The following is a 112,332-nucleotide window of genomic DNA, read 5'->3' on the forward strand; positions in this document are numbered from 1 at the left end:
GGAAGTGTCTAGATTATCCGTGGCGATTCAGTTTTACTTTTTAATGGCGTTCATTTCTTACAGCTTCTGGAAGGAGATGAAACCGCTGTAATGCAAATCTATAAAAAAATTTGTATGGATGCACTTCACTTTAACATTGTAGAACTCTTATCCGATTATGCCCCCTATCGACGATTTGGTCGCTCAGGCATGGAATTAATTGATATAAGACTATTCAGTAAAGAAGAGTGTCTGGACAGGGTTCTTCAACGTGGAACAACCCAACATAAATTGCTTTACAACGACAGAGCATTACGGTTTTTCCGTACATTTATAGATTCTGCTGAGACAGACAGCTATTATGAACTTCCTGATAGATTCAGTTGGTTTTTTTCATCCGATCAAATAAATGTATCATCGGTTGATCCCGATATTATCGAAGACATGCATGCAGTTATAGACCCTCTGGCTGCTCAAATTCATTCTTTTGTCTTGAGTGCAAAATCAGATAAAGGCGATATTAAAGCCAATAATTTATTTTTTGATTTGGAATCGAAGAGAGACTTGTTAAAAATCGTAGGGAGTTTCATTACCTCTTCACAACGAGTATCAATAACACTCCTGCCTTTAACCTTACTGAGGGTGCCTGATGCGATTGAAATATTGCTCGATTATATCAGAGAAAGTAACTTATACCCAGAACAAGTTATAGTTGAGTTTTCAGAGAGCGAAATAATCCCTGAAATTGATGAGTTCGCGCATTCAGTGCAGATACTCAAAAGTTGCGGATTAAGCGTTGCTATTAATGACTTTGGTATGGGTAATGCAGGTTTATTGTTTCTTTCGAAATTCCAGCCTGAGAAGCTCAAAATACACCCGCAACTGATACACAATATACATAAAGAAGGTTCCAAGCAGGCTATACTCCTAAGCTTAATCCGCTGCTGTGAACTTTTGGAAATAAGAATCTGTGCTACAGGAGTCGAGCAGACAGAAGAATGGATGTGGCTCGAATCCGCTGGGATATTTTGCTTCCAGGGCAATCTTTTTTCAAAATATGATAAAAATGGATATTTGAAGATCTTCTGGCCAGAATCTAATGAATTCAGCGAATGTTAAAAAGAACTTGTAGACTTATTACTTTTTCATAGGATTAACGCAGTCATACTCGGTGGGTGTCAAGCTGGAAGCGGGTGAACTAATACATAGGGAAAAGTCAGCGGGCCCGGCGGGTGCAAAGGCAATGCTTCAGTACTCAGTAAGATGCGGTAAACCGAGCAGGCTTAGATTGTTGGCCTCATTTTCGCTCACAGGAACCAGTTCATCTCTATCCCCTCCCACCAGCATTGATCCAATTAAATTTGGCTCTAAAAGCTCAGCTGGTATCGAACGGTCAGCGATACTTGCGCAGCAAACGTGCCGCGCATATACAGTGCTGGCTTACCTTTTATCAAACGTGCTCACGCCTGCATACCCTTCCCCCTTGCGATGTTAATTCTGTCAATGCATTCCCTTAATGCTTTGACTTGCTCAGGGGTAAGTTCAGATTCATCGATTGTGGCCAGAAGAGCGTTGAGGGAGCGCTCAATATCGTTTTTAGTCAACCGTAAACAGATAACCTTAACCCAACGTGGCGAGAACTTGCTGAGGCCGATTGCTCTTGTGATACGTAGTTTCATGAGATGCCTCTTAACCGCCAGTGGTGGCGATTTCAAACTCGCTTATAACACACGTGGAGAAGACTTATGTGATTATTTCGCCATAGAAATTTCTAAGGGTCGTTTCACTTGAGGACAACCAGGCTTTCAGTAAACGCCTAAATTGGTTTTCCAGCATGTCACACAAGCGCCTCGTCATAACCCGAAGCGGCTTATCAAGTGAAGGTAGTTTTTACGGTCATGCACAGGCTGGGATGTCATTTGTGTGCCAGAAGCAGACTTTAATATAGCTCCAGAGTCCCTTATGGGAGCTATTTACATCTGTCAAGCTTTAGCAAGCGGCTTCATTCGAAAACTAATACCCATACGATTAATGGCATTCATGGTGGCAATAACAATGGTAAGTTCAACCAAATCTTTTTCACCGAATACAGAAAGCGCTGCGGAATATGCTTCATCGGAAGCATGTGTTTCACTAACACGGGTAACTTCTTCCGCCCATGAGAGGGCAGCTTGCTCTATATCCGAGAATAAATAGGTAGCTTCTCGCCAGACAGGCACCAATACAATCTTTTCGACGGACATGCCACTCTTGATAAGATCGCGAGTATGTATATCTATGCAGTGTGCACAACCATTGATCTGGGAAACTCTTAAAAAAATTAAATGGATCAGCTCGGCAGGTAAACCTGTACCAGTAGTGGCGTAATGATGGAGCGCTGCTATAGCCTTGCCACCTTTATCGGAAACTTGAAACCAGTTTGGACGCTTCATCGTTATTTCCACCTTTTTGAGTTGTTTAAAATAAAAAGATGCCTCACAGAATCGCTACGACTGAATGACAGAATTTAAATTAGTACGTCTGCTCAGACGTTGTAATCTTAACCATTGATGTCATAGATAAAAGAGACAAAAAATGAGTAAAACGGTAGGACAATTATGGGATACCTCATGCAGTAAAACTGGATAACAATTTTTAAAAGCAAACCCTGAGTGTTGATAAAATCCACGGTAGAGTTCGCTTCTCGCTCATAACAGACCATTTCCTCACTATGCCCTGCCATCTGCTTTCATCCGTTGATATTTAGCTTTCAAAAGCTCCGCCGGTGTCGGCCCTTTCGGAGCAACTGGCGCAGCCAACGCCCGACGAATAGGCGGAATCGGCTTCCCGGCTAGCACCCGCTTTTCCCACATGTCCAGAATATCACCGGCCTCACGCTCGAGTTCTTTATGGCTCAGTTGGCCATCGGTTCCGCGGCGACGCAGCTCCAGACAGATGTGGTAATAAACCGGCGTTGGCCACGGATACTGCTCACTGCTTGGATACCGGAACACGAGCTTGCGCCACTTCCAGTATTCAGCCATTACGTCAGCGGTGGTGATCCCTAGCACGCAGCGCCCTTCCCTGCACCACTTGATGAACTGGCCTGGCGAAGGCAGAAACGGACGCTCCTGGCGACGCACCATGCGCATGCCGGCTTCAACCTGCTCCAGAGTGGTGATCCCGTTTTCTTTGAAGGCCAGCACCCACTGCCGGCGGATCTCGTTCACGTCTTCCTGGCTGCGATTAACCAGGCTTGCCGGGAACGCGGCCGCCAGCTGTACGAATAACCCGTTGATAATCTGCGCCACCTGCTGCGTTTGTTCGCGCTCGGTATACTGCTCTGGCATGTTGTGCGCCACGCGGCGAGCCTGCTCCCGGTCAAAATTGCGAATGCTCTCTGCGAGTTTTTTCATTCCAGCACCCCGTCAATCCAGTCGGTGTTATGCAGGTCGATGCCGCCCCGGGATGGCTTTGCCGTTCCGGTTGAACGCAGCCGCTTCGTAGTGAGCTGATCCCACTGCTTGCGCAGACTCGAGGGACTCAGGATGTTGTCTTTCCAGAACTCGTCCCGGTTGGCCCACTGGAACAAATCACAAATTTCGTAGTGAGTGCGCTTGTCCTGGACACGCATCAGCCTGATGGTATTTGCCCATTCAGCCCAGTTGGGTTCGGATAGCGATGCGTTGACGGTGAGAAGCCTGTCGTAAATCCAGCGAGCGGCCTTGAGGTCTTCAGCTGATCCCCATGATTTACCTGCCGGGGTGTATATCCCGGCGGCAGCTTCTGGATGACGTGAGAGAAACTTTTGAGTTTTCTGGTTTCGGGATTCGTCAGAATTCCGAGACGAGGATATTTTATTATTGTTCTTGTTATAGTCTTGGGTGTCTACCGTTTCCGGGAAGGTTTTTCCCGTTTTCGGTAACACTTTTCCCGATTTCGGGAAGACTTTTCCCGTTTTCGGTTTGTCTAAAATCCAGGCAGAAAGGTCAGTATTTATACCGACCGTTTTCATCACGCCCTGCTTCTGACTGAAGATAATTTTGCGATCTGCGAGCGATTTGAGCGCATCCGAAACGTGGGAATCACTCAGCCCTGTAAGCTCGGCAATCACCGTGTTCGTAACGCGGTCCTGCTTCTTGTTCCAGCCGTAGGTAAGCCAGATCACCGCTTCAAAACATTGCCACTCCCGGCCTGACATTCTCAGGCGAGGCTTGGGCTGTTGGATCTCGTTAGCGACCTTGGTATACCCATTCGACAGGTCGGCCATACGACCTCCCGGTTGTTCGTTTCTGTGGGGGAAATTGATAATTTCAGCTGTGTTTGACATACTTAGCTCCGCAATTACACTCCGTTTTTGCACCTGAAAGTCGGTTCTGTTAGCGCAGACCGGCTTTCGCCTTTTCTGAAGTCTTCACATTGCCCCCAGCATGGTTGTGACCATCGCCAGTAAAGGCGCCGTTAGGTCAGGGTCGACTCTGAACATTTCGAAAATCCCCTCGCCTAACTCCTTCAGCTTTTCCTTCTTCGGTGCATCGAGCATCAGAGCTTGCTTCGCCTCACTCACTTCTTTTTCCAACCTGGCCATCCGGTAGGCAAACGAGTCGTTCTTTACGACACGGTCACGGTATCGAAGTGGTAATACAGACATGATCGCGGGCACCAGCTGTTCGACGTTCTTTCGGTACGATAGGGAGTCCTCTTTGTTGTCGAGCCAGCGGAACAGCTTCACGTTCCAGACATCGGCCTGACCTGAGAAATCCACTCCATCAAGTTGAAATTCTTCCGCCGCTTCCTGGATTTGAAGTGCAACAGCTACGCGCCCTTCTGCCGCCGCCCAAGCTCGTACCGCTGAGCAGAGATCACGATGATCAATATCCCGCGCTGCCGATTCGCTTTGATGACACTGGAATATCAGGGGATTAGAGGAAGCTCTGCTACTCTGTTGAAATGAAACAGTTTGCATTGTTAAGGCTCCTGTTTAGGTAAACCGTCTGTGGGGTTTGGATAGAGATCTGGACGTAGTTCATGCGGAGTTACGCCTGTCATTTTGAAAATGGGAAAAATGAAATGCGGGGGTACCACCCCGTGATCACGATTCTTCCAGTGGCTTACGGACATACTTGTTACTCCAAGCGCAGTGCTTAGTTTCCTGGCAGACCCAGCAGCTCTAATTGCTTTATCAAGTGCGGACATTTTCTTCACCTTCATATTAAAAGCCAGAGTAAACCACAGATTTACACCAAATGCAAACCTGGAGTGTATTGCATGTATAAACTAAATATTTACAATGCCGATATGAGAAAAGAAGAACCCAACTTAGTACTGGTGGATCGCCTCACAGAAATCACTAACCGAGGCATCACCAAAGCAGATATGGCGCGCATAGCCGGAGTCACTCCTCAGGCCGTTAACGGCTGGTTCAAAAAAGGCGTAATTAGTAAGAAATCCGCACTTGCTATTGCAGATTCAGTAGGAGTATCGGTTGCCTGGCTTCTCGGTGAGGACGTCGGCGAAAAAAATGGCATCAAACCTGACGAACAACGATTGCTTGAGCTCTATCGCCAACTGCCTGAAGAAGAAAAGCAAAATATGCTTCGCATCTTTGCGCTTCGTCTTAAAGAACTTGATGAATTGTATGAGAAGTATATGAAAGGCCGTTTAAGAAATAATGGAGAGTGATTAACAACCTTCTATGTAGATGTCACTGATTACTCCAACACAAACAAACACTTGAATGTCATTGCTTTCAACGTTGTTGAGATATTCCGAGCAGTGAATCGCTTCATCTGAAAAATAGATTGTTTAGTGATATAATTAAGGAACTAATTATGGCTACACAGCGTACTTCTGGAGATGTGACTTTGCCTAAGTCAATTTGTTTTTTCAACCACAAGGGTGGAGTAAGTAAAACGACTACAACCTTCAATCTAGGATGGAGCATTGCAAGCAAAGGCAAGAAAGTCTTAATGGTTGATTTGGATTCTCAGTGCAACCTAAGTGGAATGGTTCTGGGTTTTGAGAAAATGGACGAAGGCCTTGAAAGCTTTTACGAGAGTCGTGAAAACTTGACGATGGGACCAATTGTCGATTACCTCATAAATGGTGGTCAACCGGAGACTTATCTTTCCCAAGATAAAGGAAAGCTAACTCCAACATTAAATGATAATCTTTTCCTTTTACCGGGGCATTTAAGCGTCTCGGATCTTGACTCGCAAATCAGTGTTTCCCTTAAGATCGCTGCAGGTATCCCTGCAACAAGAAATATTCCTGGCAACCTTCCTAAACTGTTGCAACTTGTAGCTGCGCATAATGAAGTTGATTATATTTTGTACGACCTTAGCCCGAATGTTGGCGGTTTAAATGAAGTAATGCTTATGTCTAGTGATTACTTTATTGTCCCTACTGCTCCGGACTTCTTCTGCTGGCAAGCTGTAAGTTCACTTTCGACTAATATACTGAAATGGTATCGTGAAATCCGTAATTTCAAAGAACAAAATGAATCGCATGCAAGTGCAGCCAGGTCGATTGGAAACAGTCCTAAATTCTTAGGGACGATCCAGCAAAGATATCGACCTCGTAACGGTTCTCCAGCGAAGTCCTTTGAGAAATGGATTGATAACATTAGCCAAGCCGTAGATAATATTTTGGTTCCTCAGTTAACAGAATTAAACTGTGTTATGCCAAGAGAGAAAGTACAAGAGGCGTTAACTCAGACTGAATCAGAATTAGCGGCCTATAATCTGGCCCATATTTCTGACTTCAACTCGTTGATAGCTATTAGCCAACGTTTATCAACACCTGTATTCTCGTTAACGAATCAACAAATTGCCGAAGCAGGCCAATTTGGTCATGCATTAAACACCATGCGGGAAAGCCGTGACCAATTTGCTTATCAGTTCGACAAGTTAGCCGACCGTATTCTTATTCTCACTGCATAATTTACTAACCCGGCCCAGGCCGGGTTTTTTTTACCCTGAACCGCTAAGCAAAATCCATCACTCATTTCCTCCCTCCTGAGCTCAATATCTTTTGCCTTCCTCACATCGTTATCTTCACAAAAATCGAAATGTAAACTGTAGATTTACACCCAAAGCAAACTTATGATTGACACAACTGTAAACCAGTGATTTAATCATTATCACCAAGACGCACTACAAACCACCAAGGCAGGACGCCCACGAAGTAGCCGCCGACGGCATACGAATAGTCGGATGAGGTGGAGAGATTAACGCGCATCAGGTGTAAACGTTCCGCTGGCCGGCGATAAGGCAAACGAGGGTGAGAATGATTGATTTCGCACGCAAACCAGGACGGCAGCAAGCCGTAAAACTTAACTTGTTCGAAGTGATTCTTCGCCGCTTATGTTACTTGCTGGCGCAAAAGGGGAATCCAGATGTGTAACTCAACAAAATGCGGGTATTGCGGCAAGCCGGTTACACCGGGGGAAGTAGTCAAAAGTACCCTTCTCTATCGCAACGGCTCACAGCTGGCGCGCAAAGAAAAAGAATACTGCTCTGAACGTTGTGCTTCGAACGACCAGATGGCCCACGAGGCATAACGTAAAAGCCGCGCAAGGCGGCCCGTACGTCCGGTGCTCCCGACCAAAGTTACACCGGAAAACTACTTAAAAAACCAAAGTTCACCCAATGGGCGCTATCTCTGGCCCGGGGATCTTACATCCAAAAAAGAGGATCTCACATGGAATTTTTCTATGTAGTTAAGGCTACGCAGAAATCTGGCAAAGAAGACGCAGTGATTTGGTTCACTGCTAAATCAGAAGCCCGTGCCAACCTGCAGCTCGATGTCGAGCTGGAAGATGCTGGTATTGAAACCGGCCGCGGTAAGGATTACTCAAAACCGGTTCGCACCGATTTCCCTGTTTACAACGATCTGCCTGAAGAAAGCACCGTGGATTACACCTGGTGCAAACGCTACGCCCTCCAGGACGATGGTCGCACCTGGCTGCCAAAGGCTGGTGCTGAGTTTACTAGACCAGTGGACACCACTACCGCACCGGAAGCGACCGTTAAAGTCGAAACTACCGTCGACAATGTCCCGCTTGAAAACCGCACACCAGCGGTCCGTTTTGCCGTCCATCTGACCAGCGACAAATACCAGTCACATATCACTAAAGAGCAGCAACTGGCTGCAAGCGAATTGTCACTGGATGAAGGCTACACCTATCTCCAGAACCTGCTGCTGGCGAAGAACGACATCCCGGAAGTTGCCGAACTCAGCCTGAACGCTGAGTGGAAACTGGTTCAGGCGATTAAGCAGGTATTTGCGCCAGATGAAGAGCACGAAGTAAAGCTACTTGCTGCATTCATGGCTGACTGGGCGAGAGCAGATGCCGGCGACCGCAATCAGTTAGTTGCAGAGTGGAGAAGCGGAAAGATAAATCTTCTCAAATCAGAAATCACCAGCGATGCCGACGTTACAACCGGTCAGGATCCAGAACCTGAAACCGGTATTCAGATTGACGAGAATGATGACGAAACCACACGTTATCCAGTCCTTCGTATGCCCTTCCGCAAGCAGCTACTCGCCCAGTTCACCAGCGATGAACTGCGCCACCACTTAACCCGCGAAGAATACGAAGGTATCTGCGCGCTGGAGATGGACACTGACAACAGCTATGTCCAGAACCTGCTGCTGGCGGCAGAAAACTGCGAAGAGATTAAGGGTTACGACACCAAAGACCTTTGGCGCTATACCGACGCCATTCGCAAGGTGTTCTGCCAGGAGAAGCGTCACGAACTCGCGCTGGTACTCCGTTTCACCAGAATGTGGGCTGCAACTGATTACATTGACCGTGGCATCCTAGCGCGCGAATGGGCTACTGGTAATCGCATCAATAATGTTCAGCGCACTGATTCTGGGACCAATGCAGACGGTGGCTATGTAACGGATCGCGGCGAAGGCGCGCATCACACTCTGGATACCCTCGATCTTGAGATCGCATGCGCCCTACTGCCTATGGACTTCCACCACTTCGAAATTCCTTCGAGCGTGTTACGACGTGCCAAAGAAATCGTGGCGAAGAAAGAAGAACCATGGAAATCATGGAGCGCCATCCTGCGTAATCAGCCCGGCGTACTGGCGGTGAACCGTGCGGCAATCTTCAATCTGATCCGCATCGCACCAGAAAACATTCATCACACGCCAGCGGCACATCTTGAGTTTGTGAATAAAACCATGACGGCTGAGTTTAACTCTGCTGTGGAGTTGCTGCCGCTGTCTACTCCGGCTGTTGAGACCGAAGCACCTTTTGAACAACCGCAGGTTGAAAATCTCGGCAGCGGCATGTTCTCCATCGTTTGCCTGATGGGTGGAAATACCGAACAGGTCGTCAATACCTCCTCAAATGAAGTCGAAAAAACGGAAAACGCAGCGGAAACCACCAGCGATGTGCAGATGGAAAAGACTCAGCCAGAGAAAGTCGAAAATACTGATCCGGTACATCCAGGCGAAGGCACTGATGCAGCTGATACGCAAGCAGTTACCGTAGCGCAGGAAGAGCAGAAAGCAGAACCGGTAATTGAATACCCGGCTTACTTCGAGCCTGGCCGATACGAAGGCCTACCGAATGACATTTATCACGCAGCAAACGGTATTAGCTCAACCCAGGTGAAAGATGCCCGGGTCAGCCTGATGTATTTCAACGCACGCCATGTGGCTAAAACTATCCCGCGCACAGCATCCAAAGTTCTGGACATGGGGAACCTGGTGCACGCCCTTGCACTGCAGCCGGAAACCCTCAATGCAGAGTTCAGCGTGGAGCCTGAGATCCCAGAGGGTGCTTTCACTACCACCGCAACCCTGCGCGAGTTCATTGACGCGTACAACGCCAGCCTGCCGACGCTGCTGAGCGCAGAAGAGATTAAAGCGTTGCTTGAAGAACATAACGCGTCCCTTCCCGCTCCGGTGCCGCTTGGCGCCAGCCTGGAAGAAACGGCTCAAAGCTATATGGATCTCCCTGCTCAGTACCAGCGTATTGAAGAAGGCCAGAAGCAGACAGCAACGGCAATGAAGGCATGCATTAAAGAGTACAACGCCACCCTGCCCGTGTCGGTTAAAACCAGCGGCAGCCGTGATGCGCTACTCGAGCAATTAGCGATTATCAATCCTGATTTGGTCGCACAGGAAGCGCAGAAACCGACGCCGCTGAAAGTGTCCGGCACCAAAGCAGACATGATCCAGGCAGTTAAGTCGGTTAAGCCCGATGCCATATTCGCCGACGAACTGCTGGATGCCTGGCGCGACAACCCTGGCGAAAAAATTCTGGTTACCCGCCAGCAGCTGGCCACGGCACGGGCAATTCAGTCTGCGCTCCTGGCGCACCCGACCGCTGGCATGCTGCTGACACATCCAAGCCGTGCCGTTGAAGTGAGCTACTTCGGCTTTGACGAGGAGACGGGCCTAGAAGTTCGTGTACGTCCTGACCTTGAGATCGACCTGGACGGCGTTCGCATCGGTGCTGACCTGAAAACTATCAGCATGTGGAATGTGAAGCAGGAAAGCCTGCGGGCCAGGCTACACCGGGAAATCATTGATCGGGACTACCACCTCAGTGCGGCTATGTATTGCGAGACCGCGGCGCTGGACCAGTTCTTCTGGATTTTCGTCAACAAAGACGAGAACTACCACTGGATCGCCATCATTGAGGCGTCCACCGAACTGCTGGAACTGGGAATGCTCGAGTACCGTAAAGCGATGCGCGCTATCGCAACCGGATTTGACACAGGTGAATGGCCAGCACCAATCACAGCCGACTACACCGACGAACTGAACGACTTCGACCTGCGCCGCCTCGAAGCGCTGCGCGCTCAGGCATAAGGGGAATGATGATGGAAAACATGAATATCGTAACTGCTGAGCAGCAGGCTCCAAACACTATCTCTGCCACTAACTCTATTTTCAATGTGCAGGCGCTGGGGCAGTTAACAGCATTTGCCAACCTTATGGCTGATGCAACCATCGCAGTTCCTGATCATTTGGTAGGGAAGCCTGCCGACTGCATGGCGATTGTTATGCAGGCCATGCAATGGGGGATGAACCCATATTCAGTCGCGCAAAAAACCTTCTTCGTCAACGGGAAGCTTGGGTATGAAGCGCAACTCATCAGCGCAATTCTCTCCAGTTCAGGCGCTATACGTGGACGCTTTCATTATGAGTACGGCGGGAATTGGGAAAAATGCATTCGCAGCAAAGATGTCACCGTAAAAAAGATGGGTAACAAGGGTGCGTATGAAAAAACGGAAAGAGTTCGCGACTGGTCAGATGAAGATGAGGAAGGTTTATACATCCGCGCTGGCGCGATTATCCGAGGTGAGTCGGAGATAACCTGGGGCGAACCATTGTATCTGGCAAGCGTGGCAATCAGAAATTCTCCGCTATGGGTTACAAAACCAAAGCAGCAGATTTTATATCTCGCCACTAAGGACTGGGCAAAAGCTTATTGCCCCGCGGCAGTTATGGGGTTTCAGGATGCAGATGATCTCTCCTATCGTGAAGAGAGAGTGATCAACCCTGCCCCCGCTCAGCGCCTAAATCTGGCTGAAATTAAAGGTGAAAATGTTGTAAACACGCAGGACAGTCAGGAGCCATCGGTAAATATCCACACTCTGGCCAATGAGTTCAAGGATCGCATTCTGAAAGCAGAGACACTGGATGAGGCTACCAGTATCGGCAATAAAATCAACGCGGCAAAGAATACCCTTGGGATCGCGCTGTTCACTGAGTTGAAAAACAAGGCGACCAGCCGCTACCACTTCGTGAGTGCGAAAAATAAAGTCGATGCGCTTATCAACTCCCTTCCACTGCCTGGCGAGCCAGATGCTGCTGAAAGATTCGCGGAAGCCGAGCGCGTACTTGCCGCGGCGAAACGCCACCTAGGCGATGAGCAGTACGATCAGTTCAGCATTACCCTGGCGGATATGAAACCGGAATACCAGGCCTAACGAGATCGGGAGGGGAAACCCTCCCTCTAGGAGAAGAAATGCGACTGATTAATCGAGGCAGTAAGCAATCCCCTTTGGCTCGCCAGGCATGTGAAATCGCACTCGCAGCCCACCAGCAAAGATATGGTGACTATGGGCGCAGTAAGATGAAAGAGACCTATACGGTGAGAGTGGAAGGCGTCAAGGTTTGGGTCGAGGTAGTGAACTGCAAAGCAAGCTACGTGGCCACAGCAATGACCGGCATGCGCCGGCTGCGCTCCCTGCCCGGCCAGGCAAACTGAAACTGAAATATCAACGACTAATGGCCGGCATATTTATACTCATGCCGGTTACCTGAGGTGAACCATGTCGCAGGTAATTTTTAACGAAGAATGGGTTGTTGGCGCAAGACTCACAGAAAAAACAGGCCTGACCGAACGACAGATTGAGAAGTATCGCCAGGGCTGTTGGGTGGAAGGTGTCCATTTTAAACGGGTTTCTCCTTCCGGAGAAAAAACCTTGCGTGGCACAACCTGGTACAACTATCCGAGAATTAATCAGTTAATAAGGGATGCGTAAGATGGCAGCTTTGCCTACAGGTGTCGAAATCAGAAACAATAAGATTTGTATCTGGTTTATGTACCGGGGAAAGCGTTGTCGCGAAATTCTCAAAGGTTGGATTAACACCCCGGCGAACATCAAAAAAGCCGGGAACCTTCGGGCTGTGATCGTTAGTGAGATCAACCTTGGAGAGTTTGATTACCACCAGCGCTTTCCTTCATCGTCCAGAGCAAAAAAAACCGTAACAACTGTTTCAGTTCAAACCTTTTCAGAGCTGTGTGAACTGTGGACGAGCATTAAAGAAACCGAAATTAGTGCGAATACCATGCGTAAGACTCGTTCACAACTCGGTACGTTAATGCACATCATTAATGGAGATACGCCTGTTTCAACTATACGCCACAGCGACATTCTGAAATACAGAAAGGAGCTGTTGAACGGTGAGACACTTTACCTGGCAAATTCCAGAAGTAACAAACAGGGACGCACTGTGAGTACCGTGAACAACTATATATCGCTTGTATGCTCCCTTCTTCGGTTTGCACACAAATCTGGCTTTATCAGTGGCAAACCCTTTGAAGGGATCAAGAAACTACACAAAGGGAAAGTAAAACCGGATCCTTTAACGAAGCAGGAGTTTAGTTTGCTCGCGGAATCCGAGCGTGGCCAAAGCCTCAATATGTGGACGTTCGCAGTTTATACTGGTGTCCGTCATGGAGAGCTCGCAGCTCTTGCCTGGGAAGATATCGACTGGGAAAAAGGGACGGCTCATATACAGCGCAACCTTAATGCGCTAGGAATGTTCGTCCCACCAAAAACCGAAGCAGGTAACCGGGTTATTACCCTATTAGAGCCGGCACTTGAAGCCTTGAAAGCACAGCGCAAGCTGACAGCGCTACAGCCAAAAACCGAAATTGTCTTTAATCATCGCGAGTATGGCGCAGTGGAACATCAAAGCCTGCGATTCGTTTTCATACCCCGGATGCGCAAAGGAGAACAGAAAGCCTACTACTCTTTATCGAGCATCGGTGCGAGATTCAACGCAGCTGTAAAACGTGCTGGTATTCGCCGCCGGAATCCGTACCATACGCGGCATACTTTTGCCTGCTGGCTTTTATCTGCCGGCGCTAACCCGTCTTTCATAGCCAGCCAGATGGGGCATGAAAACGCGCAAATGGTTTATGAAGTCTACGGTGCGTGGATTGAAGAAATGAATGGCGAACAGGTGCTGATGCTTAACGATAAGCTGGCACGCTGAAAAATTTTTGCCCCTATTATGCCCCTACTGGCTCCGAAGGTAGTAATAAATGCAAGAAAATCAATCAAATACAAAGAAAGAGCAATACAACCTGAATAAACTGCAAAAGCGACTACGCCGTAACGTGGGCGAAGCCATTGCAGACTTCAACATGATTGAAGAAGGCGACCGCATCATGGTTTGCCTGTCAGGGGGTAAAGACAGCTACACCATGCTGGAGATCCTGCGTAATCTTCAGCAAAGCGCGCCGGTGAATTTTTCCCTGGTGGCGGTCAACCTTGACCAGAAACAGCCGGGCTTCCCGGAGCACATTCTGCCGGAATACCTCGAAAATCTGGGCGTTGAGTACAAAATCGTCGAAGAAAATACCTACGGTATTGTGAAAGAGAAAATTCCTGAAGGGAAAACCACCTGCTCTCTGTGCTCTCGTCTGCGCCGCGGTATTCTGTATCGCACCGCGACCGAGCTGGGCGCGACCAAAATTGCCCTGGGCCATCACCGCGACGATATCCTGCAAACGCTGTTCCTCAATATGTTCTACGGCGGCAAGATGAAAGGTATGCCGCCTAAGCTGATGAGTGATGACGGTAAACATATTGTGATCCGCCCGCTTGCCTACTGCCGTGAAAAAGACATTGAGCGTTTCTCTCAGGCGAAAGGGTTCCCGATCATTCCATGTAACCTCTGCGGCTCTCAGCCGAACCTGCAGCGTCAGGTGATTGGCGACATGCTGCGCGACTGGGATAAGCGCTATCCGGGTCGTATCGAAACCATGTTCAGCGCCATGCAGAACGTCGTCCCTTCCCATCTCGCGGATGTGGAACTGTTCGACTTTAAAGGCATCAATCACGAGTCAGAAGTCGTGAACGGCGGAGATTTGGCGTTTGACCGGGAAGAGATCCCGATGCAGCCAGCAGGCTGGCAGCCGGAAGACGATGACAATCAGTTTGAAGCGTTGCGTCTGAACGTGCTTGAAGTGAAGTAAGCGGTTAGCGTCTCAGAAACACCGTCTGAGACGCTTCATGCTTTATTTCAGCAGACGTACGCGGCAGGTTTTACCCTTAATTTTCCCGTTTTGCAGCTGCTTCCATGCCTTATGGGCAACCGCCTGGCGAACCGCGACGTAGACATGCGCCGGATGGACAGCAATCTTACCGATATCCGCCCCGTCCAGCCCCACATCCCCGGTCAGTGCACCGAGTACATCACCAGGTCGCATCTTGGCTTTTTTACCGCCATCAATGCACAGGGTGGCCATTTCGGCCTCCAGCGGCACAAGGCTGACGCCGGCTGGGGGATTCATCCAGTTCAGCTTAATCTGCAGCATCTCAGAGAGAATATTGGCGCGCTGCGCCTCTTCCGGAGCGCAGAAGCTGATGGCCAGACCGCTGTTCCCGGCGCGCGCGGTGCGGCCAATACGGTGCACGTGCACTTCCGGATCCCACGCCAGTTCAAAGTTCACGACCAGCTCAAGCGATTTGATATCCAGGCCGCGCGCGGCGACGTCGGTCGCCACCAGCACGCGGGCGCTGCCGTTGGCGAAACGGACCAGCGTCTGATCGCGATCGCGCTGTTCAAGATCGCCATGCAGCGACAGTGCGCTCTGCCCGGCGGCATTCAGGGCATCACAAACCGACTGACAGTCTTTTTTGGTGTTACAGAACACCACGCAGGAGGCAGGCTGATGCTGGCTCAGTAATTTCTGCAGGAGCGGGATCTTCCCCTGCTGCGAAGTTTCAAAGAACTGCTGTTCGATGGCCGGCAGCGCATCTACGCTGTCGATTTCAATGGTAAGAGGATTTTTCTGCACGCGCCCGCTGATGGCGGCGATAGCTTCCGGCCAGGTTGCGGAGAACAGAAGCGTCTGGCGATCGGCTGGTGCGAAACGGATCACTTCGTCAATGGCCTCGCTGAAGCCCATATCCAGCATCCGATCGGCCTCATCCATCACCAGCGTTTGTAGCGCATCCAGTGAGACCGTGCCTTTTTGCAGGTGATCGAGCAGGCGTCCCGGCGTCGCGACAATAATGTGCGGCGCATGCTGCAGCGAATCACGCTGGGCACCGAACGGCTGCCCGCCGCAGAGGGTTAAAATCTTGGTGTTTGGCAGGAAACGTGCCAGGCGACGCAGTTCACCCGCAACCTGGTCTGCCAGCTCGCGGGTCGGACACAGCACCAAAGACTGGGTCTGAAAAAGCGCCGCATCGATATGCTGCAACAGGCCAAGGCCAAAGGCCGCCGTTTTCCCACTGCCCGTTTTCGCCTGCACGCGCACGTCACGGCCCTCAAGAATGGCGGGTAAGGCGGCCGCCTGAACAGGCGTCATCGTGAGGTATCCCAACTCGTTGAGGTTAGCGAGTTGGGCATCGGGCAGAACATTCAGGGTAGAAAAAGCGGTCACAATTGTCTCTCGTGGTGATCTTTGCGGTCAGATGGCGCGTATCCTCGCAGATCTCGCGGTCCGATGCGACAATTTAATCGGTTCTTCATCGGGCGGCGGGTCGGGCATCGGCTGGGGACGCGGGATGGGATCGGGCATAGGTACCGGATCGCTGGGGATAGGATCGGATTGACGCGATTGTGGCAGTAGCAGAGCGTTAAGGATGCTCATCATTCCCTCCATAATTTGCTGTCATCCCTTTTAGGGTAGACGCTCAGAATCAGGAGGCAAAAAAAAGCCGACTATGAAGTCGGCGTCGTACGAATCAATTGTGCTATGCAGTAATTCAAAAAAGGAAGTAAGACAATATGGAGCGCAACGCCCATCGCTTGACGTTGCATTCACCTGCGGGAGTAATATTGCACCTTACGGGGTAGATGTTTATTGACTTCGCTCAATTAAAAGAGCGTTTTAATCCCGGAAAAAGATGAAAAAAGCGTAAATTTACAGCCATTTACTACGATGCAACCACCATGCAACACCCCCAATCAAAACAACTAACATCACGCAAAACGCCGTAAAACCGTAGCGATAAGCGCCACCCGGAATTCCGCCCAGGTTGACGCCAAACAACCCGGTCAGAAACGTGCTCGGTAAAAACACCATCGCCATCAGGGACATCGTATAGGTTCTTCGCGCCAGCGACTCCTGCATCACCTGCGCGATTTCGTCCGCCATCACCGCCGTTCTGGCAATACAGGAATCAATTTCATCCAGCCCGCGGCCCAGCCTGTCGGCAATATCCTGCATTCTGCGCCGATGGTCGTCGTTCATCCATGCGAGCCTTTCGCTGGCCAGCCGCGCGTACACGTCGCGCTGCGGCGTCATGTAGCGGCGCATAACAATCAGCTGCTTGCGCAATAAGGCCAGAAAACCGCGCGGCGGGATCTGCTGATCGAGCAGGTTATCTTCCAGGTCGATGATTTTGTCGTGCAACTCTTCAATAAACTCACTGGCGTGATCGGTAAGCGCGTCACAGACGTCCACCAGCCAGCTGCCGCAGTCGATCGGCCCGGTGCCCTCTTTCAGATCGTTGACGATGTCATCCAGCGCCAGGACCTTACGCTGTCGGGTGGAGACAATCAGCCCATCGTCCATATAGACCCGCATCGCCACCAGCTGATCCGGACGTTCATCCGTGCTGCCGTTAATACAGCGGAGGGTAATCAGCGTCCCGTCACCCATGCGGCTTACGCGGGGCCGCAGGCTTTCACCCGCCAGCGCATCGCGCACGTTATTGGGCAAGAGCGGGGTCGACGCCAGCCAGTCAGCGCTGTCCGGATGGGTATAGTTCAGATGCAGCCAGCAGGGATGCGCACTGTCGATCGCATCATTATCTTCCAGCGGTCGGGCACCGCCGCGGCCGTCCAGCACCCACGCAAAAACAGCGTCAGGAACGTTAAGTTCAGATCCTTTAATGCTTTCCACAGCACCTCCACCTTTTTAACTCTTTCGGTGTCAGTCTAGCTTTCATGAGGGGTTAAGCAACAACTATGTATTCCATCGCGCTGAAATCGCTCGGGAATTGAGCTGGGTGGGCAGATGTATGAAAAAAGCCTGGCATGCCAGGCTTCGTGTCGCTTTCAGAGAGAGTGTTCTGGCTGCTGGAGGAAGGAGGGTGAGCCGGTCGGTAATGGGGACGAAGACCCGTGATCCAATCTAAAATTCCGCGTGCGGGCCTGGAGTTCAATCACCTGATTGCGCAGTACATCCGAGGAGCCGTTGAGTTCCTCCGCCATCGCCACGTTGCTTTGCGTGACCCGCTCCAGCTCCGATAGCGCCAGCGTGATTTGGGAAATACCTTTCTCCTGCTCAGACGTCGACGCGGAGATTTCATCCATTAAGCGACTGACGTTCCCCGAGCCCGTCACGATTTCATGCATATTCTTCTCTGCCTGCGACACCACGGTCGCGCCCTGCGTGACGTTACTGCTGGTGACTTCAATCAGCGCTTTAATATTCTTCGCGGCCTCTGCGCTGCGGTGCGCCAGGTTTCTGACCTCTTCCGCAACGACAGAAAAACCTTTTCCATGGTCGCCCGCTCTTGCCGCCTCAACGGCCGCGTTGAGCGCCAGAATATTGGTCTGGAACGCAATGCCGTCAATCAGCGAAATGATCTCCGTCATCTGCTGGGCGCATTCGGTAATGGACTGCATATTGTTGGCAACCTGCCCCATCAGCTCCCCGCCCTTACGCGCCTGCAGCGTCGCCATATTCGCCTGTTCACTCGCCAGGCGGGTGTTATCGGCGTTATTTTTAGTGCTCGCCGCCATTTGCTCCATGCTGGCTGCGGTTTGCACTAAAGACGCAGACTGCTGTTCGGTTTTTACCGAGAGCTGAGCGCTACGTGTCGAGAGCTGATCCGATAAGGTCATGGCGGTTTGCGATGACGCCCTGATCTCACGCACCAGCGTCGCAATGTTGCCGGACAGGCTGTTGATCCCGGGAATGAGTCGCCCCGCACAGTTATTGCCAAACTCCGGGATAGAAACCCCCAGGTTGCCGGCAGTCACCTCTTCAATACTTTTCTTCACCGTATTGATCGGCGTCACAAGATACCGGGTCATATAGACCCAAAGCAAAAATAGCGCAACGAAATTGATAGCGTTAAGGGAAATAAAGAGAGAGGGCTTGCTGGAAATTAGAACAACGACACCTGCGTTTACCAAAAATAGCGATAAAAGGAACCCGATAATAAAGGTTCTGACACTAATATTTCTTAGCATGATGATACCCACATTTTATATTTTGGTCGGCATCTAGACTTATAGCATTGGCACAAACGTTTTTCCTCGGAAACTTCACGGGTTTGTTGTTTCGCCGTTAGCAGCCTGGGATTTAGCTTAAGTCAGATGAAAAAAGCGTATTAGTGAAAATGTTCTTCGCAGCATGCTGTGATACTGGTCTGCCGCCACGTTAAGCGATACCATCCGCTGCGGCGAACCGATACAATCGCCGTTATATTTAAGGAGCTTTGCTACTTTTATTCGCTCTTGTTTAGCAATGCTTAATACGTTAACAATGAGAATATATTTTATATTCTTAATGCGATGTAGAGTATTAATATGACTGGTCATGCTTCACGATAAATAACTAATATTGTTTGAATGCGCATGTTCGTTGCCAGATTAAGATGTGCCCGGCAGGCGAAATCGGTAACCCTCTCAGGCGTGGGATTGCATAATGCTCAATATATCGTGGGACCCTGTGTTAATCGCTATCTCTTATCTGGTGGCATTTATCGCCTCCTTTGTGGCGCTGGACAGTGCCGGAAAGATCCCCCTTTCCAGCCGAAAGACTGCCCTGTTCTGGCGCATTGCCGGGGGTATGACGCTGGGGATCGGCATCTGGTCGATGCACTTTATCGGCATGCTGTCGATGCAGATGCCGATGATGATGCGCTATGACCTCTGGTTAACCCTTGCGTCTCTGGGCGTCGCGATTATTGCGTCGACCACGGCCCTTGATATTGCCGTCGCGGGAAAAAAACGTTCTTCGTTTCGACCGATCGTTGCCACGGCTATCCTGAGCGCAGGCGTGGTATCTATGCACTATATCGGTATGGCTGCCCTGATGCTGGATGGCAGCATTATCTGGGATCGCCGTATTGTGGGGTTGTCGGTGGTCATTGCCGTGGTGGCGTCCGGCACGGCGCTGTGGCTGGCTTTCCGCCTGCGAGACAAAGGGGTTTTTATCGAGCGCCTTCTCGCCGCCCTGGTCATGGGTGCCGCCATTTGTGCGATGCACTATACCGGCATGAGCGCTGCGCATTACCCGGAAATGTCGCATACCCTCCCCGGGGGGATCGGCGAGCTGGGGTTATCCATCTGGGTTTCTGTCACCACGCTCTGCCTGCTTGGTGTGATGTTAATTATTTCCCTTATCGATTCTCACCGGCGCACCGGCCGGCTGACGGATAATCTTCGACAACTCAATCGGCAGCTTGAGCTCCAGGCGCGCTTTGATGCGCTCACCGGACTCGCGAATCGCCATCAGATGGATCTCCGCATGCAGGACTGCCTGCGCAGCGCGTTGCTGAGCAACAGGCAATTTGCCGTTATTTTCCTGAACGTCGATCACTTCAAACGCGTCAACGATACCTGGGGTCACAGCGTCGGCGATGAGTTATTGATCACCGTCGCACAGCGCATCACTTCCCGGCTCTCGCGTGAGATGACCCTGGCAAGGCTGGGAGGAGACGCTTTTATCCTGCTCGTGCCGGAATGTGACGACGACAAACTCAACGCCCTGCTCGCGTCGCTGCTCGAGGATGTGCGACGTCCTCTTTCGATCTGTGGTCATACGCTTAACACGACAATGAGTGCGGGCGTCAGCCTCTATCCTCAGGATGGCGAAACGCTGCATGAACTGAAACTCAAAGCAGATGCAGCCCTGCATCACGTCAAAGACGACGGCCGCAACGGCTGGGCGCGTTACAGAACCGAGATGTCGACAGCAATCCCGGCAAAACCCGGTTTTCTTCAGGAGCTCTCTCAGGCGCTTGAGCGCGATCAGTTTGAACTGTGGTACCAGCCAACCTGGTATGCGCAAGAGAAGACTATCCATGGTTTTGAAGCCCTGCTGCGCTGGCGGCACCCTGAGCAAGGCGTTGTGCTGCCGGGTCTGTTTATCCCCTCGCTGGAGCAAACCGGCTTAATTATTCCGGTGGGCAACTGGGCCATTGAAGCGGCATGTCGACAGCTGCATTTCTGGACTGAACAAGGGTTCAGCCAGTGGACGTTATCGCTCAACTTATCCCCCGTCCAGTTCGAGCAGCCGGACATTTTCCACATCGTATCGTCGATGCTGGAAAAATATAACTTGTCCCCGTCCAGGCTGATCCTTGAGGTCACGGAGAGCACCGCGCTGAAAAATCTCGACCGCAGCATTGAGTTGCTCAACGCCTTTAATCATGCGGGGATCACCGTCTCGATTGATGATTTTGGTACGGGCTACTCCAACCTGCTGATGCTGAGCGTGCTGCCGGCAAAAGAGCTCAAGATTGACAAAAGCTTTGTAACGTCGATGCTAGAAAATGAAAAAACCTACAAGCTGGTTGAAACCATCATGAGTATCGCCCGCACCATGGAGATGAACGTGGTGGCAGAAGGGATTGAAACGGAAGAACAGCAGGCGGTTCTCACCCGTCTCGGCTGCGACTACCTGCAGGGTTACCTCTTCTCCCGCCCCTTACCTGCCGAACAGGTGCCGTGGCTGCTTCTGCAGATAAACTCAGAAAGGCAAATTATCCCCCTTAATAAAATTCAAACGGACGCCGCATTTATTTCACAAAAAAACCATGCCTGACGGGGTTTAGTAGAGTATGTTTCAAAGCAGAACACACGAGTCACGTCTGTCATGATTGTCAGGCGTATTAAGCCGATGAACAGGAAATGCCTATGTCGCAAAACGGTTTTGAAGCGCTGAACGTTATTAAAACCCCCGTGTGGCTTATTTCACCCGTTTCGGAAGAGATCGTTTTTGCGAACGTGGTCGCAACGCAGCTTATGGGAGATAAGACGCTCGATCAGCTGCGTAAAGGCATCTATTCCGCGAATGCACAAGCTCTCCTGTCGATGTATGTACCTGAACTGAAAACCGAGCAGGAGATCGTCGAAATCTGGACAATAAGAAGCCGGGATGGGCTGGATACGCCGTTAAGCTGTCGTCTCTCGCTTGCCCGTTACGCCCCCTGGGGAGATGTGATTGTCTTCGAGGGGATCGCCCAACATATCCTCTCAGGACTGAAGGCCAGCCGCTCCGCAACCTACCGGCGAAAAAAACAGGGGTTTTACGCCCGTTTTTTTCAGACCAACAGCGCGCCGATGCTGTTAATCGATCCTGCCCGCGATGGTCAGATTGTTGATGCCAACCTGGCTGCGCTCAATTTTTACGGTTACTCGCATGATGGTATGTGCAGCAAGCATACCTGGGAAATCAATACCCTGGGGCGAGACGTGATGCCCATTATGACTGCGATTGCCGCGCTGCCCGGCGGCCATAAGCCGCTCAACTTTGTTCACCGCCTTGCCGATGGTTCCACCCGCCATGTTCAGACGTATGCCGGACCCATTGAGATCTACGGTGACAAGCTGATGCTGTGCATCATCCACGATATCACCGAGCAAAAAAGACTGGAGCAAGAGCTGGAACATGCCGCGTTACGTGACTCCATGACCGGGTTACTCAACCGACGCCAGTTCTACGCGATTACCGACCCCAACAATCTCAATAATCGACCTGCCCAGCAGCAGTTTAGCCTGCTGCTGGTGGACACCGATCACTTCAAAAACATCAACGACCTGTTTGGCCATTTGAAGGGCGATGAGGTGCTTATTGCCCTCTCCCGAACGCTGGAAGCCTGTAGTCGGGAGAACGACATGGTGTTCCGCTGGGGGGGCGAAGAGTTCGTCATCCTGCTGCCGCATACCTCACTCGACACCGCGTTGCAGATTGCCGAGTCGATCCGTGCAGCCGTTGCCCGCATTACGATTCCGGGCTTACCACGGTTTACCGTCAGCATTGGCGTGGCGCGACATAACCCGGGGGAGACGATTGATGAGCTGTTTAAGCGTGTAGACGATGCGCTGTATCGCGCTAAAAATGATGGGCGCAATAAAGTCCTTGCAGCATGAAACTGGAGTATACGGGAAAGCCCCGCTACAATGCCTGCCTCGAATAAATTAACGTCAGGTGGGTAAAATCTGCAATGGGCAAAACAGAAATAATACTCACCTTAATTATTTTGCTCCTTATTATATTTGGCTTCTGGTTTATTTTTAGCGGGGAAATCTGGTATCTCGTCGAGTTTCTCGAAAATAGTCTTTACCCGACCTTCGACGCCCCTTAACGCACGTTTAATATCGTGTTTCACCTACCGAATTTGTCAGGTATCTGCCAGCCTGACGGCCGCGTAAGATACGCGTCGTTATCCTCCAACTACGTTGATAACGAATCACTTATTCACTTGCTTATGTTGCCCGTGCTCTGACGGGCTTTTTTATTTCCCGCATTTCAGCCACGCCAGGCTATATCTTAATCATCTTTAATGACAAGGGAGAGGAATGATGAGCAAGAAGATCCTGATGCTGGTGGGCGATTATGCCGAAGATTACGAAACCATGGTGCCTTTTCAGGCGTTACAGATGGTTGGTCATCAGGTGGATGCCGTCTGCCCCGACAAACCGAAGGGCGACTACATCATAACGGCAATCCATGATTTCGACGGCGCCCAGACCTATAGCGAAAAACCCGGTCACCGCTTTACCCTCAACGCCGACTTTTCCGCCGTAAAGGAGCAGGACTACGACGCGCTGCTCATCCCCGGCGGGAGAGCGCCCGAGTATCTGCGGTTAAATGAGGACGTGTTAAAGCTGGTACAGGCGTTTGACGCCGCGCGCAAACCGATTGCTGCGGTGTGCCACGGCCCTCAACTGCTCGCCGCCGCGGGCATCCTGAAAGGCCGTACCTGTAGCGCCTACCCGGCCTGTGCACCTGAGGTCCGTCTCGCGGGGGGACACTACGCCACGATCGGCATCGATCAGGCACATGTCGACGGCAACCTGGTGACGGCTCCCGCGTGGCCCGCCCATCCGCAGTGGCTGGCGAAGTTTAATGCGTTATTAGAATAATACGTTCCGGTCTCATCGCTGCCGAAAAGCACAGCGCGGTATCACCCATGGCAAAACTGGCGCTCACGTGCGCCAGTTCGCATTAACCATCAGTGCTTCTCAATATACATCGTCCGGCTATACGCCACGTCTTCCGGGTTATTAATCGGATACCCTTTCACCCACGGCTTAATCAGACGACCGTTGGTGTACTGGTAAATAGGCGCGATCGGCGCTTTCTCCATGAGGATTTTCTCCGCCATGTTGTAGTCCGTGTTACGCGCTTTCGCCGTGGTTTCGAGCGTCGCCTGGTGGATTATTTTATCGTAAGCCGGGTCGTTGAAGCGCGAGATATTCCCGCTGTGGGTTGAGGTCAGCAGGGACAGGAAGGTCGAGGGCTCGTTGTAATCCCCCACCCATGACGCGCGGATCACATCAAAATTGCCGGTGTTGCGGCTGTCGATGTAGGTTTTCCACTCCTGATTTTGCAGCTTGACGTCCACACCGAGGTTTTTCTTCCACATGGACGCCACCGCAATGGCGATTTTCTGGTGGTTTTCCGACGTGTTGTACAGCAGGTTCAGCTTCAGCGGACGCTGGGGGCCGTAGCCTGCGGCCTGGAGCAAGGTTTTGGCCTGAGCGTTCAGCTCCTGCTGGGACATCTGCTCGAACGGCGAAGGTTCAGGCGTGAAGCCCGCCGTCACGTCAGGGGTGAAATGCCAGGCCGGTTTCTCGCCGGTACCCAGTACCTTATCCGCCATAATGCGGCGATCGATAGTCATGCTCAGCGCAAGACGAACCCGGGCATCGGCCGTCGGCCCCTTTTGCGTGTTAAACGCGTAGTAATAGGTCCCGAGCTGAGGCGGCGTATACACCTGGCCAGGAATATCCTTCAGGAGCTTCTGATACATGTTTTTCGGGAACGATTCGGTAATATCGATATCCCCTGCCAGATAGCGTTTCGTGGCGGACGATTCCTGATTAATCGGAATAAAGGTCACTTTTTGCAGGACAGTTTTCGCATTGTCCCAGTAGTGGGTGTTCGGCACGACAACCAGTTTTTCATTCACCACGCGCGCGTTCAGAACGTAGGCCCCGTTACCGACCAGCGCTCCCGGACGCGTCCACTCTTTCCCGCTTTCAACATTGGCTTTTTGCACCGGATAGAAGGCGAAGTTTGCCGTCAGGTTGCTAAACCACGGTAGCGGTTTATCCAGCTGGACGCGCAACGTTCTGGCATCCACCGCCGTCACGCCCAGGGTATCTGGCGACGCTTTACCATCAATAATGGCCTGCGCGTTGCTGATACCTGCCAGCGCCGCAAACCAGGCAAACGGAGAGGTCGTTTTCGTATCAACAAGACGCTGCCAGCTGTAGACAAAATCCTGCGCGGTAACCGGCGTACCGTCAGACCATTTTGCGTTATCGCGCAGGGTGAACGTCCAGATTCGGTTATCGTTGCTCTGCCAGCGCGTCGCCACGCCCGGAGTCAGTTCCCCTTTCTCATTCTGATTTACCAGCCCTTCGAAAAGATCGCGAATCACCTGAATCTCTGGCAACCCCACCGCTTTTGCGGGATCGAGCGAAGCCGGTTCGTCTTTAATGTGTCTGACCAGCTCCTGTTTTTGCGCCAGCACCGTGCCCTGTGGCACATCGGCAGCGTATGAGAGTGAAGAGAGTCCGCACAGGCACAGTGCGGCAAAAAGACGCGAAACAGGATGCTTCATAAGATCCCCTTTAAAAAATTCTGGTAAAAAGCAGATGCGTAATTATTTGTTTCGACAGTAAGAAATGCAAACAACTTACGCCTGAATAGTGATTTAAGGCAATTCTCAGCCGTTAAGGAAACTATTTGATTAACAGCGGCTTTTGCACAACACTGCCTGTAGAGACTTCGTTATCAGGATATCGTATGGCAACCACCCGACCCCGCGCGGAACGAGGCGCCTTCCCTCCGGGCGCTGAACAATATGGCCGCTCATTTTTAGGTGCATCGCTGATCTGGTTCCCGGCCCCCGATGCCGATCGCGACAGCGGTTTGGTTATTGCCGGCACGCACGGAGATGAGAACTCGTCTGTCGTCACGCTCTCGTGCGCGCTGCGGACGCTGACCCCGGCATTGCGACGTCACCACGTGATTCTTGCCGTGAATCCGGACGGCTGTCAGCTGGGATTACGGGCGAATGCGCGAGGAATCGACCTGAACCGTAATTTCCCGGCGGCAAACTGGCGCGCAGGGGAAACGGTATATCGCTGGAACAGCTCCGCCGAGGAGCGGGACGTGGTGCTGCTCACGGGCGATAAACCTGGATCGGAGCCGGAAACGCAGGCGCTGTGCCAGCTTATCCATAAGATCCACCCCGCCTGGGTTGTCTCCTTCCACGATCCGCTGGCCTGTATTGAAGATCCGCGCCACTCTGACCTGGGCGCGTGGCTGGCCCAGGCGTTCGCCCTCCCGCTCGTCACCAGCGTGGGCTATGAGACACCCGGTTCATTCGGCAGCTGGTGCGCCGACTTGAGCCTGCCCTGCATCACCGCTGAGTTCCCGGCGATCTCCTCCGACGAAGCCAGCGAAAAATACTTAAAGGCAATGATGGATCTGTTGCGCTGGCAGCCTCAGAGGTGAAGTACGCCGCTGGTAAAATTAAGCGCCGGTGAAGCGTCAACGGCCAGCCACGTCGGGCCATCCAGATCGGCGAAACGGACCTGATTGACCAGCGGCAGCGCCGCACCGATCGCCCGCGAGGTGCAAAGCATGCATCCCAGCATCAGGGCGAACCCCTGCGCCCGGGCGTCCGCCGCCAGGGCCAGGGCTTCAGTCAGTCCGCCAGTCTTGTCGAGCTTGATATTGACCATGTCATAGCTGCCCTTAAGCGCGCTCAAATTCTCGCGGGTATGACAGCTTTCATCCGCACAGACGGGCAACGGATGGATAAAATTCTTCAGCGCCGCATCCTCTTTTGCCGGCAGAGGCTGCTCCAGCATCGCCACGCCCAGATCGGCCAGCAGCTGGCATCGCGCGGCCAGCCCTTCGGGATGCCACGACTCGTTGGCGTCAACAATGAGCGTGGCTGACGGCACCGCCGAGCGAATGGCGACCATCCGCTCGCTGATCAGACGATCGTCGAGCTTCACTTTTAACAGCGTGGCCCCGGCGTCATAGAGCGCTTTCGCACTGGCGGCCATCTGCTCGGGCTCCCCAATCACGACCGTTTGCGCGGTCACGACGGACTCCGGCACGGCCACGCCCAGCAATGACGTCAGCGATTTTTGCTGCTTAGCGGCTTCAAGGCTCCAGAGCGCACAGTCGATGGCGTTGCGCGCCGCCCCGGCGGATAAACGCTGCTGTAACGCGTCGCGCGTGAGGCCTTTTTGCAGGTCAGGTACCAGGGTCATGATCTGCGCCATCACGGATGCCAGACTTTCCCCATAGCGCGGGTAAGGCGTACATTCCCCGACGCCTTTAAACCCCTCTTCTTCGATTTCAACCACGACCACGCTGGCTTCACTTCGGCTGCCGCGAGAGATCACAAACGGGGTATGCAATGGCCAGGCTTCTTCATAGACCTTAACGCTTCTCATCACTGACTCCTTGCGGCCCGGAAAGGCGAAAAATTTGGTTTGCCGTGTTATCTGCTGATGGCATACACTAGCCACGACGTTAACTATATGTAAACAGGAAGATATCTATGTCACAACTCGTTCATTTCCAGGGCAACCCGGTTGCTGTAGCAGGTTCCATTCCGCAGGCTGGCAGCAAAGCGCAGGCTTTTACTCTGGTGGCTAAAGATCTGTCTGACGTCACACTGGCTCAGTTTGCGGGCAAACGCAAAGTACTGAACATTTTCCCAAGCATTGATACCGGCGTTTGTGCCGCATCCGTGCGTAAATTCAACCAGCTGGCGACTGAAATGGACAACATCGTGGTGCTGTGCATTTCCGCTGACCTGCCGTTTGCCCAGTCCCGTTTCTGCGGTGCCGAAGGCCTGAGCAACGTTATCACCCTTTCCACCCTGCGCAGCGCTGATTTCCTCGAGAACTACGGCGTCAGCATCGCGGAAGGCCCACTGAAGGGTCTGGCAGCACGTGCTGTACTGGTTCTTGATGAAAACGACACTGTCGTTTTCAGCGAACTGGTTAACGAAATCACCACCGAGCCGGACTACACTGCCGCGCTGGACGTGCTGAAAGCATAATAAGTCCTTAGCATTCTATACAACTTATTCTCAACCTCGCCACGGCGGGGTTTTTTATTAGAAAATAGCTGAATCGTTAAAGCTAAAATATTCATCGATCACAAAAATCATGCAATAAAGACAGCAACACGTAACATCCACGTGATCATTAACGCATTCTAATTGTTAAAATCACCTAATTTTAACCTCAGTGAAGCCCATCACGTTTCCCTTTTTGTCTAAACATTAGATTTGCTTACGAAAGTAAATAATCGTTTCAGCAAAAAGGATAAAATATGAAGATCAAATTCGCTTTTACGCTCCTGGCGGTCCTGGTTTCTGGCCATGCCGCGGCTAAAACCTGGGTGCTGACAAGTGCTGAAAGCAGCGTAGAGAAAGGAAACTGGAAGATTTCCAGTGATGAGCTGAAAGTTAAAGATCAGACGTTCAGCATTGAGCAAAAAGTCTTGCGCGGCGGCAAGCAGGAAGGCAGTAAAGTCATCGTTATTAGCAGTAAAGATGGCCTGACGATTACCCTGAGCCCGACACGCGGCATGAACCTTCTACACGTTGAAGGGTTTGGCACCCGACTGGGGTGGGATTCCCCTGTCAAAGAGGTCGTGAATCCGGCTTATATCAACCTTGAGAGCCGCAACGGTCTCGGCTGGCTGGATGGTTTCAACGAGATGATGGTGCGCTGTGGCTACGAGTGGACAGGTCACCCTGTCACGGCGGACGGGCAAATTTACACCCTGCATGGCAGGGCCGGGAATACCCCGGTATCACAGGTGGAAGTTGAGGTGGCGGATGCCGCCCCGCATCAGATCCGCGTTCGGGGTTTGATCAAAGAGAGCACGTTCAAAAAAGCGGATCTGCAGACCATGACCGAACTGCGCTACGTTCCCGGAACCAACCAGTTCAGCCTGCATGATGTTCTTACTAACCATGCCGATTACCCTCACGATTACCAAATCATCTATCACAGCAACTTCGGGACGCCGATCCTCGAAGAAGGCGCACGTTTCCTTGCGCCAGCGGCGAGCGTGAGCCCATTCAATGACTACGCCAAAGCGGGCGTTAACGACTGGCAAACCTATGCCGGGCCGACAAAAGGCTTTGATGAGATGGTCTTTAACATTCAGCCGCTCGCCGACAACAACCACGAAACGCTCGCGGCTGTGGTCAATAAAGCCGGCGATAAAGGCGCATCCATCCAGTTTGATACGCGCCAGTTGCCCGTGCTGACCTTATGGAAAAACACCGATACGCTGAAGCAGGGTTATGTCACGGGCATCGAACCGGGCACCAGCTACGCCTACCCCGTGACGATTGAACGCCAACAGAAGCGGGTTAAGCAGCTGCAGCCTGGCGCCAGCGCGCAGTTTGATCTGACCTATACCCTGCTCCACAGCCCGCAGCAGGTGAAAGAGGTTGAAAGCAGGATTGCGTCGATTCAGGGCGAGACAAAAACAGACATCGTTAACACGCCGCTGGCGAAGGAATAAATCTAAAGTGAAAAGTAAAAAGCCTCTTTGCAGAGGCTTTTTTGTTATTCGTCACCTTTCTTATGATTCAAACCATACTCACGTAGCTTATTGGCGATCGCGGTGTGCGAGACGCCCAGGCGTTTTGCCAGTTTGCGGGTGCTGGGATAGCTGCGGTACAGCTGCGTCAGCACAGAACGCTCGAAACGGCTGGTGATGTCATCAAGTGACCCTTCCATCGCCTCTTCCCCTACCGATACCGTTCCGGCGTCGTAATCCGGCAACAGGATATCCTGCGGGCGCAGCTCATACCCTTCAAGCTGGGTCAGCGCACGATATACGGCGTTTTTGAGCTGACGAATGTTCCCCGGCCAGCCGTAGCGCATAAGCACCGTGCCCAGATCGGCAGACAGCTTCGGACGAGGAACCCCCTGCTCATCGGCAAAGCGGGCGACGAACAGCTCCGTAAGCGGCATGATGTCCTGCGGGCAATCGCGCAGCGGCGGAATGTTCAGCGTCAGGACGTTGAGACGGTAATAGAGATCTTCGCGGAAGATCCCCTTTTGCACCAGTTCCACCAGGTTCTTCTGGGTGGCGCAAATGACGCGCACGTCCACATGCACCTCGTGATCCTCACCGACGCGGCGGAACGTGCCGTCGTTCAGGAAACGCAGCAGCTTAGCCTGCATACGCGGCGACATTTCGCCGATCTCGTCCAGCAGTACGGAACCGCCGTTAGCCTGCTCGAAGAACCCTTTCTTGCCCTCCGGCGCGTGACCAAACAGCTCGCTTTCAACGGCATCTTCCGGGATAGAGGCACAGTTAAGTGCCAGATAAGGCTTAGCCGCACGCGGGCTCGCCAGATGCACGGCGTGAGCCAGCAGGTCTTTCCCGGTGCCGGTATCGCCGGTAATCAGCAGCGGCGCGGTCAGGCTTGCGAGCTTACGCGCCTGATCAACCACATGGCGCATTTTCGGGCTGACGGCAATAATCTGGCTGAACGCGCCAACGTCCTGACTGGAGAGGTTTTGCAGCTGACGACCCATGCGTAGCGTCGAGCGCAGCATGATCACCGCCCCGGTCAACACCCGGGTATTCCCTTCCCCTTTCAGATAGACCGGCGTGATCTCCATCAGGAAATTCTGCCCGTTAATCACCACATGCTCGCTGTGCGTGTTCTGCGGATTGCTGTCCAGCCAGCGCTGGAAGTTAAAACCAGGGATCAGCTGCGCGGCGTGATGATTGCTCAGCTTCTCCTGGCTCTGCGCGAAAAGCTGGCAGCTCGCGTGGTTAACGCGCTCAACTTTGCTTTTCAAATCCAGGGAGAGGAACGGTTCAGGCATGGCTTCCAGCAGCGCGCTCAGCGCCAGGTGCTCACGCTCGGACGGCATCCAGGGAATGGTGCGTACATCCGTAACGCCAGCGATACGGCGGATTTCCGCCATCAGGCTGCTGAAGGTATTAAATTCAATTTCGGCAAAATTGAGGTAAATTCGCCCGACAGGATCGATCTCAATGCCACGTAAATCAATGCTACGTAAAACAAGAAGATCGAGTAATTCGCGGGTCAGACCGAGACGGTCTTCACAGAAGACTTCAAGACGCATGGGAAATTCACCGTTTTAAGCCAATAACAGTAAAATGATATGTCAGAACACGGTGATCGGGAAGATGGCTGTCAACAAATATTGACAGCCAGCACGATTAGTGAACAAAACCTCACGGCGAAGGTTTTTTATTGAGCGTCTCTTTGAGCTGGCCGATCAGTTCACGCCTGAAATCCCCCAGCCGGGGCTTATCGCCGTCAATCCAGGGCAGCGGACGGCAGACTTCCATCGCTTTAATCCCCAGGCGTGCGGTTAATAATCCCGCACCGATGCCCTGAGCCGCACGGGCAGAAAGACGCGCCGCCAGATCCTGCGACATCCAGTCCATACCCACTTCGCGCACCAGCTCACTCGCCCCGGCAAACGCGATATTGAGCAGGACCAGCTTAAACAGTCTGATCCGACTGTAGTAACCCAGCTCTATGCCGTAAAGGTTCGCAATACGGTTGATCAGGCGCAGGTTACGCCAGGCGATAAAGGCCATATCGACCAGCGCCAGCGGGCTGACGGCAATCATCAATGTGGATTCCGCCGCAGAACGGCTGATCTCGCGCCGCGCCTGAGCATCCAGCACCGGCTGTACCATGTGGGAATAGAGCGTCACCACTTCCCGGTCATTCTGGGTCTCATGGATGGCGGCATACCAGCGCTGAAGCGCCGGATGCGACTGATCGATTCCGGCCTGGCTGGCCAGCTTTTCACAGAACGCGCGCCCTTTCCCGGTGCCGTGACTGTGGAGCAGATCCCGCGCTTCATCACGCTCGTGCGCGCGCTGTCGCAGACGCCAGAGTCGACGCCATTCGGTGGCAACCGACCCGACGCCAGCCCCCACTATCAGCGCGCCTGCGGCACATCCGCCCAGCGCCACCCAGTCCTGCGTGTGCCAGGCATTCATCGTCCACTGCACGCCCTGACCCACCACGCTTACGCCAAACAGCGCCAGACCGGCGGTGACCATCCTGCGCCACAGGCTGCGTTTTGGACGCAGCGCGGCGTCCACGACCGCCTCCGCCGGACCATCCTCAACAGCCGGGTCGTCCTGCAGCGCCGGGGCAAAGTTATCGGCCTGGGTACCGCTGAACGTCTGCGCCGTTTTGAACGCCTCCTGAGGGTTCTGCTCAAGCGTTCCGGTAAAGTCAATGCGCGGTTTTAACGGTTCCGTCATCGCAATTTATCTCCAATCAAAAACTCCAGCGCCGCATCCAGACGGATGTGCGGTAAAGGCCTGTCGACGCTCATGGCCTGCGGGCGGAAGGCTTCAAACTGGAAGCCCTGATTCTGCCAGAAGGCCTGACCCGGCAGTCGCGCAGGCACTTCGCCTGGGTAGACAGTAAGCGGTTCACCGTCGCTGAGCCGGTTCCCGCGTAATGCCGGTATTTTCTCGCCGTTAAGGTCAATTAGCCCGCTTTGCGTCGCCTGCACGGACGCGAGCCCAAGGCAATCCATGCCGATCCCTTCGAAGGCGGCGTTTTGCCAGGCGTCCTGTACCAGCTGCTGTAGCAGCGACACCATATTGGCATGCTGGTCCACGGTGACGTGATCGGCTTTTGTGGCCGCAAAGAGCAGTTTATCGATCACCGGTGAGAAAAGACGGCGGAACAGCGTCCGCTGCCCGTAGTGAAAACTTTGCATCAGCTGCGTCAGGGCAAGGCGCATGTCGTTGAATGCCTGTGGCCCGCTGTTGAGCGGCTGCAGACAATCCACCAGCACAATCTGACGGTCAAATCGTAAAAAGTGGTTCTTATAGAATCCCTTGACCACCTTCTCACAGTAGTAATGGTAACGCTCGCGCAGCATACCGGCGTTAGTGTGCTTATCCGCCTGCGCCAGCGTCGACTCGCCCACCCCATCCACATCCGGCCAGGGGAAAAACTGAAGCGCAGGCGCGCCCGCTAAATCACCCGGCAGAACAAAGCGCCCCGGCTGAATGAAGTGTAACCCTTCCTGTTTACACTGGTGTAAATACGCCGTCCAGGCGTCGGCAATGGCCGCCAGACGGTTTTCATCTGCTGGGGCAAGCGGGTCCAGCCCTTCGCACAGCTGTCGCCATTTGGCCGACCACCCGGCGCGTTGCCCCTGCAGCAATCCCGTCATCTGGCGTGACCAGCTGAGGTAATCCTGCGCCAGCATCGGCAGGTCGAGCAGCCATTCGCCGGGGTAATCGACGATTTCAAGGTATAGCGTGGAGGTATCCTTGAAATGGCGCATCAGGGATTCATTCGAGCGGAAACGCAGCGCAAGGCGAATTTCACTGACCCCTCGCGTCGGCGTCGGCCACGCGGGCGGGTCGCCATAAAGCTGTGCCAGCCCTTCGTCATAGGTAAAACGGGGAATGCCAAAATCACGCTGTGGAACGCGCTTAACGCCCAGCAGACGCTCTTCCCGCACCGCGCCAAGCAACGGCAGACGCGCCCCGGCGTGCAGGTTCAGGAGCTGGTTCACCATCGCGGTGATAAACGCCGTCTTACCGCTTCGGCTCAACCCCGTCACCGCCAGTCGCAGATGACGGTCAACGCCGCGGTTTACCAGTGAATTGATTTCGTTTTTAAGTCGCTTCATCGCCGTCCTTCGTTGCCTGGAAGCCTTGAATGCATGGCTTCAGAATACAATAAATGGGGGCAGATCGTTGATTATCAATTCTTATTTATTGCTATTGCCGTTTTTTCTCCAGTAAGATGAACGCCATTGCTGTCAGTCCTGAGTGAGTAAGGTGTATGTCACCCACCATTTATGATATCGCACGGGTTGCGGGCGTATCGAAATCAACCGTTTCCCGCGTTCTGAATAAACAAACGAATATTTCTCCTGAAGCGCGTGACAAAGTGCTGAAGGCGATTGACGAATTAAATTATCAGCCCAACAAACTGGCCCGTGCCCTGACCTCTTCAGGATTCGATGCCATTATGGTTATTTCGACCCGTTCAACCAAAACCACTGCCGGCAATCCTTTTTTCTCCGATGTTCTTCATGCCATTACGGCAAAAGCGGAAGAAGAAGGATTCGATGTTATTTTACAAACCTCAAAAAGCAGTGAAGACGATCTCCTGAAATGCGTGAGTAAAATAAAACAGAAGATGATCAAAGGGATCATCATGCTGAGTTCGCCCGCAAATGAATCCTTTTTCACCACGCTGGACGCGTATGGCGTACCGGTAGTGGTTATCGGCAAAGTGGAAGGTGAGTATCAGAATATTTATTCCGTCGACACGGATAATTTTCATGACAGCGCCACGCTGACGGAAACCTTTATCAAAAACGGCCGCCGGAAAATTGCCTGCCTGCATGCGCCGCTTGAATATCATGTTTCGATCGATCGCCTGGCGGGTTATAAAGCCAGTCTGGAAAAGCACCATATTGCGATTAACCCGGACTGGATCATGGATGGTGGTTATACCCATGAGAGTGCGCTTAAGGCGGCTCTGGAATTGCTCTCTTCACCCACGCCGCCTGATGCCGTATTTGCTACCGACAGCATGAAATTACTCGGCCTTTATCGCGCGGCGGACGAGTTAAATCTGATGATACCGGAACAGGTGGTGATAGCCGGATACAGTGACCCGATGCTGTCTCTCATTTTAACGCCCGCACCAGGCGGCTTTGATATCCCCACCCGCAAACTGGGGGAAGAGAGCTGCGATCTTCTCTTCAGGCGTATTGCGGGTCACCCCGCCCCGCAAAAAGTGCTGGTTGATACCCATTTTTTACTGGCGGCCTCGCTGCGCTAAAACCAGGGGCGGTTAGCCCCTGGAGGACCCACGGTCAGAATGCGTAATTTACCCCAACGCCCGCATAGTGGAAGCGGTCGTTTTTACCCTCGTCATGGTTTTCCCATTCGTAGGCGTATTCAAGCGTCATGGATAAACCGTTGTTGAAGTCATAGGCGTACTGCATACCCAGACGGTTGAAATCATGTCCTTCACGCTCAGGATCGTCCTGCCAGTCCCAGTTCGACCAGCGATCGAGCCCCAGTCGGGTGTAAGGCGTTAAGGTCGTCTGACCCAATGAAATAGGCAGGTAGGCGCGAATTTCCTGAGTGGAGAACTCGCCGTTATTACGTGAACCGTCCATATTGAAACCGCGCTCTAAATAGTAATTCACTTTAGCGGCAAAGGTGTCGTTAATGGTCCAGGTAAAGCCCGTTTCGGTTTCGACGCGGCTGTCTGAATAGCCTGTTTTTTCCAGATCGTTGGCAAACTGATACATGGCAAACCAGCCGCCGAAACGCCAGTCGTCGGTTAATTTAATATCCCAGTCCGGCTGAATTTTGTAGCGCTGCATATTTGCGCTGCCGTCTCTGGCGCCGTGTTCATCCTTAAAGTGATAGCCATAATTACGGAAACCACCGGTCAGACCGAACGTGAAATCATCGGTACCAATAAAACGATAGCGTAATTCAAATTCCGGGCGATCGAAATAGGTCCCACGGGTCATGCTGCTATAATCAACCGGTCCTTCCTGATACATCGCCAGCGAAATAGTCCAGGCATCCCAGGTCGCATTAAACCACACGGAGGGTTCATATAATCCGTCTTTATCTTCTCCCTGGCCTTCGACGTTTTCAATTTCATACATCGCGCCAATATTAAATTCCCATTGCTTAGCCGTTTCTGTTGCATGTGCGCAGCTCACCCCTGCGCACAGCACGAGCGCAGCACTTTTTAGTAGAGTACTCATAAAATATTCCCTTTATAATTAACAAACAAAAAACCGGAAATTTGCATTTCCGGCAAACACCTTTCTTATCTAATAGCCGCTTCGGTATCGGCGTCGAAGAAATGGCACTTATTCATATCGAACTGGATACCGATATTATCCCCTGCGGCATAATCATTCGCTGCTCCCGCGCGAACCACCAGCTCATGGCCGCCAACGGTGGCGTAGAGCATGAACTCCGCACCGGTCAGTTCGGCTACGCTGACTTTCGCCGCGATATTTTCGCCGCTACTCTGCTGGGTGAGAATATCTTCCGGGCGGATCCCAAAGACCACAGCTTTACGCTGATATCCAGCGGCTTGCAGTGCAGCGAGCTTGTCTTCCGGGATCGCCAGGCGCAGCGTTTCCGTGACGAAATAGCGGTCGTCGATGGCACCACGAACAAAGTTCATGGCTGGCGAGCCAATGAACCCCGCAACAAACATGTTTGCCGGCTCGTTGTATACCTGCTTCGGTGCACCGACCTGCTGAATAATGCCGTCTTTTAAGATCACAATGCGGGTCGCCATCGTCATGGCTTCCGTCTGATCGTGGGTCACGTAAATCATCGTGGTATTGAGCTTCTGGTGAAGCTTGCTGATTTCAGCCCGCATCTGCACGCGGAGCTTGGCATCGAGGTTGGAGAGCGGTTCATCCATCAGGAACACGCCCGCTTCCCGCACTATCGCCCTGCCCAACGCCACGCGCTGACGCTGGCCGCCGGACAGCGCGCCGGGTTTACGCTTGAGGTACTCCCGTAAGCCGAGGATTTGTGCGGCCCAGTTGACGCGCTCTTCGATAACCGCCGGAGCGATTTTCTGCATCTTCAGGCCAAACGCCATGTTGTCGTAGACCGTCATATGCGGGTAAAGCGCATAGTTCTGGAACACCATGGCGATGTCGCGTGACTTGGCGGGCACATCGTTCATACAAACGCCGTCGATCACCAGTTCGCCGGCGGAGATCTCCTCCAGCCCGGCAATCATGCGCAGCGTCGTCGATTTACCGCAACCGGACGGGCCGACAAAAACGATAAACTCTTTGTCCTCGATTTCGAGGTTAAAATCCTTCACCACGTGGACCTGGTTATCGTAAATTTTCTGAATATGTTTCAGTGACAGTTGTGCCATTTTTAATTCCTTATCAATACGCCCGGGAGGCCCAGAAATCGGTCAGGCATTTCCAGGTCAGTTCCTGCGTCGAATGAAGCTGTAGTCCCGCATGGGCCAGGCCTGAGCCAATCCCGACCGACAGCATGCCCGCCGCGTTGATCGCCGCCACGCCCGCGGGCGCATCTTCGACCCCAATGGCCGCCTCGGGGCAGACGTCCAGGCCTGCACACGCGGCGAGGAAGATCTCCGGGTCCGGTTTTGAACAGACGATACGGGAAGCATCAGCGCAAAAATCAAAGGCGTCATGAATACCCAGGGCATGCAGTATTCCAGGTGCGTTGAGGGAAACGGAGGCGAGCCCAATTTTGACCTTCGCCGCCCGAATGTCCGCCAGCACCTCCCGGATGCCCGGCAGCAGCGACGCCTCGGTCAACGACGACAGCGATGCGACGTAGAGCGCATTTTTCTTCCCCGCCAGCGCCAGGCATTGTTTGTCGTCAAACGCCCCCTCTTTCCCACCGTGTCGCAGGATCCGCTGCAGGGATTCCATGCGGCTAATTCCCTTCAGCTCCTCGTTAAACACCTCATCAATAGTGATGCCGATCTCCTGCGCGACCGAACGCCAGGCGAGAAAATGGAGATGCGCCGTATCGGTGATGACCCCATCAAGATCGAATACAACAGCTTCAGGCTTCATGGCTGGCCTCCGTGGTAGCGGTCCCATTAAAAGACGTAAGAAATTCCCTACGGGACAGTGCCTGCCGCTCCGATACGCATACCGTTTTTCCCCACAGGGTTAACGTGACGGGCGCGGTGGTCTCGATGGTTAAAACGTCATTTTCAAACGTGAAGTGCAGGCGAGCGTTCTGCCAGCGCAGCGGGAAGGCAAGTTTTCGCCAGTGAGCGGGTAGCTTCGGCGCAAGGTGCAGCTCGCCCTCAACAATCTGCATGCCGGCAAACCCCTGAATAACGCCGGACCAGATAGCCCCCGTGGCAGCGGCATGAATGCCGTCATCGCTGCTGTGCGGATCGTCGCCCAGATCGATAGCCACGCCAGCGCGCCAGAAGGCGTAGGCCCCTTCCGTATCGCCACAGCGGGCGGCCACAATGCCGTGAATAGCCTTGCTCAGCGAAGAGTCATGGATCGTACGTGGCTCGTAAAACGCCAGGTTGGCCGCGCACTGGGCGGGGGTAAATTTCTCCGGCAACAGGTAGTTAAGCATCACCACGTCAGCCTGCTTGAGGATCTGCATCTCGTTAACTTCCGCGCGGGAGTAATCCAGCAGGATGGTCTGCTTACCCGCTTTGGCTTTATAGCGGCTTAAATCGATCGCCGGTTTCGCCATGAACGAATCGTCCTGCGGGATAACGCCCCCGGCGTCGGCTTCCGGCAGCCACAAGCGGGCCAGGAAGGTGGTCGCCTTCTCCATGAAGCAGGCATCTTCACGCTCAAACAACGACATAAACCGACATGCGCTGGCCACGTTGTACCAGGCCAGATAGTTGGTGTAGGCGTTGTTATTCACATGTTCGGTGTATTCGTCCGGCCCAATCACATCATGAATTTCCAGGCGCCCGTTAATCTCCGTAGCGCGGCCCATCCAGAACGTTGCCGTCTCCACCAGCAGGGTCAGCCCTTCATTGCGCATAAATGCGTCATCACGCGTGGCCTGCCAGTAGGCCACAACGGCCCAGGCAATGTCCGCCACGATGTGGTGTTCGGCCAGGGCGGAGGCCACTTTCTGCCGCATGCCCGTACGGATGTTGATGGCTGCAAACTCCGGCGTCTCCTCTTTGCCGCTTGCGGCGCTCTCCCACGGGAACAGCGCGCCCGGCCAGCCGTTGCGGCGGGCTTTTTCCCGGGCCCCGGCCAGGTTCAGCCAGCGATAGCGCAGCAGACTGCGGGCCACCTGCGGACGGGTGAAAAGATGGAAAGGCAGCATGAATATTTCGGTGTCCCAGAAGACGTGGCCTTTATACCCCTCACCGGTCAATCCCTTAGCGGCAATGCTGCTCCGCTCATCATGGGCTGGCGTCATGGTGGTCAGATGCCAGACGGCATAGTCCAGCGCCATCTGATCGTCAGGAGCTGCAGAAGCCACTTCCACCCGGGCGTCACGCCATACGTCTTCCCATGCGCAGGCTGAACTCTCCAGCAGCGAGGCATATCCCCTTGCCGCACAAACCTTGAGATCCGCCAGCGCGCCGCGCGCGAAAGACTCCTGCGACAGGGCTTTATCGCTGCGATGGGCCACCCAGACCAACTTATCCAGCGTGACAGTGTCACCCTGCGGTATCGTCAGGGAATAGTGAGCAGAGAGCCGACGATTTTTAGCGGTAAAGCAGCTTTCGCTGTCTGCTGATAGCTGACAAAAAGCCGAGATAACAACGTCAGCGGCCCGGTCCTGCGTTTCATACACACCCTGCATATAGTGCTGGTCGAATACCCTGACTGAAATTTCATCCAGATGCTGACGGCCGGTATTGGTTTGTGTGGCATCAATACCGGTTTTCATCACCACCTGCGAGGCTGCGTCAAGCGGGGTGATCGCAAGCTGCATGGCCACAAGCGGAAGCTGATCGAGAGAGACAAAACGACGACTCTCCAGGCGATAGCGCTTTCCGTTGGGCGAGCGCCAGACAACGCGGCGATGCAGCTCGCCGTTGGCAAACGCCAGCTCGCGCTGCCACTCAAGAATGTCCCCGGACAGAAGGGTAAAATTCACCCCGTCCAGCTCAACCTCGATACCGGTGATATCGGGCAAATTGATCAGCTCAGTGGTCTCGTTACGTCCCGCCTGGTGATACAAGCCCGCAAGATACATCCCTCGGGTTTGCTGGGTGTAATCTTCTTCATGCGCAGCGCGAATGCCCATGTAGCCGTTACCGCATGCCATAATGGACGCGTACTTATTCAGACTGTGCGGACAAAAGCCCGGATCGGTTAATACAGACACGCTCAGCATAATGTTACGCTTTCTCCTGTTTCTGCCGACTGATAAAGCGCCGCGACAAGCTGCTGAATCACCAGCCCCTGTTCAGCATCTGCAATCATTACGGGCTCTCCCTGCACGTGGCGGACAAAGGCCTCCATGCTGCGTAAATGGCGCTGATCGTCAGCCTCTTCACGCTGAATCAGGGTCTGTAACGCCCCGGCGTCATCCTGATAAATATGTGCCGGGAAAAGCGTCGCCCCCGCTTTTTCACCGCAAAACGCGACATTCATGATCGACTGCTCGCGGATATTCAGCGCGAACGAGGTGTCCAGACGCAAAATGCCGCCGTTGCAGAATTCGATGGTGCCAAACAGGGCATCTTCCACCGTAAACTGAGCAGGATCCCACTCGCCAAACTGGCCGCTGCTTTTCCGGGTTCCCAGCCTCTGGAAACCGTGCGCCGTGACCCTTTTGACCGCCGGGAAACCCAGCACGTACATCGCGGCATCCAGCATGTGAATACCAATGTCAATCAGCGGCCCACCGCCCTGCAGCGCTTTATTGGTGAAGACGCCCCAGCCCGGCACGCCGCAGCGCCGCAGCGCCTGCGCCGAGGTGAAGTAGATTTCGCCCAGCGTTCCGTTCATCACGGCCTCGCGCAGCAGCTGCGTATCGAGCGCAAAGCGGTGATGGAAGTCATATGCCAGCACTTTGCCCGCCTTGCGGGCAGCGATCCGCATCTCGTCGGCCTCTTGCGGCGTCATGGCAGGCGGTTTTTCGCACATCACATGACAGCCGGCCTCCAGCGCTGCCATCACATGCTCAAAATGGAATCGGTTTGGCGAACAAACGCTCACCACGTCCGGCTTAACCGCCTCCAGCATGGCGCACGCGTCCTGCCACGCCGACGGTATGGCATGGCGCTCCGCAAAAGCCTGTGCCTGTTCGAGGCGGCTGTCCATGACAGCCACCATCTGAACATCACTGCGCGTGGCGTAATACGAGGCATGCACTTTGTCCGCAACCTGCCCGGCGCCAATGATGGCGACGCGCAGTGGCGACGTTGTTGAAGCACTCATCACGCTCGTCATCCTTAGCATTCGCGTAAATAAGTGAGTGAATCCCGGTAAGCCTGAGCGGGGTCCTCAGCGCGTACGCGGCACTCGTATACCACATAGCCCTGGTAATTATCCGCACGCAGCTGATTGAACAGGCTGGCAAAATCGAGGCTACCGCTTCCCGGCTGATAACGGTGATTATCGGCGATGTGCACATGGCCCAGCAGATCGCGGTGCTGATGCAGCGCCTCCGTCAGCGAATCTTCTTCAATGTTCATATGATAGAAATCGCCGATGATCTGCACGTGCTTGAGGCCGTTCTCTTCGATATAGCGACGTGCGTCAGCCAGGGTGTTGATCATATGATCCTGATAGCGGTTCAGCGGCTCCAGGTAGACGGTGGTTCCTGTGCGCGCGGCCACCTCATCCAGCCAGCGCAGCGACGCACTCACCGCTTTGCGGTCGCCTTCCAGGCTGCGTGGAGAGGTCATCGGCGGCAAACGGAAGGTAAACATTCCCCAGGCTGCAGGCACAATAATGCCCTTGCCGCCCACTTCGGCCAGGGCTTCCAGAATGCGTTCAATCTGGGCTAAACCGTTCAGACGACGCTCTTCGATAAAGTCACCAATCCAGCCATCGTATCCGCCGCAGGCGGTCATGACCGGCAGGCCGGTGGCCTTAATCGCCGCTTTCACCTCGGCGAGATTTTCCACCAGCAGCTTGCCGTCAATTTCATAGCCATCGAAACCCATCGCTTTGATGTACTCGAATTTCTCCAGGATATTGCCCGGGAAAAAGGCCTGATTTTGTGTTGCGATTTTCATGAGTTGCTTTCCTTAGCTTAAAAAGTGACGCCCATTTTGATGCTCAGTTCCGGATGCTGATCCACATATTTCATGTAGCTTTCAGCGCTGCTGGTGAAGGTCACGACCGGGTCGATCAGATCTTCACAATTCAGATAACCGTTCATCAGCAGTTCCCAGCAGGTCTCTTCAATACGCTTGCGGCTCCAGCGCGGGTAATCCGGGTTTGGCTCACTGCAGGCGCGGGAGAAGACAATCTTCGCGTTGTTGAAATGCGCTTCACGCCCCAGGTTAAAGCCTGCTGAGAACGGTTTAGCGAACGCAACGTAGGAGATGGTGCCGCCGTAGGCGAGGCCGCGCAGCGCGGACTGCAGCGCATCGGCAAAGCCGCTGGTCTCGATGATCACGTCCGCGCCCTGCTTTCCGGTCAGCTTTTTAATTTCCAGACCAACGTCTGTGCCGATTGGGTTCAGGCAGTGGTCCGCACCGTGACGACGGGCGATCTCGCAGCGGTGTTCGATCGGATCAACGCCGATAACAACTGACGCGCCAGCTTTTTTCGCCAGCTGAATCGCAATCTGTCCGATGGCTCCCAGGCCGACCACGACAACAAAGTCGCCCACGCGGACGTTGGCATCACGCACGCCGCTCATGGCAAACTGTGCCGGATCGTAGCAGACGGCGTTCTTCCAGGATGCGCCCTGCGGCATTTTGCGCAGCTTGTAGTTGTTGACGGCATTCACGATAACCGTCTCCTGCAGCGGACCGTAGCAGCAAACGCGATCGCCAGCCTGGTATTCCGTGACGTCCGCACCGCATTCAATAATGTCGCCAACAATCATGTTGCCCAGCTGGAACTTACCGAACTCGATTCCGCGCGCTGCGCCCTCTTCACGCGGCGTGAACATCTGCCACTCCGCGTTGAACTCTTCATCGATAAACGGGCTTGCGGCGCGGAAATCGACCACTTCAGTGCCGTGCTTCGGGGCACCAAAGCGGGCACGAATTTTCACTTCATGTGCTTCCACAGCACGATCTTCATATTCCACCAGCGCCGCCACGCGTGGCGCTGTCGCAACTAATTTTTTCATGATTGACTCCTTGTTAAAATTGGCCGCCTCAGCCCTTCACGCCACCGGCGGTCAAACCACTTTTAATAAAACGTTCAGACAGGGCGTACATAATGACCACCGGAAGTGCCGTCACCAGCGATGCCGCCATCATGCGACCCCAGATATAATCGGGTGTGCTAAAGAGCGTGTTCAGCCCGACCGGCAAGGTGAAGTTGCTGGCGCTGGACAGGAAAATGGACGCAAACAGATAGTCGTTCCACGCCACCATGAAGCAGTAAACAAACACCGATACGAGCCCGGATATCGCCAGCGGTACGGTAATACGGAAGATAATTTGCAGGCGGTTAAGGCCGTCCATCATTGCGGCTTCTTCTATTTCGTCCGGGATGGTGTCGAAGTAGCTGCGCAGCATGAACACTGCCGTCGGTAACGTCTGCGTCACCATGGTGATAATCAGCGCCAGCTCGGTGTCGTAGATCCCCAGCGCGGTGATGATTTTGAACAACGGCACCACCAGCAAGATGCCGGAGAACATGTAGACGGTGTAAAAACTCGCGTTGATCGTCGTGCGGCCCTTAAAGCGCAGCTTGGACAAGGCGTAAGCGCCCAGCGTACCGAGAAACACGGCAATCACCGATGAGGTCAGCGACACCACCATGCTGTTTCTGAAGTAATCCACAAACGGGAAGATCAGCGGGTTAAAGATGTCGATGTAATGCTGCAGCGTCCACGCCTGCGGCAGAATGGTTGGGTGGAGCGAGATCGCCTCTTTGGCGCTCTTGAATGACGTCATCAGCATCACGAAGAACGGGAAGAGCGTGATGATCAGAAATACCGCCAGCCCGAGATAAAAACCAATACGGCTCAGTACGCGTTTATTTGTTGCCATTGAGGTTCACCCTTTTTCTGGTCAGCAGAATCACAGCGAAGATGATCACGAACAGCACCACGGAGATGGCCGCTGCTTTACCCAAGTCGTTGAAAGCGAAAGCGGTTTTGTAAAGATAGACGCCCAGAATATCGACCTTCGTGGTCAGCAGGTAGACGTCAGCAAACATGTAGAACATCCAGATGGTGCGAAGCGTGACCACCGTGGCCAGCACCGGCATAATCGCGGGCAGCGTGACGATCCGAAAACGTTGCCAGGCATTCGCGCCGTCCATTTCCGCCGCTTCATACAGGGATTTATCAATCGTCTGTAAAATCGCCAGGAATGAGATAAACGCGTACGGGAAGTAACGCCAGATCGCGAACAGCACCACCAGTACGAAGCTGCTGTTCGGGTTGTCGAACCACAGCGGCGCCTGGTCATACAGGTGCAACAGGTCTACGCCCAGATAGTTCACAATGCCGTAGCCGTTGTTGAACATGTATTTCCAGGCAAACACCAGCGAAATAGACGGCGTGACGTAGGATAAAATCACCAGTGAACGTGCCGTCTTACGCAGGCGAAACTCGCGATTAAAGAAGATGGCGACGGCCAGCCCCAGCACCGTGCTGCCAATCACCACCAGCGCGGTGTACCAGAAGGTCATCCACAGCGCGTGCCAGAAAGCGGCATCGCCGAGGATGCGAATGTAATTGTCCAGTCCGACAAACACGGCGCTAATGCGCGGATTGAGCGGCAAGCGTAAAAAACTGATTTCAATATTGGAAATCATTGGCCAGGCCACCAGGCCCCCCAGCAGAATCAGGCTGGGGGCCAACAGCAGCATGGCGAAAGGCATATCTGAACGACCAGAAAACAACGTCTTCATAATTTCCTTCCGCAGAGCGCTCCTATCGTTGTGTAATGAGATCAGTCAGTCGCTTCTGGCTGCTGCTTAACGTTGTGTTAAGGTCCTTCTGCCCCACCGTGACGTTATGCACCATGGAGCTGATAATGCCGGAGCCCGTCACGTCGCCCATGCGGGTGAAGTTTTTATCCCCAACCGCGCCAAACACCTGCACGTTCGGGAACTGTGCAATCAGCGCATATGGCAACTGCCCAAACGCTTTAATCACGTCGTTGTTTTTCCAGGTATCCGTGCCCACCACCCCTTTGTTTACCGGCAGCGCCGCGCCCGGCGACATCATGACCCAGTCCGTCGCGTTTTGAGCCTGTTCCATCCAGGTAACAAACTTCTCGGCCGCTTTGGTCTCCTCTTCGGTTTGTCCGGTGGTGATCGTCAGCGAGGTGATCATGCCGTACACCGCCGATGAGTTTTCAGTCGGGACAACGAAGCCCAGGTTGGCAGGGTTTCCGTCCTTGTAGACGGCGGGCAGGATGTAGGTGGAGTAAACCGCCATCGGCGCAGAACCGTTCATGAAGGCGTCTTTGATCTCCATAACATCGTTCGAACCCGGCATGGTGGTCGCAGCCAGCGCTTTATAAAACGCCAGCGCTTTGGCCATTTCCGGGGTATCGATGTCGACATTCCCTTTTGCATCAAACACGTTCGCGCCACCGGAAAGGGCAAACTGAGAGAACGAGTGTTCGGTCATCACGCTTTCCGCAGTCGGTAACGCGATGCCGTAATGTTTTTTAGCCGGGTCGTTCAGGCGCTGGCTGGCTTGCAGAAGCTGTTCCCAGTTATGCGGCTCCTCAATGCCCGCCGCGGCCAGCACATCTTTGTGGTACCACACGCCGGAGAGCCAGGCGCTGATCGGCACGCCCGTCCAGGCTGCGCCGTCTTCCGTGCGGACAACGCGCAAGATGCCGTCATAGAAGGTGTTTTCCCCCACCGCCTTAATTGCTTCAGCGATTGCGTCACGATCCAGAAGCTGTTCTTTATCCATCACCTTTGCATAGTCATGGCTGACCTCAATCACTTCAGGCAGCGCGCCGGTTCGCGCCAGCGTAATCACCTTGGTGTTGTAGGCATCCTCTTCTACCGGTACCTGTTTTATCGTGATGCCCGGGTTCTCTTTCTCGAATTTATCGATCAGTTTCGTAATAACGGCCTGACGCTCCTGCTCTACCGACGAGTGCATAAACTCAATGGTGACAGAGGACGCTTTGTCATCCTTACAGCCTGATAACAGGGCGCACGAAACCAGTGCTGATATCAGCACAATTCTGGGTATTTTCATGTTTAAGGTCCTTTTTAGTTTTCTTTAATCCACAATACCTGCCATGGATTTAGGATCAGAGTCGTGTCGGTAATATCTTTTCCGCTAATCAATTCCCTTCCCGAGTGAATATCGGACTCAACCGTTTGAGAATTATCACTGAAATTAAACAACGCTGTTATTTTCTCACCACAATCCGCCACGCGGACAATTTTTAAAACATGCTTCCCTGACGCACTGAAATAAGCCTCACTGTCAGGATGGAATGCTTTTTCCGCCCGGCGCAATACGATTAACTGACTTAACGCACTGTAAACCTGATAACGGAGACTATTTTTATCTTCAAGCGCGCAATCAATTTGACCCGCGGCATATTTCTCACGATTTATCGCACGGTTATATCCAAGACGCTCTACGCCATCATAATCATTACGGGAGCCGAGAATACTTTGAATATAAACCGCAGGCACACCGGGGAAGCTTAACAGGACAGCATGGGCCAGAATAAACCGGGCAATGCGTTCGCTATCATGACTTTCTCGCGTACTTAAGGCATCAAGATAGGTCACGTTAATTTCATACGGGCTTCGTGTGCCATCCGGGTTATTTTTCCAGTTAACCAACGCACCTTCGGTCTGGAGCTTTTCTACAAGCGAGAGGATCTCCGACTCCGGTAAAATTCCGCGCAATGGGTTAAGACCAATGCCGTCATGCGAGGCCAGGAAGTTGAACCAGGTGGTTTTTGTGGAAGGCAACGCCAGCGACGCAGCCCACTGGCTCAGCGTGCTGACATCCTGGCTGTGCACCGCATGTAGCACCAGCGGAGGCAACGAGAACTGATAAACCATCTGCGCTTCATTTTCGCCGTTACCGAAGTAAGAGACGTTATCTTTATGCGGAACGTTCGTCTCGGTGATAATCACCGTGCCGGGGGCAACCGCCTCGGTAATGGCGCGGAAAAGCTGGATGAGCTGGTGGGTTTGCTCAAGGTGAATGCAGCTCGTTCCCGGTATTTTCCACATGAACCCAACGGCATCCAGTCGAATATATCGCGCCCCTTCAATAAGGTAATGCAGCAGCACGTCGACCATCGCAATCAGTACCTGCGGAGAGGCGAAGTTGAGATCGATCTGGTCCTCACTGAAGGTGGTCCACAGATGTCGCACGCTGCCATCATGAAGTGTGAAAGGCGTAAGAAGCGGTAAGGCACGCGGACGCGTCACCGCGGTTAAATCTGTCTCAGGATCGACAGAAATGAAGAAATCATCATATCCCGGCATTTGCTTCAGATAATTAGCAAACCAGGCACTTTTGGCCGACATATGATTGCAGACGAAATCAAACATCAAACTGGTTGACTGTTTTAATTCAGCAACGTCTCGCCATGTTCCCGTTTCAGGCGCAACTTCATGATAATCAATAACAGAAAAGCCATCGTCCGAAGACCACGGATAAAAAGGCAAAAGATGGACATGAGAAAAAGAATGCGAAAGCCATTTGTTATAAAAACGTGTAAAAACAGGGAGTGCTTTCTCCCCTTTCGCGGAAAACTGATCGGCATAGGTTATCAGAACGATATCTTTTTCATCCCAGCCCATTTTACGCCTTTCCGTAATAACAGAGGCGGCCTTTTCAATATTTTCCAGCAGCATATGAAGATGTGCTTCAGAAAACGTTTTTCCATAAACAAGATTAATGAGTGCTTTAATTTTTTCGTTCACTTTATTTTCCATGGTAGCGGTCCCACGGAATGGCAATCTACTCCCATGAAAAATATCTGTCAACGGACCGGGCAGGAGAAAAATGCGATTGCAAAGCAGCTCAGCGCAATATTGTGAGCTGCCGCAAAGAAAGCAGGTGAAATGAGGAAGTGCGGGTCATCATCGCCAGCCCCTCTCCTGGAAGAGAAAGGGCTGCTGCGAGCGGAAACTACTGGGATAAGTAGCGGCGTGACAGCCGTTTCGCCACCTTTTGCAACAGCGGTTCGAGCGCCACGGCCAGTACCATTCTGACCGGCTTGCGGGCAACCGATTTAATCGCCCACCCCGCTACCCCAGCCGGACCGTAACGTAACGCGGTCATCAGGACCAGCTTACCTGCGATTTTCAGGCCGGGTTTTACCTTCTGACCGGCCTGTTGCCAGTGTTGTTTCATCTCTTTTCTCTCTTAAAGCTGACGGAAACGACTTCTCAGCGTAAAGGTATCGGATGTGACATAACGTTCCATTTCCCGTAACCGCTTCTCACCTGCGGCGAGTTGCGCATCCACAGCATTAAGGAGATCGCTGCTGGTGGGAGCGCCTTCCGCCGCCAGTTCTCCTTCCGGCATCGGGTCAAGCACAAACGACAACACGATGTACGCAACCAGGGTAATAAATGCCAGACCGAAGAAGATCGACAGCACCGTCACCACGCGTACCAGCTTAACCGGGACGTCAAGATAGTGAGCCAGCCCGGCGCAGACGCCGCGCACCATGCCCTGCTGTGGAATTCGCCACAGCTTTTTGTTCAAATTCAGTCCAGACATTAACGGTCCCTCCAGTTTGGATGTTCAGCATCCAGGATGGCTTCCAGCGCCTGAATGCGTTCACGCATTTTGTTCGCTTCATCGGAGAGCTGTATCAGACGTTGTTGTTCACTCTGGGAAAGTTCGCCCCGTGAGGAACGGTTGCTGTAGTGCAGCCATAACCAAATCGGCAAAACGAACAGCACGAAAATCGTCAGGGGAATAGCCAGAAAAAGCGCGCTCATGTGTACTCCTTGTCTTACGATGCGGCACGTTCAGGTGCCGCAGGCATTATTATTGGTTGTCTTGCTTCATTTTGGCTTTCAGTGCCGCCAGCTGCTCGCTGATTTCATCATCGGCCTTGAGGTCAGCGAACTGTTGATCCAGGGACTTCTGCTTACCGATGCCGTGGCTTTCGGCTTCCGCTTCCATCTGGTCGATACGACGCTCAAACGATTCAAAACGGGCCATCGCTTCATCCAGCTTACCGCTGTCAAGCTGACGACGCACGTCGCGGGAGGAGCTTGCCGCCTGGTGACGGAGGGTCAGCGCCTGCTGACGCGCGCGGGTTTCGCTCAGCTTGTTTTCCAGCTCGCCAATCTCTTTCTTCATGCGGGTGAGCGTGTCGTCCACCAGCGTCACTTCATGCTCGAGCGTCGCGACCAACTCTGCCAGCTTCTGTTTTTCGATCAGCGCCGCACGGGCCAGATCCTCTTTGTCTTTGCGCAGCGCGAGTTCTGCTTTTTCCTGCCATTCATTCAGCTGAGCGGTGGCCTGTTCAATACGACGCGTAAGCTGTTTTTTCTCAGCCAGCGCGCGGGCGGAGGTAGAGCGGACTTCAACCAGTGTGTCTTCCATCTCCTGAATCATCAGACGCACCAGCTTCTGCGGATCTTCCGCTTTCTCCAGCAGTGAGTTGATGTTGGCGTTCACGATGTCGGCAAAACGAGAAAAAATACCCATAATTGACTCCTCATAGTTCTGTTATCGGGCGATGCCCTGCTGTACAGATAATACAAATCTCATGCCAACTTTTTATCTTATTGATTTAGCAGGCCATGGTTGATTTTCATGCAGTGAAGAACTATTCTTGCCTGGTGAATATCGCTAAGGAGTGGTTAATTTCATCATGCCCGGATACAAAGACAATTTACTCGGCGAAGCAAACAGTTTTCTTGAGGTGCTGGAACAGGTGTCTCGCCTGGCGCCGCTCAACAAACCGGTGCTGATTATCGGCGAGCGGGGTACGGGTAAGGAACTCATCGCCAACCGTCTGCACTACTTATCCGGGCGCTGGGACGGCCCCTTCATTTCCCTTAACTGCGCGGCGCTGAATGAAAACCTGCTCGATACCGAGCTCTTCGGCCATGAGGCGGGCGCGTTTACCGGCGCCCAGAAACGCCATCCCGGACGCTTTGAGCGCGCCGACGGCGGTACGCTGTTTCTTGATGAGCTGGCCACCGCGCCCATGCTGGTGCAGGAGAAACTGCTGCGCGTGATTGAATACGGCGAGCTGGAGCGCGTCGGCGGCAGCCAGCCGCTCCAGGTGAACGTGCGCCTGGTGTGCGCCACGAATGCCAACCTGCCGGAGAGGGTGGCAGAGGATAAATTCCGTGCCGACCTGCTCGACCGCCTGGCCTTTGACGTCGTGCAGCTTCCTCCGCTGCGCGAGCGAAGAAGCGACATTATGCTGCTGGCAGACCAGTTTGCGATTCAGATGTGCCGCGAGCTCGGACTGCCGCTGTTCCCCGGCTTCAGCGATTATGCACGGGAGACGCTGCTTGCTTACCACTGGCCGGGCAATATCCGCGAGCTGAAAAACGTCGTGGAGCGTTCCGTCTATCGCCACGGCAGCAGCGAGACGGAGCTGGACAACATCATTATCGATCCTTTTCAGCGCAGCGCCCCGCCCTTGCCCGCACCAGCATCTCCAGGCGACGCCCCTGCTCTTCCCCTTGATCTGCGCCAGTTCCAGCACGACCAGGAGAAACAGCTGCTGGAGCAAAGCCTGAAGATGGCGAAATACAACCAGAAACGGGCGGCTGAACTGCTGGGTTTGACCTACCATCAGTTAAGGGCATTGCTTAAAAAGCATCAAATGCGCTGACAATATCAGCATTTAACAGCAGACATTTTACAAAACCAAGCCTGGATAACTGCTCCACTCCTTAGGACAACATACAATGCCATTCAATAATAAAAACATACTTATTACTTTCCTATCCCTCTGCTCATTTCAGACTTATGCCGCACAATGCACAGCGGAAACTTTCGCTAAAAACAAATTGAACAACCTCATCCTCCTGAACCAGCAGACAAGAACCGAAATCCCTAAGTCAGTCGAAATCACTGTTGATAGCCCTGATGGGTATATCCGCGCATCGGCTCAAAGCAACTTTGATCAATGCGGTGAACTCACTGGCAGCAGTGTTAAAGAGGTCAAAACCTCACCGGGACCGAAAAATGTTTTCACGACTACCAATGAAATTCAGTTAAACAGAACGGAATTTGGCTGGCGCATTCAGTTGGATGCGAACGGCGTAATAGTCGATAACAACAGTCAGAAGGCCACACAATTATATCGGCAGACGCTGGAGGGGATGTACCAGCTGAACAACAATGGACTTATCAGCCACGTGGTTAATCGTTCGATTATTGCGGCCACAAAACCAGGAGATAAAGATAAAACCACAGTGGGCGCAATAGACTACGTATTCAATTCATCAGGGTTGCTGGCAAGGGTGGTAAGCAAAGGAAGTTTGGCGATAGATAACTATACAACTGTATACAGCTATGATGACAATGATCGCCTGATCAAAACCGAGTCCCCCTCAACCATAGAAGAGTATACCTACGATAACGAGGGCCGTGATCTGTCCCTGAGCAAGACCCAGACGTATTTCACCATTGAAAAAAACCTGACAACGTGTGAGGAGTGGAACTCGCATGGAGAATGCACACGCGCCAATATGGATACCACGATTGTCCCAGCCGATCGGACGGGTAAACAGTATGTGGAAAAACATAAGGCCGTGATGACGACGAAATATGAATACTGGAACTGACCATTCAACCCGCCAAATAGGGTAGCCAAAATGGTATTGGAATCGAAATTGATGTTCGTGGTGTACCTGACTTCAGTAAATGTGGTGTGAGATGAAAATCATAATATTCGTTGTTTTACTTATTGCCAGTTTTATCCTCGTCCCGGACAGCTGGATTAATGATGTTTTCATGCAACATATCCAGATATCAGGCGATGGTGAAGAAGCCATGAATAACTATGATTTCACAGCAATTCTGATCAATTTTGGTCTGTCTGCAATGATAGCGTTTGTACTGATGATGCTTATGAAAGTGCTGAAAAAATGAACCAGGGTGGCAGGTACGCACGTAACAACAAAGTGAGCATTTTTACTCTATGCTATTTAGAATGTTCGTATGCCATTGCCTTACCCGTACTTGATCTGCTCTCAGATCTGGTGATAAACGGCCGCATTTTACCGGCTATTTTTCTTCAGAAAGTATGATCCCAGATCTGATAGCGACAACATGTCTTCCTGTCATTCACGGCATACATTCACAAGCTTGATGCTATCCGCCGAAGCGAATCCTTCGTTTATAGCGAGTCAGATGCGCCACGAAAATGCTAAGATAGTCCATGAGGTATATTCAAAGTGGATTGCAGGTATGAACGTGCATCGGGTTGTGACGCTGAGTGACCGACTGCAAACGTTACTGCCCCATTATGCCCTCAGGCTTAAACGATACTGGATAATGTCGTTTAAAATTAGTAGGATAGCCACTTCATATTTAATACCTTAAAAATTATGCGTCTGGTTTTATCGTCCTTTTTTGCACTTGGTCTGTTTAGCAGCCAGGCCTTTGCCGCGCCCGGGCAAACGCCGCAGCCTGACATTCGTGACAGCGGCTTCGTCTATTGCGTAAGCGGCCAGGTGGATACCTTCAACCCGCAAAAAGCGGGCAGCGGCCTGATTGTGGATACCCTTGCCGCGCAGCTTTACGATCGTCTGCTTGATGTAGACCCGTACACTTACCGTCTCGTGCCCGAGCTTGCGGAAAGCTGGGAAGTGCTGGATAACGGCGCAACCTACCGTTTTCACCTGCGCGATGATGTTGCGTTTCAGCGCACGCCGTGGTTTACCCCCTCGCGCAAGCTGAATGCGGATGACGTGGTCTTTACCTTCCAGCGTATCTTCAACCGCAACCATCCTTGGCATAACGTTAACGGCAGCAATTTCCCCTATTTCGACAGCCTGCAGTTTGCCGACACCGTGAAAAGCGTGCGCAAGCTGGACAACCGCACTGTTGAGTTCACGCTGACGCGCCCGGATGCCTCATTCCTGTGGCACCTGGCAACCCACTATGCGTCCGTCATGTCGGCCGAATACGCGGCGAAGCTGACGAAAAAAGATCGTCAGGAACTGCTCGATCGTCAGCCGGTCGGCACCGGTCCGTTCCAGCTGGCCGAATACCGCGCCGGGCAATATATTCGTCTGCAGCGCCACGAGCATTTCTGGCGCGGCACGCCGCTGATGCCGCAGGTGGTGGTCGATCTGGGTTCCGGCGGAACGGGGCGACTGTCGAAGCTGCTCACCGGAGAATGCGACGTACTCGCCTGGCCTGCCGCCAGCCAGCTCACGATTTTGCGCGACGATCCGCGCCTGCGTCTGACGCTACGCCCGGGGATGAACATCGCGTATCTGGCCTTTAACACCGATAAGCCGCCGTTGAATAACCCTGCCGTTCGTCACGCCCTTGCGCTCGCCATCAACAACCAGCGCCTGATGCAGTCGATTTATTACGGTACGGCGGAAACCGCCGCCTCAATTTTACCGCGCGCCTCGTGGGCCTACGACGGTGAGGCTAAAATTACGGAATACAATCCGGCAAAAGCACGTGAACAGCTGAAAGCGCTGGGCGCAGAAAACCTCACGCTGCAGCTTTGGGTGCCGACCAGCTCCCAGGCGTGGAACCCGAGCCCGCTCAAGACCGCCGAACTGCTGCAGGCGGATATGGCGCAGGTGGGCGTAAAAGTGATCATCGTACCGGTAGAGGGCCGTTTCCAGGAGGCGCGCCTGATGGACATGAATCATGATTTAACCCTCACCGGCTGGGCCACCGACAGCAACGACCCGGACAGCTTCTTCCGGCCGCTGCTGAGCTGTGCGGCGATAAACTCGCAGACCAACTACGCCCACTGGTGTAACCGGGAGTTTGACGCCGTGCTGCAAAAAGCGCTGGCTTCCCAACAGCTGGCCTCGCGCATCGACGCCTATGATGAAGCGCAGAAGATCTTAGCCCAGGAACTCCCGGTGCTGCCGCTGGCCTCTTCCCTGCGCCTTCAGGCGTATCGCTATGATATTAAAGGCCTGGTGCTGAGCCCGTTTGGCAACGCCTCGTTCGCCGGCGTGTCGCGTGAAAAAGAACAAGAGGTGAAAAAACCATGATTATTTTTACCTTGCGCCGGCTCCTGTTGCTGCTGGTGACGCTCTTTTTCCTCAACTTTGTCGGCTTTAGCCTGAGCTATTTCACGCCCCACGCCCCTCTCCAGGGATCGTCGCTGTGGGATGCCTGGCTCTTCTGGTTTAACGGGCTGCTGCACTGGGATTTCGGCGTGTCCAGCATTAACGGGCAGCTGATTTCCGAGCAGTTGAAAGAGGTTTTCCCGGCCACGATGGAGCTGTGCATTCTGGCCTTCGGTTTTGCCCTGATGGTCGGGATCCCCGTGGGCATGCTGGCCGGGATATATCGCAACAAATGGCAGGATAAGTTTATCAGCGCCCTCGCCCTGCTTGGCTTCTCCATCCCGGTCTTCTGGCTGGCGCTGCTGCTGACGCTTTTCTTCTCGCTGACAATGGGCTGGCTACCGGTTTCGGGACGTTTTGACCTGCTCTATACGGTTAAATCGGTGACGGGCTTTGCCATTATCGACGCGTGGCTGTCCGATTCCGTGTGGCGGCATGAGATGATCGTCAGCGCCCTGCGCCATATGGTGCTTCCGGTACTGACGCTGGCGGTTGCGCCAACAACCGAAGTGATCCGCCTGATGCGCCTGAGCACCATTGAGGTGTTTGACCAGAACTATGTCAAAGCCGCCGCCACGCGCGGACTGTCGCGCCTGACCATCCTGCGCCGCAACGTCCTGCACAACGCCCTGCCGCCGGTTATTCCGCGTCTGGGATTACAGTTCTCCACCATGCTCACGCTGGCCATGATCACCGAGATGGTCTTTAGCTGGCCTGGCCTCGGGCGGTGGCTGATTAACGCTATCCGCCAGCAGGACTACGCCGCGATTTCCGCAGGGGTGATGGTGATTGGTTCGCTGGTGATTATTGTTAACGTGTTGTCCGATATTCTGGGTGCCATGGCCAACCCATTGAAGCATAAGGAATGGTATGCCCTACGATAACGTATACAGTGAAAAGCGCACGCCCGGTGTGCTGCGTACCGTGTGGCGTAAATTCTATGGTGATACCACGGCAATGATCGGCCTTTATGGCTGCGCCGGTCTGGTGTTGCTCTGTGTCTTTGGCTCCTGGTTTGCGCCGTACGGCATTGACCAGCAGTTCCTTGGCTATCAGCTGCTGCCGCCGTCCTGGTCGCGCTACGGAGAGGTCTCTTTCTTCCTTGGAACGGACGACCTCGGACGTGACGTGTTAAGCCGCCTGCTGAGCGGTGCGGCCCCGACGGTGGGCGGCGCGTTTGTGGTGACGCTCGCGGCCACGATCTGCGGGCTGGCGCTGGGTATTTTTGCGGGATCCACGCATGGCCTGCGCTCGGCGGTGCTTAACCACATTCTGGATACGCTGCTGTCGATTCCGTCTCTGCTGCTGGCGATCGTTGTGGTTGCCTTTGCCGGTCCGCACCTGTCGCATGCCATGTTCGCCGTCTGGCTGGCTATCCTGCCCCGCATCGTGCGCTCGGTTTACAGCATGGTGCATGACGAGCTGGAAAAAGAGTATGTCGTCGCTGCGCGTCTGGACGGCGCGACCACCTTCAATATTCTGTGGTTTGCCGTGTTGCCTAACATCGCGTCCGGGCTGGTCACCGAGATCACCCGCGCCCTGTCGATGGCGATCCTGGACATCGCGGCGCTCGGCTTCCTCGACCTCGGCGCGCAGCTGCCGTCGCCCGAATGGGGTGCGATGCTCGGTGACGCGCTGGAGTTAATTTACGTGGCGCCGTGGACGGTTATGCTGCCGGGTGCGGCCATTATGGTGAGCGTGCTGCTGATCAACCTGCTGGGCGACGGTATTCGCCGTGCAATTAACGCGGGGGTGCAATAATGCCGCTTCTTGATATTCGCAACCTCACCATTGAATTCAAAACCGGTGAAGGCTGGGTTAAAGCCGTCGATCGCATCAGCATCACCCTCGCGGAGGGTGAAATTCGCGGGCTGGTGGGGGAATCCGGCTCAGGCAAAAGCCTGATCGCCAAAGCCATCTGCGGCGTGGCGAAAGATAACTGGCGCGTCACCGCAGACCGTATGCGGTTTGATGATATCGACCTGCTGCGCCTCTCTCCCCGCGAGCGGCGTAAGCTGGTCGGGCATAACGTCTCGATGATTTTCCAGGAGCCGCAGTCCTGTCTCGACCCGTCCGAGCGCGTGGGCAAACAGCTGATGCAGAACATCCCCGGCTGGACCTATAAAGGCCGCTGGTGGCAACGCGTGGGCTGGCGCAAGCGTCGCGCCATTGAGCTTTTACACCGCGTCGGGATCAAAGATCACAAAGATGCGATGCGCAGCTTCCCGTACGAGCTGACCGACGGTGAATGTCAGAAAGTGATGATTGCCATCGCGCTGGCCAATCAGCCGCGTTTGCTGATTGCGGATGAACCGACGAACGCGATGGAGCCCACCACGCAGGCGCAAATTTTCCGCCTGCTGTCGCGTCTTAACCAGAACAACAACACCACCATTTTGCTGATCAGCCATGACCTGCAAATGCTCAGCAAATGGGCGGATAAAATTGATGTGATGTACTGCGGACAAACGGTCGAAACCGCGCCGAGTGAAGACCTGATCACCGCGCCGCACCACCCGTATACGCAGGCGCTAATCCGCGCTATTCCTGATTTTGGCAGCGCCATGCCGCATAAGAGCCGCCTGAATACCCTGCCCGGGGCGATTCCGCTGCTGGAATCGTTGCCGATAGGCTGTCGTCTGGGGCCGCGTTGCCCGTATGCGCAGCGTAAATGTATCGAGACGCCACGCCTGACCGGGGCCAAAAATCATCTTTACGCCTGTCATTTCCCGCTGAACATGGAGAGAGAGTGAAATGGTCGAAACCTTGCTGGAAGTCCGCAACCTGAGTAAGACCTTTCGCTACCGCACGGGGCTGTTTCATCGTCAAACTGTCGACGCGGTAAAACCGCTCAGCTTTACCCTGCGTGAAAAACAGACCCTGGCAATCATCGGCGAGAACGGTTCCGGGAAATCCACCCTTGCGAAAATGCTCGCCGGTATGGTTGAACCGACGGCTGGCGAAGTATTGATTGACGATCACCCTCTCACGTTCGGGGATTACTCTTTCCGCAGCCAGCGCATCCGCATGATCTTCCAGGATCCGTCGACCTCGCTCAACCCACGCCAGCGCATTTCGCAGATCCTCGATTTTCCGCTGCGTCTGAACACCGACCTGGAGCCCGAGGCGCGCCGCAAGCGTATCTTCGAAACACTGCGCATGGTTGGGCTATTACCGGACCACGAAAGCTACTACCCGCACATGCTGGCTCCCGGCCAGAAACAGCGTCTGGGTCTGGCGCGTGCGTTGATTTTGCGCCCGAAAGTGATCATTGCTGACGAAGCGCTTGCCTCGCTGGATATGTCGATGCGTTCACAGCTGATTAACCTGATGCTGGAGCTGCAGGAAAAACAGGGCATCTCGTATATCTACGTCACCCAGCATCTGGGGATGATGAAACACATCAGCGATCAGGTGATGGTTATGCACCAGGGTGAAGTGGTTGAACGCGGCAGCACGGCGGATGTGATGGCCTCCCCGCTTCACGAGCTGACAAAACGGCTGATAGCCGGTCATTTCGGTGAAGCATTGACGGCCGATGCGTGGCGCAAAGATCGGTAAACAAACGTTGCACCGCTTAATAAGGATTAAATAGCCTTAACACGCTGTTTAATCCTTAACTTTTTCATCTCCATAGCTGCTCCATATTCTCAGCAAAATACATCAACAGTTCTTCTCCAGAATATCCGGACATTACGAAGGAGAAGAAATGAACAACGCCACTTACGTTCTCAAATATACCGAGTACCTCATCAGAAAATGTCGTTCATTTTTAATGACGGACCTGTACTTTCATACTGTGAGGCTCAAGAAAACATCGGGGAAGCACCCTGACATTAAATCACCCACGACGTTGAGTGAAAAAATATGTCATCGTCTGGTCTATGACCACAATAACGTCTATACCCTGCTTGCCGATAAACTCGCCGTTCGGGAATACGTAATCTCCAGAACAACGCGTGCGAAAACGGTGCCATTACTCGGCGTCTACAGTAAGGTGTCCCAGATTGATTTTTCGACGCTCCCTGAAAAATTTGTCCTTAAGTGCAACCATGACAGTGGCAGCACAATAATATGTACGAACAAAGCGCAATTTAACGTCAGGGAGGCGTGTAAAAAACTCAGTCTCGCGTTAAAGAAAAATATGTACTACACCACGCGCGAATGGCAGTACAAAAACATTACGCCAAAAATACTTTGCGAACCGTATGTCGATCTCTTCGATGATGCAGACAGGAACACAGCGCCCGAAATGCTAAGGATCCATTGCTTTCATGGCGTTGCCCACTATGTTGAAGCGGATTTTACGGATGACAGCGGCAAAGGTTTCATCAACGTTTACGACAGGTACTGGAACTTACAACCCTTTCAGATGGAATATCCGAATACACCGTTGGCGCCAGGCGAACCGGCCTTGTTCCGACAAGCGTTGCTGGCATCCCAGGAGCTGGCGGATGGTATTGACTACTGCCGCGTTGACCTCATGCTAAAAAAAGATGAAATCTATTTCAGTGAAATAACCTTAAGCCCGAGACGCGGTAAACTGTCGATTACCCCGCAGGAATGGGATGCTAAGCTAGGAAAAATATGGCATTTACCGCCGGCAGGCACATTTGACCTACCGCTGACGCTCACGAGTCGGGCCAGGTGAGTTTAAATATCGAATGGTTTTGCGTTGATAATGTATAGGTAACATCGCCACCATGCGCCAGCATGATGGCTTTTACCACCGACAAGCCCAAACCACAGCCTTCCGGGTTCAACTGTCTGGCACCGTTATCGCGCTGAAAGGGCTGAAACAGAAAGTCATGAAACTCCCTGGGAATACCCGGTCCCCCATCCTGAATCAGGATAAAATTGCCTTTATCCGAAACACCATTTTTTACCGTGAGCTTGCGCGAGGTGGAATAGTGTAAGGCATTGTCAAATAAAACGGTCAGACACTGATTGATGCGTAAGGGATCGAATGCGCACTGCTGCTCCCTCAGTTCAGTATGGACGCTAAATGCCTTACGGTTGAACTCGGGCATGAAGGTATCGAGCGCGTCCAGTATTGTCCCTTTCAGATCCGTTCTGGCCTGGTATAACGTGTATCCTGCCCCGCCATCCGAACTGATAACCCGGAGATCTTCAATCAGACGGGTTAATCCTTCCGTCTGTTTAAGGAGGTTAGTAAACAGCACCGGATCCGGGGTAAACACCCCGTCAACCAGCCCCTGAAGCCTTCCGCGTAAAATGGTGACCGGGGTTCTGAGTTCATGCGCAATCGCAGCATTCCAGGATTTCCGCTGGATATCCAGCGTTTGCAGCTTTTCTGCCATTTCATTGAAATCCGTAACCAGGTGATTGATCTCTCCCAGCCGGGAACTGGCACAGAATGCCCTGGCGTCCAGATCGCCCTGAGAAATTTTTTTCAGGCTGGACGCGACCGTGTTTAGCGGGGTGAGTATTCGCGATGAAAGTTTGACCGTAAAGAATACGGCAATGATCAGGCTGATCGTTGTCGCGGTCCCAATCCATACCCAGTCCCACATCGTCATCTGCTCGTCATCGCCCGCAGCAGGGCCGCCGGGAAGATGATCCAGAATAAAGGAGTAAAAAAACCAGGAGCCCAGTATGGCGATGGCAATTATCGTAAACGTCAGCAATAGCATATACGTTAAGATCTGACGACTCAGGACAGACTCTTTATTCATTTCTTTTCCCCAAGCCGGTAACCCATGCCCCTGATGCTCTCGGGAACGCCATAAAGACCGGCCAGCTCCAGTTTTTTTCGCAGCTTGCTCATATGGCTGTCGACGGTTCTGTCGAGCGTATCGCCTTCCGGCAAACACGCGTTGAGCAACTCTTCACGGGAACAGACCTTGCGCGGATACCGCACCAGGTAAGAAAGCAATTTAAATTCGGTCGTCGTTAAGACCGGGGAGATAACCTCGGGCCCCGCAGTAACCTCCACGTAGAAATCATCCGGATAGACCGTAATGAATGGCGTTCTGAGCGGCAGGGCCCCCGCCTGCTGAAGCGCAGGCTTTGTTCTACGCAGCACCGCCTCAACCCGCGCGACAACTTCCGAAGGGTTGAAGGGTTTGATTACGTAATCATCCGCGCCGAGCCTCAGACCCATAAGTTTATCGACGTCCTGATCGAGAGCGGAAACCATAATGACGGGGACAGCGCTTTCATGGCGAAGCGTGGTAAGCACGCTCCAGCCGTCACACACGGGCAGGTGAATGTCCAGCAAGATGAGATCCGGTTTATGGAGGCGATTGAGCGTTATCGCCTGCTCGCCCTGCCTGGCCCTGAGCGTTTTCATTCCCGAACGCTCTAAGTAGCTCATCAGTATATCGGCGATTTCGTCTTCATCTTCAACAACAAGGATCAGCGTATTTTTGTTCATATTATCTCCGCGGGTGAAATCCCTTTAAGCACGCTATCAGATATCTTGAGCACAATAAGACGCAGCCTCCGGGAAAAAGTGCCGTAGTCACGAAAATTTCCCGGTTGATTTAAATGCCCGGTTATTTCTCCACACAGCCTACACATTCAGTCAATAAAGACTCGACAATGTCCGTTCAAAATCGCTAATGAGGCATAACGCGTTGTGCATTGCGGGCTGCAAATTACCACTGTTTCTTAAAGATTTTATGAAGTTGGCTGAAATAATGAACATGGAACTTTCTAAATATTTTTCTCCTAAAAAACTGGGCATATATTTCCTGTTTCTGCTGCTGTCGTGGGGATTACTTTATGCCTGGCTGGTGCTGGTACACAGAATGGATGAGAAAGTCGCCTCGACGCTGCTCTCTTCACCCCTTATCTATGGCTGCATCGCATTGTCAGTGGTTTCTCTGGTTATACAAAATAAAGCCGGCGCGTTCATTGAGCTTCTTATCATCGCCTTCTGGCTGATGGTGATTTTTGTTTATCTCATTATTACGTTCACCGTGCTGTTAAACGCGATACCCGATATTGCGGATCTGATCTTTTACTATGAATGTTATTTGATCATTTTTTTTGGTGGAGCACCGCTGTACCTCATTATGAGAATGATCTGAGCCCTTGCTCCACACATCCTCCATAAACCGCCCACTTCCGCTAAACAGGTGCGCGGTAGAGTCTCTGCCTCACTCTTTTACACAAAAAAAACCAATGCCTCATTTTTTTATTGACCGCCCTATTTTCGCCTGGGTCGTGGCGCTGTTTATCGTCCTGACGGGTCTCCTGTCTATTCCTCGTTTGCCGGTTGCGCAGTATCCAGCGGTGGCTCCGCCGGGCATCATTATTTCCGTTAGTTACCCGGGGGCCAGCCCCGATATCATGAATACGTCGGTGGTATCGTTAATCGAGCGCGAAATCTCTGGCGTAGATAATTTGCTCTACTTCGAATCATCCAGCGACACAACCGGTTCGGCATCGATTACCGTCACGTTTAAACCCGGCACGGACATCAAGCTGGCACAGATGGATCTGCAGAATCAGATAAAGATCGTCGAGCCTCGTCTTCCTCAGGCGGTAAGACAAAACGGCATTAACGTCGAGGCCGCTAATTCTGGATTTTTAATGATGGTGGGGCTGAAGTCCACCAGCGGTCAATTCGAGGAAGCCGACTTAAGCGACTATTTTGCCCGAAACGTCAGTGACGAGCTTCGTCGCGTGCCCGGCGTAGGGAAAGTTCAGCTGTTTGGCGGCGAAAAAGCGCTGCGTATCTGGTTGGATCCGATGAAGCTCCACAGCTACGGCCTTTCGGTGAGCGATGTACTTACTGCTGTTGGCCAGCAAAATGCCCTGGTTTCGCCCGGCAAAACGGGAGATGAACCAGCATCTGCGGGACAAGGCGTAACGTATCCCATCAGCGTGAAGGGGCAACTCACTTCGGTAGAGGCGTTCAGAAACATTACCCTGAAATCAGATGCATCGGGCGCGAGGCTGAAACTGTCCGACGTCGCGCGCGTTGAGTCCGGCCTGCAAAGTTACGCTTTCGGTATCCGCGAAAATGGTGTGCCCGCAACGGCGGCGGCAATCCAGCTGTCGCCGGGTGCCAACGCAATGAGTACAGCTTCAGGCGTACGCGCGCGCATCGACGAGCTTTCCCAGGTGTTACCGGAAGGAATGGCGTTTACGGTTCCCTTCGATACCGCGCCGTTTGTGAAACTTTCTATCATGAAGGTGGTTCAGACATTTGTCGAAGCGATGGTGCTGGTCTTCCTGGTGATGCTTCTGTTTCTGCACAAGATACGCTGTACGCTTATCCCGGCGATTGTTGCTCCCGTCGCACTTCTTGGCACCTTCACGGTGATGTTATTGAGCGGATACTCCATCAATATTCTGACGATGTTCGGCATGGTGCTGGCAATAGGGATTATCGTTGATGATGCCATTGTGGTTGTGGAGAACGTCGAACGACTGATGGCGGAAAAAAGCCTCTCCCCACGGGACGCTACCCGGCAGGCCATGCAGGAGATCTCCCCGGCGATTATCGGGATCACGCTGGTGCTCACTGCCGTCTTTATCCCCATGGGGTTTGCTGAGGGTTCGGTCGGGATTATCTATCGACAATTTTGTATTTCTATGGCGGTCTCCATACTGCTGTCCGCGTTTCTGGCCCTGACGCTAACGCCTGCCCTGTGCGCAACGTTACTCAAGCCGCACAAGGCAGGAAAGAGCGGAAGTGGAAGGTTCGCGGCCAGGTTTAACGCGCGCTTCCGTTTGCTCACCGTCTGTTACGAAGCCGGGCTGGGTGCCGTTCTGAAGCGAACCGGGCGTATGCTGCTCCTTTACGTTGCGCTCTGCACGGCGCTGTTTGTTGGATTGTCTTCGCTACCGTCGTCCTTTCTGCCGGATGAAGATCAGGGCTACTTTATGTCCTCTATCCAGCTGCCTTCTGATGCCACGATGCAGCGCACCCTCAACGTGGTTAAAAAATTTGAAGCGGAAATTGCGGTCCGGCCGGACATTGAAAGCAACATTATGATCCTGGGGTTTGGCTTTTCAGGTTCAGGACCGAATTCGGCTATGGCCTTCACCACGCTGAAGGACTGGAAAAATCGGCAGGGCTCGACGGCTCAGGGTGAAGCCGACCACATACAGGCCAGCATGACGAACGTCACTGATGCCGTCACAATGAGCCTGCTCCCGCCGGCCATTTCGGATATGGGCACCTCCTCGGGCTTCACATGGTACGTTCAGGACAGAGCGGGAGCGGGCTATGAGGCTCTAAAGAGGGCCGCCGACGCGCTGGTTCAGCAGGCTAATCAACGCCCTGAACTCAGCGATGTCTATATAGACGGTCTGCCGGAAGGAACCAGCCTTGCGCTCCAGGTTGACCGGGAAAAGGCGGAAGCGATGGGCGTCTCATTCGATGATATCAACCAGACGCTCTCCGTCACCCTGGGCTCAAATTACGTCAACGACTATACGAACAACGGCCGCGTTCAACAGGTGATTATTCAGGCCGATGCCCCCTATCGAATGCAGCCCGAGCAGATACTGAAACTATCAGTGAAAAACCGGATGGGTGAGATGGTGCCGGTATCAACGTTTGCGACGATATCCTGGAACGTTGCGCCGCAGCAGTTGACGCGCTACCAGGGTTATTCTGCTATACGGATTACCGGAAGTGCGGCGTCAGGCGTATCCAGCGGCACCGCAATGAAGGCCATGGAGGGCTTGTCCAGGAGCCTGCCTCAGGGCATGGCGGGTGAGTGGGCCGGGAGTTCGCTACAGGAGATAAAATCGGAATCGCAGCTTCCGGGCCTGATCGCCCTGTCGATACTGGTCGTGTTTATGGTTCTCGCCGCCCTGTATGAGAGCTGGTCTATTCCTTTTGCGGTCATGCTGGTCGTTCCACTGGGCCTTATCGGCGCGGTGATAGCGGTGTTTGTTGCCGGCATGACCAATGACGTGTTCTTTAAGGTCGGTCTGATTACGCTCATCGGCCTGTCGGCCAAGAACGCCATTCTGATTGTGGAGTTTGCCAGGCAACTGCATCGCGAAGGGCAACCCCTGCTGGCGGCGACCATTCATGCCGCCAGTCAGCGTCTGCGCCCCATTCTGATGACATCGTTAGCCTTTACCTTAGGGGTTGTTCCTCTGATGCTGGCCACCGGTGCGAGCGACAGTACGCAGCATGCCATCGGTACCGGCGTATTTGGCGGCATGATTAGCGGTACGCTTCTCGCGATCTTCTTCGTACCGGTTTTCTTTATCGTTATTGCGCGCTTCATCGGCAACATCAGGAAAGCATGAACACCCTTGCGGGATCGCGCCTCCTCGCTGGTTGGATGAGGCGAAGCTGTTGCCGGGTGATATACTGGACGAATGCTGAAATTTCGCGCCCCCGCGAGTCCGCGGCGCATTCTTCGGGGCATGCGACTTCGGAGAAGTGCGAGAAATATCGTGACACAAAGGGTCGTGAGTGGGCTATAATTTCGAGCTAATTTCGAATGATTTTGAAATACTGCCTGTAACGCTATGAATTACAAGGCAAAATAAGCAATGAATATAAGGATTAAAGCTATGGGTTTTCTTTCCGGTAAGCGCATTCTGGTGACTGGCGTTGCCAGCAAACTGTCCATCGCATACGGCATCGCACAGGCAATGCATCGCGAAGGCGCTGAGCTGGCGTTCACCTACCAGAACGACAAGCTGAAAGGCCGTGTTGAAGAGTTTGCCGCGCAGCTGGGTTCCAGCATTGTTCTGGAATGTGACGTTGCACAAGACGAAAGCATCGACGGCATGTTTGCTGAACTGGCAAAAGCATGGCCGAAATTCGACGGTTTCGTTCACTCCATCGGCTTCGCGCCTGGCGACCAGCTGGACGGCGACTACGTGAACGCGGTAACCCGTGATGGCTTCAAAATCGCGCACGACATCAGCTCCTACAGCTTCGTTGCGATGGCGAAATCCTGCCGCGCGATGCTGAACCCGGGCGCAGCCCTGCTGACCCTGTCCTACCTGGGCGCAGAACGTGCTATCCCTAACTACAACGTTATGGGTCTGGCTAAGGCGTCTCTGGAAGCCAACGTACGCTATATGGCGAACGCAATGGGTCCTGAAGGCGTGCGCGTTAACGCCATCTCTGCGGGTCCAATTCGCACCCTGGCCGCTTCCGGTATTAAAGATTTCCGTAAAATGCTGGCACACTGCGAAGCGGTTACCCCGATTCGTCGTACCGTTACCATTGAAGATGTGGGTAACTCTGCAGCATTCCTGTGCTCTGACCTTTCCGCGGGTATCTCCGGCGAAGTGGTTCACGTTGACGGCGGCTTCAACATCGCTGCAATGAACGAGCTGGAAATTAAATAAGCTGTGACTCTCTTCCCGCCCGGGAAGAGAGTATTTCCCCCCCCGCGTCACCCCTTCGTTATTCCGTTCTGCTATTTGTTATCACCTAACAATATTTTTCCCTTTATCTGCCTTACGCCAGGATATTGATCGCCATTTTGAGATCAAGGAACGCACATGGAACAACGCCGTTTTTCCGGCAAAGGCCACTGGTATCATGAAACCCAGTCAAACCACGCGCAGACGGATGTTCTGCCCCTGGTGCCCGAAGCCGCTAACGTCGACGATCGTTTTTTGCTCGATTTAGCCCTGCCTGATGAGATTGTCGCCGCCTGTTCTGGCTGGCTTACCCCTGCCAGAGCCTTATGCCACCAGCTGTTTCCGCTCTCAATTCCCGTGAACCGCCTGCATACGCTCAGCGCTTACGATCGGCTCAGTACCGCGTTAACGGTCGCACAGGCCTGCGGCGTTCAGCGGCTCTGTAACCACTACGCCGCCCTCCTCGCCCCGCTTCCCGGCCCGGACTCCTCGCGCGAAAGCAACCGCCGCCTGGCGCAAATCACCCAGTATGCCCGCCAGCTCGCCAGCTCACCTGATGTCATTGATGATAAAGCCCGGAACCAGCTTGATGAGGTGGGCCTGTCCACGTACGACATCGTGGTGATTAACCAGATTATCGGCTTTATCGGTTTTCAGGCGCGCGTGGTCGCGATTTTTCAGGCGCTGTTGGGACATCCTGTTCGCTGGTTGCCGGGGCACCATATTCAGCCGCACACGCTTCCCGCGAGCCACGATGCGTGGATGCCGCTTTTACCCGTCGTCGAGCTGCGCTACGCGAATGCGCATCAGCTGGAGTCCCTCTCCCGCTGGCAGGCCGAACCCGCGCTCGAGGCGTTGACGCCGGTGCTTTGTCATGAGCCGACGCTGCTCGACCTGACCGGAGAAATCCTGTTAAACAGCCGCGCGGAGATCCCGCAGACGTCACCCGCACTTTCGGCAGCGGTCGAACTGCTGACCCGCTCGCCGGACCGCTTCAGTGCCGCACAGTTTACCCCGCTCACGGATCAAGGACTCCAGGGCGAATATGCCATCACGCTGCTTACCCAAAGTGCGTTTGATGGCTGGCTTAATCGTCTGAAAGTGGCGTTTGGTAAAGAGGAATAACCCCACTCATTACCCAAAGACCGCTTGCTGAGACAGTGAGAATCGCGTAAAACTGTCAGCCGCTCAATGGCTACGAAAATAGAACATTATGTTTCAGGACAACCCGCTGCTAGCGCAGCTTAAACAGCAACTGCATTCCCAGACGCCGCGTGCAGAAGGGGTCGTAAAAGCCACGGAAAAGGGCTTTGGCTTCCTTGAAATTGACGCGCAGAAAAGCTACTTCATTCCGCCACCGCAGATGAAGAAAGTGATGCATGGCGACCGCGTCATGGCCGTCATTCATACCGAAAAGGAACGTGAGTCCGCCGAGCCGGAAGAACTGATCGAACCGTTCCTGACCCGCTTTGTGGGCAAGGTGCAGCGAAAAGACGATCGTCTTTCTATCGTGCCGGATCATCCTCTGCTGAAAGATGCCATTCCCTGCCGCGCCGCCCGTGGCGTTGAGCATGATTTTAAAGAAGGTGACTGGGCCGTAGCAGAAATGCGCCGTCATCCTCTGAAAGGCGATCGCGGTTTTTATGCGGAACTGACCCAGTTCATTACCTTTGGCGCCGATCATTTCGTGCCATGGTGGGTTACGCTGGCACGCCACAATCTTGAAAAAGAAGCGCCGAACGGCGTGGCAACCGAGATGCAGGACGAAGGTCTGACGCGTCGCGATCTCACCGCGCTGGAGTTTGTCACCACCGACAGCGCCAGCACCGAAGATATGGACGATGCGCTGTACGCTGAAGAGAGTGCCGACGGCAAACTGCACCTCACCGTTGCCATTGCCGATCCTACCGCCTGGATTGTTGAAGGCAGCAAGCTTGACGAAACGGCGAAAATTCGTGCGTTCACGAACTACCTGCCGGGCTTCAACATCCCAATGCTGCCGCGTGAACTGTCAGACGATCTCTGCTCGCTGCGCCCAAATGAAGTGCGCCCGGTTCTCGCCTGTCGAATGACCATTGCCGCAGATGGCGCGATTGAAGACGATATCGAGTTCTTTGCCGCCACCATCGAGTCGAAAGCCAAGCTGGCCTACGATAACGTCTCCGACTGGCTGGAAAATACCGGTAGCTGGAAACCGGAATCAGACGCCATTGCCGCGCAGATCCGTCTGCTGCATCGTATCTGCCTGAACCGCAGCGAATGGCGTCAAACCCATGCGCTGGTGTTCAAAGATCGCCCGGATTATCGCTTTGTTCTGGGTGAGAAAGGCGAAGTGCTGGATATCGTGGCCGAGCCGCGACGCATTGCGAACCGCATCGTTGAAGAAGCGATGATTTCCGCCAACATCTGTGCCGCACGCGTGCTGCGCGACAAGCTGGGCTTTGGTATTTACAACGTCCATACCGGCTTCGATCCGGCGAATACCGAAGCGCTGGCTGCCCTGCTGAAGAATCACGACGTGCACGTCGATCCGGAAGAAGTGCTGACCCTGCCGGGCTTCTGCAAGCTTCGCCACGAACTGGACGCGCAGCCCTCGGGCTTCCTGGACAGCCGCATCCGTCGCTTCCAGTCCTTCGCTGAAATCAGCACTGAGCCTGGCCCGCACTTTGGTCTCGGCCTCGAAGCCTACGCGACCTGGACATCACCGATCCGTAAGTATGGCGATATGGTTAACCACCGTCTGCTGAAAGCGATTATCAAAGGCGAAACCGTTGCCCGCCCTCAGGAGGAGACCACGCTGCAGATGGCCGATCGCCGCCGTCTGAACCGCATGGCAGAACGTGACGTTGGCGACTGGCTTTACGCGCGCTTCCTGCAGGATAAAGCCGGTACGGATACCCGTTTCGCCGCCGAGATCATTGATATCAGCCGCGGGGGGATGCGCGTCCGTCTGGTCGATAACGGTGCTGTCGCGTTTATTCCGGCGCCATTCCTGCATGCTGTTCGCGATGAAATGGTCTGTAGTCAGGAAAACGGTACGGTGCAAATTAAAGGTGAAACAGTTTACAAAGTCACCGACGTGATTGACGTCACTATCGCTGAAGTCCGTATGGAAACCCGCAGTATTATCGCGCGTCCTGTCGCCTGATAACCTGTTCAATTGTCGGTCATTTCCTTTCCGGAAAGGCCGACAATTTTTCTTTTTATCCCCGCCACAAAATCATTATTTTTTCTTACTATTTTCAGCCTCCCCTCGCCCAAATTCGCCATAATTATCTACAGTAAAAGAGTGTTGTTATATTCGGTTACGTGAATTTTTATACGCTCAGTATCCTTTTAAATCTGACTCGTTTTATTATAAGAATTCAGGGAAAAACAATAAGTTCACTTCGGTTTTGCCGCTGCTTCTCAACGGAAAAGTCGACTGCAAATGAATAATTGGTGCGCTACTGAACAGCTGCGGGAGAAAACATGATGGACGATCTGGAGCAGAATTTGCTGTTTCGCTACATGGGAACCCACAGCCCATGGTGGCGCTTGTCAGCTGACAGCAACGCTCTGCACCTTGCCGCCAGTGAAAATGCCGATGTCACTCAGGTGATTGCGCTGGACGACGATCAGGCCGATCTTATCCGTCATTTAACCGTTATTACCTCCAGCATTTCCATGACGCTCTCGTTATTCGGGGAAGATGTCCCGGTTCACCTTGTGGGCCGTAAAATTACCCGTAACGAATGGGCCGGTACGGCTTCCGCCTGGAACGATACGCCCTCCGTGGCGCGCGACCTGGCTCAGGGACTCTCTTTTGCGGAACAGGTGGTGTCAGAGGCTAACTCCGTGATTGTTATTCTCGATCAGAACGGCAATATTCAGCGTTTTAACCGGCTGAGCGAAGAGTATACCGGCCTCAAAGAGCAAGAAGTGATTGGCCAGAACGTGTTTAAGCTCTTTATGAGCCGCAGCGAAGCGGCTGCCTCAAAACGCAATATTACCGGTTTCTTCCGCAACGGCAGCTCCTACGAAGTCGAACGCTGGATCAAAACGCGTAAAGGGCAACGACTGTTTCTGTTCAGAAACAAATTCGTTCACAGCGGCAGCGGTAAAAATGAAATTTTCCTTATCTGTTCCGGTACAGATATTACCGAGGAACGCCGCGCTCAGGAGCGGCTGCGCGTGCTGGCCAATACCGATACCATCACCGGCTTACCAAACCGCAATGCGATCCACGACCTGATCTCTGACGCCATCAGTCACCGCGGCGACACGCAGGTTGGCGTGGTGTATCTCGACCTGGATAACTTTAAAAAGGTCAACGACGCTTACGGGCATATGTTTGGCGATCAGCTGTTACAGGCTGTCGCGCTCGCCATTTTGAGCTGTCTGGATGAGGGACAGGTGCTGGCACGACTTGGCGGAGATGAGTTTATCGTCATGGCCACCCATACTTCTCAGGGCTCTCTGGAAGCGATGGCGTCGCGCATTTTAACCCGCCTGCGCCAGCCGTTTCGAATCGGCCTGATTGAAATTTACACCGGCTGTTCCCTGGGCATCGCCCTCGCCCCGCAGCACGGTAACGACCGGGAAAGCGTCATTCGTAACGCCGATACCGCCATGTACACCGCTAAAGAGAACGGCCGGGGCAAGTTCTGCGTCTTCTCGCCCGAGATGAACCAGCGCGTGTTTGAGTATCTCTGGCTGGATACCAACCTGCGTAAGGCGCTGGATAACGACCAGCTCCTGATCCACTACCAGCCTAAAATCACCTGGCGCGGAGAGGTCAGAAGTCTTGAAGCGTTGGTCCGCTGGCAATCGCCCGAACGCGGGTTGATCCCACCGCTGGAGTTTATCTCTTATGCCGAGGAGTCAGGGTTGATTGTGCCGCTGGGCCGCTGGGTGATGCTGGATGTGGTTCGCCAGGTGGCGAAATGGCGCGATAAGGGAATTAACCTGCGCGTGGCCGTGAACGTCTCTGCGCGTCAGCTGGCCGACCAGACTATCTTTAGCGACTTAAAGCAGGCGCTGAAGGATCTAAATTTTGAATACTGCCCGGTGGACGTCGAATTAACCGAAAGCTGTCTCATCGAGAACGAAGAGCTGGCGCTCTCCGTGATCCAGCAGTTCAGCAGGCTGGGGGCGCAAATTCATCTCGACGATTTTGGTACCGGCTACTCCTCCCTTTCTCAGCTGGCCCGCTTCCCTATTGACGCCATAAAACTCGATCAATCGTTCGTCAGGGATATTCATAAGCAGTCCATCTCCCAGTCTCTGGTGCGCGCCATCGTCGCGGTGGCGCAGGCGTTAAACCTGCAGGTGATTGCCGAAGGGGTCGAAAATGCAAAAGAAGACGCCTTTCTGACCAAGAACGGCGTCAACGAACGGCAGGGTTTTCTGTTTGCTAAGCCGATGCCCGCTGCCGCATTCGAGCGATGGCTAAAACGATATCAGGCGCGAAAACAGCATTAACTGGCTTTACGCAACCCCGCCGCGTGATGGCGGTTTTGCAGCATCACCAGACGTTCCATGTAGGCGATATCTTTCGGTTCCAGGCAGAAAGCCGCGTCCACCCAGTCTTCCGTGATGTCCATCAATTCACTGCGCGGCAATTGCAGAACGCGCGTACGGGCGCGCAGCATCGCTCTTACGCCATTCAGTTTTGGCCGTAGCGTGTCGATGAAGGTTCGTGTGGAGACATAGCTTTGTCCGGGTTCAAACAGGAGATCCACCAGGCCATGCTGTTCGTACCATTCCGCCGTATGGGATTCCCCCTTGTAGATGAGTTCCTCCGCCAGCTTCATTCCTGAACGGCGAGCTACCAGGGAATATCCCCCCATGCCCGGGAACAGGTTAAAAGCAATCTCGGGAAAACCTAAACGTGCATCGCGCTGCGCCAGAACGAAATGGTGCGCAAGAGCGGCCTCAAACCCGCCCCCTAACGCGCTGCCTTCGACCATGGCCAGCGAGATGGCCCCCGTATCAAACCCCCGGGAGGCCGCATGCACGCAATCGACACAGGCGCGCGCATAGGCCCGTAACGCTTCACGTCGACCGTGCTGAATGCACTCGACGAAAAACTGCAGGTCACCGCCCACATTGTACATCTCAGGCACCAGCGATCCGGTCACCCAAAAATCGACCGCAAAACCAGACTGGCGGACGAGCCATGAAAGGTTCATGATCTCCTCTATTAACGCATGGTTGAAGCAAGGACGTGGCTGAGCCCGCAACATCATCCAGACTGTATGTCGCTCTGCCTCGTAATAGCCTGACAGCTGGGTGAACCGTTCAGTATCGGTAAACAGTGTGCAGGTAGGCTGATTGATAACTGTCATAGTCTAATTCCTCTTATAAAAAAGCGCGTTGCGCGCAGTTTTAGACTAATCCACTCAATAAGCCCGCAGCATGAGGGGGAATAATTTTATCACTTCCGTTTATGTAATTTGGTTATTGCATTTTTTCCCTTCTCTTTTGAAGCCAATTTCTGCATCATTGAAAATATTAACTTTTCGCGCCTGGGGTGAGATTATGTCAACTATTGACGCACAAGCTGTAGCACAACGAATTGATACCGTGCTGGATATCCTGGTGGCGGGCGATTATCACTCTGCTATCCGTAATCTTGAGATCCTGAAGTCTGAACTTCTTGCTCAGAATGGCGCTGACGATGCGCCCGAAAACAGACAGCCAAAAGCGCCGTGGGAAGTTTAACCCCCACCGTTTCCGACCTCGTTTCGCTTTATTAAATGGATGCTATGAATTCCCGACAACAACTCATTTTGCAGATGGTCATCGATCAGGGACGCGTAAGCGTAGTCGAACTCGCTAAAACCACTGGCGTTTCTGAAGTCACCATCCGTCAGGATCTTAATCTGCTGGAAAAACAGAGCTACCTGCGTCGCGCGCACGGCTATGCGGTCCCGCTGGACAGTGATGACGTTGAGACGCGCATGATGAACAACTACGCGCTCAAACGTGAACTGGCGGAATTTGCTACGTCCCTGGTGAACAACGGCGAGACCGTCTTTATTGAAAACGGCAGCAGTAATGCCCTTCTGGCGCGAACGCTTGCCGATCAAAAAGACGTCACCATTATCACCGTCAGCAGCTATATCGCGCATTTACTTAAAGAGACGCGCTGCGAGGTGATTCTGCTGGGCGGCATCTATCAGAAAAAAAGTGAAAGCATGGTTGGCCCGCTGACCCGTCAGTACGTCCAGCAGGTTCATTTCAGTAAGGCCTTTATCGGGATTGACGGCTGGCAGCCGGAGACAGGCTTTACCGGCCGGGATATGATGCGCTCTGACGTGGTGAATGCCGTACTGGAAAAAGAGTGCGAAGCCATTGTGCTCACCGACAGCTCTAAATTTGGTGCCGTTCACCCTTATACGATGGGTCCCGCTTCACGCTTTAGCCGCGTGATTACCGATGACCGTTTGAGCGAAGCGCATCGCAATAAACTCGAAGAGAGCGGTTTGATCGTCAATATTATTAAAGCCAGCGCCTGATTTCCCTCCGCGCCCGTATTTCGGGCGCACACGTCTTTCTCTGAGATGATTCTTAACCCTGCTTTAAGAGTTTTTACCTGTTTAACCTGCCCTAAAGTCGTAAAATTACTATTAGCGATATAACAGGAAGTGACTATCACCTGCGTGATGAAGTAACGCCTGCGCGACCAGCTTTCACGGGGAAAAGAATTAAGTATTCGATTAGTCTATACTTAACGTGTACATCTTTCCGTGAATCGATAATTCAGGAGAAAGTATTATGACCTTAACCAGCAAAAAATTAGCCGCCGCTGTTCTGGCAATCACTGTCGCTATGTCCCTGAGCGCATGCTCTAACTGGTCTAAACGTGACCGTAACACCGCGATTGGTGCCGGTGCCGGTGCTCTCGGTGGTGCAGTATTAACGGATGGTAGTACGCTGGGTACATTAGGTGGCGCTGCTGTCGGTGGTATTATCGGTCACCAGGTTGGCAAATAACTATTATCTAAGCCTTCCTCGATATTGCGATATTTAAACGCATTTCAGGTCTGACATACGCACGTATATAACACGAGCCACGGCATTTGCCGTGGCTCATTTATTTTAGCCGCCTGCCAGTTTGACTTTCATGCCTTTGGCTTCGAGCAGTGATTTAATTAAATCACGTTTATCACCCTGGATTTCGATAATGCCGTCCTTCACGGCCCCGCCGCATCCACATTTCTTTTTCAGTTCGGCAGCCAGCTTTGTCAGTTCAGCATCATCCAGATCAATACCGGAAATAAGGCAGACCCCTTTCCCCTTACGTCCGCTGGTCTGACGCTGAATGCGCACGATACCGTCCCCCTTCGGACGTTCCACTTTGGCTTTCGGTTCGTCGATACGCCCGCTCTCGGTTGAGTAGACCAGACGGCTGTTGGAATCGGTCATTATGCCCCCTTGTTCAGCGATGCGTTGATAGCCTTAAGCGTCTCTGCCGGGTTTGCAGACTGCGTCACCGGACGCCCGATAACCATATAGTCAACGCCCGCCGCCAGCGCCTGCTCAGGCGTCATGATGCGACGCTGATCGCCCACGTCGCTGCCCGCAGGACGGATCCCCGGCGTAACGAGTTTAAAATCCTGGCCCAGCGCTGATTTGAAACGTACCGCTTCCTGCGCGGAGCAGACTACGCCATCCAGGCCGCACTGCTGCGTCAGACGCGCGAGACGTTCGGCATGTTCCGCAGGTGACAACGTCACGCCAAGGTCGCGTAAATCATTTTCGTCCATACTGGTCAGCACGGTGACGGCGATAAGCAGCGGCGCGTCGTTACCGAACGGCAGGAGCGCCTCACGGGCAGCGGTCATCATTCTTGCCCCACCCGACGCATGGACGTTGACCATCCATACGCCCAGCTCGGCGGCTGCAGCAACGGCGTGGGCCGTGGTGTTCGGAATATCATGGAATTTGAGGTCGAGGAAAACGTCAAAGCCGCGCTGTTGCAGATCGCGAACGATTTGCGGTCCAAACAGCGTGAACATCTCTTTGCCAACTTTCAGGCGGCAATCGCGAGGGTCGATACCGTCGACAAACGCCAGTGCAGCGTCACGCTTATTGTAATCAAGCGCAACAACAACAGGAGAATCCGTAATTACGCGGGAAGTGGAGGATGTAACAGACGTCATGACCAGCCCTTTTCGTCTATGGGCGCGCAGCGGCGCGGAACAGATAAACGGCCAGCATTCTACCTGCCGACGCCGCAAATTGACAGAATCCATTTATCTGCCTGCCAGGCCGGCAAACCGCACGGTGCTCAGAAGCCGTTAAAAATCATTAGTATGTTGTAACTAAAATGAAGGCTTTTAAAAAATTACTGCCCGTCCAGGCCGCGGATGGGCTTGATGGTGGACCAGGCCCGGCAGGACGGACAATGCCAGTAGAGCGTGTAGGCGGTAAAACCACACTTCTGGCAACGGTAGCGCGGTTTGCTGCGCACCTGCTCGCCAACCATGTCGCGCAGCACCATCAGGCTCTCTTTCGCGCGCCCTTCTTCCGCGTCGTTCAGGTGGTAATCCATCAGCTTATGGAAGACCCGCATGGTCGGATGACGCTGAAGCTGTCGGGTGATATAGACCTGCGCGGTGTCGCCCCCCTCATACTGCTCAACAACGTCAGCAAGCATCAGTTCCGCGGTTGCGCCGGTATTCTCTTCCACGCAGCGACGCAGAAATGCCACCCACTCTTCCCGCTTGTCCAGCTGTTGATAGCAGGTTTGCAGCATTTCCAGCGTTTCACTGACCAGCTCTTTGTCCTGGTCGATAACCCGCAGCAGGCTTTCAACGGCTTTGGCGTAGTCGCCATTCGCCATAAAAACGCGCCCCATCATGATGGAGATACGGGCGCTGTTGCGGTCCGCGGCGGCACCTTTCTTCAGCAGCGCCATGGCTTTGTCCATGTCGTCATTGCCCATCTGCTGAAGGGCAAGCTCACAGTAGAAATGGGCGATCTCAACGCGCTGCTTATCTTTACCCAGCTTCACCAGACGTTCAGCCGTATCAATGGCTTTCTGCCAGTCGCTGGTGGCCTGGTAAATCTGCAGCAACTGCTGCAGCGCGCCAATGCGGAAATCCGTTTCATCTACCAGCTGGGTGAACATATCTTCAGCGCGATCGTACAGCCCCGCAGCCATGTAATCTCGTCCCAACTGCTGTACGGCCAGCAGTCGTTGATCGTAGGTCAGCGAGGCGCTTTCCATCAGGGTCTGGTGAATACGAATGGCGCGGTCAACCTCGCCGCGCGAGCGGAACAGGTTCCCCAGGGTAAGATGGGCTTCAACGGTCCCCGTATCCTCTTTCAGCATGTCGAGGAACAGGTCTACCGCTTTGTCCTGCTGATTGCTCAGGAGGAAGTTCACCCCCGCAACGTAGTCGCGGGAGAGCCGGTTGGCCTCATCCTGTTTTGTTTGTTGCGCACTTCTGCGGCCCATATACCAGCCATAGGCTGCGGCGACAGGCAAAAGCAGAAACAACAACTCCAGCATCGTCGATTATTCCTTCACGACCGGCACGCCAGAGCTTTCCGGCATGTCGGACGCAGGCGCAATGTGATGTTCGAGTCGTTTGATTTTACGTTCAGCGCGCGCAAGCGAAACACGGACTTTTAACCAGAACAAACCGCAAACCAGCCAGCCAATGGCAAAGCCTGCAGCAAATAAGACCGCGAGCAGGCTCGACACGCGATACTCGCCCTGAGCCAGCAGATAGTTAAACGTCACCTGCTGATCGTTTTGTGCACCCAATGTGACTGAAATGACAAAAATCGCCAATACCAGTAAGAAAATGAGTAAATATTTCACATTACTTCCCGTTATGTGGTTCAAGCGAATAAAGTATGTTCAACTTACCGCAATCAGCCTTATAAACTACCATTTTAGTGACGGGCGCGAAATGGAAAAAGTGACGCGCCAGTCATGGATCTATGGGCAAAATGCGCAATATCAACCTTCAGGCGTCCGTTTGGTCCCTTTCGGCTATTTCTTCTTTCTCTTCCGGCGGTGGCGTTAGCGGGCCGCAGAATCGTTCAGCCAGCCAGGTCGCCAGCATCACCAGCATCCACGAGATGAGCGTGGCGACGACCAGGTCCCGTGGCCAGTGCATCCCCAGCAATAAGCGGCTGCCCATCACTCCCGTCGCCCAGACCAGTAAAATCACGATGGTGACCGTTCGACGTCTAGGCCAAAGCAGCCCAACCCCCAGCAGCGCCCAGCTGGCCGCAAACATGGTGTGGCCGGAGGGAAACGCGAACCCGGTCTCTTTCTGCCAGTGTTTACGCAAGAATTTCGGGATATCCTGCTGTTCCGCAAGCTGTTCTTTCACCAGTGCGCCACGATCTTTACGCTTTAAAGTGTAGAACTCATCCACCGGAACATGGTGCGTTTTTTCCAGCCAGACGACAAAAGGACGCGGCTCCTGAACGCGATCTTTCACCCAGGATTTTACGGCCTGACCGATAAGGATAGCGCCGCCGAGGATCGCAAAGAGCATTAGCGCCGCGCGCAGACGAAAGCGCAGGCACCACAGAAACCAGGCGCACAGGAGGACGTGGGTGATAATTCCCCAGGGCTGGGTCACCGTTTCCGTAATCCAGTATAACGTTTTCAGCCAAGTGGCGTTCTGCCCGGGCTGCCACATCCACCCTGAAAGCCATACGGCCAAAGGCATAATCAGTAAAATGGCCGCACCTGCTGCCGTACGTCTGGCGATTGAATGCATGTCTTCTCCTTTTTGCTAAGCGTCACAATCATAACTGAAATTTGTTCGCTGGGTGGAGATGTCGGATCGTGCTTTTAACGGTCATATCGCATGGTGCCCATTAGGCGAACCTGCTGAGCTTGTGGCAAAATAAACTGATACAGAAAGCAAAACAGGGCACAGGCACGAAACGTGTCAGCCTACTCTGGAGAATCACATGCAGCTTAAACGTGTGGCAGAAGCCAAACTGCCAACCCCATGGGGCGATTTCCTGATGGTGGGTTTTGAAGAACTGGCAACCGGACAGGATCATGTCGCACTGGTGTATGGCGACATTTCAGGGCAGACGCCGGTGCTGTCCCGCGTCCATTCAGAGTGTCTCACTGGCGACGCGCTGTTCAGCCTGCGCTGTGATTGCGGTTTCCAGCTGGAAGCGGCCCTTTCTCACATTGCTGAAGAAGGCCGCGGCGTGCTGCTTTATCACCGTCAGGAAGGGCGTAACATTGGTTTGCTGAATAAAATTCGCGCCTACGCGCTTCAGGACCAGGGCTACGATACGGTTGAAGCCAACCATCAGCTCGGTTTTGCGGCTGATGAACGTGACTTCACCTTATGCGCCGATATGTTCAAGCTGCTGGGGGTAGACGAAGTTCGTCTGCTGACCAATAACCCGAAAAAAGTGGAGATCCTGACCGAAGCCGGGATCAACATCGTTGAACGTGTACCGCTGATTGTCGGCCGTAACCCGAAAAATGCCCACTACCTTGATACCAAAGCCGCCAAAATGGGCCATCTGCTCAAAGAGTGATATAAAAAGCCCGGCACGCGTGCCGGGCTCGTTTCATCAATCCAGCATCTTACGAATCACATAATGTAAAATGCCGTCGTTCTGGTAGTAGGTCAGCTCGGTTGCCGTATCAATACGGCACCGACAATCCAGCACCTCGGTTTTCCCGTCTGCCCGCGTTAACGTTACCGGCACCGTTTTACCCGGCTGCAGGTTTTGCAGGCCGCTAATGTCAATCTGCTCTTCCCCGGTCAGGCCCAGCGTTTTACGCGTCACGCCCTGCGGGAACTCAAGCGGCAGGATCCCCATGCCGATCAGATTCGAACGGTGAATACGTTCGAACGATTCGGCGATGACCACCCGAACGCCAAGAAGGCGCGGGCCTTTCGCCGCCCAGTCGCGGCTGGAGCCGGAACCGTACTCTTTCCCGGCAATCACCGCCAGCGGCGTCCCTTCCTGTTGGTATTTGACCGCCGCATCATAAATCGACACGACTTCCGTCCCCGGCAGATGGCGCGTCATGCCCCCTTCCACGCCCGGCACCATTTCGTTACGAATGCGGATGTTGGCAAAGGTCCCGCGCATCATGACTTCATGGTTACCGCGGCGCGAACCGTAGGAGTTAAAATCGCGGCGTTCCACCCCCCGGCTTTGCAGATAGCGGCCTGCCGGGCTATCGGCTTTGATGCTCCCCGCCGGAGAGATATGATCCGTCGTGACAGAATCCCCCAGCATGGCCAGGATACGCGCGCCATGGATATCCTTAAGCGGCGCCGGCTCGGCCTGCATCTCATCAAAGAACGGCGACAGACGAATATAGGTCGAGTCATCCTGCCAGCCATAGGTATCCGAACCTGCAACGTTGATGGCTTTCCATTCCGGCGTGCCTTCAAAGACTTCCGCGTACTCTTTGCGGAACATCTCGGTAGAGACCTTCTCAACGGCCAGCGCGATTTCACGTGAAGAAGGCCAGATATCTTTCAGATAGACAGGATCATTCTTACGATCGTGACCAATCGGATCGGTCACCAGGTTGATATTCATGTTCCCGGCCAGGGCATAAGCCACCACCAGCGGCGGCGAAGCAAGCCAGTTGGTTTTCACCAGCGGGTGAATGCGCCCTTCAAAGTTTCGGTTACCGGACAGTACGGCGCCGACCGTCAGGTCACCCTGCTTGATCGCCGTTTCGATAGGTTCAGGCAGAGGCCCGGAATTACCAATACAGGTCGTACAGCCGTAGCCCACAAGGTTAAAGCCCAGCTCGTCCAGGTACGGCGTCAGTTTGGCCTGAGCCAGGTAATCCGACACCACTTTGGAGCCCGGTGCCAGCGAGGCCTTAACCCACGGTTGAGGTTTTAGCCCAAGTTCTACCGCTTTCTTAGCCAGCAGACCGGCCGCCATTAATACGCTGGGGTTGGACGTGTTGGTGCAGGAGGTAATCGCGGCAATCACAACCGCGCCGTCCGGAAGCTGATACTGATGTCCGTTCAGAACATAGTCGACGGGACGATGGTCTTTCTGCGCCACGTTCACTTCCAGGGCATTGCTGTCGGCAAACGCTTTCGGCACGTCGGTCAGCGCAACCCTGTCCTGCGGGCGTTTCGGCCCCGCGAGGCTCGCTTCGACGCTTCCCATATCGAGTTCAAGCGTGCTGGTGAAAACAGGCTCATCACCCGGATTACGCCACATGCCCTGCGCTTTGGTGTACGCTTCCACCAGCGCGACCTGCTCTTCGCTGCGGCCGCTGAGGCGCATGTACTCCAGCGTGACGTCGTCAATGGGGAAAAAGCCGCAGGTGGCACCGTATTCCGGCGCCATATTGGCAATGGTGGCGCGGTCGGCCAGCGGCAGTGAATCCAGTCCGTCACCGTAGAATTCGACAAACTTGCCCACCACGCCATGCTTGCGCAGCATCTGGGTGACGGTCAGCACCAGATCGGTGGCGGTAATGCCTTCAGAGAGCTTTCCGGTGAGCTTGAAGCCCACCACATCCGGAATAAGCATGGATACCGGCTGGCCGAGCATGGCGGCTTCCGCTTCGATACCGCCGACGCCCCAGCCCAGCACGCCCAGACCGTTGATCATGGTGGTATGTGAATCCGTGCCCACCAGCGTGTCCGGATAAGCCACCCACTCTTTATCCTGCAATTCGCTCCAGACGGCTTTACCCAGATATTCAAGGTTTACCTGGTGACAAATGCCGGTGCCTGGCGGGACCACGCTAAATCGGCTGAACGCCTGCTGTCCCCACTTCAGGAAGACGTAGCGCTCGTGGTTACGCTCCATCTCGAGACGAACGTTTTCACCAAAGGCATCGTCATCACCGAAGTGGTCAACGGTCACGGAGTGGTCAATGACGAGGTCAACGGGGGAAAGCGGGTTAACCTTTGCCGTATCTCCGCCGAGACGCTTCACGGCTTCGCGCATCGCGGCTAAATCAACCACGGCCGGAACACCGGTAAAGTCCTGCATCAGCACCCTTGCCGGGCGGTAGGCGATTTCTCTGTCGGCATGGGCCTTCTCAAGCCACCCTGCCAGCGCCTGGATATCATCGAGCGTGACGGATTCACCGTCCTGCCAGCGCAAGAGATTTTCAAGTAAAACTTTCAAGGACTTGGGTAAACGCGAAATGTCCCCAAGCGTTCTGGCAGCCAGCGGCAGGCTGTAGTAATGCCAGGTTTTATTTTCTGCCTGTAATGTGTCCTTACTGGCTTCGCGTAGGGTTAACGACATAAGCTCCTCCTTAATCACAGAGATGTCCCGACAATCATCAGGGCTGTAATTAAAGATAACACAAAGATGTCGTAACGTTTTGATAACAACCCAAATTGATAAATTTCGGATTGCTCCACAAGGGGGAAACAAAAAACCCCGCCGTAGCGAGGTTTTACAATTTAGTGGAGCGCCAGCCAGATGAGCTGACTCCAGAACAGAATCGACACGGTAAAAACGCCGATCCACGACCAGTATTTGTGAGACGTCATGTTATTCATCATAGGGACACCAGGCATTATTTATAAAAATTCCGAGGTTGTTCCTCAGTGCTATATTGCTGATGTGTATTTATTAAAGAGTACAAAAGTGCAGAGTCGATATTCAGACTATTTGCATCATTACGCAATAAACTAAATTATTGTTTTTTGGGTTCGTCTTCTGCGAACACATCAATAAACGCTTGCTGCTGCGGCGTCAGTTTCCAGGACGCAGGTACAACAGTTGCAGGTGCTTTACGCCCTCTGTGGCCGTTGTCACGATGCTGACACATCTGTTTTACCGAAGCGGTACGTACCGTCACTGCCATATTTAACCCCAATATCTCCAGGCCAGGAGAGCAACAGCCACCCAAAACAAGGCGGAGACGAGAAAGACCGCCAGCCAGGCTTTACGCTTGAGCGCAGGATCCCTTTGCGGTTCTTCACTTCCTGAAGGCATTGCTAACCTCATACAATCGACATCGCTTATCATTTAGGACCAAACAATTGGTACAATTAATCATCTGTTGAGATAAATCCTAAAGAAACTTTAGCCGAAAAGCCAGTGAATTTACGCACCGGGAGGTATGAAATATTCAATCTTTTGACCAGAAATAAATTATTGAAAAGAAAAATTTGCGGAGGCGTAAATTAGTTTCTACTTTTGTCGCCAATTCACGACATTAAAACCTTACAAAGCAAATGGCTAATGACATTATATGGCAGGGAAAGCAGATGATGATAATTCTAATTTAGCTTTGAGGCGTTATTTCGGTATCTTTCCCTGGGGGAAAGATACCGGGTGTGATTATTTTTCGGGGAGTTTGATGTCTTTAAACATCTCTTCAATATCTTCATTTGAGCGTAATGCCACGGCGGTATCCACCACGTCGCGCGTTAAATGAGGGGCAAAGCGCTGAATAAAATCATACATATAGCTGCGCAGGAAGGTGCTGCGGCGGAACCCAATTTTTGTGGTGCTATGGCTGAAAACGTCGTGCGCATCAAGACGCACCAGGTCAGGGTCTGACACCGGATCGACCGCCATGCTGGCGATGACGCCCACACCCAATCCAAGCCGGACATAGGTCTTAATCACGTCCGCATCGGTCGCGGTAAAGACAATGCGCGGCGTTAACCCTGCCCGGTTAAATGCCGTATCAAGCTCGGACCGACCGGTAAAGCCAAACGTATAGGTCACCAGAGGATACTGGGCCAGCTCTTCGATAGTGACCGACCCTTTACCCGCCAGGGGGTGATCGGGGGTCACCACAATAGAACGGTTCCAGTGGTAGCACGGGAGCATCACCAGATCGTCATACAGGTGAAGCGCTTCGGTGGCGATGGCAAAGTCTGCATTCCCCTTAGAGACGGCTTCAGCGATTTGCGTTGGCGAGCCCTGGTGCATATGCAACGAGACGCGAGGATAACGCTCGATAAAGCCTTTGATCACGCCGGGCAGCGCATAGCGCGCCTGAGTATGCGTCGTGGCAATATACAGCGAGCCTTTATCCGGCCAGGTATGCTCCCCCGCCACAGACTTAATCGCATCGACTTTAGAGAGGACTTCACGCGCAATGCGAATGATTTCCTGCCCTGCAGGCGTCACCTGAGTGAGATGCTTACCGCTGCGGGCGAAGATCTGAATGCCTAACTCATCCTCCAGCATACGAACTTGTTTGCTGATGCCCGGTTGCGAGGTATATAGCCCCTCGGCGGTAGAAGAGACGTTAAGGTTATGATTCACCACCTCAACGATATAACGAAGCTGCTGTAATTTCATGCCAGACCATCCGATTTAGCGCATGCGGTCAATCGCTTAAGACGATTTAATAATAAGAAACAGGTTAACTATAACCACTATATCATTTATAGCCTGACTGTATAGTACGGAACAAAAAATAATAACAAGGTAATAAAAAAGGGCCGGAAATCCGGCCCTTTCACAGGTAAGTTACGGTTAAGAAAGATTATTTCTTGCCTTCAACCCATTTGCCATCGACAAAGAAGGCTGACCATCCGGTCGCTTTACCCTCTTTCTCTGCCGCAACATACTGCTGCTTAGTTTTACGGCTAAACCGCACCACGGTTTTGTTGCCTTCCTGATCCTGCTGCGGCGCATCGGCCAGATAACGCAGTTTCTCCGGCAGACGATCGCGGAAGCGATATAGCTCTTCCACCAGCGGCGCGCGGGTTTCGCGCGATTTCGGGAAGGTGTTGGCGGCCAGGAAGACACCTGCCGCGCCGTCACGCAGCACGAAGTACGCGTCGGATTTCTCACACGGCAATTCTGGCAGCGGAACCGGATCTTCCTTCGGCGGGGCCACTTCACCGTTACGCAGAATTTTGCGCGTGTTTTTACATTCGTCGTTGGTACAGGCCATGTACTTACCGAAACGTCCCATTTTCAGGTGCATTTCAGAACCACACTTCTCGCACTCCACAATCGGGCCGTCATAGCCTTTAATGCGGAACTCGCCCTCTTCGATCTCATACCCGTCACACGTTGGGTTATTACCGCACACGTGCAGCTTGCGTTTTGGATCGATCAGGTAGCTGTCCATTGCCGTGCCGCATTTTTTGCAGCGGCGCTTGGCACGCAGAGCGTTCGTTTCCGCATCGTCACCTTCCAGCACGTTGAGAACTTCGTTCTCCGGCACCAGGTTGATGGTGGTTTTGCAGCGCTCTTTTGGCGACAGCGCATAGCCGGAGCAGCCCAGGAACACGCCCGTGGTGGCAGTACGGATCCCCATCTTGCGGCCACAGGTTGGGCAGTCGATGCTGGTCAGTACCATCTGGTTAGGCAGCATGCCGCCCTCTTCAGGGTCTTTCTCCGCCTTTTCAAGCTGGTCGGTGAAGTCGCTGAAGAAGCTGTCGAGGACCTTTTTCCATTCCGCCTGGTGGCTGGCAACCTGGTCGAGACTGTCTTCCATTTGCGCGGTGAAATCGTAGTTCATCAGCTCGCGGAAGTTGGCTTCCAGACGATCGGTGACGATCTCACCCATTTTTTCCGCATAGAAACGACGGTTTTCAACACGGACGTAACCACGATCCTGAATCGTCGAGATAATTGACGCGTAGGTCGACGGACGGCCAATACCGCGTTTTTCCAGCTCTTTTACCAGAGATGCTTCACTGAAGCGTGCCGGTGGCTTGGTGAAGTGCTGAGCCGGGATCAGCTCAACCAGAGACAGTTCATCACCTTTGTTCACCGCAGGCAGCGTTCGGTCTTCATCACCTTTACGCAGCGCAGGCATCACTTTTGTCCAGCCGTCGAAACGCAGAATACGACCGCGCGCCTTGAGACGGAAATCACCCGCGCCAACGGTCAGCGTGGTGGAGTCGTACTGGGCTGGGGTCATCTGGCACGCCACGAACTGACGCCAGATCAGCTGATACAGCTTCTGCGCGTCGGCTTCCATATCTTTCAGCGATTCAGCCAGCACGGAGACATCAGAAGGACGAATCGCTTCGTGCGCTTCCTGAGAATTCTCTTTACTGGCGAACTGGTTAGCGCTTTCCGGCAGGTATTTCTTACCGAAGTTGTCGCTGATGTAGCCACGCACCATGTTGACCGCGTCCTGACTCAGGTTGGTTGAGTCGGTACGCATGTAGGTGATGTAACCTGCTTCATACAAGCGCTGGGCCATCATCATGGTCTTCTTCACGCCGTAACCCAGACGGGTGCTCGCCGCCTGTTGCAGGGTGGAGGTGATAAATGGCGCACCAGGCTTGCTGCTGGTCGGCTTGTCTTCACGTTCCAGCACCTGATAGCGTGCCTTTTCCAGCAGCGCCACGGCGGCCATGGTCTGGTCGCGGTTTTCCGGGCGGAAAGGCTTATCGTTCTGGTGGCTTACCTGCAGCGGCAGAGCGTCACCGCCCGGCGTGGTCACATTGGCATCGACTTCCCAGAACTCTTCCGGCACGAAGGCTTTAATTTCGCGCTCGCGCTCAACGACCAGACGCACGGCGACGGATTGCACACGACCTGCGGACAGGCCACGGGCAATCTTTTTCCACAGCAGTGGAGAAACCATGTAGCCCACAACGCGGTCCATAAAGCGACGCGCCTGCTGGGCGTTAACACGGTCGATGTTTAGCTCGCCCGGCTTCTCAAACGCCTGACGAATCGCATTCTTCGTAATTTCGTTAAACACTACGCGGCTGTAGCGTTTGTCATCACCCCCGATCACTTCCCGCAGGTGCCACGCAATGGCTTCCCCTTCGCGGTCAAGGTCGGTTGCGAGATAGATGTGGTCTGCTTTTTCAGCCAGCTGCTTCAGCTCGTTAACGACTTTTTCTTTCCCTGGAAGCACTTCATATTGTGCATCCCAGTTATGCCATGGGTTAACACCCATGCGGTTGACAAGCGCGCTACGTTCATCCTTTTTAGGCTTTTTAGCCCCTTTGGTGGAGGTAGAGTCTGCGCTCTTTTTGCTGGCTGAGCCACTGGTCGGCAAATCGCGGATATGACCAACGCTGGACTTAACCACGTAGTCATTACCCAGATACTTATTGATCGTTTTGGCTTTTGCCGGGGACTCAACGATGACGAGAGCTTTACCCATATTCACCTTTACCTAATTTAATTCTTCCAGGAATACGCCGCACGTTGATTTCCCTTCCGCTGACGACGAGCCAATGATATTGCGACTGCGTCAGGAGATATCAACCCCTTTGTCTTACCGGGCGTTAAAGAAAAAACGCCCAGGTGATTGAGTTCTCGGGTATTTTTCTCACATCTCGTGTAATTCGTGACGAATTCCCGGTTGAATGTCAAGCAATTCTGTTGCCAGAATGACGAAAGCGCACACTCTACCTGATAAAATTCGTTACGCAACTTTATTAGCATGCAAAAGCAAATCCTGCCAGCCAGGCCCCTGCACCTTATCCCCTCACATTACAGGGAAAATTTGCCCCCAAAGCGCCCTCGGCGTAGACTATTGTCACTGTTTAAGGAGTGGATTATGCAGAATACGACCCAACCTATTGACCGAGCCTCTCTGCTTATCGAAGCAAACAAGCTTATTCGTGACCATGAAGATACGCTGGCAGGCATTGAAGCCACCGGCGTAGAGCAGCGAAATGGCGTGCTGGTTTTCAGCGGCGAATACTTCCTTGATGAACAGGGCTTACCGACCCCGAAAAGCACCGCCGTGTTTAACATGTTTAAATACCTGGCACATACGCTTTCCGAGAAATATCACCTGGTCGATTAACGCAAAACGCGAGGCATAAGCCTCGCGTTTTTGTTTACAGCAGCGGTTTTTGTCCCCGCTGTAGCCAGCGGAGCAGCAGGCGGTCCGCGCTTTCTGCCGCACTGTTGGTAAAGCGGTCAAGGAGTCGCTTGCGCTGGGCAAAGCGGACGCCCACCAGTTCCCGGCCTTCCATCAGGTTGAGCAGCAGATCGTCGCTGGTTCCGACTTCATCCACCAGCCCTTTCTCCTGCGCCTGAACGCCGTACCAGTCCTCACCCGTTGCGACCTGCTCAATGTCCAGCGTCGGGCGCATACGGTGCACAAAGTCTTTAAAGAGATGATGTGTTTCGTTGAGATCCTCACGGAATTTTTGGCGCCCTTCTTCCGTGTTTTCCCCCAGCAGCGTCAGGGTACGTTTGTATTGACCCGCGGTGTGAAGCTCGATATCAATCTCTTTATTTTTCAGGAAGCGGTTAAAGTTCGGGATCTGTGCGACCACGCCGATCGAGCCAATAATCGAGAACGGTGCGGCCACAATTTTGTCCGCCACGCAGGCCATCATGTAGCCACCACTCGCCGCCACTTTATCTACGGCCACGGTCAGCGGGATCTGTTTTTCACGCAGGCGCTGCAGCTGAGAGGCCGCCAGGCCGTAGCCGTGCACCACGCCCCCCGGGCTTTCAAGACGAACAACGACCTGGTCCTGCGGCGTCGCCACGGCCAGCACGGCAGTGACCTCTTCGCGCAAAGACGCGACTTCATGCGCATCCATGCTGCCTTTAAAATCGAGCACGTAAACCCGTGGCGTGACCTTATCCTGTGGCGTATTGAGCTTCGCCTTTGCCTTTGCCGCTTTGGCTTCCTGCTTATGCTTTTTCTTCTGGGCTTTGAGCCACAGTTTCTGTTGATGACTGTCAAGCAGCGCCAGAGACATCTCTTCCTGCATCTCTTTATACTGCTCGCTCAGGCGGGTGATGCGTAACTCCCCACGCTGACGCTTGCGCTGCGTCAGGTTGACAATCAGAACGGCAACCACCGCAATGGCAATCACCACCGTCGCGATTTTCGCCAAAAACAACCCATATTGAGAAAGTAATTCCACGCGTTCCACCTTGATTTAACCACGAATCTTTCACGGCAGTGTACAACACCCCCTGCCCATGCGTCTCGCTCGTGACACTACCTCTGCGAGGCGCCTTCAGGAATCCCCGGTCTGGCGTTTAAATATTTGCAAATTGTTAATTTTTCAGCAATGCGTCCTGTAGACTGATTGAATTATCAGGCGAATTCGGGCATAAAGCCGAAAAGTCACAAAAGAAGGCGTGTTTAAGTCACCGTGCGCCGAGGAGTCACCTTGCATTATCAACCGCAAAAAAATCTGCTGCAGAACCGCATCATTCTTGTCACTGGGGCCAGCGACGGGATTGGCCGTGAAGCGGCGCTGACCTACGCTGAGTATGGCGCGAGCGTCATCCTGACCGGCCGCAACGAAGAAAAACTTAAAGGGGTGGCGCAGGAGATTGAAGCCGCAGGGGGTATTCCTGCTCGCTGGTACACGCTCGATCTGCTCACCTGCACGCCCGCGTCATGTCAGGAGCTTGCTCACCGCATCAGCACCCATTACCCGCGCCTGGACGGCGTACTGCATAATGCCGGCTTGCTTGGCGAAGTTCGCCCGATGGATGAACAGGATCCCGAGATCTGGCAGGAGGTCATGCAGGTCAACGTCAACGGGACGTTTTTCCTGACCCAGGCACTCCTTCCTTTATTACTCAAATCGGATTCGGGTTCACTGGTGTTCACCTCCTCCAGCGTAGGCCGTGAGGGGCGCGCAAACTGGGGTGCCTATGCCGTATCAAAATTCGCAACCGAGGGCATGATGCAGGTGTTGGCAGAGGAGTACCAGAGTCGCCATCTGCGCGTAAACTGCATTAACCCGGGCGGTACGCGCACCAAAATGCGCGCCAGCGCCTTCCCGACGGAAGACCCGCAGAAGCTGAAAACGCCGGCAGACATTATGCCGCTCTATCTCTGGCTGATGGGCGACGACAGCCGCCGCAAAACCGGGATGACCTTTGACGCCCAGCCGGGCCGTAAACCAGGAATCTCGCAATGAGTGAAGAACGTCATCAGCAGCGCCAGCAGCGTCTGAAGGAACAGGTTGATGCGCGCGTCGCGGCCGCTCAGGACGAGCGCGGGATCGTCATCGTCTTTACCGGCAACGGCAAAGGGAAAACCACGGCCGCATTCGGCACGGCGACACGCGCCGTCGGCCACGGTCAGAAGGTCGGCGTTATCCAGTTTATTAAAGGTGAGTGGCCTAACGGCGAGCGTAATCTGCTTGAGCCTCATGGCGTTGAGTTCCAGGTGATGGCGACCGGCTTTACGTGGGACACTCAGAACCGCGAAACCGATACCGCAGCCTGTCTGGCCGTCTGGGAGCACGCTAAAAGAATGCTGGCCGATCCTTCACTCAATATGGTTCTGCTGGATGAGATCACGTATATGGTCGCCTACGACTATTTGCCGCTGGACGCCGTGCTTAATGCCCTGAAAAACCGTCCCGCCCATCAGACGGTCATCATCACGGGCCGCGGGTGTCATCGGGATATTCTGGAGCTGGCAGATACCGTCAGCGAGCTGCGTCCGGTTAAACATGCGTTTGATGCGGGCATCAAAGCGCAAATAGGGATTGATTACTAAAGAATAAAGCCCGGTATCTTCACCGGGCTTTTACATTAACCGTTGTTATTACGGCTGCCAGAGCGGCGGTTGCTGCTCACCTGGCTGTGACGCTTCACCGCACGGCGAATCTGATTCGCCTTCATGCGGCGACGATCTTTTTCCACCGCCACTTTAGAGGTGGTTTCCGGCGTCAGACCGACCAGCTCGCGCAGATAGTTGGTCTGGGTCAGATCCAGTTCGGTATAACCCCCACGCGGCAGGCCTTTTGGCAGCAGGATGTCGCCGTAACGGACACGGATCAGGCGGCTAACCTGCACGCCTACCGCTTCCCAGAGACGACGCACCTCGCGGTTGCGGCCTTCGGTCAGGGTCACGTTATACCACTGGTTGATGCCTTCCCCACCGGTAAATTTGATGGTTTTGAACGCCGCAGGACCGTCTTCCAGCTGAACGCCACGCGACAGGTCGCGCAGTTTATTCTCATCAACCTGGCCGAACACGCGCACCGCGTATTCACGTTCCACTTCACGGCTTGGATGCATCAGACGGTTTGCCAGTTCACCATCGGTGGTAAACAGCAGCAGACCGCAGGTGTTCACGTCCAGACGGCCAACGGCAATCCAGCGAGCGCCACGCAGTTTAGGCAGACGGTCAAACACCGTCGGGCGACCTTCCGGGTCATTGCGGGTACACAGCTCGCCTTCCGGCTTGTAGTAAGCCAGCACGCGGCAGATCTGCTCAGCGGACTCTTTCACGGAGATAAGATGACCGTCGATGCGGATCTTCAGCCCCGGTACGATTTCTACGCGGTCACCCAGCGTGGCGATTTTACCGTCCACACTCACGCGGCCCGCTTCAATAATGGCTTCGATTTCACGGCGTGAACCGTGGCCGGCACGCGCCAGCACTTTCTGTAACTTCTCGCTCATTGAGCTTCCTCAGGTGTCGCCTTCACAGGCGTCGAATCAGGTCAAAAGAGGGCCGAGCCCTGCTTTGATGGCCGCGTAGTATATCTGCTTATACCATTACAAGAAAGGCTTTACATCGCCCACGCCTTCTCGAATCACTTCCGGTGCATCTTCGGTTAAGTCGACCACGGTGGTCGGCTGCTGGCCGAGATAACCGCCGTGAATAATCAGCTCGACCACCTTCTCCAGACGATCTTTGATCTCTTCCGGATCGGATTCGGTAAACTCGCTGCCGGGCAGCATCAGCGAGGTAGACAGCATCGGTTCGCCGAGGGTTTCAAGCAGCGCCTGCGCAATCGGGTTCGACGGCACGCGCATGCCGATAGTCTTACGCTTTTCCTGCAGCAGACGGCGCGGCACCTCTTTCGTTCCTTTCAGGATGAAGGTGTAGTTGCCCGGCGTGTTGTTCTTAATCAGGCGAAACGCCACGTTATCGACATAAGCATAGGTCGACAGCTCAGAGAGATCGCGGCACATCAGGGTAAAGTTATGGCCGTCCGGCAGCTGGCGAATACGGCAAATGCGTTCCATCGCCCCTTTATCTTCAATTTTGCAGCCCAGCGCGTAGCCGGAATCGGTCGGGTAGACAATCACGCCGCCTTTGCGGACGATCTCCACGGCCTGGTTAATCAGGCGTGGCTGCGGGTTATCCGGATGGATATAGAAAAACTGACTCATACTTCCCTCTCTTCAATTTGCTGCGGCTGTTCCCAGAGCTGCCAGACCGGCTCAACGCCAGCGGGCAGCCAGAGCTTGCGCCCCAGTTCGATCCAGGCGCAGGGCTGATGGAAATCAGAACCCTGTGAGCCAAGCAGGCCGTACTGTCGGGCATAGGTCGCGAGCTGCGCGCGCTCGTTGGGTGCCTGCTGACACTGGGCGACTTCCATCGCCTCTCCACCGTTTTCGGCAAAGTGCGCCAGCAGCCTTTTCAGCCATTTAGCAGAAAGATTATACCGCCCCGGATGGGCCAGCACGGCCTTACCGCCAGAATGATGAATCACATCAATAGCTTGTTTTATTGTACACCACTGTGGCGGAACGTATCCGGTTTTCCCGCGCGCCAGATACTTTTTAAAGACATCCGCCATCGTCGTGGCTTTACCCGCCTCTACCAGAAAACGGGCGAAATGACCGCGCGTAACCGCCCCGCCGTTCGCCAGCTTTTGCGCACCTTCCAGCGCGCCAGGAATATGTGCCTTTTCCAGACGCTCGCCGATCATCTCTGCGCGCTGGTTGCGGCGCGTTTTTTGTTCTTGCAAAAAGTCAATAAGTGCCGGATGGTCTATATCGATGTTCAGGCCAACGATATGAATCTCATGGTTTTCCCAGACGGTCGAAATCTCGACGCCGGACACCAGATTGAGTGCCAGCCCGCAGCGGGCAATCTCGGCGCGCGCTGCCGGAATGGCATCCGTCGTATCGTGATCGGTTATCGCCAGCGTGCCGATGCGCATTTCAACGGCACGATGAACCAGGGCTTCGGGTGTCAGCAGGCCATCAGAGGCCTGAGTATGGCTGTGTAAATCATAAATAATCGCGTAGGTGGTATCGCTCAAAGCACTTCCCATAACAGGTTGAAGACATCCGAAACCGCCATGATACCGACTTAACGTGAAATTCTGAAATCAAGGGTTGACAACACGCCATCGAACTAGTTAACTAGTACGAAAGTTCACACGAGAAAGGTATCTGAAAATGACAGCACATTTCACTCTGCACGGCTGGTGGCGTACTTCCTGATCTTCGGGCAGTGTCACGCGTCTGCGAAATGCAAACAGATACCCGCCCGCTACTCAGCGGGCTTTTTTTTGAACAGAATAAATGAGAACACCAACATGCAAACAGCCAAACCCCATCTCGAATTGCTGACCTGCGAGGCGGCCTATCGCCACAACCCGACCGCGCTGTTTCATCAGGTGTGCGGGGCTCGCCCGGCAACGCTGCTGCTGGAATCTGCGGACATCGACAGCAAGGACGATCTGAAAAGCCTTCTGCTGGTCGACAGCGCGTTGCGCATTACCGCCTTAGGTGACACTGTCACTATTAAGGCTTTGTCAGACAATGGCGCATCGCTGCTGCCGCTGCTGGATGCCGCCCTGCCTTCAGGCATCGAAAACGAGCGTCATCCGGAAATGCGCATTCTGCATTTCCCGCCGGTTAGCCAACTGTTAGATGAAGACGCGCGCCTCTGTTCCCTGTCCGTCTTTGATGCCTTCCGCCTGCTGCAAAACCTGGTCACCGTTCCGCACGATGAGCGTGAAGCGATGTTCTTTGGCGGGCTGTTTGCTTACGACCTGGTCGCGGGATTTGAAGATTTGCCGGAAACCGAGCAGGGCAATCGCTGCCCGGACTACTGTTTCTATCTGGCCGAAACCCTGCTGGTGATCGACCATCAGAAACAGTACACCCGCATTCAGGCCAGCCTGTTCACGCCTTCTGGCGCTGAGAAAACCCGTCTGGAGCACCGCATTGCCCAACTGCAGCAGCAAATGACGGAAGCGCCGCCTGCGCTACCGGTGCAGCGCGTGGAAAAAATGACCTGCGATGTGAACCAGACCGACGATCAGTACGGTGCCGTGGTTCGCCAGATGCAAAAGGCGATTCGCGCCGGGGAAATTTTCCAGGTCGTGCCTTCCCGTCGCTTCTCTCTGCCCTGCCCGTCCCCGCTGGCCGCTTACGACGTGCTGAAAAAGAGCAACCCCAGCCCGTACATGTTCTTTATGCAGGACAACGACTTCACGCTGTTCGGCGCCTCGCCGGAAAGTTCGCTGAAATATGACGCCACCAGCCGCCAGATTGAGATCTACCCGATCGCCGGAACCCGTCCGCGCGGACGTCGCGCAGACGGCTCGCTGGATCGCGATCTCGACAGCCGCATCGAGCTGGAAATGCGCACCGACCATAAAGAGCTCTCCGAGCACCTGATGCTGGTTGACCTGGCGCGTAACGATCTGGCTCGTATTTGCACCCCAGGCAGCCGCTACGTGGCGGACCTGACTAAAGTCGACCGCTATTCATTCGTGATGCACCTGGTCTCCCGCGTGGTGGGCGAGCTGCGCCACGACCTCGACGTACTGCACGCCTACCGCGCCTGCATGAACATGGGCACCCTGAGCGGTGCGCCGAAAGTACGTGCCATGCAGCTGATTGCCGCCGCCGAAGGACGCCGTCGCGGCAGCTACGGCGGCGCGGTGGGCTATTTTACGGCCCACGGTGACCTCGATACCTGCATCGTGATCCGCTCCGCCTATGTCGAAGACGGTATTGCCACCGTCCAGGCGGGTGCCGGGATTGTTCTTGATTCCGTTCCGCAGTCTGAAGCTGACGAAACGCGCAGCAAAGCGCGTGCGGTCCTTCGCGCCATTGCTACCGCACACCATGCACAGGAGATTTTCTGATGGCTGACATTCTGCTGCTCGATAACATCGACTCCTTTACCTATAACCTGGCAGATCAGCTGCGTGCGAATGGTCACAACGTCGTTATCTACCGCAACCACGTCCCGGCGCAGACCCTGATTGACCGTCTGGCGACCATGCAAAACCCGGTGCTGATGCTCTCCCCGGGGCCGGGCGCGCCGAGCGAAGCGGGCTGTATGCCCGAACTGCTAACCCGCATGCGCGGCAAGCTGCCGATTATCGGTATCTGCCTTGGTCACCAGGCAATCGTGGAAGCCTACGGCGGTTACGTCGGCCAGGCGGGCGAGATCCTGCACGGTAAAGCCTCCAGCATTGAACATGACGGCCAGGCAATGTTTGCCGGGCTGCCGAATCCGCTTCCGGTCGCGCGCTACCACTCGCTGGTCGGCAGCAACATTCCCGCCGGGCTGACGATCAACGCCTCGTTTGAAGGGATGGTGATGGCGGTACGTCACGACGCGGATCGCGTCTGCGGGATGCAGTTCCATCCGGAATCCATCCTGACCTCCCACGGTGCCCGCCTGCTGGAGCAGACCCTCGACTGGGCGTTACAGAAGCTGGAGCAGACCAACACCCTGCAGCCGATTCTGGAAAAACTGTACCAGGCACAAACCCTGAGCCAGCAGGAGAGCCACCAGCTCTTCTCCGCCGTGGTTCGCGGCGAGCTGAAGCCTGAGCAGCTGGCGGCCGCTCTGGTGAGCATGAAGGTCCGCGGCGAAAGCCCGCAGGAAATCGCCGGTGCCGCCACGGCCCTGCTGGAAAATGCCGCCCCGTTCCCGCGCCCGGACTATCCGTTTGCCGATATCGTCGGCACCGGCGGTGACGGCAGCAACAGTATCAATATTTCAACCGCCAGCGCCTTTGTGGCCGCAGCGTGTGGCCTGAAGGTGGCGAAACACGGTAACCGCAGCGTGTCCAGCCGGTCGGGCTCGTCTGATTTGCTCGCGGCATTCGGCATTAATCTCGATATGAACGCCGAACGTTCCCGTGAAGCGCTGGATGACCTGGGCGTATGCTTCCTGTTTGCGCCGAAGTATCACACCGGTTTCCGCCACGCAATGCCGGTTCGTCAGCAGTTGAAAACCCGCACGCTGTTTAACGTGCTCGGCCCGCTGATCAACCCGGCCCATCCGCCGCTGGCGCTGATCGGTGTCTACAGCCCGGAACTGGTCCTGCCGATTGCCGAGACCCTGCGCGTGCTGGGTTACCAGCGTGCCGCCGTGGTGCACAGCGGCGGAATGGACGAAGTGTCTCTGCATGCCCCGACGCTGGTAGCCGAACTGCGCGACGGTGAAATCCTGAGCTACCAGCTCGAAGCCGCTGACTTTGGTTTAACTCCGTATCACCAGGAAGCGCTGGCAGGCGGTACGCCAGAAGAAAACCGTGACATTCTGACGCGCTTATTACAAGGTAAAGGAGAGGTCGCCCATGAGGCCGCCGTTGCTGCCAACGTCGCCATGCTGATGCGTTTGCACGGTGAGGAAGACCTGAAGGCCAACGTTCAAAAAGTTCTGGATGTACTGCGCTCCGGTGCAGCTTACGATCGCGTTACCGCACTTGCGGCAAGAGGGTAAAGAATGCAGACCGTTTTAGCCAAAATCGTTGCCGATAAGGCCATCTGGGTGGAAGCCCGCAAGCAACAGCAGCCGCTTGCCAGTTTCCAGAATGACGTCGTCCCGAGCAGCCGTCGTTTCTATGACGCCCTGCGGGGTACGCGCACCGCGTTTATTCTTGAGTGCAAAAAAGCGTCTCCGTCCAAAGGCGTTATTCGTGACGATTTCGACCCGGCGCGTATTGCCGGCATTTATAAGCATCATGCTTCAGCCATCTCCGTGCTGACGGATGAGAAATATTTTCAGGGCAGCTTCGATTTTCTGCCCATCGTCAGCGGCATCGCGCCGCAGCCGATCCTGTGCAAAGACTTTATTATCGACCCGTATCAGATCTGGCTGGCGCGTTTTTACCAGGCCGACGCCTGCCTGCTGATGCTCTCGGTGCTTGACGACGAGCAGTACCGCCAGCTCTCTGCCGTCGCGCACAGCCTGAAAATGGGCGTGCTGACCGAAGTGAGCAACGAAGAGGAGCTGGAGCGCGCGATTGCGCTGGAAGCCAAAGTGGTCGGCATTAACAACCGCGATCTGCGTGACCTGTCCATTGACCTGAACCGCACGCGCCAGCTGGCGCCGCGTCTGGGATCTGGCGTCACGGTCATCAGCGAATCCGGCATTAACAGCTACGCCCAGGTGCGCGAGCTGAGCCACTTCGCCAACGGTTTCCTGATTGGCTCCGCCATGATGGAACATGACGATCTCAATGCGGCAGTACGTCGCGTGCTGCTGGGTGAGAACAAAGTCTGCGGTTTAACCCGCGAACAGGACGCCCAGGCCGCGTATGAAGCCGGAGCGATTTATGGCGGGCTGATTTTTGTGGATTCCTCTCCTCGCGCGGTCAGCGAAGAGCAGGCGCGTAAGGTCATCGCCGCGGCTCCACTCAGCTATGTTGGCGTGTTCCGCAATGCGGATATCGCCGAGGTGGTTGAAAAAGCCGACGCGTTATCCCTGAGCGCGGTGCAGCTTCACGGCGATGAAGATCAGGCCTATATCGATGCCCTGCGCGCCACGCTGGCGCCGCAGGTACAGATCTGGAAAGCGCAACGCGTTGACGATACGTTGCCCCCGCGTAACCTGAACCACGTGGATAAATACGTTCTCGATAACGGTCAGGGCGGAACCGGCCAGCGTTTTGACTGGTCACTGCTGAACGGCGAAAAGCTGGACAACGTTCTGCTGGCGGGCGGATTAAGCCCGGATAACTGTGTAGAAGCCGCGAAAACCGGCTGCGCAGGCCTCGATTTCAATTCAGGCGTAGAGTCCCAGCCGGGTAGTAAAGATGCCAGCAAACTGGCCTCGGTTTTTAAAACTCTGCGTGCATATTAAGGAAGAGAAGATGACGACATTACTTAACCCGTATTTTGGTGAGTTCGGCGGGATGTACGTCCCGCAAATCCTGATGCCCGCGCTGCGCCAGCTGGAAGAAGCGTTTGTGAGCGCGCAGAAGGATCCGGCATTTCAGGCGGAATTTACCGACCTGCTGAAAAACTATGCAGGCCGCCCAACGGCCCTGACCAAATGCCGCAATCTGACGGAAGGCACGAAAACTACGCTGTATCTTAAGCGTGAAGACCTGCTGCACGGCGGCGCGCACAAGACTAACCAGGTGCTGGGCCAGGCGCTGCTTGCGAAGCGTATGGGCAAAACCGAAATCATCGCCGAAACCGGCGCAGGCCAGCACGGCGTGGCCTCGGCGCTCGCCAGCGCCCTGCTCGGCCTGAAATGCCGCATCTATATGGGGGCGAAAGACGTTGAGCGTCAGTCTCCGAACGTCTTCCGTATGCGTCTGATGGGTGCAGAAGTGATCCCGGTGCACAGCGGCTCCGCGACGCTGAAGGATGCCTGTAACGAAGCGCTGCGCGACTGGTCTGGCAGCTACGAAACCGCGCACTATATGCTCGGTACCGCGGCGGGCCCGCACCCGTTCCCGACCATCGTGCGTGAATTCCAGCGCATGATCGGGGAAGAGACCAAAGCGCAGATCCTCGAAAAAGAGGGTCGTCTGCCGGATGCGGTCATCGCCTGCGTCGGCGGCGGGTCAAACGCCATCGGCATGTTCGCAGACTTTATCGACGACACCCGCGTGGGTCTGATTGGCGTCGAGCCTGCGGGTCATGGTATTGAATCGGGTGAACACGGCGCGCCTCTGAAGCATGGCCGCGTGGGGATCTACTTCGGCATGAAATCACCGATGATGCAGACCGATGAAGGCCAGATTGAAGAGTCTTACTCTATCTCCGCTGGCCTCGACTTCCCATCCGTCGGACCGCAGCACGCCTATCTGAACAGCACCGGTCGTGCGGACTATGTCTCCATTACCGATGACGAAGCGCTGGAAGCGTTCAAAACGCTGTGCCGCAGCGAAGGGATCATCCCGGCGCTGGAATCTTCACACGCTCTGGCCCATGCGCTGAAAATGATGAAAGACAATCCGGAAAAAGAGCAGCTGCTGGTGGTCAACCTTTCCGGACGCGGTGACAAAGATATCTTCACCGTTCACGATATTCTGAAAGCACGAGGGGAAATCTGATGGAACGCTACGATAACGTATTTGCAGAACTGAAATCCCGCCAGGAAGGCGCGTTCGTTCCCTTCGTCACCCTGGGCGATCCGGGCCCTGAACAGTCGCTGAAGATCATCGACACCCTGATTGAAGCCGGTGCCGATGCGCTGGAGCTGGGGATCCCGTTCTCTGACCCGCTGGCGGATGGCCCGACTATCCAGAATGCGACGCTGCGCGCGTTTGCTTCGCGCGTGACGCCAACCCAGTGCTTCGAAATGCTGGCAGCGATCCGTCAGAAGCATCCCACTATCCCGATTGGCCTGCTGATGTACGCCAACCTCGTGTTCAACCGCGGTATCGATGAATTTTACGCCGAGTGCGCACGCGTGGGCGTCGACTCTGTTCTGGTCGCCGACGTGCCGGTCGAGGAGTCCGCGCCGTTCCGCCAGGCGGCGATGCGTCACAACGTCGCCCCGATTTTCATCTGCCCGCCGAACGCCGATGACACACTGCTGCGCCAGATAGCCTCTTACGGGCGCGGTTACATCTACCTGCTCTCCCGCGCAGGCGTGACCGGTGCCGAGAATAAAGCGGCCCTGCCGCTGCATCATCTGGTGGAAAAGCTGGCCGAGTACCATGCCGCGCCGCCGCTACAGGGCTTCGGGATCTCTTCTCCGGATCAGGTCACCGCGGCGATTGACGCGAAGGCTGCAGGTGCCATTTCCGGCTCTGCGATTGTGAAGATCATCGAGAAGAACGTGGACAAGCCCGAGCAGATGCTTGCCGAGCTGAAGGCGTTTGTGACCGCCATGAAGGCGGCGACGCGTAAAGCCTGACCCCTCCACCGTCTGGCACCCTTGCCAGACGGTTACCCTTTCTTCCCCGCCTTCAACAAAGGATTACGTCAAAATTGATCCTATCGATATTTTCGGTGTGAATGGCTTTTCAAACTGTCGTGTGAGCGTATGATCTGGACTCTTTTTTATCTTTAATCCTTCTGAGTTCAGAGGCTTATTCATGTCATGGCAATCCTTCAAACAGGCTTACCTGGTTAAGTTCTGGTCACCCGTTCCGGCCGTTATCGCGGCAGGCATTCTCTCTACTTATTATTTTGGCATTACCGGCACCTTCTGGGCCGTGACCGGCGAGTTCACCCGCTGGGGTGGTCAATTGCTGCAACTCGCTGGCGTGCATGCCGAAGAGTGGGGTTACTTTAAACTCATTCATCTGGACGGCACCCCGCTTACCCGCATCGACGGGATGATGATTATCGGCATGTTCGGCGGCTGTTTCGCGGCCGCGCTGTGGGCAAATAACGTTAAGTTGCGTATGCCCAAAAGCCGGATCCGCATTTTGCAGGCGGTTGTCGGCGGCATGATTGCCGGTTTCGGCGCGCGTCTGGCGATGGGGTGTAACCTTGCCGCCTTCTTTACCGGGATCCCGCAGTTTTCGCTTCACGCCTGGTTCTTTGCCGTCGCCACGGCCATCGGCTCTTACTTTGGCGCAAAATTCACCCTGCTGCCGATGTTTCGTATTCCAGTGAAAATGACAAAAGTCAGCGCAGCGTCTCCGTTGACCCAGAAGCCCTCTCAGGCCCGCCGCCGTTTCCGCCTCGGAATGCTGGTCTTTTTCGCCATGGTGGCATGGGCGCTCTGCACCGCCCTGAACCAGCCTAAGCTCGGTCTGGCGATGCTGTTAGGTGTGGGTTTTGGTCTGCTCATTGAACGCGCGCAGATCTGCTTTACCTCCGCGTTCCGCGATATGTGGATCACCGGGCGCACGATGATGGCGAAAGCGATTATCGCCGGGATGGCGGTCAGCGCCATCGGCATCTTCAGCTATGTCCAACTGGGCGTCGAACCGAAAATCATGTGGGCCGGTCCTAACGCGGTCATTGGCGGCCTGCTGTTCGGCTTCGGGATCGTGCTGGCTGGCGGGTGTGAAACCGGCTGGATGTATCGCGCCGTCGAAGGCCAGGTGCACTACTGGTGGGTGGGTCTGGGCAATGTGATTGGCTCGACGATCCTGGCGTACTGCTGGAATGACGTGTCTCCCGTCCTGGCCACCCGCTGGGATAAGGTCAACCTGCTGAATACCTTCGGGCCTCTCGGCGGCCTGCTCGTCACCTACGCGCTGCTGTTGGTCGCTTTTTTACTGGTCGTCGCACAGGAGAGACGTTTCTTCCGCCGTGCGGGCGTTAAAACAGAAACGCAGGAGAATGCAGCATGAAAGAGATCGTGCCTGATTATCGTCTGGATATGGTTGGCGAGCCCTGTCCATATCCGGCGGTGGCTACGCTTGAAGCGCTGCCGCAGCTTAAGAAAGGTGAAATTCTGGAGGTGGTCAGCGACTGCCCGCAGTCCATCAACAACATACCGCTGGATGCGAAAAACCACGGGTATACGGTGCTGGATATCCAGCAGGATGGCCCAACCATTCGCTATCTGATTCAAAGATGATCGCTAAGGGCCTCGTCAGGGGCCTTTATCGTATTGAATTATAAGACATCTTGATCCACAGCAAAAACGTTATTTATGACTTAAGTAAAATCTCATTTCCCTTTTGAAGGAGGTTTTCGCGGTTTGATGTATTTACGAGCTTTACTGGTCTTCGCTTTATTGATTCCCTTCCACGCGCTGTCCCTGAATTTCTCTTCTACTTTCCTGCGTCTTAATTGTCCGCAAAGAGGACTTGTCGAGGTTATTCTGCACGTTTATGACCACACTCAGGAACGGTGGCGCGGCCATTTTGAAACCGGTGCGGGGCATAAACGTGCGGGTGATAACGAAATGATCCCGTTTGCCAACGGCGATATTCTCTTCCATTCCGTATCCAGCGACGCTTTCAGCTATTTATATGATGGGGAAACGATCCTGAGGCACTGCGTAAAGCTCGATGAGCGGCCGGTTTATCCGTCGTTTTGACGTGAGCAAAGCAAACTGGCCACCCTGTGGCCAGTTTGACGGGGAATCAGAAACGATAACCCGCAGAGAACATAAACACCCACGGATCCAGACGAGTGCTGATACTTTGCTGCTGACCGCCCGCCTTGAAGCGTACGTCCGTATCAATATCCATATACCAGACCGAGGCGTTGATCAGCCAGTCGCGGTTAATCAGATAATCCAGGCCAACCTGCCCCGCCATGCCCCACGAATCTTTCAGGCTGAGATCCGTCAGACCCGCCTCTTTACCGGTATCGTTGAATTTCTCATCAAAGAAGGTGGTGTAGTTCACACCGGCGCCAATATATGGACGCACCTTGCTGCTTGAGTCGCCGAAGTACCACTGCGCCATCAGCGTTGGCGGTAAATGGTGAACCGTGGCGATATCACCGGTTGGCCCCAGGCCCACGCGATGACGGAACGGCGTTGCGGCCAGAAGCTCAACGCCCACGTTATCCGTCGCCATATAGGTGAAGGTTAAACCTAACTGGGTGTTATTACTGACGTTAAAACCGCCCATTCCCAGCACGTTATCCGAACCTTCAGTTGGGCGAGCCGTAGCCGAACCGGCACGAATAAAGAATTCGCCTGCTTCATGTGCATACGCGCCGCCAGAGAGACTGCTTAATACAAGGGCTGCCACCGCTAATTTTTTCATATCCGCTCCATCGTTGTGGTTTTAATCGCGGATGAGAATATACTCACAAAAGAGTAATAAGTGATCTGCCACAGATCACATTAAAACCAGTAACTTAACATTCATTGATCTGGATTAATTTTTTGTTACGCACTCAAAACCAATAAGTTGTTTCCATGTCAATTTTTGGCATTTCACGGTTACAAAATTTTCCCTTTTCCCCCTCTTGCTCTTCCTCTGGCGGCTGGATAATTTATCGCTCTCACAAATTGATTTGATGCGTTCTTCTTTTGCAGGTGTGCCATGAGTGATATCAACCCGTGCATGACGTGCGGAGCCTGTTGTGCGTATTTTCGAGTCTCTTTCTACTGGGCCGAAGCCAGCGATGGCGGTGGTACCGTTCCGGTTCATCTTACCGAGCCGTTAACCCCCTTTTTGCGCTGCATGAGCGGCACGAACCAAAAGCAGGCCCGCTGTGTGGCGCTCCAGGGTGAGCCTGGGGTCTCGACCCGATGTTCCATCTATGAGGATCGCCCCAGCCCGTGCCGGGAATTTGCCATGTCGGGGGAGGATGGCCAGGTCAACGAAGCCTGTAACCGCGCCCGCGCGCGGGTTGGATTACCGCCGCTTTACAAAGATATGCTTTTCCATACAAGCCTTGATGCTGCCACAGCAGGTGCATCCGTTGTACAATTGCCGGCTAATTAACACCTGCAATACTCAAGGAGAGTGCATGTCTATCACGGCGAAGTCTGTCTACCGTGACACGGGAAACTTTTTCCGCAATCAGTTCATTACCTTTTTACTGATCGCGTTGCTTTGCGCCTTTATCACGGTGGTGCTGGGCCATGCCTTCTCACCGAGTGAAGAACAGATTGCCAGCCTGAGCCAGGGCGACCATCTTGCGGGTAGCGTGGGATTATTTGAGCTGGTGCAAAATATGACGCCGGAGCAGCAGCAAATCCTGCTGCGCGCCTCTGCCGCGTCCACGTTCTCAGGCCTGATTGGTAATGCAATTCTGGCGGGCGGCGTTTTGCTGATGATTCAGCTGGTATCGGCGGGTCACCGCGTCAGCGCCTTACGCGCGATTGGTGCAAGTGCACCGGTCTTACCTAAGCTGTTTATCCTGATCTTTTTAACCACGATGCTGGTGCAAATGGGGATTATGCTGGTCGTGGTGCCGGGCGTTTTACTGGCTATCGTGCTCGCATTTGCGCCGGTGATGGTTGTGCAGGATAAGATGGGAATTTTTACCGCGATGCGCAGCAGCATCAGACTGGCATGGGCTAATATGCGTCTGGTGGCGCCCGCCGTGATCGGCTGGCTGCTGGCCAAAACGCTGCTGTTATTGTTTGCACCGAATTTTGCGGTATTAACGCCTAACGTCGGCGCCGTGGTGGCGAATACGCTGAGCAATCTCATTTCAGCGGTACTGCTCGTCTATCTGTTCCGCCTGTACATGTTAATTCGTCAGTAATCCCGAGGCGGGGGGCATCGCTGTCTCCCGCCCCGCTCAGAAGATGGAATCACAGAATGAAGCAGTTTCTTGATTTTTTACCGCTCGCGGTGTTTTTCGCTGTCTATAAGTTGTACGACATTTTTGCTGCAACAAAAGCGTTAATCGTCGTGACCGCCGTTGTGCTGATCTACAGCTGGATTCGCTATCGCAAAGTCGAAAAAATGGCGCTTATCACGTTCGTTTTAGTGGCGGTGTTCGGTGGATTGACCATTGCCTTGCATGATGTTGAATTTATTAAGTGGAAGGTGACTGTTATTTATGCGTTGTTTGCAGCAGCGCTATTGTTCAGTCAATGGTTCATGAAAAAACCCCTTATCCAGAGCATGTTAGGTAAAGAACTAACGCTTCCGCAGGTGGTCTGGTCGCGTCTGAATACCGCCTGGGCAATCTTCTTTATTCTTTGCGGTCTCGCTAACATCTATATTGCCTTCTGGCTGCCGCAGGATATCTGGGTCAACTTTAAGGTCTTTGGCCTGACCGCGCTGACGCTTATCTTCACGCTGTTAAGCGGCGTATACATCTATCGTCATATGCCCCAGGACGACAACCACTGATTACTGACTGACCAGAACGTCAACGACGGGCGTTCTGGTCTATTCTCTCCGCACGCGAATCATAGTAGCATCCCGCCTGAAGTCTTCCGTTACGAGTTAAAACAATGACAACAACTAACGCCCCTCAGGGCGAACTGGTTTTACGCACACTGGCAATGCCCGCTGACACCAATGCCAATGGCGATATTTTTGGCGGCTGGCTGATGTCGCAGATGGATATGGGCGGCGCAATTCTGGCAAAAGAGATTGCCCACGGGCGCGTGGTCACCGTGAGAGTGGACGGCATGACCTTCCTGCGCCCGGTTGCGGTGGGTGATGTGGTTTGCTGCTACGCGCGCTGCGTGAAGCGCGGTAATACCTCCATTTCCATCAACATCGAAGTCTGGGTGAAGAAAGTCTCTTCTGAGCCGATTGGGCAACGCTATAAGGCCACTGAAGCGCTGTTTATTTATGTTGCCGTGGACAGCGAGGGTAAACCTCGTCAACTTCCACAGGCCTGATCGACAGGCAAAAAAAAGCCTCCTTTCGGAGGCTTTTTTTATTCCATCTGCGCCCCGCCGTTCAGGCGGAAAACAATATTGACGATCAATCCGCTGCCCGGCTTGCCTGGTTCATAGCGCCATCTGCGCATGGCAGATTTCACTTCGCGCTCAAACATATTAGAAGGTTGCGCAGACAAGATTTCCACGTTATCCACGCGGCCATCCGCAGTGACGTCAAATTTCACCCGTACGCGCCCTTCAATACGCAAGGCCTGAGCTCGCGCCGGATACTGAGGCTGATTGCGGCTTACGGCGCGCGGGCCCGCTGGCGCGGTTACGGTTGGCTTTGACGTCGTTGCCGTATTGTTCATCACCGGACGTGAAGGCGCTGCATTTTCGACCGGCTGGGTCGCGCGCGGTTCAACCGGACGTTCCTCGCGTTTCGGACGCTCCTCGACCTTCTTCACCGGCTTTGGCTTTGGCTTCGGCTTAGGTTTTGGCTTCGGTTCAGGTTTGTGGATCACCACCGGGGCTTCCTTCGGTGGCTCCGGAACGGGCTCGGGTTCTGGCTCCGGTTCAGCCACCGGCTGTGGCGGCGGAGGGGCAACCTGCGGCGGTTCAAGATCCGCTGGCGAGACCATCGTCACCGAGATCGGCTGCGCGGGCGCGGGCATTTCAATAACCTGATGAACCGAGGTATACAGCAGACCCGCCACAACGGCACCGTGAATCACGACAGAAAGCAGCGTCGGCCAGGGAAAGCGGCGAGGTAAATCAAGGGTCATCGAAGTCATAGTCATCAACGTTAAAAAACCGAACCCTGATTTTAAATGCAAATAGCAATCATATTCAATAAGACACTTTGCTCTGGCGCAATTTTAGCGCCCGAGAGGCCAAAAAAGGCGCATACAGATCAGGGTATTAACATTGTTTTTATTTTACATTGCAGTCGTTTGCCCTTTCACATAACGTAACTGACACTTTTACCGGTTAAGGAGCTTCGCCGTGTTTTACGTGATTTACTCTGAAGATGTTGCTGATTCGCTCGAAAAACGCCAGTCTGTGCGCCCTGCGCATCTGGCACGTTTGCAGTTGCTTCAGGATGAAGGCCGATTACTGACCGCTGGCCCCATGCCTGCAGTAGACAGCAACGATCCGGGTGCTGCCGGTTTCTCCGGCTCCACGGTCATTGCTGAGTTTGAATCCCAGGAAGCCGCTCAGGCCTGGGCTGACGCAGACCCGTACGTTGCAGCGGGCGTGTATGCAAAAGTGACGGTGAGACCGTATAAAAAAGTGTTCTGATACCAAAGCGGCTCCGAAAGGAGCCTTTTTTAGGATGGCGATTACGCGCCGCTGTGCCGGGTAAACTGCTGCTCTGTAATAAGGCTCCCCCACTGATCGCCTTCCCACTCTTTTACCAGCGTAAACCCATACGACTCGTACAGACGCCTGGCGGCGGTCAGCTTATTGAACGTCCAGAGGTGCACAGCTGAAAAACCGGCGCTGTCGCAGAACCGCATCGCTTCATTCAGCAGTTTTTTCCCCACGCCGTGCCCCCGGCAGCCATCATCAAGAATAAACCAGCGAAGATGGGCTTCACCCGGCGCCAGATCCTCGCCATCGATCGCCACCGAGCCGACAATTTTGTCGTTGAGCACTGCCAGCCAAATCTGGTTACAGGGCTTCTCCAGTCTTTCACTAAACTCAGCCAGCCCCGAAGCCACTTTGGCCTCGAAGAAGCGACCAAAATTATGCTCCCGCGAATAATAACTGCCATGCATCTCCGCGATACGGCCAATCATGCCCGGGATATACCCCTGCACTATCTTCAGCTCATCGGGCTGCATATCATTGCCCGCCTCCCGACACGCCAGCAGCGCGTTGGCATAAAGGGAGAGCCCCTCAGAAATGGTCTGCTGCTGGGCAGGAGCAAGACGTTTTATTGCTGTGACCACGCGCTCATTGCTGAAGGTATTAATTTTACTGACCGTCTCGTGACCCTTCGCGGTCAGCCTGAGGCTCTTTGCTCTCGCATCCTCGGTAGAAATGACCTCCTCGAGTTCGCCTGCGGCAATCAGGCGAGCCAGCATCCGGCTGACGCTGGACTTTTCCAGGCCCAGCAGCTGTACCAGCTGACTCGCCGTCATCTCTTTTCGTAGGGCAATTTCGACCAGAGTATGGACGGCCGAAGGCGAATAATTCGTTGAGGCCAGGGTAGAACCCATAAAACCTAACTCTCGCACCATCAGGCGCGAGGAACGTCGAATAACACTGACTACCGGGGTTTCGCTGTGCATGTTATGTCCTCACCACTTAGTTGCACTATACAACTAAATGGTGAGGGATTGTCAAACAGAATGAAAAAGGCTCCCGCAGGAGCCTTTCATACATCAATGCAGTGACGCCAACCTCGCCGCAAACCCGACAAACAGCAGCCCTATCAGCCCGTTCCCCAGCTTTGCCAGTTTCTTTTTCGTTTTGAGATAACGCGTGACAAACGCACCGGAGAAGATCAGGAAGCTCATGTACATGAAGCTTATCAACTCAAGCGTCATCGCGAGGATAAGGAAAGAGGTACCGGTGTTCTGCGCATTCACGTCGATGAATTGAACAAAGAACGAGACGTAGAACAGAATCGCTTTTGGATTCGTCAGGCTCAGCACCAGCGAACGTTTCATGATCGTGCTGGCAGGCTCTGTGCCGCTTTCCTGAGCGTGATTCTGGCGGGTAATGACCGACCAGAGCATTTTGCCGCCCAGCCACAGCAGGTAGAAGGCGCCGAGATAGCGCACGATATTAAACAGTACCGGCGTGGTCTGGATTAATGCCGCGACGCCCGCCCAGGCAAGAAACATCAGCACCGCATCGCCGATAAATACACCCGTGGCGGCCAGGTACCCTTTTTTAACGCCGTGTCCAATTCCAGTTTTAAGCACAAACAGGGTATTCGGCCCCGGTACCAGCACGATAAAAAACGCGCCAACAACATACGTCCAGAAATTCAGTACGCCAAACTCCGCAAACACTTCTTCTCCCTCCTTTTGCTCAACACAACCGGAATAGCGCTGCAACCACGCTACTCCCAAAAATCAGACCTTATAAAATCAGCGGGCACCATTACGGTGCCCTCATGGTACTCAGATATCCTGGACGGCGAACAGCAACGCGTTGCGGTGCCGGGTCATTCCACATTTTCTGATGGCGTGAATACGCATATTGCGGCGGGATTGTGCTTCCAGCCAACGAGCCTTGCGACGACTCACCTGTCGCAACATGCGCCAGCGCCCTACTTCTGTTCTACTGCGCTTCATGTCTACAACTCTTTCTCAAACAGAGACGCCATTATAAACCCAACCCGGCTGCAAACCAGCGCTTTTACCTGGCGTTTTTATTTGCCAGATGAATCCTGATGCGTACACTCATAACAATACGCTTTCAAAAGGATTTTTTTAACTATGACAACCTTCTACACCGTGGTGAGTTGGCTGGTCATTTTGGGATACTGGCTGTTAATCGCGGGTGTGACGTTACGCATCCTGATGAAGCGCAGAGCCGTACCCTCTGCCATGGCCTGGCTTCTGATCATCTACATCCTGCCGCTGGTGGGAATTATCGCCTATCTCTCTTTCGGTGAGCTTCATCTCGGTAAACGCCGCGCCGAGCGGGCCCGCGCCATGTGGCCCTCCACCGCGAAGTGGCTGAACGACCTTAAAGCCTGCAAGCATATCTTTGCCGAGGAGAACAGCAGCGTCGCCTCGTCACTGTTTAAGCTGTGCGAGCGCCGTCAGGGGATTGGCGGCGTTAAGGGTAATCAGCTCCAGCTGCTAACCTCGTCCGACGACGTTATGCAGGCGTTAATCCGCGATATCCAGCTGGCGCGTCATAATATCGAGATGGTTTTCTATATCTGGCAGCCCGGCGGGATGGCTGACCAGGTCGCGGAATCGCTGATGGCCGCGGCGCGACGCGGCATTCACTGCCGTCTGATGCTTGACTCTGCGGGCAGCGTGGCATTTTTCCGCAGTCCCTGGGCAGGGATGATGCGCAATGCCGGTATCGAAGTGGTCGAGGCGCTGAAGGTTAACCTCCTGCGCGTGTTTCTGCGCCGGATGGACCTTCGTCAGCACCGTAAAATGATCATGATCGATAACTATATTGCCTACACCGGCAGCATGAACATGGTTGACCCGCGCTTCTTTAAACAGGACTCGGGCGTGGGTCAGTGGGTGGATTTGATGGCGCGCATGGAGGGGCCGATTGCCACCTCGATGGGCATCGTCTACTCCTGCGACTGGGAGATAGAGACCGGCAAACGCATCCTGCCGCCACCGCCGGACGGCAATATTATGCCGTTTGAAGAGGCCAGCGGTCACACTATTCATACCATTGCTTCCGGCCCGGGCTTCCCGGAGGATTTGATTCATCAGGCGCTGCTGACGGCGACCTACTCGGCGCGTGAATATCTGATCATGACGACGCCCTACTTTGTTCCCAGCGATGACCTCCTGCACGCGATCTGTACCGCGGCGCAGCGCGGCGTGGATGTGAGCATTATTTTGCCGCGCAAAAATGACTCCCTTCTGGTGGGCTGGGCCAGCCGGGCATTCTTTAGCGAACTGCTGGCCGCAGGGGTGAAGATCTACCAGTTCGAAGGCGGACTGCTCCATACCAAGAGCGTGCTTGTCGACGGCGAGTTAAGCCTGGTGGGAACGGTGAACCTGGATATGCGCAGCCTGTGGCTTAACTTTGAAATCACGCTGGTTATTGATGATGCCGGCTTTGGCGGCGATCTCGCGGCGGTGCAGGATGATTATATCTCCCGCTCCCGCCTGCTGGATGCCAGACTGTGGGTAAAACGTCCGCTGTGGCAGAGAATTGCCGAACGACTGTTTTACTTCTTTAGTCCGTTGCTGTAAAACGTGCCCAACGATGTTAAACAGGTAGTCATCATGGAAATGGATCTGAACAATCGCCTGACCGAAGACGAAACGCTCGAGCAGGCCTATGACATTTTTCTCGAACTGGCGGTTGATAACCTCGATCCCGCAGACGTGATCCTCTTTAATCTGCAGTTCGAAGAGCGCGGCGGTGCCGAACTGTTCGACCCTTCAGAAGACTGGGCTGAGCATGTGGATTTCGACCTGAACCCTGACTTCTTCGCCGAAGTGGTGATCGGGCTGGCCGATGAAGACGGTGGCGAAATTAATGATATCTTCGCTCGCGTCCTGCTCTGCCGTGAGAAAGACCACAAGCTGTGCCATATTCTCTGGCGCGAATAATAAAAAAGGCTGCGATTGCAGCCTTTTTTATTTACTCCGGCAACGGATTCCCACAGCGGTGACAATAACGCGCGTTGAGTTCATGTTCCCCCTGATGACATCGCGGACATTTGCGCTGCTGCTTGCGGCTCTGAAATGCGCTACTCATGTGCGTGGTAATCAGCCCGGTCGGAATGGCAATGACCGAATAGCCAATCAAAATCAGCACTGAGGCCACAATTCGCCCCAGCGGCGTATGGGGCGTGATATCCCCGTACCCCACGGTCGTTACGGTCACGATCGCCCAGTAGACGGACGCATTGAGCGTCGTAAAGCCATATTTCGGCCCCTCAATCAGATACATCAGTGCGCCAAAAACAATCATGACAATGGCAATAAACGAATAGAACAGAATAAGCTGATGACGGGCGCTGACGATTGCGCTCCAGAATATGCGCAGTGAGGGCATAAAGCGCAGTAATTTCAGAATACGTAATACGCGAATAACGCGCATCGCTCGCCAGGCAAAGACATAGCTCAGGCTGATTTCCGGCCACAGCCACATGACGTAGAGCGGCAGAATGGTGGCTAAATCGATAAATCCCCAGAAGCTGAAAACATATCGGGCCGGGTTAGGCCAGGCAATCACTCGGAGGAGATATTCAGCGGTAAACACCAGGGTAATCGCCAGCTCAAGCCAGACAAAGACATGCCATTCGTCAAACGTCAGGTGGTATTGCGTCCCGGCACCCGATTCAATAAAGATGATAACCACGCTGAGGAGCGCAAATAAACCACAAAGACCCTCGAAGCGCCGTCCGGATACCGTTTCAGGATCGAATAAAACATGATAAAGCCGCCGACGGGCTGACGTGAATAAACGCGACACAGTGACCTCGCAAAAAATAAGGGCTGACATCATGTCAGCCCTTGCGATTATAACGGGTCTACTTTCAGGCAGGAAACCGCATGTCGGAAACTGCCTTCCAGAACCGGCCGTGTTTTCGCACATTCCGGCCCGGCCATAGGGCAGCGCGTGCGGAAGACGCAGCCCGACGGCGGGTTAATCGGTGAAGGCAATTCCCCTTCCAGAAGCTGGATGGTCTTATTCTTTTCCAGATCGGGATCGGGGATCGGCACTGCCGACATCAGCGCTTTGGTGTAAGGGTGCAGTGGATTGTGGTACACCTCGTCATAGGTGCCCAGCTCCACGGCGTGCCCCAGATACATCACCAGCACGCGGTCAGAGATGTGTTTCACCACGGCCAGGTCATGCGCGATGAAGATCAGCGACAGCCCCATTTCGCGCTGCAGCTTCTGCAGCAGGTTAACCACCTGCGCCTGAATGGAGACGTCGAGCGCGGAAACTGGCTCATCACAGATAATCAGCTTCGGTTCAAGGATCAGGGCGCGCGCAATACCAATACGCTGACACTGACCGCCGGAGAACTCGTGAGGATAGCGGTTGATCAGGTTAGGCAACAGCCCAACTTTCAGCATCATCGCCTTAACGCGATCGCGCACTTCCTGGCGGGACATCTTCGGATGATAGGTCCGCAGCGGTTCGGCAATAATCTCACCGATGGTCATACGCGGGTTTAATGACGCCAGCGGATCCTGGAAAATCATCTGGATATCGCTGCGCACGTCGCGCCACTCGTCGGGCTTCATGCCCAGCAGATCTTTACCCAGCCAGGCCACTTTGCCGTCGGTGGCTTTTACCAGACCGATAATGGCGCGCGCAAAGGTCGATTTACCGCAGCCGGACTCGCCCACCACGCCCAGGGTTTCCCCTTCGTACAGGCGCAGCGTGACGCCGTCCACCGCTTTCAGGGTCTTCGACGGCTGCCAGAACCACTGTTTGCCATCCTTGATGTCGAAATGCACTTTAAGGTCAGCAATTTCGAGCAGTACATTGCGTTTTTCATCTAATGCGTTCATACCAGCTCCTCCTGCGGCTTAAAGCAGGCGCGCAGACGGCCTGGTGCAAACTCTTCCAGCGGCGGTGCGCTGTTGCAGATTTCCATCGCGTGCGCGCAGCGCGGCTGGAACGGACAGCCTTTCGGCAGGCGCAGCAGGTTTGGCGGGTTGCCCGGAATGGTCAGCAGGGATTCCCCTTCCGCATCGAGACGCGGCACCGCGTTCAGCAGGCCAATCGAGTAAGGATGCGCTGGATGATAGAACACGTCACGCGCTTTGCCGTATTCCATGGTACGACCGGCATACATGACCAGCACTTTGTCACAGATGCCCGCCACCACGCCCAGGTCGTGGGTGATCATGATAATCGCGGTGTTGAACTCACGCTTGAGCTCGTTCAGGAGGGTCATGATTTGCGCCTGAACGGTAACGTCCAGCGCGGTGGTCGGTTCGTCGGCAATCAGCAATTTTGGCCGGCACAGCAGCGCCATCGCAATCATCACGCGCTGACGCATACCGCCGGAGAACTCGTGCGGGAACATGCGCATGCGCTTGCGCGCTTCCGGCATTTTCACCGCATCGAGCATTTTGACCGACTCTTCAAAGGCTTCGGCTTTGCCCAGACCTTTGTGCAGCATCAGCACTTCCATCAGCTGCTCACCGACGCGCATGTACGGGTTCAGCGAGGTCATCGGATCCTGGAAAATCATCGAGATCTGCTCGGCGCGCAGCTTGTTCAGCTCGTGCTCCGGCAGGTTGAGGATTTCACGACCGTTGAATTTCGCGGAACCGCCAATCACACCGTTAGCGGCCAGCAGGCCCATTAACGCAAAGGCGGTCTGGGATTTACCGGAACCAGATTCCCCCACGATACCGAGCGTTTCACCCGCGCGCAGGTTGAAGTTGAGATCGTTCACGGCGGTCACATCCCCGTCCGGGGTCTTAAAGGTGACGCGAAGATCTTTTACGTCCAGCAGAAGGTCGCTCCGCTGCTGCGCCTGTGGCGCGGTTGCCGTTTCAATCATTGTCATGACGGCGCTCCTTAACGGTCTTTCGGGTCGAGGGCATCACGCAGGCCATCGCCGATAAAGTTGAAACAAAACAGGGTAACGACCAGGAAACCCGCCGGGTATAACAGCAGCCACGGTGATACTTCCATTGAGTTTGCACCGTCACTCAGCAGCGCGCCCCAGCTGCTCAGCGGCTCTTGCGTACCCAGACCGAGGAAGCTCAGGAAGGATTCAAACAGGATCATGCTTGGTACCAGCAGTGAGGCATAGACCACCACCACGCCCAGCACGTTAGGAACGATATGGCGAACCACGATATTCCCGGTAGAGACACCGCCGACCTGCGCGGCTTCGATAAACTCTTTGCGTTTGAGGCTCAGCGTCTGGCCGCGAACAATACGCGCCATATCCAGCCATGACACCATCCCGATGGCCACGAAGATCAACAGGATATTCTGACCAAAGAAGGTCACCAGCAGGATGACGAAGAACATAAACGGGAAGGAGTTCAGGATTTCCAGCAGACGCATCATCACCGAGTCCACTTTGCCGCCAAGGTAGCCGGACAGTGAGCCATAGAGCGTCCCGACGATCACCGCCACCAGCGCGGCAGCAATCCCGACCATCAGCGAGATACGCCCACCGATAGCGACACGCACCAGCAGGTCACGTCCGGATGAGTCCGTGCCAAAATAGTGGCCAGACTCCATATCCGGCGCGCTGGACATCATGCCCCAGTCGGTGTCGAAATAGGTAAATTGCGACAGCATCGGGGCAAGGGTCACAAACAGCGCGATGATCACCAGAACTACCAGACTCGCCACCGCCGCGCGGTTGTGCATAAAGCGACGACGCGCGTCCTGCCAGAGGCTACGACCTTCCACTTCCAGTTTTTCACTGAAGTTTTCCAGCGCCTCGCTGTTTTTCTTACTCAACATCATGGCGTGCTCCAGTTAGTAACGGATTTTCGGGTCGATGACGGCATACAGCACATCGACGATAGCGTTAAAGAGAA

Annotated in this window: 115 protein-coding genes, 1 pseudogene and 1 other annotated feature (1 of these 117 only partly in view); of the genes and pseudogenes, 57 read left to right on the plus strand and 59 right to left on the minus strand. The window is 54.0% G+C overall.

Annotation, left to right across the window (positions count from 1 at the left end; translation table 11 throughout):
- The first annotated feature begins 15 nt into the window (after positions 1–15).
- Positions 16–1,098, plus strand: a complete 1,083-nt coding sequence (locus tag HMPREF3143_RS10935) for a diguanylate phosphodiesterase (RefSeq protein ID WP_070533021.1) — start codon at positions 16–18, stop codon at positions 1,096–1,098.
- A 341-nt stretch (positions 1,099–1,439) separates the two neighbouring features.
- Here HMPREF3143_RS10935 and HMPREF3143_RS10940 read toward each other — a convergent pair whose 3' ends face one another.
- From HMPREF3143_RS10940 to HMPREF3143_RS24790, 6 genes are all read right to left on the minus strand, one after another.
- Positions 1,440–1,658 (minus strand): hypothetical protein, encoded by a 219-nt coding sequence (locus tag HMPREF3143_RS10940; protein WP_014832178.1) that lies wholly within the window; start codon positions 1,656–1,658, stop codon positions 1,440–1,442.
- Between the two features lie 303 nt (positions 1,659–1,961).
- Positions 1,962–2,411 carry a carboxymuconolactone decarboxylase family protein gene (locus HMPREF3143_RS10945; protein WP_014832179.1) on the minus strand — a complete coding sequence of 150 codons (450 nt, stop codon included), beginning with the start codon at positions 2,409–2,411 and terminating at the stop codon, positions 1,962–1,964.
- A gap of 276 nt (positions 2,412–2,687) precedes the next feature.
- The gene (locus HMPREF3143_RS10955; protein WP_070533025.1) at positions 2,688–3,374 is read right to left on the minus strand and encodes a replication protein P; all 687 of its coding nucleotides are present in this window, start codon (positions 3,372–3,374) and stop codon (positions 2,688–2,690) included.
- A complete protein-coding gene (locus HMPREF3143_RS10960) occupies positions 3,371–4,288 on the minus strand; it encodes a replication protein (RefSeq protein WP_070533027.1) in 918 nt (305 codons plus the stop codon). The genes HMPREF3143_RS10955 and HMPREF3143_RS10960 overlap by 4 nt, the downstream gene beginning before the upstream one ends.
- 84 nt (positions 4,289–4,372) lie before the next feature.
- Positions 4,373–4,924 (minus strand): toxin YdaT family protein, encoded by a 552-nt coding sequence (locus tag HMPREF3143_RS10965; RefSeq protein WP_070533029.1) that lies wholly within the window; start codon positions 4,922–4,924, stop codon positions 4,373–4,375.
- A 2-nt stretch (positions 4,925–4,926) separates the two neighbouring features.
- The gene (locus HMPREF3143_RS24790; RefSeq protein ID WP_084832179.1) at positions 4,927–5,154 is read right to left on the minus strand and encodes a transcriptional regulator; all 228 of its coding nucleotides are present in this window, start codon (positions 5,152–5,154) and stop codon (positions 4,927–4,929) included.
- A gap of 72 nt (positions 5,155–5,226) precedes the next feature.
- On the opposite strand from HMPREF3143_RS24790, the gene HMPREF3143_RS10970 reads away from it, so the two are divergent.
- From HMPREF3143_RS10970 to ttcA, 10 genes and pseudogenes are all read left to right on the plus strand, one after another.
- On the plus strand, positions 5,227–5,640 hold the full coding sequence (locus HMPREF3143_RS10970) for a helix-turn-helix domain-containing protein (protein WP_070533031.1): 414 nt from the start codon (positions 5,227–5,229) through the stop codon (positions 5,638–5,640).
- A 149-nt stretch (positions 5,641–5,789) separates the two neighbouring features.
- The gene (locus HMPREF3143_RS10975; RefSeq protein ID WP_070533033.1) at positions 5,790–6,899 is read left to right on the plus strand and encodes a ParA family protein; all 1,110 of its coding nucleotides are present in this window, start codon (positions 5,790–5,792) and stop codon (positions 6,897–6,899) included.
- 307 nt (positions 6,900–7,206) lie between these two features.
- Positions 7,207–7,362 (plus strand): annotated as a pseudogene (locus HMPREF3143_RS26285) (hypothetical protein); the annotation flags it as partial.
- Positions 7,355–7,519 (plus strand): YdaE family protein, encoded by a 165-nt coding sequence (locus HMPREF3143_RS26290; protein ID WP_072207139.1) that lies wholly within the window; start codon positions 7,355–7,357, stop codon positions 7,517–7,519. The pseudogene HMPREF3143_RS26285 and the gene HMPREF3143_RS26290, both read left to right, overlap by 8 nt.
- A 140-nt stretch (positions 7,520–7,659) precedes the next feature.
- The gene (locus HMPREF3143_RS10980) at positions 7,660–10,797 is read left to right on the plus strand and encodes a RecE family exodeoxyribonuclease (protein WP_070533035.1); all 3,138 of its coding nucleotides are present in this window, start codon (positions 7,660–7,662) and stop codon (positions 10,795–10,797) included.
- 11 nt (positions 10,798–10,808) lie between these two features.
- Complete coding sequence (locus tag HMPREF3143_RS10985) at positions 10,809–11,921, plus strand: RecT family recombinase (RefSeq protein ID WP_070533261.1); 1,113 nt, start codon at positions 10,809–10,811, stop codon at positions 11,919–11,921.
- A gap of 38 nt (positions 11,922–11,959) precedes the next feature.
- Positions 11,960–12,202, plus strand: coding sequence for a DUF4060 family protein (locus HMPREF3143_RS10990; protein WP_020882485.1), 243 nt, complete (start codon positions 11,960–11,962; stop codon positions 12,200–12,202).
- A 64-nt stretch (positions 12,203–12,266) separates the two neighbouring features.
- Entirely contained in the window at positions 12,267–12,479 is a 213-nt protein-coding gene (xisR, locus tag HMPREF3143_RS24795; protein WP_014884030.1) for an excisionase family protein, read from the plus strand.
- A gap of 1 nt (position 12,480) precedes the next feature.
- The gene (locus HMPREF3143_RS10995) at positions 12,481–13,719 is read left to right on the plus strand and encodes a site-specific integrase (protein ID WP_070533037.1); all 1,239 of its coding nucleotides are present in this window, start codon (positions 12,481–12,483) and stop codon (positions 13,717–13,719) included.
- 49 nt (positions 13,720–13,768) lie between these two features.
- Positions 13,769–14,704, plus strand: coding sequence for a tRNA 2-thiocytidine(32) synthetase TtcA (gene ttcA / locus HMPREF3143_RS11000; protein WP_023344312.1), 936 nt, complete (start codon positions 13,769–13,771; stop codon positions 14,702–14,704).
- 42 nt (positions 14,705–14,746) lie between these two features.
- Here ttcA and dbpA read toward each other — a convergent pair whose 3' ends face one another.
- The 4 genes from dbpA to HMPREF3143_RS11015 all read right to left on the minus strand — a co-directional run bounded on the left by dbpA (position 14,747) and on the right by HMPREF3143_RS11015 (position 18,885).
- Positions 14,747–16,120 carry an ATP-dependent RNA helicase DbpA gene (gene dbpA, locus HMPREF3143_RS11005; RefSeq protein ID WP_023327603.1) on the minus strand — a complete coding sequence of 458 codons (1,374 nt, stop codon included), beginning with the start codon at positions 16,118–16,120 and terminating at the stop codon, positions 14,747–14,749.
- 27 nt (positions 16,121–16,147) lie between these two features.
- Positions 16,148–16,312, minus strand: a complete 165-nt coding sequence (locus HMPREF3143_RS26295; RefSeq protein WP_304665500.1) for a proline-rich small protein YnaL — start codon at positions 16,310–16,312, stop codon at positions 16,148–16,150.
- A gap of 291 nt (positions 16,313–16,603) precedes the next feature.
- Positions 16,604–17,587: a zinc transporter ZntB gene (zntB, locus tag HMPREF3143_RS11010; protein WP_021240264.1), complete on the minus strand. Its 984-nt coding sequence runs from the start codon at positions 17,585–17,587 to the stop codon at positions 16,604–16,606.
- A gap of 155 nt (positions 17,588–17,742) precedes the next feature.
- Complete coding sequence (locus tag HMPREF3143_RS11015) at positions 17,743–18,885, minus strand: methyl-accepting chemotaxis protein (protein ID WP_023292274.1); 1,143 nt, start codon at positions 18,883–18,885, stop codon at positions 17,743–17,745.
- A 457-nt stretch (positions 18,886–19,342) separates the two neighbouring features.
- Here HMPREF3143_RS11015 and HMPREF3143_RS11020 point away from each other — a divergent pair, with 457 nt between their 5' ends.
- From HMPREF3143_RS11020 to HMPREF3143_RS11035, 4 genes are all read left to right on the plus strand, one after another.
- Positions 19,343–21,466 (plus strand): putative bifunctional diguanylate cyclase/phosphodiesterase, encoded by a 2,124-nt coding sequence (locus HMPREF3143_RS11020; RefSeq protein WP_070533039.1) that lies wholly within the window; start codon positions 19,343–19,345, stop codon positions 21,464–21,466.
- A gap of 92 nt (positions 21,467–21,558) precedes the next feature.
- Positions 21,559–22,794, plus strand: a complete 1,236-nt coding sequence (locus HMPREF3143_RS11025) for a sensor domain-containing diguanylate cyclase (RefSeq protein ID WP_025913058.1) — start codon at positions 21,559–21,561, stop codon at positions 22,792–22,794.
- Positions 22,795–22,868: 74 nt separating this feature from the next.
- Positions 22,869–23,009: an Ecr family regulatory small membrane protein gene (locus HMPREF3143_RS25935; RefSeq protein WP_021240268.1), complete on the plus strand. Its 141-nt coding sequence runs from the start codon at positions 22,869–22,871 to the stop codon at positions 23,007–23,009.
- A gap of 217 nt (positions 23,010–23,226) precedes the next feature.
- Positions 23,227–23,790, plus strand: a complete 564-nt coding sequence (locus HMPREF3143_RS11035) for a DJ-1/PfpI family protein (RefSeq protein WP_008501260.1) — start codon at positions 23,227–23,229, stop codon at positions 23,788–23,790.
- A gap of 89 nt (positions 23,791–23,879) precedes the next feature.
- Here the strand turns inward: HMPREF3143_RS11035 and HMPREF3143_RS11040 are convergent, their stop codons facing one another.
- Positions 23,880–25,496 (minus strand): peptide ABC transporter substrate-binding protein, encoded by a 1,617-nt coding sequence (locus tag HMPREF3143_RS11040; protein WP_070533041.1) that lies wholly within the window; start codon positions 25,494–25,496, stop codon positions 23,880–23,882.
- A 185-nt stretch (positions 25,497–25,681) separates the two neighbouring features.
- On the opposite strand from HMPREF3143_RS11040, the gene mpaA reads away from it, so the two are divergent.
- Positions 25,682–26,395, plus strand: coding sequence for a murein tripeptide amidase MpaA (gene mpaA, locus HMPREF3143_RS11045; RefSeq protein ID WP_008501258.1), 714 nt, complete (start codon positions 25,682–25,684; stop codon positions 26,393–26,395).
- On the opposite strand, the gene ycjG is transcribed toward mpaA, so the two are convergent.
- Positions 26,386–27,351, minus strand: a complete 966-nt coding sequence (gene ycjG, locus HMPREF3143_RS11050) for an L-Ala-D/L-Glu epimerase (RefSeq protein WP_070533043.1) — start codon at positions 27,349–27,351, stop codon at positions 26,386–26,388. The genes mpaA and ycjG overlap by 10 nt on opposite strands.
- A 107-nt stretch (positions 27,352–27,458) precedes the next feature.
- On the opposite strand from ycjG, the gene tpx reads away from it, so the two are divergent.
- Positions 27,459–27,965, plus strand: coding sequence for a thiol peroxidase (gene tpx, locus HMPREF3143_RS11055; protein WP_070533045.1), 507 nt, complete (start codon positions 27,459–27,461; stop codon positions 27,963–27,965).
- Positions 27,966–28,240: 275 nt separating this feature from the next.
- Complete coding sequence (locus HMPREF3143_RS11060; RefSeq protein ID WP_070533047.1) at positions 28,241–29,449, plus strand: aldose 1-epimerase family protein; 1,209 nt, start codon at positions 28,241–28,243, stop codon at positions 29,447–29,449.
- Positions 29,450–29,493: 44 nt separating this feature from the next.
- On the opposite strand, the gene tyrR is transcribed toward HMPREF3143_RS11060, so the two are convergent.
- The 3 genes from tyrR to HMPREF3143_RS11075 all read right to left on the minus strand — a co-directional run bounded on the left by tyrR (position 29,494) and on the right by HMPREF3143_RS11075 (position 33,594).
- A complete protein-coding gene (gene tyrR / locus HMPREF3143_RS11065; protein WP_008501254.1) occupies positions 29,494–31,035 on the minus strand; it encodes a transcriptional regulator TyrR in 1,542 nt (513 codons plus the stop codon).
- Between the two features lie 112 nt (positions 31,036–31,147).
- Positions 31,148–32,200, minus strand: coding sequence for a YcjF family protein (locus HMPREF3143_RS11070; protein WP_070533048.1), 1,053 nt, complete (start codon positions 32,198–32,200; stop codon positions 31,148–31,150).
- Complete coding sequence (locus HMPREF3143_RS11075; RefSeq protein WP_039024915.1) at positions 32,197–33,594, minus strand: YcjX family GTP-binding protein; 1,398 nt, start codon at positions 33,592–33,594, stop codon at positions 32,197–32,199. Before HMPREF3143_RS11075 ends, HMPREF3143_RS11070 begins: the two co-directional genes overlap by 4 nt.
- 155 nt (positions 33,595–33,749) lie before the next feature.
- Here HMPREF3143_RS11075 and HMPREF3143_RS11080 point away from each other — a divergent pair, with 155 nt between their 5' ends.
- The gene (locus HMPREF3143_RS11080; RefSeq protein WP_008501251.1) at positions 33,750–34,760 is read left to right on the plus strand and encodes a LacI family DNA-binding transcriptional regulator; all 1,011 of its coding nucleotides are present in this window, start codon (positions 33,750–33,752) and stop codon (positions 34,758–34,760) included.
- 34 nt (positions 34,761–34,794) lie between these two features.
- Here the strand turns inward: HMPREF3143_RS11080 and HMPREF3143_RS11085 are convergent, their stop codons facing one another.
- From HMPREF3143_RS11085 to pspA, 15 genes are all read right to left on the minus strand, one after another.
- Positions 34,795–35,709 carry an OmpG family monomeric porin gene (locus HMPREF3143_RS11085; protein ID WP_008501250.1) on the minus strand — a complete coding sequence of 305 codons (915 nt, stop codon included), beginning with the start codon at positions 35,707–35,709 and terminating at the stop codon, positions 34,795–34,797.
- Between the two features lie 65 nt (positions 35,710–35,774).
- Positions 35,775–36,857 (minus strand): ABC transporter ATP-binding protein, encoded by a 1,083-nt coding sequence (locus tag HMPREF3143_RS11090; protein ID WP_021240476.1) that lies wholly within the window; start codon positions 36,855–36,857, stop codon positions 35,775–35,777.
- A 13-nt stretch (positions 36,858–36,870) separates the two neighbouring features.
- Positions 36,871–37,536: a beta-phosphoglucomutase gene (pgmB, locus tag HMPREF3143_RS11095; RefSeq protein ID WP_008501248.1), complete on the minus strand. Its 666-nt coding sequence runs from the start codon at positions 37,534–37,536 to the stop codon at positions 36,871–36,873.
- Positions 37,526–39,805 carry a glycoside hydrolase family 65 protein gene (locus HMPREF3143_RS11100; protein WP_070533050.1) on the minus strand — a complete coding sequence of 760 codons (2,280 nt, stop codon included), beginning with the start codon at positions 39,803–39,805 and terminating at the stop codon, positions 37,526–37,528. Before HMPREF3143_RS11100 ends, pgmB begins: the two co-directional genes overlap by 11 nt.
- Positions 39,799–40,857, minus strand: coding sequence for a D-glucoside 3-dehydrogenase (locus tag HMPREF3143_RS11105; RefSeq protein ID WP_031274909.1), 1,059 nt, complete (start codon positions 40,855–40,857; stop codon positions 39,799–39,801). Before HMPREF3143_RS11105 ends, HMPREF3143_RS11100 begins: the two co-directional genes overlap by 7 nt.
- An 11-nt stretch (positions 40,858–40,868) precedes the next feature.
- Positions 40,869–41,657 carry a 3-dehydro-D-guloside 4-epimerase gene (locus HMPREF3143_RS11110; protein ID WP_070533052.1) on the minus strand — a complete coding sequence of 263 codons (789 nt, stop codon included), beginning with the start codon at positions 41,655–41,657 and terminating at the stop codon, positions 40,869–40,871.
- A 17-nt stretch (positions 41,658–41,674) separates the two neighbouring features.
- The gene (locus HMPREF3143_RS11115; RefSeq protein ID WP_047745732.1) at positions 41,675–42,727 is read right to left on the minus strand and encodes a D-guloside 3-dehydrogenase; all 1,053 of its coding nucleotides are present in this window, start codon (positions 42,725–42,727) and stop codon (positions 41,675–41,677) included.
- A 28-nt stretch (positions 42,728–42,755) separates the two neighbouring features.
- On the minus strand, positions 42,756–43,598 hold the full coding sequence (locus HMPREF3143_RS11120) for a carbohydrate ABC transporter permease (protein WP_008501243.1): 843 nt from the start codon (positions 43,596–43,598) through the stop codon (positions 42,756–42,758).
- The gene (locus tag HMPREF3143_RS11125) at positions 43,585–44,466 is read right to left on the minus strand and encodes a carbohydrate ABC transporter permease (protein WP_070533054.1); all 882 of its coding nucleotides are present in this window, start codon (positions 44,464–44,466) and stop codon (positions 43,585–43,587) included. Before HMPREF3143_RS11125 ends, HMPREF3143_RS11120 begins: the two co-directional genes overlap by 14 nt.
- A 22-nt stretch (positions 44,467–44,488) precedes the next feature.
- The gene (locus tag HMPREF3143_RS11130; protein ID WP_070533060.1) at positions 44,489–45,781 is read right to left on the minus strand and encodes an ABC transporter substrate-binding protein; all 1,293 of its coding nucleotides are present in this window, start codon (positions 45,779–45,781) and stop codon (positions 44,489–44,491) included.
- 14 nt (positions 45,782–45,795) lie between these two features.
- Entirely contained in the window at positions 45,796–47,493 is a 1,698-nt protein-coding gene (locus tag HMPREF3143_RS11135) for a sugar phosphorylase (RefSeq protein ID WP_070533061.1), read from the minus strand.
- Positions 47,494–47,689: 196 nt separating this feature from the next.
- Positions 47,690–47,914 (minus strand): phage shock protein PspD, encoded by a 225-nt coding sequence (pspD, locus tag HMPREF3143_RS11140; RefSeq protein WP_023292260.1) that lies wholly within the window; start codon positions 47,912–47,914, stop codon positions 47,690–47,692.
- A 12-nt stretch (positions 47,915–47,926) separates the two neighbouring features.
- Positions 47,927–48,286: an envelope stress response membrane protein PspC gene (gene pspC, locus HMPREF3143_RS11145; RefSeq protein WP_008501237.1), complete on the minus strand. Its 360-nt coding sequence runs from the start codon at positions 48,284–48,286 to the stop codon at positions 47,927–47,929.
- On the minus strand, positions 48,286–48,510 hold the full coding sequence (gene pspB / locus HMPREF3143_RS11150; protein ID WP_008501236.1) for an envelope stress response membrane protein PspB: 225 nt from the start codon (positions 48,508–48,510) through the stop codon (positions 48,286–48,288). The genes pspC and pspB overlap by 1 nt, the downstream gene beginning before the upstream one ends.
- A gap of 49 nt (positions 48,511–48,559) precedes the next feature.
- The gene (gene pspA / locus HMPREF3143_RS11155; RefSeq protein ID WP_021240283.1) at positions 48,560–49,228 is read right to left on the minus strand and encodes a phage shock protein PspA; all 669 of its coding nucleotides are present in this window, start codon (positions 49,226–49,228) and stop codon (positions 48,560–48,562) included.
- A 166-nt stretch (positions 49,229–49,394) separates the two neighbouring features.
- Between pspA and pspF the strand changes: the two genes are divergently transcribed.
- The 9 genes from pspF (at position 49,395) to HMPREF3143_RS11200 (ending at position 58,465) form a co-directional block, all read left to right on the plus strand.
- Positions 49,395–50,372, plus strand: a complete 978-nt coding sequence (gene pspF, locus HMPREF3143_RS11160) for a phage shock protein operon transcriptional activator (protein ID WP_070533063.1) — start codon at positions 49,395–49,397, stop codon at positions 50,370–50,372.
- A 76-nt stretch (positions 50,373–50,448) separates the two neighbouring features.
- Complete coding sequence (locus HMPREF3143_RS11165; protein ID WP_032663419.1) at positions 50,449–51,330, plus strand: hypothetical protein; 882 nt, start codon at positions 50,449–50,451, stop codon at positions 51,328–51,330.
- Positions 51,331–51,421: 91 nt separating this feature from the next.
- The gene (locus HMPREF3143_RS11170) at positions 51,422–51,637 is read left to right on the plus strand and encodes a hypothetical protein (protein ID WP_021240286.1); all 216 of its coding nucleotides are present in this window, start codon (positions 51,422–51,424) and stop codon (positions 51,635–51,637) included.
- Between the two features lie 458 nt (positions 51,638–52,095).
- A complete protein-coding gene (gene sapA, locus HMPREF3143_RS11175) occupies positions 52,096–53,736 on the plus strand; it encodes an ABC transporter substrate-binding protein SapA (RefSeq protein ID WP_008501231.1) in 1,641 nt (546 codons plus the stop codon).
- Complete coding sequence (gene sapB, locus HMPREF3143_RS11180; RefSeq protein WP_008501230.1) at positions 53,733–54,698, plus strand: putrescine export ABC transporter permease SapB; 966 nt, start codon at positions 53,733–53,735, stop codon at positions 54,696–54,698. Before sapA ends, sapB begins: the two co-directional genes overlap by 4 nt.
- A complete protein-coding gene (sapC, locus tag HMPREF3143_RS11185) occupies positions 54,685–55,575 on the plus strand; it encodes a putrescine export ABC transporter permease SapC (RefSeq protein ID WP_025913072.1) in 891 nt (296 codons plus the stop codon). The genes sapB and sapC overlap by 14 nt, the downstream gene beginning before the upstream one ends.
- On the plus strand, positions 55,575–56,567 hold the full coding sequence (gene sapD / locus HMPREF3143_RS11190) for a putrescine export ABC transporter ATP-binding protein SapD (RefSeq protein WP_008501228.1): 993 nt from the start codon (positions 55,575–55,577) through the stop codon (positions 56,565–56,567). The genes sapC and sapD overlap by 1 nt, the downstream gene beginning before the upstream one ends.
- Before the next feature lies 1 nt (position 56,568).
- Positions 56,569–57,375, plus strand: coding sequence for a putrescine export ABC transporter ATP-binding protein SapF (gene sapF, locus HMPREF3143_RS11195; RefSeq protein WP_008501227.1), 807 nt, complete (start codon positions 56,569–56,571; stop codon positions 57,373–57,375).
- Between the two features lie 148 nt (positions 57,376–57,523).
- A complete protein-coding gene (locus HMPREF3143_RS11200) occupies positions 57,524–58,465 on the plus strand; it encodes an ATP-grasp fold amidoligase family protein (RefSeq protein WP_025913073.1) in 942 nt (313 codons plus the stop codon).
- On the opposite strand, the gene HMPREF3143_RS11205 is transcribed toward HMPREF3143_RS11200, so the two are convergent.
- Together HMPREF3143_RS11205 and HMPREF3143_RS11210 are read right to left on the minus strand one after the other, a co-directional pair.
- A complete protein-coding gene (locus HMPREF3143_RS11205) occupies positions 58,446–59,510 on the minus strand; it encodes an ATP-binding protein (RefSeq protein WP_070533065.1) in 1,065 nt (354 codons plus the stop codon). The two genes, HMPREF3143_RS11200 and HMPREF3143_RS11205, sit on opposite strands and share 20 nt — an antisense overlap.
- Positions 59,507–60,211 (minus strand): response regulator, encoded by a 705-nt coding sequence (locus HMPREF3143_RS11210; protein ID WP_008501224.1) that lies wholly within the window; start codon positions 60,209–60,211, stop codon positions 59,507–59,509. Before HMPREF3143_RS11210 ends, HMPREF3143_RS11205 begins: the two co-directional genes overlap by 4 nt.
- Before the next feature lie 247 nt (positions 60,212–60,458).
- On the opposite strand from HMPREF3143_RS11210, the gene HMPREF3143_RS11215 reads away from it, so the two are divergent.
- The 6 genes from HMPREF3143_RS11215 to pdeR all read left to right on the plus strand — a co-directional run bounded on the left by HMPREF3143_RS11215 (position 60,459) and on the right by pdeR (position 70,599).
- Positions 60,459–60,869, plus strand: coding sequence for a colistin resistant protein CrrC (locus HMPREF3143_RS11215; protein WP_084832180.1), 411 nt, complete (start codon positions 60,459–60,461; stop codon positions 60,867–60,869).
- A 94-nt stretch (positions 60,870–60,963) separates the two neighbouring features.
- The gene (locus HMPREF3143_RS11220) at positions 60,964–64,059 is read left to right on the plus strand and encodes a multidrug efflux RND transporter permease subunit (protein ID WP_070533067.1); all 3,096 of its coding nucleotides are present in this window, start codon (positions 60,964–60,966) and stop codon (positions 64,057–64,059) included.
- Positions 64,060–64,329: 270 nt separating this feature from the next.
- Complete coding sequence (fabI, locus tag HMPREF3143_RS11225) at positions 64,330–65,118, plus strand: enoyl-ACP reductase FabI (protein ID WP_003856831.1); 789 nt, start codon at positions 64,330–64,332, stop codon at positions 65,116–65,118.
- Positions 65,119–65,274: 156 nt separating this feature from the next.
- Positions 65,275–66,261, plus strand: a complete 987-nt coding sequence (locus HMPREF3143_RS11230; protein ID WP_008501221.1) for a CMD domain-containing protein — start codon at positions 65,275–65,277, stop codon at positions 66,259–66,261.
- Positions 66,262–66,349: 88 nt separating this feature from the next.
- Positions 66,350–68,284 (plus strand): exoribonuclease II, encoded by a 1,935-nt coding sequence (locus HMPREF3143_RS11235; protein WP_070533071.1) that lies wholly within the window; start codon positions 66,350–66,352, stop codon positions 68,282–68,284.
- Between the two features lie 323 nt (positions 68,285–68,607).
- Positions 68,608–70,599, plus strand: a complete 1,992-nt coding sequence (pdeR, locus tag HMPREF3143_RS11240; protein ID WP_021240293.1) for a cyclic di-GMP phosphodiesterase — start codon at positions 68,608–68,610, stop codon at positions 70,597–70,599.
- Here the strand turns inward: pdeR and HMPREF3143_RS11245 are convergent.
- Positions 70,596–71,465 carry a crotonase/enoyl-CoA hydratase family protein gene (locus HMPREF3143_RS11245; RefSeq protein WP_008501218.1) on the minus strand — a complete coding sequence of 290 codons (870 nt, stop codon included), beginning with the start codon at positions 71,463–71,465 and terminating at the stop codon, positions 70,596–70,598. The two genes, pdeR and HMPREF3143_RS11245, sit on opposite strands and share 4 nt — an antisense overlap.
- A 193-nt stretch (positions 71,466–71,658) precedes the next feature.
- On the opposite strand from HMPREF3143_RS11245, the gene HMPREF3143_RS11250 reads away from it, so the two are divergent.
- The 3 genes from HMPREF3143_RS11250 (at position 71,659) to osmB (ending at position 73,116) form a co-directional block, all read left to right on the plus strand.
- A complete protein-coding gene (locus HMPREF3143_RS11250) occupies positions 71,659–71,841 on the plus strand; it encodes a YciZ family protein (protein WP_021240294.1) in 183 nt (60 codons plus the stop codon).
- Positions 71,842–71,885: 44 nt separating this feature from the next.
- Positions 71,886–72,638 carry a DNA-binding transcriptional regulator YciT gene (locus tag HMPREF3143_RS11255; RefSeq protein ID WP_063618498.1) on the plus strand — a complete coding sequence of 251 codons (753 nt, stop codon included), beginning with the start codon at positions 71,886–71,888 and terminating at the stop codon, positions 72,636–72,638.
- A gap of 259 nt (positions 72,639–72,897) precedes the next feature.
- Positions 72,898–73,116 (plus strand): osmotically-inducible lipoprotein OsmB, encoded by a 219-nt coding sequence (gene osmB / locus HMPREF3143_RS11260; RefSeq protein WP_008501216.1) that lies wholly within the window; start codon positions 72,898–72,900, stop codon positions 73,114–73,116.
- Between the two features lie 105 nt (positions 73,117–73,221).
- On the opposite strand, the gene yciH is transcribed toward osmB, so the two are convergent.
- From yciH to pgpB, 5 genes are all read right to left on the minus strand, one after another.
- Positions 73,222–73,548, minus strand: a complete 327-nt coding sequence (gene yciH / locus HMPREF3143_RS11265) for a stress response translation initiation inhibitor YciH (protein WP_023344329.1) — start codon at positions 73,546–73,548, stop codon at positions 73,222–73,224.
- On the minus strand, positions 73,548–74,285 hold the full coding sequence (gene pyrF / locus HMPREF3143_RS11270; RefSeq protein WP_025913077.1) for an orotidine-5'-phosphate decarboxylase: 738 nt from the start codon (positions 74,283–74,285) through the stop codon (positions 73,548–73,550). Before pyrF ends, yciH begins: the two co-directional genes overlap by 1 nt.
- Positions 74,286–74,470: 185 nt before the next feature.
- Positions 74,471–75,640 carry a lipopolysaccharide assembly protein LapB gene (gene lapB / locus HMPREF3143_RS11275; protein WP_044596559.1) on the minus strand — a complete coding sequence of 390 codons (1,170 nt, stop codon included), beginning with the start codon at positions 75,638–75,640 and terminating at the stop codon, positions 74,471–74,473.
- A 6-nt stretch (positions 75,641–75,646) separates the two neighbouring features.
- Complete coding sequence (locus HMPREF3143_RS11280; RefSeq protein WP_008501212.1) at positions 75,647–75,955, minus strand: LapA family protein; 309 nt, start codon at positions 75,953–75,955, stop codon at positions 75,647–75,649.
- 148 nt (positions 75,956–76,103) lie between these two features.
- Positions 76,104–76,871: a phosphatidylglycerophosphatase B gene (gene pgpB, locus HMPREF3143_RS11285; RefSeq protein ID WP_070533073.1), complete on the minus strand. Its 768-nt coding sequence runs from the start codon at positions 76,869–76,871 to the stop codon at positions 76,104–76,106.
- A gap of 196 nt (positions 76,872–77,067) precedes the next feature.
- Between pgpB and ribA the strand changes: the two genes are divergently transcribed.
- Positions 77,068–77,658 (plus strand): GTP cyclohydrolase II, encoded by a 591-nt coding sequence (ribA, locus tag HMPREF3143_RS11290; protein ID WP_008501210.1) that lies wholly within the window; start codon positions 77,068–77,070, stop codon positions 77,656–77,658.
- Between the two features lie 36 nt (positions 77,659–77,694).
- Here the strand turns inward: ribA and acnA are convergent, their stop codons facing one another.
- The 6 genes from acnA to topA all read right to left on the minus strand — a co-directional run bounded on the left by acnA (position 77,695) and on the right by topA (position 85,177).
- Entirely contained in the window at positions 77,695–80,370 is a 2,676-nt protein-coding gene (acnA, locus tag HMPREF3143_RS11295) for an aconitate hydratase AcnA (RefSeq protein WP_045410387.1), read from the minus strand.
- Between the two features lie 161 nt (positions 80,371–80,531).
- The gene (gene ymiC, locus HMPREF3143_RS26300) at positions 80,532–80,630 is read right to left on the minus strand and encodes a small membrane protein YmiC (RefSeq protein ID WP_032623144.1); all 99 of its coding nucleotides are present in this window, start codon (positions 80,628–80,630) and stop codon (positions 80,532–80,534) included.
- 137 nt (positions 80,631–80,767) lie between these two features.
- Positions 80,768–80,938, minus strand: coding sequence for a hypothetical protein (locus tag HMPREF3143_RS25940; RefSeq protein WP_021240301.1), 171 nt, complete (start codon positions 80,936–80,938; stop codon positions 80,768–80,770).
- 2 nt (positions 80,939–80,940) lie between these two features.
- Positions 80,941–81,081: a YmiA family putative membrane protein gene (locus HMPREF3143_RS11310; RefSeq protein WP_213374860.1), complete on the minus strand. Its 141-nt coding sequence runs from the start codon at positions 81,079–81,081 to the stop codon at positions 80,941–80,943.
- Positions 81,082–81,417: 336 nt separating this feature from the next.
- On the minus strand, positions 81,418–82,392 hold the full coding sequence (gene cysB, locus HMPREF3143_RS11315) for an HTH-type transcriptional regulator CysB (protein ID WP_008502814.1): 975 nt from the start codon (positions 82,390–82,392) through the stop codon (positions 81,418–81,420).
- A 187-nt stretch (positions 82,393–82,579) separates the two neighbouring features.
- Entirely contained in the window at positions 82,580–85,177 is a 2,598-nt protein-coding gene (gene topA / locus HMPREF3143_RS11320) for a type I DNA topoisomerase (RefSeq protein ID WP_070533075.1), read from the minus strand.
- Positions 85,178–85,576: 399 nt separating this feature from the next.
- On the opposite strand from topA, the gene HMPREF3143_RS11325 reads away from it, so the two are divergent.
- Positions 85,577–85,828: a YciN family protein gene (locus HMPREF3143_RS11325; protein WP_003856804.1), complete on the plus strand. Its 252-nt coding sequence runs from the start codon at positions 85,577–85,579 to the stop codon at positions 85,826–85,828.
- Positions 85,829–85,862: 34 nt separating this feature from the next.
- Here HMPREF3143_RS11325 and sohB read toward each other — a convergent pair whose 3' ends face one another.
- Entirely contained in the window at positions 85,863–86,909 is a 1,047-nt protein-coding gene (sohB, locus tag HMPREF3143_RS11330; protein WP_070533077.1) for a protease SohB, read from the minus strand.
- A gap of 252 nt (positions 86,910–87,161) precedes the next feature.
- Between sohB and HMPREF3143_RS11335 the strand changes: the two genes are divergently transcribed.
- Positions 87,162–87,923 carry a YciK family oxidoreductase gene (locus HMPREF3143_RS11335; protein ID WP_008502811.1) on the plus strand — a complete coding sequence of 254 codons (762 nt, stop codon included), beginning with the start codon at positions 87,162–87,164 and terminating at the stop codon, positions 87,921–87,923.
- Entirely contained in the window at positions 87,920–88,510 is a 591-nt protein-coding gene (cobO, locus tag HMPREF3143_RS11340; protein WP_008502810.1) for a cob(I)yrinic acid a,c-diamide adenosyltransferase, read from the plus strand. The genes HMPREF3143_RS11335 and cobO overlap by 4 nt, the downstream gene beginning before the upstream one ends.
- A 35-nt stretch (positions 88,511–88,545) precedes the next feature.
- Here cobO and rluB read toward each other — a convergent pair whose 3' ends face one another.
- The 3 genes from rluB to rnm form a co-directional block, all read right to left on the minus strand.
- Positions 88,546–89,421: a 23S rRNA pseudouridine(2605) synthase RluB gene (gene rluB, locus HMPREF3143_RS11345; RefSeq protein WP_008502809.1), complete on the minus strand. Its 876-nt coding sequence runs from the start codon at positions 89,419–89,421 to the stop codon at positions 88,546–88,548.
- Between the two features lie 96 nt (positions 89,422–89,517).
- Positions 89,518–90,138, minus strand: coding sequence for an L-threonylcarbamoyladenylate synthase (locus HMPREF3143_RS11350; RefSeq protein WP_003856793.1), 621 nt, complete (start codon positions 90,136–90,138; stop codon positions 89,518–89,520).
- Positions 90,135–91,016, minus strand: coding sequence for an RNase RNM (gene rnm, locus HMPREF3143_RS11355; protein WP_032623059.1), 882 nt, complete (start codon positions 91,014–91,016; stop codon positions 90,135–90,137). Before rnm ends, HMPREF3143_RS11350 begins: the two co-directional genes overlap by 4 nt.
- 139 nt (positions 91,017–91,155) lie before the next feature.
- Here rnm and trpL point away from each other — a divergent pair, with 139 nt between their 5' ends.
- From trpL to HMPREF3143_RS24810, 9 genes are all read left to right on the plus strand, one after another.
- The gene (gene trpL / locus HMPREF3143_RS26465; protein WP_106993556.1) at positions 91,156–91,200 is read left to right on the plus strand and encodes a trp operon leader peptide; all 45 of its coding nucleotides are present in this window, start codon (positions 91,156–91,158) and stop codon (positions 91,198–91,200) included.
- Positions 91,177–91,270: a sequence feature (Trp leader region), on the plus strand. (Overlaps the previous gene by 24 nt.)
- A gap of 25 nt (positions 91,271–91,295) precedes the next feature.
- A complete protein-coding gene (locus tag HMPREF3143_RS11360; RefSeq protein WP_008502807.1) occupies positions 91,296–92,858 on the plus strand; it encodes an anthranilate synthase component 1 in 1,563 nt (520 codons plus the stop codon).
- A complete protein-coding gene (gene trpD / locus HMPREF3143_RS11365; RefSeq protein ID WP_008502806.1) occupies positions 92,858–94,453 on the plus strand; it encodes a bifunctional anthranilate synthase glutamate amidotransferase component TrpG/anthranilate phosphoribosyltransferase TrpD in 1,596 nt (531 codons plus the stop codon). Before HMPREF3143_RS11360 ends, trpD begins: the two co-directional genes overlap by 1 nt.
- A gap of 3 nt (positions 94,454–94,456) precedes the next feature.
- Entirely contained in the window at positions 94,457–95,815 is a 1,359-nt protein-coding gene (gene trpCF / locus HMPREF3143_RS11370; protein WP_070533080.1) for a bifunctional indole-3-glycerol-phosphate synthase TrpC/phosphoribosylanthranilate isomerase TrpF, read from the plus strand.
- Positions 95,816–95,825: 10 nt separating this feature from the next.
- Positions 95,826–97,019 (plus strand): tryptophan synthase subunit beta, encoded by a 1,194-nt coding sequence (gene trpB, locus HMPREF3143_RS11375; RefSeq protein ID WP_008502804.1) that lies wholly within the window; start codon positions 95,826–95,828, stop codon positions 97,017–97,019.
- Positions 97,019–97,828: a tryptophan synthase subunit alpha gene (gene trpA / locus HMPREF3143_RS11380; protein WP_070533082.1), complete on the plus strand. Its 810-nt coding sequence runs from the start codon at positions 97,019–97,021 to the stop codon at positions 97,826–97,828. Before trpB ends, trpA begins: the two co-directional genes overlap by 1 nt.
- Before the next feature lie 181 nt (positions 97,829–98,009).
- On the plus strand, positions 98,010–99,221 hold the full coding sequence (gene yedE, locus HMPREF3143_RS11385; RefSeq protein WP_070533084.1) for a selenium metabolism membrane protein YedE/FdhT: 1,212 nt from the start codon (positions 98,010–98,012) through the stop codon (positions 99,219–99,221).
- Positions 99,218–99,451 (plus strand): sulfurtransferase-like selenium metabolism protein YedF, encoded by a 234-nt coding sequence (gene yedF, locus HMPREF3143_RS11390; protein ID WP_070533086.1) that lies wholly within the window; start codon positions 99,218–99,220, stop codon positions 99,449–99,451. Before yedE ends, yedF begins: the two co-directional genes overlap by 4 nt.
- A 126-nt stretch (positions 99,452–99,577) precedes the next feature.
- Positions 99,578–99,916, plus strand: coding sequence for a hypothetical protein (locus tag HMPREF3143_RS24810; protein ID WP_084832173.1), 339 nt, complete (start codon positions 99,578–99,580; stop codon positions 99,914–99,916).
- A 46-nt stretch (positions 99,917–99,962) separates the two neighbouring features.
- Here the strand turns inward: HMPREF3143_RS24810 and ompW are convergent, their stop codons facing one another.
- Both ompW and HMPREF3143_RS25945 read right to left on the minus strand, forming a co-directional pair.
- Positions 99,963–100,595, minus strand: a complete 633-nt coding sequence (ompW, locus tag HMPREF3143_RS11400; protein WP_008502800.1) for an outer membrane protein OmpW — start codon at positions 100,593–100,595, stop codon at positions 99,963–99,965.
- Between the two features lie 114 nt (positions 100,596–100,709).
- Positions 100,710–100,985 carry a hypothetical protein gene (locus tag HMPREF3143_RS25945; protein ID WP_162790894.1) on the minus strand — a complete coding sequence of 92 codons (276 nt, stop codon included), beginning with the start codon at positions 100,983–100,985 and terminating at the stop codon, positions 100,710–100,712.
- Between HMPREF3143_RS25945 and HMPREF3143_RS11405 the strand changes: the two genes are divergently transcribed.
- The 4 genes from HMPREF3143_RS11405 to yciA all read left to right on the plus strand — a co-directional run bounded on the left by HMPREF3143_RS11405 (position 100,878) and on the right by yciA (position 103,147).
- Complete coding sequence (locus HMPREF3143_RS11405) at positions 100,878–101,282, plus strand: YkgJ family cysteine cluster protein (RefSeq protein ID WP_070533090.1); 405 nt, start codon at positions 100,878–100,880, stop codon at positions 101,280–101,282. The genes HMPREF3143_RS25945 and HMPREF3143_RS11405 overlap by 108 nt on opposite strands.
- Before the next feature lie 25 nt (positions 101,283–101,307).
- Positions 101,308–102,051, plus strand: a complete 744-nt coding sequence (locus HMPREF3143_RS11410; RefSeq protein WP_023292236.1) for a YciC family protein — start codon at positions 101,308–101,310, stop codon at positions 102,049–102,051.
- Between the two features lie 56 nt (positions 102,052–102,107).
- On the plus strand, positions 102,108–102,647 hold the full coding sequence (locus HMPREF3143_RS11415; protein WP_008502797.1) for a septation protein A: 540 nt from the start codon (positions 102,108–102,110) through the stop codon (positions 102,645–102,647).
- 104 nt (positions 102,648–102,751) lie between these two features.
- Positions 102,752–103,147: an acyl-CoA thioester hydrolase YciA gene (gene yciA, locus HMPREF3143_RS11420; protein WP_008502796.1), complete on the plus strand. Its 396-nt coding sequence runs from the start codon at positions 102,752–102,754 to the stop codon at positions 103,145–103,147.
- A 38-nt stretch (positions 103,148–103,185) separates the two neighbouring features.
- Here yciA and tonB read toward each other — a convergent pair whose 3' ends face one another.
- Positions 103,186–103,914 (minus strand): TonB system transport protein TonB, encoded by a 729-nt coding sequence (gene tonB / locus HMPREF3143_RS11425; RefSeq protein ID WP_070533091.1) that lies wholly within the window; start codon positions 103,912–103,914, stop codon positions 103,186–103,188.
- A gap of 220 nt (positions 103,915–104,134) precedes the next feature.
- On the opposite strand from tonB, the gene HMPREF3143_RS11430 reads away from it, so the two are divergent.
- On the plus strand, positions 104,135–104,431 hold the full coding sequence (locus tag HMPREF3143_RS11430) for a YciI family protein (protein WP_008502794.1): 297 nt from the start codon (positions 104,135–104,137) through the stop codon (positions 104,429–104,431).
- A 41-nt stretch (positions 104,432–104,472) separates the two neighbouring features.
- Here HMPREF3143_RS11430 and HMPREF3143_RS11435 read toward each other — a convergent pair whose 3' ends face one another.
- The 3 genes from HMPREF3143_RS11435 to HMPREF3143_RS25640 all read right to left on the minus strand — a co-directional run bounded on the left by HMPREF3143_RS11435 (position 104,473) and on the right by HMPREF3143_RS25640 (position 106,440).
- Positions 104,473–105,426, minus strand: coding sequence for a bifunctional helix-turn-helix transcriptional regulator/GNAT family N-acetyltransferase (locus HMPREF3143_RS11435; protein WP_069598429.1), 954 nt, complete (start codon positions 105,424–105,426; stop codon positions 104,473–104,475).
- Between the two features lie 93 nt (positions 105,427–105,519).
- Positions 105,520–106,155, minus strand: a complete 636-nt coding sequence (gene leuE / locus HMPREF3143_RS11440; RefSeq protein ID WP_070533093.1) for a leucine efflux protein LeuE — start codon at positions 106,153–106,155, stop codon at positions 105,520–105,522.
- 111 nt (positions 106,156–106,266) lie between these two features.
- The gene (locus HMPREF3143_RS25640) at positions 106,267–106,440 is read right to left on the minus strand and encodes a YciY family protein (protein WP_021240326.1); all 174 of its coding nucleotides are present in this window, start codon (positions 106,438–106,440) and stop codon (positions 106,267–106,269) included.
- 144 nt (positions 106,441–106,584) lie between these two features.
- On the opposite strand from HMPREF3143_RS25640, the gene cls reads away from it, so the two are divergent.
- Both cls and HMPREF3143_RS11450 read left to right on the plus strand, forming a co-directional pair.
- A complete protein-coding gene (gene cls / locus HMPREF3143_RS11445) occupies positions 106,585–108,045 on the plus strand; it encodes a cardiolipin synthase (protein ID WP_008502791.1) in 1,461 nt (486 codons plus the stop codon).
- A 33-nt stretch (positions 108,046–108,078) separates the two neighbouring features.
- Complete coding sequence (locus HMPREF3143_RS11450; RefSeq protein WP_006810881.1) at positions 108,079–108,408, plus strand: HI1450 family dsDNA-mimic protein; 330 nt, start codon at positions 108,079–108,081, stop codon at positions 108,406–108,408.
- A gap of 31 nt (positions 108,409–108,439) precedes the next feature.
- On the opposite strand, the gene HMPREF3143_RS11455 is transcribed toward HMPREF3143_RS11450, so the two are convergent.
- The 5 genes in view from HMPREF3143_RS11455 to oppB are tightly spaced (at most 14 nt apart) and all read right to left on the minus strand, a layout consistent with a single transcriptional unit that may run on beyond the window.
- Entirely contained in the window at positions 108,440–109,309 is an 870-nt protein-coding gene (locus HMPREF3143_RS11455; protein ID WP_008502790.1) for an ion transporter, read from the minus strand.
- Positions 109,310–109,323: 14 nt separating this feature from the next.
- Complete coding sequence (gene oppF, locus HMPREF3143_RS11460) at positions 109,324–110,328, minus strand: murein tripeptide/oligopeptide ABC transporter ATP-binding protein OppF (RefSeq protein ID WP_008502789.1); 1,005 nt, start codon at positions 110,326–110,328, stop codon at positions 109,324–109,326.
- The gene (locus HMPREF3143_RS11465; RefSeq protein ID WP_023327640.1) at positions 110,325–111,338 is read right to left on the minus strand and encodes an ABC transporter ATP-binding protein; all 1,014 of its coding nucleotides are present in this window, start codon (positions 111,336–111,338) and stop codon (positions 110,325–110,327) included. The genes oppF and HMPREF3143_RS11465 overlap by 4 nt, the downstream gene beginning before the upstream one ends.
- Positions 111,339–111,349: 11 nt before the next feature.
- Entirely contained in the window at positions 111,350–112,258 is a 909-nt protein-coding gene (gene oppC, locus HMPREF3143_RS11470) for an oligopeptide ABC transporter permease OppC (RefSeq protein WP_008502787.1), read from the minus strand.
- A gap of 12 nt (positions 112,259–112,270) precedes the next feature.
- Positions 112,271–112,332 carry the 3' end of an oligopeptide ABC transporter permease OppB gene (gene oppB / locus HMPREF3143_RS11475; protein WP_008502786.1) on the minus strand. 859 nt of this gene lie beyond the right edge of the window, so 62 of the gene's 921 nt are visible here — the last part of the coding sequence; the start codon falls outside the window, past its right edge; it ends in the stop codon at positions 112,271–112,273.

The sequence above is a fragment of the Enterobacter sp. HMSC16D10 genome, from assembly GCF_001807145.1.
GTDB classification, from domain to species: domain Bacteria; phylum Pseudomonadota; class Gammaproteobacteria; order Enterobacterales; family Enterobacteriaceae; genus Enterobacter; species Enterobacter roggenkampii.

What these genes read in the sequence shown, in the direction of transcription:
- HMPREF3143_RS11450 (WP_006810881.1), top strand. Translation starts at nt 108,079, where the DNA reads ATGGAAATGGATCTGAACAATCGCCTGACCGAAGACGAAACGCTCGAG.
- cls (WP_008502791.1), top strand. Translation starts at nt 106,585, where the DNA reads ATGACAACCTTCTACACCGTGGTGAGTTGGCTGGTCATTTTGGGATAC.
- HMPREF3143_RS11110 (WP_070533052.1), bottom strand. Translation starts at nt 41,657, where the DNA reads ATGAAAATCGCAACACAAAATCAGGCCTTTTTCCCGGGCAATATCCTG.
- HMPREF3143_RS11070 (WP_070533048.1), bottom strand. Translation starts at nt 32,200, where the DNA reads ATGACGGAACCGTTAAAACCGCGCATTGACTTTACCGGAACGCTTGAG.
- HMPREF3143_RS11100 (WP_070533050.1), bottom strand. Translation starts at nt 39,805, where the DNA reads ATGCTGAGCGTGTCTGTATTAACCGATCCGGGCTTTTGTCCGCACAGT.
- topA (WP_070533075.1), bottom strand. Translation starts at nt 85,177, where the DNA reads ATGGGTAAAGCTCTCGTCATCGTTGAGTCCCCGGCAAAAGCCAAAACG.
- sapA (WP_008501231.1), top strand. Translation starts at nt 52,096, where the DNA reads ATGCGTCTGGTTTTATCGTCCTTTTTTGCACTTGGTCTGTTTAGCAGC.
- HMPREF3143_RS11415 (WP_008502797.1), top strand. Translation starts at nt 102,108, where the DNA reads ATGAAGCAGTTTCTTGATTTTTTACCGCTCGCGGTGTTTTTCGCTGTC.
- HMPREF3143_RS11250 (WP_021240294.1), top strand. Translation starts at nt 71,659, where the DNA reads ATGTCAACTATTGACGCACAAGCTGTAGCACAACGAATTGATACCGTG.
- sapC (WP_025913072.1), top strand. Translation starts at nt 54,685, where the DNA reads ATGCCCTACGATAACGTATACAGTGAAAAGCGCACGCCCGGTGTGCTG.
- HMPREF3143_RS10940 (WP_014832178.1), bottom strand. Translation starts at nt 1,658, where the DNA reads ATGAAACTACGTATCACAAGAGCAATCGGCCTCAGCAAGTTCTCGCCA.
- HMPREF3143_RS11310 (WP_213374860.1), bottom strand. Translation starts at nt 81,081, where the DNA reads ATGAGGTTAGCAATGCCTTCAGGAAGTGAAGAACCGCAAAGGGATCCT.
- HMPREF3143_RS11410 (WP_023292236.1), top strand. Translation starts at nt 101,308, where the DNA reads ATGTCTATCACGGCGAAGTCTGTCTACCGTGACACGGGAAACTTTTTC.
- HMPREF3143_RS11115 (WP_047745732.1), bottom strand. Translation starts at nt 42,727, where the DNA reads ATGAAAAAATTAGTTGCGACAGCGCCACGCGTGGCGGCGCTGGTGGAA.
- trpA (WP_070533082.1), top strand. Translation starts at nt 97,019, where the DNA reads ATGGAACGCTACGATAACGTATTTGCAGAACTGAAATCCCGCCAGGAA.
- HMPREF3143_RS11230 (WP_008501221.1), top strand. Translation starts at nt 65,275, where the DNA reads ATGGAACAACGCCGTTTTTCCGGCAAAGGCCACTGGTATCATGAAACC.
- HMPREF3143_RS11200 (WP_025913073.1), top strand. Translation starts at nt 57,524, where the DNA reads ATGAACAACGCCACTTACGTTCTCAAATATACCGAGTACCTCATCAGA.
- tpx (WP_070533045.1), top strand. Translation starts at nt 27,459, where the DNA reads ATGTCACAACTCGTTCATTTCCAGGGCAACCCGGTTGCTGTAGCAGGT.
- ycjG (WP_070533043.1), bottom strand. Translation starts at nt 27,351, where the DNA reads ATGAGAAGCGTTAAGGTCTATGAAGAAGCCTGGCCATTGCATACCCCG.
- HMPREF3143_RS11130 (WP_070533060.1), bottom strand. Translation starts at nt 45,781, where the DNA reads ATGAAAATACCCAGAATTGTGCTGATATCAGCACTGGTTTCGTGCGCC.
- ompW (WP_008502800.1), bottom strand. Translation starts at nt 100,595, where the DNA reads ATGAAAAAATTAGCGGTGGCAGCCCTTGTATTAAGCAGTCTCTCTGGC.
- HMPREF3143_RS11090 (WP_021240476.1), bottom strand. Translation starts at nt 36,857, where the DNA reads ATGGCACAACTGTCACTGAAACATATTCAGAAAATTTACGATAACCAG.
- yedF (WP_070533086.1), top strand. Translation starts at nt 99,218, where the DNA reads ATGAAAGAGATCGTGCCTGATTATCGTCTGGATATGGTTGGCGAGCCC.
- sapD (WP_008501228.1), top strand. Translation starts at nt 55,575, where the DNA reads ATGCCGCTTCTTGATATTCGCAACCTCACCATTGAATTCAAAACCGGT.
- HMPREF3143_RS11170 (WP_021240286.1), top strand. Translation starts at nt 51,422, where the DNA reads ATGAAAATCATAATATTCGTTGTTTTACTTATTGCCAGTTTTATCCTC.
- xisR (WP_014884030.1), top strand. Translation starts at nt 12,267, where the DNA reads ATGTCGCAGGTAATTTTTAACGAAGAATGGGTTGTTGGCGCAAGACTC.
- osmB (WP_008501216.1), top strand. Translation starts at nt 72,898, where the DNA reads ATGACCTTAACCAGCAAAAAATTAGCCGCCGCTGTTCTGGCAATCACT.
- HMPREF3143_RS10975 (WP_070533033.1), top strand. Translation starts at nt 5,790, where the DNA reads ATGGCTACACAGCGTACTTCTGGAGATGTGACTTTGCCTAAGTCAATT.
- yciH (WP_023344329.1), bottom strand. Translation starts at nt 73,548, where the DNA reads ATGACCGATTCCAACAGCCGTCTGGTCTACTCAACCGAGAGCGGGCGT.
- pspA (WP_021240283.1), bottom strand. Translation starts at nt 49,228, where the DNA reads ATGGGTATTTTTTCTCGTTTTGCCGACATCGTGAACGCCAACATCAAC.
- HMPREF3143_RS11085 (WP_008501250.1), bottom strand. Translation starts at nt 35,709, where the DNA reads ATGAGTACTCTACTAAAAAGTGCTGCGCTCGTGCTGTGCGCAGGGGTG.
- HMPREF3143_RS11435 (WP_069598429.1), bottom strand. Translation starts at nt 105,426, where the DNA reads ATGCACAGCGAAACCCCGGTAGTCAGTGTTATTCGACGTTCCTCGCGC.
- HMPREF3143_RS11025 (WP_025913058.1), top strand. Translation starts at nt 21,559, where the DNA reads ATGTCGCAAAACGGTTTTGAAGCGCTGAACGTTATTAAAACCCCCGTG.
- pspB (WP_008501236.1), bottom strand. Translation starts at nt 48,510, where the DNA reads ATGAGCGCGCTTTTTCTGGCTATTCCCCTGACGATTTTCGTGCTGTTC.
- cobO (WP_008502810.1), top strand. Translation starts at nt 87,920, where the DNA reads ATGAGTGAAGAACGTCATCAGCAGCGCCAGCAGCGTCTGAAGGAACAG.
- pdeR (WP_021240293.1), top strand. Translation starts at nt 68,608, where the DNA reads ATGATGGACGATCTGGAGCAGAATTTGCTGTTTCGCTACATGGGAACC.
- trpCF (WP_070533080.1), top strand. Translation starts at nt 94,457, where the DNA reads ATGCAGACCGTTTTAGCCAAAATCGTTGCCGATAAGGCCATCTGGGTG.
- HMPREF3143_RS11125 (WP_070533054.1), bottom strand. Translation starts at nt 44,466, where the DNA reads ATGAAGACGTTGTTTTCTGGTCGTTCAGATATGCCTTTCGCCATGCTG.
- HMPREF3143_RS11210 (WP_008501224.1), bottom strand. Translation starts at nt 60,211, where the DNA reads ATGAACAAAAATACGCTGATCCTTGTTGTTGAAGATGAAGACGAAATC.
- pspF (WP_070533063.1), top strand. Translation starts at nt 49,395, where the DNA reads ATGCCCGGATACAAAGACAATTTACTCGGCGAAGCAAACAGTTTTCTT.
- HMPREF3143_RS11360 (WP_008502807.1), top strand. Translation starts at nt 91,296, where the DNA reads ATGCAAACAGCCAAACCCCATCTCGAATTGCTGACCTGCGAGGCGGCC.
- HMPREF3143_RS11135 (WP_070533061.1), bottom strand. Translation starts at nt 47,493, where the DNA reads ATGGAAAATAAAGTGAACGAAAAAATTAAAGCACTCATTAATCTTGTT.
- HMPREF3143_RS10980 (WP_070533035.1), top strand. Translation starts at nt 7,660, where the DNA reads ATGGAATTTTTCTATGTAGTTAAGGCTACGCAGAAATCTGGCAAAGAA.
- HMPREF3143_RS11035 (WP_008501260.1), top strand. Translation starts at nt 23,227, where the DNA reads ATGAGCAAGAAGATCCTGATGCTGGTGGGCGATTATGCCGAAGATTAC.
- yedE (WP_070533084.1), top strand. Translation starts at nt 98,010, where the DNA reads ATGTCATGGCAATCCTTCAAACAGGCTTACCTGGTTAAGTTCTGGTCA.
- HMPREF3143_RS11465 (WP_023327640.1), bottom strand. Translation starts at nt 111,338, where the DNA reads ATGACAATGATTGAAACGGCAACCGCGCCACAGGCGCAGCAGCGGAGC.
- HMPREF3143_RS11120 (WP_008501243.1), bottom strand. Translation starts at nt 43,598, where the DNA reads ATGGCAACAAATAAACGCGTACTGAGCCGTATTGGTTTTTATCTCGGG.
- oppF (WP_008502789.1), bottom strand. Translation starts at nt 110,328, where the DNA reads ATGAACGCATTAGATGAAAAACGCAATGTACTGCTCGAAATTGCTGAC.
- HMPREF3143_RS11405 (WP_070533090.1), top strand. Translation starts at nt 100,878, where the DNA reads ATGAGTGATATCAACCCGTGCATGACGTGCGGAGCCTGTTGTGCGTAT.
- HMPREF3143_RS10970 (WP_070533031.1), top strand. Translation starts at nt 5,227, where the DNA reads ATGTATAAACTAAATATTTACAATGCCGATATGAGAAAAGAAGAACCC.
- trpD (WP_008502806.1), top strand. Translation starts at nt 92,858, where the DNA reads ATGGCTGACATTCTGCTGCTCGATAACATCGACTCCTTTACCTATAAC.
- tonB (WP_070533091.1), bottom strand. Translation starts at nt 103,914, where the DNA reads ATGACCCTTGATTTACCTCGCCGCTTTCCCTGGCCGACGCTGCTTTCT.
- HMPREF3143_RS11215 (WP_084832180.1), top strand. Translation starts at nt 60,459, where the DNA reads ATGAAGTTGGCTGAAATAATGAACATGGAACTTTCTAAATATTTTTCT.
- pspD (WP_023292260.1), bottom strand. Translation starts at nt 47,914, where the DNA reads ATGAAACAACACTGGCAACAGGCCGGTCAGAAGGTAAAACCCGGCCTG.
- HMPREF3143_RS24790 (WP_084832179.1), bottom strand. Translation starts at nt 5,154, where the DNA reads ATGTCCGCACTTGATAAAGCAATTAGAGCTGCTGGGTCTGCCAGGAAA.
- HMPREF3143_RS24810 (WP_084832173.1), top strand. Translation starts at nt 99,578, where the DNA reads ATGTATTTACGAGCTTTACTGGTCTTCGCTTTATTGATTCCCTTCCAC.
- HMPREF3143_RS11020 (WP_070533039.1), top strand. Translation starts at nt 19,343, where the DNA reads ATGCTCAATATATCGTGGGACCCTGTGTTAATCGCTATCTCTTATCTG.
- HMPREF3143_RS25935 (WP_021240268.1), top strand. Translation starts at nt 22,869, where the DNA reads ATGGGCAAAACAGAAATAATACTCACCTTAATTATTTTGCTCCTTATT.
- HMPREF3143_RS10990 (WP_020882485.1), top strand. Translation starts at nt 11,960, where the DNA reads ATGCGACTGATTAATCGAGGCAGTAAGCAATCCCCTTTGGCTCGCCAG.
- HMPREF3143_RS25945 (WP_162790894.1), bottom strand. Translation starts at nt 100,985, where the DNA reads ATGAACCGGAACGGTACCACCGCCATCGCTGGCTTCGGCCCAGTAGAA.
- lapB (WP_044596559.1), bottom strand. Translation starts at nt 75,640, where the DNA reads ATGCTGGAGTTGTTGTTTCTGCTTTTGCCTGTCGCCGCAGCCTATGGC.
- ttcA (WP_023344312.1), top strand. Translation starts at nt 13,769, where the DNA reads ATGCAAGAAAATCAATCAAATACAAAGAAAGAGCAATACAACCTGAAT.
- HMPREF3143_RS11220 (WP_070533067.1), top strand. Translation starts at nt 60,964, where the DNA reads ATGCCTCATTTTTTTATTGACCGCCCTATTTTCGCCTGGGTCGTGGCG.
- tyrR (WP_008501254.1), bottom strand. Translation starts at nt 31,035, where the DNA reads ATGCGTCTTGAAGTCTTCTGTGAAGACCGTCTCGGTCTGACCCGCGAA.
- ymiC (WP_032623144.1), bottom strand. Translation starts at nt 80,630, where the DNA reads ATGAATAACATGACGTCTCACAAATACTGGTCGTGGATCGGCGTTTTT.
- pgpB (WP_070533073.1), bottom strand. Translation starts at nt 76,871, where the DNA reads ATGCATTCAATCGCCAGACGTACGGCAGCAGGTGCGGCCATTTTACTG.
- pyrF (WP_025913077.1), bottom strand. Translation starts at nt 74,285, where the DNA reads ATGACGTCTGTTACATCCTCCACTTCCCGCGTAATTACGGATTCTCCT.
- fabI (WP_003856831.1), top strand. Translation starts at nt 64,330, where the DNA reads ATGGGTTTTCTTTCCGGTAAGCGCATTCTGGTGACTGGCGTTGCCAGC.
- HMPREF3143_RS11205 (WP_070533065.1), bottom strand. Translation starts at nt 59,510, where the DNA reads ATGAATAAAGAGTCTGTCCTGAGTCGTCAGATCTTAACGTATATGCTA.
- ribA (WP_008501210.1), top strand. Translation starts at nt 77,068, where the DNA reads ATGCAGCTTAAACGTGTGGCAGAAGCCAAACTGCCAACCCCATGGGGC.
- HMPREF3143_RS11235 (WP_070533071.1), top strand. Translation starts at nt 66,350, where the DNA reads ATGTTTCAGGACAACCCGCTGCTAGCGCAGCTTAAACAGCAACTGCAT.
- pgmB (WP_008501248.1), bottom strand. Translation starts at nt 37,536, where the DNA reads ATGAAGCCTGAAGCTGTTGTATTCGATCTTGATGGGGTCATCACCGAT.
- yciA (WP_008502796.1), top strand. Translation starts at nt 102,752, where the DNA reads ATGACAACAACTAACGCCCCTCAGGGCGAACTGGTTTTACGCACACTG.
- HMPREF3143_RS25940 (WP_021240301.1), bottom strand. Translation starts at nt 80,938, where the DNA reads ATGGCAGTGACGGTACGTACCGCTTCGGTAAAACAGATGTGTCAGCAT.
- trpB (WP_008502804.1), top strand. Translation starts at nt 95,826, where the DNA reads ATGACGACATTACTTAACCCGTATTTTGGTGAGTTCGGCGGGATGTAC.
- cysB (WP_008502814.1), bottom strand. Translation starts at nt 82,392, where the DNA reads ATGAAATTACAGCAGCTTCGTTATATCGTTGAGGTGGTGAATCATAAC.
- HMPREF3143_RS11060 (WP_070533047.1), top strand. Translation starts at nt 28,241, where the DNA reads ATGAAGATCAAATTCGCTTTTACGCTCCTGGCGGTCCTGGTTTCTGGC.
- HMPREF3143_RS11325 (WP_003856804.1), top strand. Translation starts at nt 85,577, where the DNA reads ATGCAGAATACGACCCAACCTATTGACCGAGCCTCTCTGCTTATCGAA.
- acnA (WP_045410387.1), bottom strand. Translation starts at nt 80,370, where the DNA reads ATGTCGTTAACCCTACGCGAAGCCAGTAAGGACACATTACAGGCAGAA.
- HMPREF3143_RS11040 (WP_070533041.1), bottom strand. Translation starts at nt 25,496, where the DNA reads ATGAAGCATCCTGTTTCGCGTCTTTTTGCCGCACTGTGCCTGTGCGGA.
- HMPREF3143_RS10945 (WP_014832179.1), bottom strand. Translation starts at nt 2,411, where the DNA reads ATGAAGCGTCCAAACTGGTTTCAAGTTTCCGATAAAGGTGGCAAGGCT.
- HMPREF3143_RS10985 (WP_070533261.1), top strand. Translation starts at nt 10,809, where the DNA reads ATGGAAAACATGAATATCGTAACTGCTGAGCAGCAGGCTCCAAACACT.
- HMPREF3143_RS11075 (WP_039024915.1), bottom strand. Translation starts at nt 33,594, where the DNA reads ATGAAGCGACTTAAAAACGAAATCAATTCACTGGTAAACCGCGGCGTT.
- HMPREF3143_RS10995 (WP_070533037.1), top strand. Translation starts at nt 12,481, where the DNA reads ATGGCAGCTTTGCCTACAGGTGTCGAAATCAGAAACAATAAGATTTGT.
- HMPREF3143_RS10960 (WP_070533027.1), bottom strand. Translation starts at nt 4,288, where the DNA reads ATGTCAAACACAGCTGAAATTATCAATTTCCCCCACAGAAACGAACAA.
- mpaA (WP_008501258.1), top strand. Translation starts at nt 25,682, where the DNA reads ATGGCAACCACCCGACCCCGCGCGGAACGAGGCGCCTTCCCTCCGGGC.
- HMPREF3143_RS10955 (WP_070533025.1), bottom strand. Translation starts at nt 3,374, where the DNA reads ATGAAAAAACTCGCAGAGAGCATTCGCAATTTTGACCGGGAGCAGGCT.
- HMPREF3143_RS10965 (WP_070533029.1), bottom strand. Translation starts at nt 4,924, where the DNA reads ATGCAAACTGTTTCATTTCAACAGAGTAGCAGAGCTTCCTCTAATCCC.
- HMPREF3143_RS11455 (WP_008502790.1), bottom strand. Translation starts at nt 109,309, where the DNA reads ATGATGTCAGCCCTTATTTTTTGCGAGGTCACTGTGTCGCGTTTATTC.
- HMPREF3143_RS11245 (WP_008501218.1), bottom strand. Translation starts at nt 71,465, where the DNA reads ATGACAGTTATCAATCAGCCTACCTGCACACTGTTTACCGATACTGAA.
- HMPREF3143_RS11080 (WP_008501251.1), top strand. Translation starts at nt 33,750, where the DNA reads ATGTCACCCACCATTTATGATATCGCACGGGTTGCGGGCGTATCGAAA.
- HMPREF3143_RS11015 (WP_023292274.1), bottom strand. Translation starts at nt 18,885, where the DNA reads ATGCTAAGAAATATTAGTGTCAGAACCTTTATTATCGGGTTCCTTTTA.
- HMPREF3143_RS26290 (WP_072207139.1), top strand. Translation starts at nt 7,355, where the DNA reads ATGTGTAACTCAACAAAATGCGGGTATTGCGGCAAGCCGGTTACACCG.
- HMPREF3143_RS25640 (WP_021240326.1), bottom strand. Translation starts at nt 106,440, where the DNA reads ATGAAGCGCAGTAGAACAGAAGTAGGGCGCTGGCGCATGTTGCGACAG.
- sapB (WP_008501230.1), top strand. Translation starts at nt 53,733, where the DNA reads ATGATTATTTTTACCTTGCGCCGGCTCCTGTTGCTGCTGGTGACGCTC.
- rluB (WP_008502809.1), bottom strand. Translation starts at nt 89,421, where the DNA reads ATGAGCGAGAAGTTACAGAAAGTGCTGGCGCGTGCCGGCCACGGTTCA.
- sapF (WP_008501227.1), top strand. Translation starts at nt 56,569, where the DNA reads ATGGTCGAAACCTTGCTGGAAGTCCGCAACCTGAGTAAGACCTTTCGC.
- pspC (WP_008501237.1), bottom strand. Translation starts at nt 48,286, where the DNA reads ATGTCTGGACTGAATTTGAACAAAAAGCTGTGGCGAATTCCACAGCAG.
- HMPREF3143_RS11350 (WP_003856793.1), bottom strand. Translation starts at nt 90,138, where the DNA reads ATGAGTCAGTTTTTCTATATCCATCCGGATAACCCGCAGCCACGCCTG.
- oppC (WP_008502787.1), bottom strand. Translation starts at nt 112,258, where the DNA reads ATGATGTTGAGTAAGAAAAACAGCGAGGCGCTGGAAAACTTCAGTGAA.
- HMPREF3143_RS11165 (WP_032663419.1), top strand. Translation starts at nt 50,449, where the DNA reads ATGCCATTCAATAATAAAAACATACTTATTACTTTCCTATCCCTCTGC.
- HMPREF3143_RS11255 (WP_063618498.1), top strand. Translation starts at nt 71,886, where the DNA reads ATGAATTCCCGACAACAACTCATTTTGCAGATGGTCATCGATCAGGGA.